At 66.2% G+C, this 115343-nt stretch carries 96 protein-coding genes, 2 tRNA genes and 1 pseudogene (2 of these 99 running past the window's edge); 42 read left to right on the top strand and 57 right to left on the bottom strand.

What is annotated here, in order from left to right:
- Nucleotides 1-566, bottom strand: the 5' portion of a protein-coding gene (locus tag DD559_RS17365; RefSeq protein WP_240610320.1) for a GspE/PulE family protein. Its footprint begins 625 nt before the window's first position; the window shows 566 of its 1191 coding nt (coding positions 1-566); its start codon is at nucleotides 564-566; its stop codon lies beyond the left edge, outside the window.
- A gap of 111 nt (nucleotides 567-677) precedes the next feature.
- On the opposite strand from DD559_RS17365, the gene DD559_RS17360 reads away from it, so the two are divergent.
- Complete coding sequence (locus DD559_RS17360) at nucleotides 678-1349, top strand: prolyl hydroxylase family protein (protein ID WP_116470273.1); 672 nt, start codon at nucleotides 678-680, stop codon at nucleotides 1347-1349.
- Between the two features lie 54 nt (nucleotides 1350-1403).
- Here the strand turns inward: DD559_RS17360 and DD559_RS17355 are convergent, their stop codons facing one another.
- The 6 genes from DD559_RS17355 to lon form a co-directional block, all read right to left on the bottom strand.
- Nucleotides 1404-4091 (bottom strand): TonB-dependent receptor domain-containing protein, encoded by a 2688-nt coding sequence (locus DD559_RS17355; RefSeq protein WP_116470272.1) that lies wholly within the window; start codon nucleotides 4089-4091, stop codon nucleotides 1404-1406.
- A gap of 86 nt (nucleotides 4092-4177) precedes the next feature.
- Entirely contained in the window at nucleotides 4178-5827 is a 1650-nt protein-coding gene (locus DD559_RS17350; RefSeq protein WP_116470271.1) for a beta-helix domain-containing protein, read from the bottom strand.
- A 422-nt stretch (nucleotides 5828-6249) separates the two neighbouring features.
- Nucleotides 6250-7140: a DMT family transporter gene (locus DD559_RS17345; protein WP_116471005.1), complete on the bottom strand. Its 891-nt coding sequence runs from the start codon at nucleotides 7138-7140 to the stop codon at nucleotides 6250-6252.
- A 136-nt stretch (nucleotides 7141-7276) separates the two neighbouring features.
- Nucleotides 7277-7351 (bottom strand) — tRNA-Val (locus DD559_RS17340).
- Nucleotides 7352-7465: 114 nt separating this feature from the next.
- The gene (locus tag DD559_RS17335; protein ID WP_276308198.1) at nucleotides 7466-7795 is read right to left on the bottom strand and encodes an HU family DNA-binding protein; all 330 of its coding nucleotides are present in this window, start codon (nucleotides 7793-7795) and stop codon (nucleotides 7466-7468) included.
- Nucleotides 7796-7895: 100 nt separating this feature from the next.
- Nucleotides 7896-10349 (bottom strand): endopeptidase La, encoded by a 2454-nt coding sequence (lon, locus tag DD559_RS17330; RefSeq protein ID WP_116470270.1) that lies wholly within the window; start codon nucleotides 10347-10349, stop codon nucleotides 7896-7898.
- A 233-nt stretch (nucleotides 10350-10582) separates the two neighbouring features.
- On the opposite strand from lon, the gene DD559_RS17325 reads away from it, so the two are divergent.
- The 3 genes from DD559_RS17325 to DD559_RS17315 all read left to right on the top strand — a co-directional run bounded on the left by DD559_RS17325 (nucleotide 10583) and on the right by DD559_RS17315 (nucleotide 13590).
- Nucleotides 10583-12283 carry a M1 family metallopeptidase gene (locus tag DD559_RS17325; protein WP_116470269.1) on the top strand — a complete coding sequence of 567 codons (1701 nt, stop codon included), beginning with the start codon at nucleotides 10583-10585 and terminating at the stop codon, nucleotides 12281-12283.
- Complete coding sequence (locus tag DD559_RS17320; protein ID WP_116470268.1) at nucleotides 12265-12885, top strand: methyltransferase family protein; 621 nt, start codon at nucleotides 12265-12267, stop codon at nucleotides 12883-12885. Before DD559_RS17325 ends, DD559_RS17320 begins: the two co-directional genes overlap by 19 nt.
- Before the next feature lie 87 nt (nucleotides 12886-12972).
- On the top strand, nucleotides 12973-13590 hold the full coding sequence (locus DD559_RS17315; RefSeq protein ID WP_116470267.1) for a hypothetical protein: 618 nt from the start codon (nucleotides 12973-12975) through the stop codon (nucleotides 13588-13590).
- Between the two features lie 171 nt (nucleotides 13591-13761).
- Here DD559_RS17315 and clpX read toward each other — a convergent pair whose 3' ends face one another.
- The 3 genes from clpX to DD559_RS19995 all read right to left on the bottom strand — a co-directional run bounded on the left by clpX (nucleotide 13762) and on the right by DD559_RS19995 (nucleotide 16189).
- A complete protein-coding gene (gene clpX / locus DD559_RS17310) occupies nucleotides 13762-15027 on the bottom strand; it encodes an ATP-dependent Clp protease ATP-binding subunit ClpX (RefSeq protein WP_019368059.1) in 1266 nt (421 codons plus the stop codon).
- A gap of 144 nt (nucleotides 15028-15171) precedes the next feature.
- Nucleotides 15172-15828, bottom strand: a complete 657-nt coding sequence (locus DD559_RS17305; RefSeq protein WP_084579678.1) for an ATP-dependent Clp protease proteolytic subunit — start codon at nucleotides 15826-15828, stop codon at nucleotides 15172-15174.
- A gap of 34 nt (nucleotides 15829-15862) precedes the next feature.
- A complete protein-coding gene (locus DD559_RS19995) occupies nucleotides 15863-16189 on the bottom strand; it encodes a hypothetical protein (RefSeq protein ID WP_206364536.1) in 327 nt (108 codons plus the stop codon).
- Nucleotides 16190-16368: 179 nt separating this feature from the next.
- Between DD559_RS19995 and DD559_RS17295 the strand changes: the two genes are divergently transcribed.
- Together DD559_RS17295 and DD559_RS17290 are read left to right on the top strand one after the other, a co-directional pair.
- Nucleotides 16369-17229 (top strand): PhzF family phenazine biosynthesis protein, encoded by an 861-nt coding sequence (locus DD559_RS17295; RefSeq protein WP_116470265.1) that lies wholly within the window; start codon nucleotides 16369-16371, stop codon nucleotides 17227-17229.
- A gap of 121 nt (nucleotides 17230-17350) precedes the next feature.
- Nucleotides 17351-18775: a hypothetical protein gene (locus DD559_RS17290; protein ID WP_116470264.1), complete on the top strand. Its 1425-nt coding sequence runs from the start codon at nucleotides 17351-17353 to the stop codon at nucleotides 18773-18775.
- A gap of 17 nt (nucleotides 18776-18792) precedes the next feature.
- Here the strand turns inward: DD559_RS17290 and DD559_RS17285 are convergent, their stop codons facing one another.
- Nucleotides 18793-20271 carry an oligosaccharide flippase family protein gene (locus DD559_RS17285; RefSeq protein ID WP_165831134.1) on the bottom strand — a complete coding sequence of 493 codons (1479 nt, stop codon included), beginning with the start codon at nucleotides 20269-20271 and terminating at the stop codon, nucleotides 18793-18795.
- Nucleotides 20272-20410: 139 nt separating this feature from the next.
- Entirely contained in the window at nucleotides 20411-21280 is an 870-nt protein-coding gene (locus tag DD559_RS17280; RefSeq protein WP_206364535.1) for a glycosyltransferase family 2 protein, read from the bottom strand.
- Between the two features lie 352 nt (nucleotides 21281-21632).
- On the opposite strand from DD559_RS17280, the gene DD559_RS17275 reads away from it, so the two are divergent.
- Nucleotides 21633-24101, top strand: a complete 2469-nt coding sequence (locus DD559_RS17275; RefSeq protein ID WP_116470261.1) for a glycosyltransferase family 4 protein — start codon at nucleotides 21633-21635, stop codon at nucleotides 24099-24101.
- Nucleotides 24102-24168: 67 nt separating this feature from the next.
- On the opposite strand, the gene DD559_RS17270 is transcribed toward DD559_RS17275, so the two are convergent.
- The 3 genes from DD559_RS17270 to DD559_RS17260 all read right to left on the bottom strand — a co-directional run bounded on the left by DD559_RS17270 (nucleotide 24169) and on the right by DD559_RS17260 (nucleotide 32310).
- On the bottom strand, nucleotides 24169-26085 hold the full coding sequence (locus DD559_RS17270) for a CocE/NonD family hydrolase (RefSeq protein ID WP_116470260.1): 1917 nt from the start codon (nucleotides 26083-26085) through the stop codon (nucleotides 24169-24171).
- Between the two features lie 461 nt (nucleotides 26086-26546).
- Complete coding sequence (locus DD559_RS17265; protein WP_240610319.1) at nucleotides 26547-29552, bottom strand: TonB-dependent receptor domain-containing protein; 3006 nt, start codon at nucleotides 29550-29552, stop codon at nucleotides 26547-26549.
- Between the two features lie 442 nt (nucleotides 29553-29994).
- Nucleotides 29995-32310 carry a GH92 family glycosyl hydrolase gene (locus tag DD559_RS17260; protein WP_116470259.1) on the bottom strand — a complete coding sequence of 772 codons (2316 nt, stop codon included), beginning with the start codon at nucleotides 32308-32310 and terminating at the stop codon, nucleotides 29995-29997.
- Nucleotides 32311-32423: 113 nt separating this feature from the next.
- On the opposite strand from DD559_RS17260, the pseudogene DD559_RS17250 reads away from it, so the two are divergent.
- A pseudogene (locus DD559_RS17250) lies at nucleotides 32424-32633 on the top strand (hypothetical protein); the annotation flags it as partial.
- A 112-nt stretch (nucleotides 32634-32745) separates the two neighbouring features.
- Here DD559_RS17250 and DD559_RS17245 read toward each other — a convergent pair.
- The 4 genes from DD559_RS17245 to DD559_RS17235 form a co-directional block, all read right to left on the bottom strand.
- On the bottom strand, nucleotides 32746-34416 hold the full coding sequence (locus DD559_RS17245) for an MFS transporter (RefSeq protein ID WP_116471003.1): 1671 nt from the start codon (nucleotides 34414-34416) through the stop codon (nucleotides 32746-32748).
- 14 nt (nucleotides 34417-34430) lie between these two features.
- A complete protein-coding gene (locus DD559_RS17240; protein WP_133243853.1) occupies nucleotides 34431-34667 on the bottom strand; it encodes a hypothetical protein in 237 nt (78 codons plus the stop codon).
- A 235-nt stretch (nucleotides 34668-34902) separates the two neighbouring features.
- Entirely contained in the window at nucleotides 34903-35055 is a 153-nt protein-coding gene (locus DD559_RS19885; protein WP_165831133.1) for a hypothetical protein, read from the bottom strand.
- A gap of 296 nt (nucleotides 35056-35351) precedes the next feature.
- Complete coding sequence (locus DD559_RS17235) at nucleotides 35352-37412, bottom strand: TonB-dependent receptor (protein ID WP_116470256.1); 2061 nt, start codon at nucleotides 37410-37412, stop codon at nucleotides 35352-35354.
- 424 nt (nucleotides 37413-37836) lie between these two features.
- On the opposite strand from DD559_RS17235, the gene DD559_RS17230 reads away from it, so the two are divergent.
- From DD559_RS17230 to DD559_RS17220, 3 genes are all read left to right on the top strand, one after another.
- The gene (locus DD559_RS17230; protein WP_116470255.1) at nucleotides 37837-38232 is read left to right on the top strand and encodes a DUF6152 family protein; all 396 of its coding nucleotides are present in this window, start codon (nucleotides 37837-37839) and stop codon (nucleotides 38230-38232) included.
- A gap of 129 nt (nucleotides 38233-38361) precedes the next feature.
- Nucleotides 38362-39219 (top strand): hypothetical protein, encoded by an 858-nt coding sequence (locus tag DD559_RS17225; protein ID WP_206364534.1) that lies wholly within the window; start codon nucleotides 38362-38364, stop codon nucleotides 39217-39219.
- A 34-nt stretch (nucleotides 39220-39253) separates the two neighbouring features.
- Nucleotides 39254-40576 (top strand): DUF4185 domain-containing protein, encoded by a 1323-nt coding sequence (locus DD559_RS17220; RefSeq protein WP_116470254.1) that lies wholly within the window; start codon nucleotides 39254-39256, stop codon nucleotides 40574-40576.
- A gap of 196 nt (nucleotides 40577-40772) precedes the next feature.
- Here DD559_RS17220 and DD559_RS17215 read toward each other — a convergent pair whose 3' ends face one another.
- A complete protein-coding gene (locus DD559_RS17215; RefSeq protein WP_165831132.1) occupies nucleotides 40773-43274 on the bottom strand; it encodes a TonB-dependent receptor in 2502 nt (833 codons plus the stop codon).
- 385 nt (nucleotides 43275-43659) lie between these two features.
- Between DD559_RS17215 and DD559_RS17210 the strand changes: the two genes are divergently transcribed.
- Nucleotides 43660-44937: a hypothetical protein gene (locus DD559_RS17210; RefSeq protein WP_133243851.1), complete on the top strand. Its 1278-nt coding sequence runs from the start codon at nucleotides 43660-43662 to the stop codon at nucleotides 44935-44937.
- Between the two features lie 26 nt (nucleotides 44938-44963).
- Here the strand turns inward: DD559_RS17210 and DD559_RS17205 are convergent, their stop codons facing one another.
- Nucleotides 44964-46322 carry a serine hydrolase domain-containing protein gene (locus DD559_RS17205; protein WP_116470251.1) on the bottom strand — a complete coding sequence of 453 codons (1359 nt, stop codon included), beginning with the start codon at nucleotides 46320-46322 and terminating at the stop codon, nucleotides 44964-44966.
- A 171-nt stretch (nucleotides 46323-46493) separates the two neighbouring features.
- Complete coding sequence (locus DD559_RS17200) at nucleotides 46494-47882, bottom strand: helix-turn-helix domain-containing protein (RefSeq protein ID WP_133243850.1); 1389 nt, start codon at nucleotides 47880-47882, stop codon at nucleotides 46494-46496.
- A 256-nt stretch (nucleotides 47883-48138) separates the two neighbouring features.
- On the opposite strand from DD559_RS17200, the gene DD559_RS17195 reads away from it, so the two are divergent.
- From DD559_RS17195 to DD559_RS17185, 3 genes are read left to right on the top strand one after another with little or no spacing between them, the layout of a single operon-like run.
- Nucleotides 48139-48624 (top strand): DUF6644 family protein, encoded by a 486-nt coding sequence (locus DD559_RS17195; protein WP_116470249.1) that lies wholly within the window; start codon nucleotides 48139-48141, stop codon nucleotides 48622-48624.
- Between the two features lie 47 nt (nucleotides 48625-48671).
- On the top strand, nucleotides 48672-49172 hold the full coding sequence (locus tag DD559_RS17190; protein ID WP_116470248.1) for a DUF6644 family protein: 501 nt from the start codon (nucleotides 48672-48674) through the stop codon (nucleotides 49170-49172).
- Between the two features lie 2 nt (nucleotides 49173-49174).
- Nucleotides 49175-49789: a hypothetical protein gene (locus DD559_RS17185; protein WP_116470247.1), complete on the top strand. Its 615-nt coding sequence runs from the start codon at nucleotides 49175-49177 to the stop codon at nucleotides 49787-49789.
- A 12-nt stretch (nucleotides 49790-49801) separates the two neighbouring features.
- On the opposite strand, the gene DD559_RS17180 is transcribed toward DD559_RS17185, so the two are convergent.
- Nucleotides 49802-50863, bottom strand: coding sequence for an AraC family transcriptional regulator (locus DD559_RS17180; protein ID WP_116470246.1), 1062 nt, complete (start codon nucleotides 50861-50863; stop codon nucleotides 49802-49804).
- A gap of 163 nt (nucleotides 50864-51026) precedes the next feature.
- Between DD559_RS17180 and DD559_RS17175 the strand changes: the two genes are divergently transcribed.
- From DD559_RS17175 to DD559_RS17165, 3 genes are read left to right on the top strand one after another with little or no spacing between them, the layout of a single operon-like run.
- Nucleotides 51027-52163, top strand: a complete 1137-nt coding sequence (locus DD559_RS17175) for an ornithine cyclodeaminase family protein (RefSeq protein WP_116471002.1) — start codon at nucleotides 51027-51029, stop codon at nucleotides 52161-52163.
- A 32-nt stretch (nucleotides 52164-52195) separates the two neighbouring features.
- Nucleotides 52196-52618 (top strand): Rid family hydrolase, encoded by a 423-nt coding sequence (locus DD559_RS17170; protein WP_116470245.1) that lies wholly within the window; start codon nucleotides 52196-52198, stop codon nucleotides 52616-52618.
- A 23-nt stretch (nucleotides 52619-52641) separates the two neighbouring features.
- Entirely contained in the window at nucleotides 52642-53934 is a 1293-nt protein-coding gene (locus tag DD559_RS17165; protein WP_116470244.1) for an NAD(P)/FAD-dependent oxidoreductase, read from the top strand.
- Between the two features lie 10 nt (nucleotides 53935-53944).
- On the opposite strand, the gene DD559_RS17160 is transcribed toward DD559_RS17165, so the two are convergent.
- The 9 genes from DD559_RS17160 to DD559_RS17120 form a co-directional block, all read right to left on the bottom strand.
- Nucleotides 53945-55477: an aldehyde dehydrogenase family protein gene (locus DD559_RS17160; RefSeq protein ID WP_116470243.1), complete on the bottom strand. Its 1533-nt coding sequence runs from the start codon at nucleotides 55475-55477 to the stop codon at nucleotides 53945-53947.
- A 31-nt stretch (nucleotides 55478-55508) separates the two neighbouring features.
- On the bottom strand, nucleotides 55509-57005 hold the full coding sequence (locus DD559_RS17155) for an APC family permease (RefSeq protein ID WP_116470242.1): 1497 nt from the start codon (nucleotides 57003-57005) through the stop codon (nucleotides 55509-55511).
- 116 nt (nucleotides 57006-57121) lie between these two features.
- A complete protein-coding gene (locus tag DD559_RS17150) occupies nucleotides 57122-57919 on the bottom strand; it encodes a cyclase family protein (RefSeq protein WP_116470241.1) in 798 nt (265 codons plus the stop codon).
- Nucleotides 57916-59133, bottom strand: coding sequence for an SDR family NAD(P)-dependent oxidoreductase (locus DD559_RS17145; RefSeq protein WP_116471001.1), 1218 nt, complete (start codon nucleotides 59131-59133; stop codon nucleotides 57916-57918). The genes DD559_RS17150 and DD559_RS17145 overlap by 4 nt, the downstream gene beginning before the upstream one ends.
- Entirely contained in the window at nucleotides 59130-60299 is a 1170-nt protein-coding gene (locus DD559_RS17140) for a thiolase family protein (protein WP_116470240.1), read from the bottom strand. Before DD559_RS17140 ends, DD559_RS17145 begins: the two co-directional genes overlap by 4 nt.
- Entirely contained in the window at nucleotides 60299-61912 is a 1614-nt protein-coding gene (locus DD559_RS17135; RefSeq protein ID WP_165831130.1) for an AMP-binding protein, read from the bottom strand. Before DD559_RS17135 ends, DD559_RS17140 begins: the two co-directional genes overlap by 1 nt.
- A 140-nt stretch (nucleotides 61913-62052) precedes the next feature.
- Nucleotides 62053-62535 (bottom strand): MarR family winged helix-turn-helix transcriptional regulator, encoded by a 483-nt coding sequence (locus DD559_RS17130; protein ID WP_116470239.1) that lies wholly within the window; start codon nucleotides 62533-62535, stop codon nucleotides 62053-62055.
- 78 nt (nucleotides 62536-62613) lie between these two features.
- Nucleotides 62614-64185 (bottom strand): indolepyruvate oxidoreductase subunit beta family protein, encoded by a 1572-nt coding sequence (locus tag DD559_RS17125; RefSeq protein ID WP_116470238.1) that lies wholly within the window; start codon nucleotides 64183-64185, stop codon nucleotides 62614-62616.
- On the bottom strand, nucleotides 64182-66338 hold the full coding sequence (locus tag DD559_RS17120; protein ID WP_116470237.1) for a thiamine pyrophosphate-dependent enzyme: 2157 nt from the start codon (nucleotides 66336-66338) through the stop codon (nucleotides 64182-64184). Before DD559_RS17120 ends, DD559_RS17125 begins: the two co-directional genes overlap by 4 nt.
- 165 nt (nucleotides 66339-66503) lie before the next feature.
- On the opposite strand from DD559_RS17120, the gene DD559_RS17115 reads away from it, so the two are divergent.
- Nucleotides 66504-67046, top strand: coding sequence for a YybH family protein (locus tag DD559_RS17115; RefSeq protein WP_116470236.1), 543 nt, complete (start codon nucleotides 66504-66506; stop codon nucleotides 67044-67046).
- A gap of 164 nt (nucleotides 67047-67210) precedes the next feature.
- Here DD559_RS17115 and DD559_RS17110 read toward each other — a convergent pair whose 3' ends face one another.
- Nucleotides 67211-67966, bottom strand: a complete 756-nt coding sequence (locus DD559_RS17110) for a maleate cis-trans isomerase family protein (RefSeq protein ID WP_116470235.1) — start codon at nucleotides 67964-67966, stop codon at nucleotides 67211-67213.
- Between the two features lie 17 nt (nucleotides 67967-67983).
- Nucleotides 67984-68988, bottom strand: a complete 1005-nt coding sequence (locus DD559_RS17105) for a carbon-nitrogen hydrolase family protein (RefSeq protein WP_116470234.1) — start codon at nucleotides 68986-68988, stop codon at nucleotides 67984-67986.
- 97 nt (nucleotides 68989-69085) lie between these two features.
- Between DD559_RS17105 and DD559_RS17100 the strand changes: the two genes are divergently transcribed.
- Entirely contained in the window at nucleotides 69086-70213 is a 1128-nt protein-coding gene (locus DD559_RS17100; protein ID WP_116470233.1) for a cupin domain-containing protein, read from the top strand.
- Here DD559_RS17100 and DD559_RS17095 read toward each other — a convergent pair.
- Together DD559_RS17095 and DD559_RS20200 are read right to left on the bottom strand one after the other, a co-directional pair.
- Nucleotides 70210-70626, bottom strand: a complete 417-nt coding sequence (locus tag DD559_RS17095) for an acyl-CoA thioesterase (RefSeq protein ID WP_116470232.1) — start codon at nucleotides 70624-70626, stop codon at nucleotides 70210-70212. The genes DD559_RS17100 and DD559_RS17095 overlap by 4 nt on opposite strands.
- Nucleotides 70623-71282, bottom strand: a complete 660-nt coding sequence (locus DD559_RS20200; RefSeq protein ID WP_240610318.1) for a MarR family winged helix-turn-helix transcriptional regulator — start codon at nucleotides 71280-71282, stop codon at nucleotides 70623-70625. The genes DD559_RS17095 and DD559_RS20200 overlap by 4 nt, the downstream gene beginning before the upstream one ends.
- A 116-nt stretch (nucleotides 71283-71398) precedes the next feature.
- On the opposite strand from DD559_RS20200, the gene DD559_RS17085 reads away from it, so the two are divergent.
- Complete coding sequence (locus DD559_RS17085; RefSeq protein ID WP_116470231.1) at nucleotides 71399-72310, top strand: fumarylacetoacetate hydrolase family protein; 912 nt, start codon at nucleotides 71399-71401, stop codon at nucleotides 72308-72310.
- Between the two features lie 85 nt (nucleotides 72311-72395).
- Here the strand turns inward: DD559_RS17085 and DD559_RS17080 are convergent, their stop codons facing one another.
- The gene (locus DD559_RS17080) at nucleotides 72396-73568 is read right to left on the bottom strand and encodes an MFS transporter (RefSeq protein WP_116470230.1); all 1173 of its coding nucleotides are present in this window, start codon (nucleotides 73566-73568) and stop codon (nucleotides 72396-72398) included.
- Between the two features lie 51 nt (nucleotides 73569-73619).
- Nucleotides 73620-74984: an aminotransferase gene (locus DD559_RS17075; protein WP_116470229.1), complete on the bottom strand. Its 1365-nt coding sequence runs from the start codon at nucleotides 74982-74984 to the stop codon at nucleotides 73620-73622.
- Nucleotides 74985-75226: 242 nt separating this feature from the next.
- Between DD559_RS17075 and DD559_RS17070 the strand changes: the two genes are divergently transcribed.
- On the top strand, nucleotides 75227-76135 hold the full coding sequence (locus tag DD559_RS17070; RefSeq protein ID WP_240610317.1) for a LysR family transcriptional regulator: 909 nt from the start codon (nucleotides 75227-75229) through the stop codon (nucleotides 76133-76135).
- Between the two features lie 49 nt (nucleotides 76136-76184).
- Here the strand turns inward: DD559_RS17070 and DD559_RS17065 are convergent, their stop codons facing one another.
- Nucleotides 76185-77399: an acyl-CoA dehydrogenase family protein gene (locus tag DD559_RS17065; protein ID WP_240610316.1), complete on the bottom strand. Its 1215-nt coding sequence runs from the start codon at nucleotides 77397-77399 to the stop codon at nucleotides 76185-76187.
- Nucleotides 77400-77728: 329 nt separating this feature from the next.
- Between DD559_RS17065 and DD559_RS17060 the strand changes: the two genes are divergently transcribed.
- Nucleotides 77729-79996, top strand: coding sequence for a TonB-dependent receptor (locus tag DD559_RS17060; RefSeq protein WP_240610315.1), 2268 nt, complete (start codon nucleotides 77729-77731; stop codon nucleotides 79994-79996).
- A gap of 62 nt (nucleotides 79997-80058) precedes the next feature.
- Entirely contained in the window at nucleotides 80059-80580 is a 522-nt protein-coding gene (locus DD559_RS17055) for an NAD(P)H-dependent oxidoreductase (RefSeq protein WP_116470227.1), read from the top strand.
- Between the two features lie 42 nt (nucleotides 80581-80622).
- Here DD559_RS17055 and DD559_RS17050 read toward each other — a convergent pair whose 3' ends face one another.
- Together DD559_RS17050 and DD559_RS17045 are read right to left on the bottom strand one after the other, a co-directional pair.
- Nucleotides 80623-81426, bottom strand: a complete 804-nt coding sequence (locus DD559_RS17050) for an SDR family NAD(P)-dependent oxidoreductase (RefSeq protein WP_116470226.1) — start codon at nucleotides 81424-81426, stop codon at nucleotides 80623-80625.
- Complete coding sequence (locus DD559_RS17045; RefSeq protein ID WP_116470225.1) at nucleotides 81423-82259, bottom strand: 2-keto-4-pentenoate hydratase; 837 nt, start codon at nucleotides 82257-82259, stop codon at nucleotides 81423-81425. The genes DD559_RS17050 and DD559_RS17045 overlap by 4 nt, the downstream gene beginning before the upstream one ends.
- Nucleotides 82260-82458: 199 nt before the next feature.
- Here DD559_RS17045 and DD559_RS17040 point away from each other — a divergent pair, with 199 nt between their 5' ends.
- Genes DD559_RS17040 through DD559_RS17000 form a run of 9 tightly spaced genes read left to right on the top strand, consistent with a single transcriptional unit; the run spans nucleotide 82459 to nucleotide 91436 of the window.
- Entirely contained in the window at nucleotides 82459-83967 is a 1509-nt protein-coding gene (locus tag DD559_RS17040) for an aldehyde dehydrogenase family protein (protein ID WP_116470224.1), read from the top strand.
- A gap of 33 nt (nucleotides 83968-84000) precedes the next feature.
- Nucleotides 84001-85038, top strand: coding sequence for a YCF48-related protein (locus DD559_RS17035; protein ID WP_116470996.1), 1038 nt, complete (start codon nucleotides 84001-84003; stop codon nucleotides 85036-85038).
- Nucleotides 85025-85504, top strand: coding sequence for a VOC family protein (locus DD559_RS17030; RefSeq protein ID WP_116470223.1), 480 nt, complete (start codon nucleotides 85025-85027; stop codon nucleotides 85502-85504). The genes DD559_RS17035 and DD559_RS17030 overlap by 14 nt, the downstream gene beginning before the upstream one ends.
- Nucleotides 85505-85537: 33 nt before the next feature.
- Nucleotides 85538-86146, top strand: coding sequence for an amino acid synthesis family protein (locus tag DD559_RS17025; RefSeq protein ID WP_116470222.1), 609 nt, complete (start codon nucleotides 85538-85540; stop codon nucleotides 86144-86146).
- Nucleotides 86146-87063: an alpha/beta fold hydrolase gene (locus DD559_RS17020; protein WP_116470221.1), complete on the top strand. Its 918-nt coding sequence runs from the start codon at nucleotides 86146-86148 to the stop codon at nucleotides 87061-87063. Before DD559_RS17025 ends, DD559_RS17020 begins: the two co-directional genes overlap by 1 nt.
- A gap of 13 nt (nucleotides 87064-87076) precedes the next feature.
- Nucleotides 87077-88642 (top strand): acetolactate synthase large subunit, encoded by a 1566-nt coding sequence (locus tag DD559_RS17015; RefSeq protein WP_116470220.1) that lies wholly within the window; start codon nucleotides 87077-87079, stop codon nucleotides 88640-88642.
- Complete coding sequence (locus tag DD559_RS17010) at nucleotides 88639-89397, top strand: SDR family NAD(P)-dependent oxidoreductase (RefSeq protein WP_116470219.1); 759 nt, start codon at nucleotides 88639-88641, stop codon at nucleotides 89395-89397. The genes DD559_RS17015 and DD559_RS17010 overlap by 4 nt, the downstream gene beginning before the upstream one ends.
- 14 nt (nucleotides 89398-89411) lie before the next feature.
- Entirely contained in the window at nucleotides 89412-89966 is a 555-nt protein-coding gene (locus tag DD559_RS17005) for a cytochrome b (RefSeq protein ID WP_206364533.1), read from the top strand.
- 33 nt (nucleotides 89967-89999) lie between these two features.
- Entirely contained in the window at nucleotides 90000-91436 is a 1437-nt protein-coding gene (locus DD559_RS17000; protein WP_165831129.1) for an NAD-dependent succinate-semialdehyde dehydrogenase, read from the top strand.
- 51 nt (nucleotides 91437-91487) lie between these two features.
- Here the strand turns inward: DD559_RS17000 and DD559_RS16995 are convergent, their stop codons facing one another.
- Together DD559_RS16995 and DD559_RS16990 are read right to left on the bottom strand one after the other, a co-directional pair.
- Nucleotides 91488-93995 (bottom strand): TonB-dependent receptor domain-containing protein, encoded by a 2508-nt coding sequence (locus DD559_RS16995; RefSeq protein ID WP_240610314.1) that lies wholly within the window; start codon nucleotides 93993-93995, stop codon nucleotides 91488-91490.
- A 374-nt stretch (nucleotides 93996-94369) separates the two neighbouring features.
- A tRNA-Ser gene (locus tag DD559_RS16990) sits at nucleotides 94370-94459 on the bottom strand.
- Nucleotides 94460-94593: 134 nt separating this feature from the next.
- Between DD559_RS16990 and hspQ the strand changes: the two genes are divergently transcribed.
- From hspQ to DD559_RS16965, 5 genes are all read left to right on the top strand, one after another.
- Nucleotides 94594-94974, top strand: a complete 381-nt coding sequence (hspQ, locus tag DD559_RS16985; protein WP_116470218.1) for a heat shock protein HspQ — start codon at nucleotides 94594-94596, stop codon at nucleotides 94972-94974.
- A 149-nt stretch (nucleotides 94975-95123) separates the two neighbouring features.
- Nucleotides 95124-95429: a 50S ribosomal protein L21 gene (rplU, locus tag DD559_RS16980; protein ID WP_019368790.1), complete on the top strand. Its 306-nt coding sequence runs from the start codon at nucleotides 95124-95126 to the stop codon at nucleotides 95427-95429.
- A gap of 28 nt (nucleotides 95430-95457) precedes the next feature.
- Nucleotides 95458-95727 carry a 50S ribosomal protein L27 gene (rpmA, locus tag DD559_RS16975; protein WP_026009013.1) on the top strand — a complete coding sequence of 90 codons (270 nt, stop codon included), beginning with the start codon at nucleotides 95458-95460 and terminating at the stop codon, nucleotides 95725-95727.
- A 172-nt stretch (nucleotides 95728-95899) separates the two neighbouring features.
- The gene (locus tag DD559_RS16970) at nucleotides 95900-96445 is read left to right on the top strand and encodes a GNAT family N-acetyltransferase (RefSeq protein ID WP_206364532.1); all 546 of its coding nucleotides are present in this window, start codon (nucleotides 95900-95902) and stop codon (nucleotides 96443-96445) included.
- An 86-nt stretch (nucleotides 96446-96531) separates the two neighbouring features.
- Nucleotides 96532-97116, top strand: a complete 585-nt coding sequence (locus DD559_RS16965; RefSeq protein ID WP_116470217.1) for a TetR/AcrR family transcriptional regulator — start codon at nucleotides 96532-96534, stop codon at nucleotides 97114-97116.
- Nucleotides 97117-97174: 58 nt separating this feature from the next.
- Here the strand turns inward: DD559_RS16965 and DD559_RS16960 are convergent, their stop codons facing one another.
- From DD559_RS16960 to obgE, 8 genes are all read right to left on the bottom strand, one after another.
- Nucleotides 97175-99139, bottom strand: coding sequence for an ATP-binding protein (locus DD559_RS16960; RefSeq protein ID WP_116470216.1), 1965 nt, complete (start codon nucleotides 99137-99139; stop codon nucleotides 97175-97177).
- Between the two features lie 44 nt (nucleotides 99140-99183).
- Nucleotides 99184-100386, bottom strand: coding sequence for a serine palmitoyltransferase (gene spt, locus DD559_RS16955; protein ID WP_116470215.1), 1203 nt, complete (start codon nucleotides 100384-100386; stop codon nucleotides 99184-99186).
- 5 nt (nucleotides 100387-100391) lie between these two features.
- Nucleotides 100392-100634 carry an acyl carrier protein gene (locus DD559_RS16950; RefSeq protein ID WP_116470214.1) on the bottom strand — a complete coding sequence of 81 codons (243 nt, stop codon included), beginning with the start codon at nucleotides 100632-100634 and terminating at the stop codon, nucleotides 100392-100394.
- A gap of 83 nt (nucleotides 100635-100717) precedes the next feature.
- A complete protein-coding gene (locus DD559_RS16945) occupies nucleotides 100718-102268 on the bottom strand; it encodes an HAD family hydrolase (protein WP_116470213.1) in 1551 nt (516 codons plus the stop codon).
- Nucleotides 102269-102303: 35 nt separating this feature from the next.
- Complete coding sequence (locus DD559_RS16940) at nucleotides 102304-103209, bottom strand: NAD-dependent epimerase/dehydratase family protein (RefSeq protein WP_116470212.1); 906 nt, start codon at nucleotides 103207-103209, stop codon at nucleotides 102304-102306.
- Nucleotides 103206-104351 (bottom strand): glutamate 5-kinase, encoded by a 1146-nt coding sequence (proB, locus tag DD559_RS16935; RefSeq protein ID WP_116470991.1) that lies wholly within the window; start codon nucleotides 104349-104351, stop codon nucleotides 103206-103208. The genes DD559_RS16940 and proB overlap by 4 nt, the downstream gene beginning before the upstream one ends.
- A gap of 42 nt (nucleotides 104352-104393) precedes the next feature.
- Nucleotides 104394-105131 (bottom strand): suppressor of fused domain protein, encoded by a 738-nt coding sequence (locus DD559_RS16930; RefSeq protein WP_116470211.1) that lies wholly within the window; start codon nucleotides 105129-105131, stop codon nucleotides 104394-104396.
- Nucleotides 105132-105182: 51 nt separating this feature from the next.
- A complete protein-coding gene (gene obgE / locus DD559_RS16925) occupies nucleotides 105183-106238 on the bottom strand; it encodes a GTPase ObgE (protein WP_116470990.1) in 1056 nt (351 codons plus the stop codon).
- A gap of 189 nt (nucleotides 106239-106427) precedes the next feature.
- Here obgE and lptF point away from each other — a divergent pair, with 189 nt between their 5' ends.
- The 3 genes from lptF to DD559_RS16910 are packed head-to-tail and all read left to right on the top strand — an operon-like array spanning nucleotide 106428 to nucleotide 109824.
- The gene (lptF, locus tag DD559_RS16920; RefSeq protein ID WP_206364531.1) at nucleotides 106428-107636 is read left to right on the top strand and encodes an LPS export ABC transporter permease LptF; all 1209 of its coding nucleotides are present in this window, start codon (nucleotides 106428-106430) and stop codon (nucleotides 107634-107636) included.
- Nucleotides 107633-108730, top strand: coding sequence for an LPS export ABC transporter permease LptG (gene lptG / locus DD559_RS16915; RefSeq protein WP_116470210.1), 1098 nt, complete (start codon nucleotides 107633-107635; stop codon nucleotides 108728-108730). Before lptF ends, lptG begins: the two co-directional genes overlap by 4 nt.
- Nucleotides 108730-109824: a hypothetical protein gene (locus tag DD559_RS16910; RefSeq protein ID WP_116470209.1), complete on the top strand. Its 1095-nt coding sequence runs from the start codon at nucleotides 108730-108732 to the stop codon at nucleotides 109822-109824. Before lptG ends, DD559_RS16910 begins: the two co-directional genes overlap by 1 nt.
- Before the next feature lie 66 nt (nucleotides 109825-109890).
- Here the strand turns inward: DD559_RS16910 and DD559_RS16905 are convergent, their stop codons facing one another.
- A complete protein-coding gene (locus tag DD559_RS16905) occupies nucleotides 109891-110682 on the bottom strand; it encodes a polysaccharide deacetylase family protein (protein WP_116470208.1) in 792 nt (263 codons plus the stop codon).
- Nucleotides 110683-110798: 116 nt separating this feature from the next.
- Nucleotides 110799-111896, bottom strand: coding sequence for a fatty acid desaturase family protein (locus DD559_RS16900; RefSeq protein WP_116470988.1), 1098 nt, complete (start codon nucleotides 111894-111896; stop codon nucleotides 110799-110801).
- A 140-nt stretch (nucleotides 111897-112036) separates the two neighbouring features.
- On the opposite strand from DD559_RS16900, the gene DD559_RS16895 reads away from it, so the two are divergent.
- Nucleotides 112037-113194 (top strand): N-acetyltransferase, encoded by a 1158-nt coding sequence (locus DD559_RS16895; protein ID WP_116470207.1) that lies wholly within the window; start codon nucleotides 112037-112039, stop codon nucleotides 113192-113194.
- Nucleotides 113195-113255: 61 nt separating this feature from the next.
- On the opposite strand, the gene DD559_RS16890 is transcribed toward DD559_RS16895, so the two are convergent.
- The 4 genes from DD559_RS16890 to DD559_RS16875 form a co-directional block, all read right to left on the bottom strand.
- The gene (locus DD559_RS16890; RefSeq protein ID WP_116470206.1) at nucleotides 113256-113543 is read right to left on the bottom strand and encodes a hypothetical protein; all 288 of its coding nucleotides are present in this window, start codon (nucleotides 113541-113543) and stop codon (nucleotides 113256-113258) included.
- 191 nt (nucleotides 113544-113734) lie between these two features.
- Nucleotides 113735-114505 carry an exodeoxyribonuclease III gene (gene xth, locus DD559_RS16885; protein ID WP_116470205.1) on the bottom strand — a complete coding sequence of 257 codons (771 nt, stop codon included), beginning with the start codon at nucleotides 114503-114505 and terminating at the stop codon, nucleotides 113735-113737.
- 10 nt (nucleotides 114506-114515) lie between these two features.
- On the bottom strand, nucleotides 114516-114860 hold the full coding sequence (gene erpA, locus DD559_RS16880) for an iron-sulfur cluster insertion protein ErpA (protein WP_116470204.1): 345 nt from the start codon (nucleotides 114858-114860) through the stop codon (nucleotides 114516-114518).
- A gap of 55 nt (nucleotides 114861-114915) precedes the next feature.
- A protein-coding gene (locus DD559_RS16875) for a M23 family metallopeptidase (protein WP_116470203.1) crosses the window boundary here: on the bottom strand, nucleotides 114916-115343 show its 3' portion. 745 nt of this gene lie beyond the right edge of the window; the window shows 428 of its 1173 coding nt (coding positions 746-1173); the start codon falls outside the window, past its right edge — the gene reads right to left on this strand; it ends in the stop codon at nucleotides 114916-114918.

Raw genomic sequence — 115343 nt, 5'->3', positions numbered from 1 at the left:
GCGAGCACCGGGCGGGTCCGGCTTGCGGCGACCGCAGCCAACGCCTGCAACGTGGTGCTGCGTCCGTTCCCGACCGGGGAGGCGACCAGGATCAGCCCGGTGCCGGCAAGCGCGGCCCGAATATCCTGCGCAAGGACGCTACCGATCCCTAGCGCTTCCAACCCACGATGGCCGGCTTGCATCGGTGGCCGCCGCAAGACGACACGAGGCCCATGCAGCAAGGGCAGCAGGGAGACATCGATCGCCTGCCCATGCCAACGCATCTGCCCATGCTGGGGCGCACGGCTTTCCGCGACCAGACCCGCCTCCCGCGCGACCTGCTCGATCAACATCCGCGCTTGCTCGCTCGCCAGTTGGCGATACGGGTGCAACAAGCCTCCGACGCGAAAGGCGATGTCCGCCTGTGCCGGGCCGGGAGCGAGATGCAGATGCGACGCATCCAGTCGCTCGGCTTCTTCCAGCAGCTGCTCGAGCAGCACCGAAACCGCACCGTGATCGTCCTGCTGCGGCTTCGCGCGGCCCTCTCGCGCCTTGTCCACCTCGATCACCAGCTGCACCATTCCCATTTCGCCTGCCGGCCATGGCGCTAGGCATCGTGCATTTCACTACCGCGTCAGTAACATGACAGTTTCGTGGCGTACTGGCTCCCCGTGTCGGGATTTGGCAGAAACGCACCCATGCAATCAGATACCCCCCTCGCCGCCTCCTTGGGCTGCGGCCACCCTTCGGAGCCGATTGTCGAACGCCTTCAGCGTCACCCCGGCATCCAGAGGGTGCCCAGCCCAAAAGTGTCGCTATTCGTGCTCCGCAACTTCCTGGAACCCGAACGGTGCCACAGCCTCATGGAGCGGATCGACCATGATCGCCGTCCGTCGACGCTGGCCAATGCCAACGGCGATTATGCCTTCCGCACCAGCGAAACCTGCGACCTGCCCAGCGACGATCCCGACATCGCCGATCTTAAGCGGCGCATCGTCGCGCTGACCGGCTTGCACCCCGATCACGGCGAACCGATGCAGGGCCAACGCTATGCGATCGGGCAGGAATTCAAGGCACATACCGACTATTTCGAGCCGAACAGCGTCGACTTTGAACGCTATTGCGCGATTGCTGGCCAGCGGACGTGGACGGTGATGCTGTATCTCAACGACGTGGAGGCGGGCGGCGCCACACGGTTCAAGGCGATCGACAAGCTCATCCAACCGGAAGCCGGGAAGCTGCTTGCCTGGAACAACCTGCGGCCGGATGGCAGCGTCAACCCATCGACGATCCACCATGCCATGAAGGTGCGCGCCGGCACCAAATATGTCATCACCCAGTGGTTCCGCGAACGCCCCTGGGGGTGGTGAGCGGGGGCCCGTCCGCCGGCCATGCGGCGGCGGGCCCCGCTCCTCTCCTCGTCGTCAGAAGGTCGTCGAGAGCGACAGCTGCACCGTCGTGCCCGGCGCATAGCGGTTATACGTCACGGTCCGCGTGCCGTTCGACTGCAGTTCCTTGTACAGGCGCCCGGTGATGTTGCGCGCCTCGAACTTCAGATCGAATTCGCGCCCCGCCACCATCACACCCTGGCGCGCGACGAAATCCAGGTTGAACCCGGGATATTCGTACACGTCGGGCTGGTTCTGGTTGGCGATGCCGCGGCTGGTAACGCGCTTGCTGGCATAGGAAAGGATGAACGTCTGCTGCGAGAGCAGCCCGGTCTTCTCCATGCCCAGCTGCAGGTTGACCAGATGGTCCGACTGGCCGGTGAGCGAGGCGCCATCCCGGAAATAGTCGGTCGCATTGGTCGACGAGGCTGCATAGACTGCGGTTCGGTCGCCCTGCTTCACCTGCAGCTTGGATTTGGTGAAGGTGTAGTTGGCGATCACCAGCAGGCTGCGATCGGCGAAGAACGGCCCGTTCACCCAGTCGGCCAGGCCGAACTTCTTCTGCGCTTCGAACTCGGCGCCGTAGAGGTTCGCCTTGGGGGCGTTGGCATAGCTGGTCACCAGCACGTCGCTGCCGGTGATGAAGGTTTCGATCGGGTTGTTGATCCGCTTGTAGAAGGCCGCCGCCGACACGCGCTGGTCATTGCCGATATACCATTCGAACCGCCCTTCGCCGTTGTACAGCGTGCTGTCCTGCAGCAGCGGGTTGCCGCGATACTGGCGGTTGGTCTCGGGATCGAAGTAGAATTGATAGATCAGCTCGCGGAACTGCGGCCGCGCAATCGTCTTCGACCCGTTGAAGCGAACCTGCATGCCCGGACGGAACTGCCAGGTCAGCGTCGCGGCGGGCAGCCAATAGTCGTTGTTCAGGTTCGTGCCCGCTTCGCTCGCGCCCGACGAGCGGAACACCTGCGCGGGCGTGACCACTTCCTTGGCCTTTTCGAAGCGGACACCCGCATCGATCGAAAGCTCGGGCGTGATCTGGTAGACCGCGCGACCATAGCCGGCATGATTGCGCAGCGAGGCGTTGAAGGCCGGGTTGCCTTCGTTGGTCTCGATCAGCGTGATCTTGTAATAATCGATGATCGCGCTGCCGAGCAGCAGATCCGGCCGCAGCATCGCCACGCCGCTCGGGAAGGTGCCCGGCGCCGTGAACTGGAAGTCGCGGCGCGAGCTGAACCGCTTGGTCTTGAGATAGGTATATCCCGCCGACAGGCTGAGGTCGCGGATCGGCTTGAACGTCAGGTCGGCGCCGCCGGAATAGAGATCCTCGTTGAGATCCGAATAGCTGGCCGTGCCGTCGCCGTTATTGCCGTTGTTCAGGCGGTTGATGAAATACTTGCCGTACGGATCGGATTCCACGTTCGTGCGGATATACTCGAACGCCAGCTCGCTCGGCGACTTGCGCTTGGAATTGGCATAGCTGCCGCGCAGGTCCAGGCTCAGCGTCGGCGTCAGCTTGAACTCGCCCACCAGCTGGGTGTCGATCAGCTGCCGCTCGAACCAGCGCGTGTCCTGCTGCTGCACGTCGGTCGTCTGGTTGTTGTTGCGTTTGCCGAAGCCGAGGCGCGTGTTCTTCAGCGTGTCGCGAATGTACACGTTGGTCCAGCGCAGCTTGTTGTCGCCGAATTCGAAGCCCAGGCCGAACAGCCCGTTCAGCACGATGCGGTTGTCGGTGACCACCCGCTCGAAGTCGCTTTCCAGCGCCGAAAGATCGGAGGTGATCGAATATTGCTGCAGCGAGTCGCGGACCTGCCACTTGTTGCTGTAGCCGGCGGTGGCGATCACGCCGATCGTGTTGTCGCCCACATCCCAGGACTTGCCGGCGGAGATGTTGGTCGACCAGTTGGGCGGAAGGTTGAGGTTGCGTTGGAGCAGCGCGTTCTTGGCGTTCACCAGCTGCTTTGCGATCGCACCGCCGTCGACCGTGCCCGAGCTGAGCCGCGCGCCGCTGTTGAAATAGGCCTTGAGTGCCGGCGCGAGATCGCGCGATCCATCGTCGAAGCCGGTCCAGTCATGCCCGCCGCCCGCATAGACATAGCCGAGCTGGCCGGTCGTGCGGCTGTTGGCGCCCATGCCGCCGCTCAGCGTGAGGAAGCCCTGCTTCGGCACCGCGTTGGTGGTGAGGTTGATGACGCCGCCGCCGAACTCGCCGGGATAGTTCACCGAATAGCTCTTCTGGACGAGCGACGAGGAAACGACGTTGGTCGGGAACAGGTCCAGCGGCACCACGCGCTTGAGCGGCTCGGGGCTGGGCAGCGGCGAGCCGTTGAGCAGCGCCAGCGAATAGCGATCGCCCAGGCCGCGCACGAAGACATAGCCGTTGCCGACCACGCTGAGGCCGGTGACGCGGCCGAGCGCGCCGGCGATGTCGCCGTCGCCGGTGCGCTGGATGTCGGCGGCGGACAGCACCGAAACGACCTGCGGAATGTCGCGCGTGAGGTTCGCGCGGCGGCCGGTGACGACGATTTCGCCGGGCACCGAGACGTCCGGCGTCTCCGCCTGCTGCCCCTCGGCGGCAGGCGCCGACGGATCGGCGGTGTCGGTGGCCGGGCCGGTCTGCGGCTCGGGCGTGGCGGGCGCGGTCTGCGCGCAGGCGATCGCAGGCGCGACAAGCGCGGAAGAGAGAAGCAGCAGGCTGGCAAGCCCCAACGACTTGGTCATCGTGAACCCCTAGTTCTTATATCGGCAAAGGGCGGAGCGTGCCCGTGATGGCCACGCTCCGCCCTCCGGTCAGGTCAGGCTTGGCCTCAGCTGGTCGGCAGCGACGTGCACGAACGGCTGGCGACCGCCGTGTTGTCGAAGCCGGCATAGCTCGAGTTGCAGGTCCAGCCGGCGTACCAGGTGTCCTGCGCGTTGCGCACCGCGCCGATCCAGGTGGTCGTGTCGAAGAAGCCGGTCGTGTCGAGCGTCTTCGGATCGGTCGCAGTGACGGCGGTTTCGGTCGCGCCGTTCACGAACAAGCTGGCCAGCGTGTTGACGAAGCTGTCGCTGTTGTTGTTCGCCCCTGCACCGAACGCGGTCGCCACCTGGGCGGCGGTGTAGCTGCCGGTACCGAGATACTTGGTGGCATTGCACTGCAGAACCACCGACCGTGCGGTGAGCGTCGCCGGCGTGGTGCCGGAGCCGTTCATGCGCAGGCACTCGTTGTTCGGCGAGATCACGATGCCGTTCACCAGCGTGAGGTCGGCATTGCCGCGCAGCAGGATCGACGCCTGGTCGTTCGATTCGTTGTTGCTGCTGGTCTGGCTCTGGATCGCGGTGAAGTTGGCGACCTTGGTGTTCTGACGCGGGGTGTCGCCTTCGTTGCCGTTGCTGTCGACTTCCATCAGCGCATCGCCCTGGCCCGGACGCTGGATCAGCAGGACATACTGGAACAGGCCCTGCAGACCGGTGTCGATGTCGAGGCTGTCATCGTCGGCGCCGGTGGCGACATAGTGCTTGAGGCGCACGCTACCGCCGAAGAACTCCGCGCCATCGTCCGAGCTGTTGTGGCTGTGGATGTAATCGAGCGAGGTGCCGCTGCCGATGCCTTCGGTGGTCAGCGCCTGAAGCTCCGTGTTCGCGCCGAGCACATAGCCCGAGTAGCGGATCTGGACATACTTCATGGTGCCGGCGTTATAGGCATCGTCGGTGCCGCCGAAATTCGCCGGATCGGCAGCGCCTTCGGTCTGGCGCTCGCAGGTGCCGGCCGCGGTCGATCCGCTGTTGCAGTCGGTGATGCGGGCACGGCCCATCAGCACCACGCCGCCCCACTGGCCGAACGAGGAGTCGTTGCTGATGCCGAGCACGTTGTCGCGGCTGGTGAAGATGATCGGCGCAGCGGCGGTGCCGGTCGCGTTGATCTTGTTACCGCGGTTGACCGCGAGCCACGAGGTACCCGTGCCGCCGAACAGGATCACGCCCGGCTGGATGGTGAGCGTGACGTTGGTATCGGCGGTCAGCTGGCCGCTGCCATTGAGGGTGAAGCCGTTGGCGGCGGTGCAGCCCACGGTGGAGCTGGTGCGCGGCGCGCCAGAGGTCGGCGCCGAGAAGCCGCTGTCGCAACCGACGTCGACACGGCCGCGCATCTGATAGAGCAGGCCCGCGATCTTCGGCAGTTCGACGCTGCGCGAAATGATCGAGGGCAGCGTGCAGACGCGCCAGGTGCCGGTCGGGCCGGTGATCGTGCCGTCGTCGGTCAGGCCCTTGGGATCGGCGATCGTCGGGCAGCCGGTGGCCGGGGTCACCAGGGTGGAGGTCGGCGTCGGGGTCGGCGTCGGTGCCGGGGCCGGGTTGTTGATGATCACGTTGCCGCCGGTGCCGGGCGAGGCGATGTCGTTGGCGCCGTCGCATGCCGAAAGTGCAGCGCCCGCGCAGCTCGTCATCAGGATAAGGGCAACACGTTTGAAGCTGGCCATATTTTCTCCGTTCCGGCGGACGCCGGCATGTAGCGCGAATACGAATCTGTGCGGGATCGACTCGGCTTTCCCCCGTCGGCCGCAAAGCCGCGCTAGGCGGAGAAAATGACGCCACAATGCGAACGAGAAGAAAGTTTGGAGACAGTTATGTTTCTATTTTAAGTCAATCCGCATGGCCGCGCAGGTCTGATCCCGCCTGTTCGGCAGCACACAACAGCGCAGGGATCGATCGACGGCGGCCGGCGGAAACGACCAAGCGGGTCAATCCGATCGAATGCCGAAACCGCAGCGGCTACCATCGTGCATCGACCAACACCCATCGCTGCGCATCCACACCCCCCATGCACAGGCAGGAGTCCATTGAGGTCTCGCGGCGGGATGACGGGGGAGAGAAGGACGGGCCCTGTCAGCGCACCTTGCGATTACAGCCCGGCGGTCATCACCACGCCAATGCAGACGGCAATGCCGGCGAATATCTGGCGCACCGTCAGCGCTTCGCGAAAAACCCGGTGCCCGGCCACCGCGGCGATCGGCATCTCGATCACACCGAGCGACCGGACCGCGGCCGCGGGCGCGAGATTGAGTGCGAAGAACCAGCCGGAAGACGCCAGCGCGCCGAACAGTCCGGCGCCGAGCGACCCGCGCCAGCCGGCGATCACCGCCCGCAGCGCCGCAGGATCGCGCCACAGCAGGAACACTACCAGTCCCAGCGTCTGCACCGCCTGGATCAGGGTAACGCTGGCCATCGCCGCGAAGAAAGGATGATGGGGTTCCAACGCCAGGCCGGCATGGCGGAAGCCGTTGAGCGCCAGGCCGAACAGCAGGCCGGAAAGCGTGCCGAACGCCACGCCCGGCAACAGGCGCCCTTCCCCGCCCACGTCCCGTGGCCATACCAGCACGGCCAAGCCTGCGGTGGTGATCGCAACGCCGCCCCAGCCGAGCGGACTGAGCCGATCGCCGAACACGATCAGGCCGGCAAGCGCCGCCAGCGGCACCGAACTTTGCTGCAGCGCGGTCCCGATCGCGAACCCTGCCTGATGCATCGCCTGGAGCACGGCCGCCGTCGCCAGCACCTGCGCGGTGGCGCCGAGCAGGGCCGGCCACCAGAAAGCGATGCCGAAATGCGGATCGATCCGCTCCGGCCCCGTCGCCAGGATCGCAAGGAACGTCAGCGCGATCGAAAAGGGCAGGCCGAACAGAAAGCGCACCAGCGTGGCACCCCAAGGCCCGCTGGAGGCCATCATGCCGCGCTGGAACGCGTTGCGCGCCACCTGAAACGCAGCCGCCGCGATCGTCGCGCCCGCCCAAAGCATCGTGCCAGCCTCCTTCGTGCCCATGCGCGGCAACCAGAGTCCGGCAGTTCGGCAATATCGACGTGCGCGTAACGACCCGCCCGTCGGACAGCAACGAAAAAACCCGCCGGCATCGCTGCCGGCGGGCTTCTCTATATGGTGGGCGCGGCTGGGATTGAACCAGCGACCCCTGCGGTGTGAACACAGTGCTCTACCACTGAGCTACGCGCCCATTGGCCGGGGTGCAGGACCCGATGGCCGAAACGGGAAGCGGGCCTTTAGAGCCCGGATGCGGCACTGTCCAGCCCCGTTTGACGGCCGAGGCAGGATTTTTGCCGCAAGGCCTTCAGTTGACCGAATCCTTCAGCACCTTGCCGGGCTTGAACTTCGGCTGGTTGGAAGCCTTGATGGTCATTTCCTCGCCGGTGCGCGGGTTGCGCCCGGTGGAAGCCTTGCGCTTGCTGACCGAGAAGGTGCCGAATCCAACCAGACGGACTTCATCACCCTTCTTGAGCGCGCCAGCGATCACGTCGAAAACCGCTTCGACGGCTTTTACGGCATCGCCCTTTGCCAGTCCCGAAACATCGGCGACCTGACCGATCAGCTCTTGCTTGTTCATGCTGGTGCAAACCCCCTGAATCTGTGCGTGGTATCGCGTTGATAACGATGAATGGATGCAATGAGTCGCGGCGGCAGGCCAGTGTGCGAGTCAGCACGAGCCTGCCGCCGGAGTCAAAACCTTTCGGACGAAATTGCGTCAGAAATGTTGCATTTTGTCAATGATGCAATGCGTCTCCGATCGCCGGCACGCCGGCGGGCGGTTGCGTAGCGAGTTCGTCCGTGTCGGACCAGTCGATTGCGGTAAGCGGTTCGGTGAGCGCAAGCCGCAGAACCTCGTCGACGTGCGAAACCGGCACAATCTCCAACCCTTCGCGAATGTTCGCAGGGATTTCGGCGAGATCCTTCTCATTCTCGGTCGGGATGAGCACCATCTTGATACCACCCCGTAGCGCCGCGAGGAGCTTCTCCTTGAGGCCGCCGATTGGCAGCACCCGGCCGCGCAGCGTGACCTCGCCGGTCATCGCCACATCCTTGCGCACCGAGACGCCGGTGAGCGTAGAGACGATCGAAGTGACCAGTCCGATGCCGGCCGACGGACCATCCTTCGGCACCGCACCCTCGGGCAGGTGGACGTGGATGTCCTTCCGCGCGAACAGGCTCGGCTTGATGCCGTAGCTCGGGCTGCGCGCGCGGACGAAGCTGAACGCCGCTTCCACCGATTCCTTCATCACGTCGCCGAGCTTGCCGGTCGTCTTGATCGCGCCCTTGCCGGGCACGGTGACGCTTTCGATGGTCAGCAGTTCGCCGCCCACCTCGGTCCAGGCCAGGCCGGTGACCGCACCGATCTGATGCTCCTCCTCGCCCACGCCGAAGCGGAACTTCCGCACGCCGGCATAGTCCGCCAGATTTTCGGGGGTGATGGTGACCTGGGTCTCCTTGCCCTCCAGGATCTTGCGCAGGCTCTTGCGGGCGAGCTTGGCGATCTCGCGCTCCAGCGTGCGCACGCCGGCCTCGCGGGTGTAATAGCGGATCAGGTCGCGCAGGCCTTCATTGGTGAGCGTGAACTCGCCGTCCTTCAGCCCGTGCGCATCGACCTGCTTGGCGACCAGATGCCGCTCGGCGATCTCGACCTTCTCGTCCTCGGTATAGCCCTCCAGCCGGATGATCTCCATGCGATCGAGCAGCGGCTGCGGCAGGTTGAGCGAGTTGGCCGTGCACACGAACATGATGTCCGAAAGATCGATGTCGATCTCCAGATAATGGTCGTTGAACTTGCTGTTCTGCTCCGGATCGAGCACCTCGAGCAGCGCCGAGGCCGGATCGCCACGGAAATCCTGGCCCAGCTTGTCGATTTCGTCGAGCAGGAACAGCGGGTTCCCGGTGCCGGCCTTCTTCAGGTTCGACACGATCTTGCCCGGCAGCGAGCCGATATAGGTGCGACGATGGCCGCGGATCTCGGCCTCGTCGCGCACGCCGCCCAGCGACTGGCGGATGAACTCGCGGCCGGTGGCCTTGGCGATCGACTTGCCCAGGCTGGTCTTGCCCACGCCCGGCGGGCCGACGAGGCACAGGATCGGCCCCTTCAGCTTGTTGGTGCGCGCCTGGACCGCGAGATATTCGACGATCCGGTCCTTCACCTTCTCCAGCGCGTAATGATCCTGGTCCAGAACCGTCTGCGCTTCGGCGATGTCCTTCTTCAACTTGGACTTCTTGCCCCAGGGCAGGCCCAGCAGCACATCCAGATAATTGCGGACGACGGTGGCCTCTGCCGACATCGGCGCCATCGTCTTCAGCTTCTTCAGCTCGCCCTGCGCCTTGGCGCGGGCTTCCTTGGACAGTTTCAGCGTGGCGATCTTCTGGGTCAGTTCGGCGACTTCATCGCCCTCGCCGTCCTCGCCCTCATTGCCCAGCTCGCGCTGGATCGCCTTGAGCTGTTCGTTGAGATAATATTCGCGCTGGGTCTTCTCCATCTGCCGCTTCACGCGGCTGCGGATCTTCTTTTCGACCTGCAGCACCCCAAGCTCGCCCTCCATGAAGGCGAACACCATTTCCAGTCGCTTCTGGGGATCGCTCTCCACCAGCAGCGACTGCTTGTCGGCAACCTTGACCGAGATATTGGCGGCAACGGCGTCGGCCAGGCGCGACGGGTCCTCCAACTCGCCCAGCTGCACGGCGGTCTCCGCCGGCAGCTTGCGGTTGAGCTTGGCGTAATTCTCGAACTGCTCGACGACCGAGCGCATCAGCGCCTTCAGCTCGGGGCTGAGATTTTCGGGCGTCAGCTTGGAGACGGCCTCGTCGACGCCTTCCTGCGCGGCTTCGAGCGACGCATCTTCCTGCACCGGCTCGACATGCGCGGTCAGATAACCGTTGGTTTCCTCGATCGCGGAAAGACTGCCGCGCTGCTTGCCAGCCACCAGCACGCGCACCGTGCCGTCAGGCAGCTTCAGCAGCTGCAGCACTTCGGCCGAAACGCCGGTATCGTAGAGGTCCTCGCGGCCGGGATCGTCCTCGGCGGGATCGAGCTGCGCGACGAGGAAGATTTCCTTGTCGTCGGCCATGGCCGCTTCCAGCGCCGCCACCGACTTGTCGCGGCCGACGAACAGCGGCACGATCATGTGCGGGAACACGACGATGTCGCGAAGCGGCAGGACGGGATAAGACTGCTTCATGAAAACTCCGGGTCCGCCCCATCGGGGCTCCTTGTTACCCTTTATATGGGAGTAAGCGCCGCCGCATCAATCATGCTCGATGGAAACCGGTTACGAACCGCGATGGCGCCGCGGCTCCCGGAACGCGATCGAAACATTCGCGTTGCGTCGCAACATGATGTCATCGTAAGCACGCTGCCGTCGCCTTTCCGAAAAAAATGCCAAGAACGGAGCCTGACGTGCGAAACACGTTGATGTGGAGCCTTTTCGCAGCGGGTGCTTGGATGCCGCTCGCTCCGGCACAGGCGCAGACCCGTGGGCTGCCGCCGATCACGGCGGTGACGCAGGAATCCGGCGGTCCGATCGCGGCCGAGCGCGCCGCCCTGCATCTCGAACATGCCGATCTCGCGATCGAGGTCCTTCCGGCCAGCCACAGCATCCTCGGCACCGCCACACTCAGCCTGCGCAGCAGCGCGGCGCTCAGCGAATTGCAGATCGACCTCGACCGCAACCTTCCCGTCAGCGCGATTCGGATCGACGGCAAGTCCCTCGCCTCGAACCGCTGGAGCAACCCGGAAGGCCGCCTCCGCATCGCCCTGCCCCGCCCGCTCAAGGCCGGGGACAGCGTAACCGCCACCATCACCTATGGCGGCACCCCCCATGTCGCGGTGCGCGCGCCCTGGGACGATGGACTGGTATGGTCGTTGGTGCCGGGCGAGAAGAAGCCCTGGGTGGCCACCACCGCGCAGGGCTATGGTTGCGACCTGTTCTGGCCCTGCCTCGATTTCCCTCGCGGCGAACCCGATCGCGTCGATCTGCACATCACGGTGCCGGCCGGGCTGAAGGCGCCATCCAACGGAACGCTGATCAACGTCGATACCCTGGCGGACGGCCGCACCACCTGGCACTGGCGCGCACGCAGCCCTAACCCTTATTCGGTGGCACTCAACGTCGCGCCCTATGCAGAATTGCAGGCCACCTATAGCAGCCGCTTCGGCAACCATTTTCCGCTGCAATACTGGTACCTCCCGGCACGCGAGGCGCAGGCAAAGGAGCTGTTCGCAGAATTCGCGCCGACCGTCGATTTCTACGAAAGCGTGATCGGCCCCTATCCCTGGGGCGACGAAAAGCTCGGCGTCGTCGAAACGCCACATCTGGGCATGGAGCACCAGACGATCAACGCGTACGGCAACAACTACCGCAAGACGCCCTCTGGCTTCGACGAGATTTTCCAGCACGAACTGGGCCATGAATGGTTCGGCAACCAGATGACGGTCGCCAACTGGGACGATTTCTGGCTCCACGAAGGCTACACCCAATATATGCAGCCGCTGTACGGCCAGTGGCGCGAAGGCGATGCCCGCTACGCCGCGATGATGGACCAGTTCCGCCTCGCGATCCGCAACCGGGCGCCGATCGTCTCGGGCAAGATCCGCACCGAGGAAGAGGTGTATGAGGAAGCCAAGGGCGGACCGGGGCAGGACATCTATTACAAGGGCGCCTGGGTGCTCCACACGCTGCGCTATCTGATCGGCGACGCGCAGTTCTTCGAAGCGACGCGCCGCCTGGTCTATGGCCGCCCCGATCCACGGCCCGGCAATTTCAGCCCGCGCTTTGCCACCACCCCGGAATTCATCGACATCGTAAAGCAGGTTAGCGGGCGCGACCTCGGCTGGTTCTTCGACATCTATCTCTATCAGGCACAGCTGCCGGAACTGCAGATCGAACGCAGCGGGGATCAATTGCACCTGCGCTGGAAGACGCCGCAGGATCGCCCGTTCCCGATGCCGGTGGATCTGACGGTGGACGGCGAACGGCGCCGCGCGACGATGACAGGCGGCAGCGAAACGCTCACCGTGCCCGCTGCGGCGCATATCGTGATCGATCCCAACGCCCATATCCTGCGGCGCACGGATTCAGTGGAGGCGTTTCAACAATGGGCCAGTCAGCACTAGAAGCCATCACCGGCCCGGCATCGGTTGGAAAGCCGGGCGTGGCGGTGCTGCTGCTCGGCTTCCTGCTCCTGGCCGCGGCCATGGCGTTCATGTGGTGGCGGATCCGCGACCATGCCGAGCCGCGCGGCAAGGCATTGCGGGCGCCGACGATGCGGGGGTTCACCCTGCAAGCCATCGGCTTTGCGGCCGTCGCGTTCGGGCCGGTCAAGATCACGCTCCAGTCCGCGTCCGCCGCCGCGCTGGGACAGGCCGTGACCGTTGCGATCCTGATGGGATTCTGCCTGTGCCTGTTCGCAACTTCTGTCTTCGCATTGAAGAAGAACTGGAGCTTCAGCGCCCGCACAAGAAGCGATCATGACCTGGTGACCTGGGGGCCGTTCGCAACGATCCGCCATCCCATCTATACCGGGCTGTTTGCAGCCCTGCTCGCCATCGCCGTCGCTTTCGGCCATTGGCGCGGTTTCCTGCTCGCGCTGCCGCTCTTCTGGTACGGTACTTGGCTGCGCGCCGTCGCGGAGGAATCGGTGCTGCGCGAACGCTTCGGCGATGACTATGAACGCTACGCGGCAAGGGTGAAACGCTTCGTTCCCGGGGTATTCTGACGGCACCACGCCTGCAACACATTGCAATCGCTGCGCGGCTCTGCGACGCTTCGGGCGGTGATGCCCAGGCAAGCGAGCGAGAGAGGAATGAAGCAGCTTTGGTTGGCGATCGGCGTCGCGCTGGCGTGCGCAGCCTCGCCCGCAGCCGCGCAACGCGATCTTCGTGTCGAGGGTGCCTGGACCCACACGGCCACTGGACTCGTCTTTCCCGAACGAATCGGCGGGGCTGCCCGCACCCGTATCCACGAATATGATGCCGAGGGGGCCGACGTTAGTGCCGGCTACGCGCTGCGCCAGGGCGATCAGGTGGCCTTCATCACCCTCTATGTGTATCCGGCCACGCCCGAACGCAGCTGCGCCGCCAATTTCGAAGAAATGGAGAAGAGCGTCGCCCAATCCTATACCGACGTCCAGGTGACGGAAAGCGGCCGCTGGCCCTCGCCTTCGGGCCATAACGCCGACAGCGGCTACCATGCCCGCTTCGCGCTTACCGGACCGCTGGAAGGCAAGGAGCAGCCGCTGACATCGGAAAGCTATCTGTTCTGCCCCGCCGGCAATGCCTGGCTGGTCGCAGCCCGTGCCAGCTGGGCGCGCGATGCCGATTTCAGCCAGGCCTTCGCCGACCTCCTGCACGGCCTGCAATGGCCGGAGAAGCTCGACACGCCTGCTCCCGCTACCGCGCCCGCCGCACAAACGGCGAACTGAGTTCTTCGGCAGATAGGGGGTCAGCCGGCCACAGGCGCCGCGACACCAACGAAAAGGGACGCGGCAGCCAAGGCCACCGCGTCCCGCAACGAATATACTTTCGGGCAAATCGCAGCCGCCCGAACCCCTTCTACCGGATCGCCGGGCGGTGAACCGCAGCGAACGCAGCGATCAGGCGGCGCTGCCCGCCTTTTCCTTCTTGGCGTAGATGCGAACCGGCTCCTTGCGGCCCTCGATCACGTCCTTGTCGACCACCACTTCGTCGACGCCGTCCATGCTGGGCAGGTCGAACATCGTGTCGAGCAGGATGCCTTCGAGGATCGAGCGGAGGCCGCGCGCACCGGTCTTGCGCTCGATCGCCTTCTTCGAGACGGCGGTGAGCGCGTCGTCGGTGAAGCCGAGCTTGACCGCCTCCATGTCGAACAGCTTCTGATACTGCTTGACCAGGGCGTTCTTCGGCTCGGTCAGGATCTTGATCAGCGCCTCGACGTCGAGGTCTTCCAGCGTCGCGATCACCGGCAGACGGCCGACGAATTCGGGGATCAGGCCGAACTTCAGGAGATCCTCCGGCTCGGTCTGGCGAAGCAGTTCGCCGGTGCGGCGCTCGTCGGGCGCGGCGACATGCGCGCCGAAGCCGATCGACTTGCCCTGCAGACGATCGCCGATGATCTTCTCGAGGCCCGAGAAGGCGCCGCCGCAGATGAACAGGATGTTGGTCGTGTCCACCTGCAGGAATTCCTGCTGCGGGTGCTTGCGGCCGCCCTGCGGCGGAACGCTCGCGGTGGTGCCTTCCATCAGCTTGAGCAGTGCCTGCTGCACGCCCTCGCCCGACACGTCGCGGGTGATCGACGGGTTCTCCGCCTTGCGGCTGATCTTGTCGATCTCGTCGATGTACACGATGCCGCGCTGCGCCCGCTCGACATTATAGTCAGAGGCCTGGAGCAGCTTGAGGATGATGTTCTCCACGTCCTCGCCGACATAGCCGGCTTCGGTCAGCGTGGTGGCATCGGCCATGGTGAACGGCACGTCGAGGATGCGCGCCAGCGTCTGCGCCAGCAGCGTCTTGCCGCAGCCGGTGGGGCCGACGAGCAGGATGTTCGACTTGGCGAGCTCGACATCGGCACCCTTGGCGCCGTGGTTCAGCCGCTTATAGTGGTTGTGCACCGCCACCGAGAGGACGCGCTTCGCCTTCTTCTGCCCGATGACATAATCATCGAGCACGTCGCAGATCTCCTGCGGCGTGGGGACGCCCCCGTCCTTCTTCGACACCAGCGAGGACTTGGTTTCCTCGCGGATGATGTCGTTGCACAGCTCGACGCACTCATCACAGATGAACACGGTCGGGCCGGCGATGAGCTTGCGCACCTCATGCTGGCTCTTGCCGCAGAAGGAGCAATAGAGCGTGCTCTTGGAGTCACCGCCGCTGAGCTTAGTCATTCAATCCATCCTTCGCGCCTCGGGCGCGCTACGCTCGCCTGCCATCCTACACGCAGGCGAAGTTCCGGCAATCCATAATCGCCTCGCCCGCCTGACGTTCCATGCACCGGGAATCGTCAGGCGACCGAGGATAGTGTAATAGTCTTAATTAGCCGCTGCCGCATCCTCGCTCGGCACCGGGCGCTTCTCGTACACCTCGTCGACGATGCCGAAGGCCTTGGCTTCTTCGGCTTCGAAAAACGAGTCGCGGTCCATCGTCGTCTCGATCTTCTCGATCGGCTGGCCGGTATACTTCGAATACAGCGCGTTCATGCGCGCACGGATCCGCAGGATTTCCTTGGCCTGGATCTCGATGTCCGACGCCATGCCCTGTGCGCCGCCCGAGGGCTGGTGCAGCATGATGCGGGCGTTGGTCAGCGCGACGCGCAGGCCCGGCTCACCCGAGGCCAGCAGGAACGAGCCCATCGACGCCGCCTGCCCGATGCACACCGTGCCGACGCGCGGACGGATATACTGCATCGTGTCGTGGATCGCCATGCCCGCCGTGACGACGCCGCCCGGCGAATTGATGTACATCCAGATGTCCTTCTTCGGATTTTCCGATTCGAGGAACAGCAGCTGGGCGGTGATCAGCGAGGCCATATGGTCCTCGACCTGGCCGGTAACGAACACGATCCGCTCCCGCAGCAGGCGCGAATAGATGTCGAAGCTGCGCTCGCCACGGCTCGACTGCTCGATGACGATGGGAACGAGTGCGCCGGTAACGGGATCGATGGTCATCTGACCGGAAAGCGGATGCATGTGGGATGATCTCGTGGTTGTTTATTGCCCGCGACTACATCGGCGCTCCGGCTGCCCAGCGCAAGAGGGGCTTTGCCGGAGGCCACGGCTCGGGCAGGCTGCAACCCGCATGCCTCCGCCAGAGCCGTGGCAAAGGTCCGGCACATAGGTCGGCCTCGCCATAAGCGCGGGCGCGTGCGGTCGCGCCCGTGCGGTTGACCGCGACGCGGCCCGCTTCCTGGTCTTCGGCACCGTCCAGCCGTACCCAGCCGGCTGCATAGCGCGGCAGTTCGGCCGGATCGATCTTCACCACCGGGCCGACCATCACGATCGTCCAGTCCGGGCGCGTGTCGGCGGGCGCGGCGATCAGGTCGAGATCCATCCGCCCGCCACGCCCGGCGCTCCGCCAAAATCGCAAACAACCTTTCTAAATCAACATGATACAGGTTAATAACGGCCCTGATACGGATGCGTATCCACGGCGATCGCCAAGCGTTTCCAGCGCGCCTCGGAACCGCTAAGCCACTGCCATGGTCGATTTGATGGCCGGGAGGATGGCGTATGGAGCATCGGTTCTTGCTGGTCGACGTGTTTCACGACGGGCCGTTCACGGGCAATCCGCTGGCGGTGGTCTTCGGAGGCGACGCACTCGATACCGAGGCGATGCAGACGATCACCCGCTGGTTCAACCTCAGCGAAACAGTGTTCCTGCTGCCTGCCACCCTGCCGGAGGCGGACTATCGCGCACGCATCTTCTCGCTCGATCGGGAGCTTCCCTTTGCGGGACACCCCACGCTCGGCGCCTGTCATGCCTGGCTCGCGGCGGGCGGCGTTCCGCGCGGTGGCGAGACGATCGTCCAGCAATGTCTCATCGGTGCCGTGCCGGTCCGCCGCGCAGGGGATAACCTTGCCTTCGCGGCCCCGCCAAGGCTGCGTAGCGGACCGGTGGATGGGGAGACCCGGACGCACGTCGCGTCGCTGCTGCGGATCGATCCCAACAGGATCGTCGACTGCGCCTGGGCCGATAACGGGCCCGGCTGGATCGCGGTGCTGCTCGATTCGGCAGACGCCGTGCTCGCCGTGGACCCGGTTCGGTTTCACCCGGATCGCGTCGAAATCGGGTTGGTGGGCCCGCACCCACAGGGCAGCCCTGTCGCCTGGGAGATGCGCACCCTGTTCAGCGATGCCTTTGGCGGGATCATGGAAGACCCCGTCACCGGAAGCTTCCATGCAGCCGTGGCCCAATGGCTGTTCGAAACCGGTCGAGTCCGGAGCGGCTATGTCGCCGCGCAGGGCACGGCGATCGGTCGCCGGGGACGAATTCATGTATCGTTCGAAAGCGCTGGCGGCGCAGCATGGATCGGCGGACGGACGATGACGATCGCCGAGGGGACGCTGCCGGCTCTTGCCGCGTACGACTGATCTTCGTACGCGCAGAAAACGCCGGCGACGCCGCAGCAGGCGTTACTTTCGTTTAACGTGCCAGTAATATCGACCTGCCGGCGGGACACAGGCTAACACGGCATTTGGGGGCCGACTGCACATGATCGCCATCGCGATATTCTGGGCGCTATATGCCATCGCTGCCTTCGCGCCGATGCGATATTGTGTGTGGTTCTTCTTCGTATCGGTTTCCTTCTCCGCCTTTGCTGTGTTGCCCACGTCGATGACGGCGTCGCTCACCATTCTGCCGACCTCGATGCTGGTGCCGCTGATCGTCGCCAAGGCGCTGCTCTCGGTAAAGCGCTCGGCCTTGCTTTGGGATGCCCTGTTCAACCTCAACCAGATCGGCATGTTGACCGTCTTCCTGCTCGTTGCGCTCGCCGTCACCGCGCTCGCGCCGTCGCTGTTTGCCGGGGTTCCGATCGTCTCCATGAATCAGCTGGCCATTCGTCCGCTGGCATATGAATCGGCGCACCTTTCGCAATCGGTGTATCTGCTGGCCTCCTTCCTGCTGGTGGTGGCGATCCACTGCATCCTGCTCACCGACTCCGGGCGGCGGTACGTCGCCGAAGGCCTGCTGATCGGCGGCGCGGTCGCGGTATTTTCCGGCGTGGCGGACATGGCGCTGGCGAACACGCCGCTGCTGGAGATGCTGCGGACCGCCGATTACGCGTTCCTCTCCGATTCTGCCGCGGCCGGCACGCGGCGCGTCGTCGGCTTCGGTTCCGAAGCATCGGTGTTCGGCGGGCTTACCCTCGGCTTCCTCGGCCTGATCTATTTCGTGCGGCCCGCCGCATTGCTGCCGGCCTGGGCGGAACCCGTGCAGGCCGGCATCATCGCCGCCTTGTTCTGCTTTGTATGCCTTTCCACTTCCTCCTCGGCGATCGTCGGGCTTCTGATTGGGCTGGCGATTGCCACGGTGGATTATTTCGGCCGCCTGGCCAGTCCCGGCTTTGCGAAGCGTCGCGGCGGATTGCTGTTCGAAGGCTGGATCGCGGCCGGCGCGGTGATCCTCGTCGTGCTCCTGCTCGCGGCCATTGCCCCGCTGCGCGATGCGGTGTTCGCTATTTTCGAACAGATGGTGCTCAAGAAGACGCAGAGCGATTCGTTCGAAGAACGGTCCGGCTGGAGTGCCGCCAGCCTCGAAGGCCTGGCGCATAGCTATGGTTTCGGCGTCGGCCTTGGCGGCACCCGCGCCTCGAGCTGGGCGGTATCGGTGGTGGCGAGCACGGGTGTCGTCGGCGGGCTGCTGCTGTTCCTGTTCATCGCCGGGCGGATGCTTGCCGTGTTTCCCGCCGATGGTTCGCCGGAATGGCTGATGGCCCGCGGCGCCAAGCGGGCGATGGTCACGCTGGCGGCGCCGATGCTGCTCGCGAGCACCACACCGGATTTCGGGCCATTGCTGGCCGTGGACTTCGCCCTGCTGACCGCGCTGCCCCTTATCCTCTGGAACCGGCGTGCCGCCATTGCCCCCTCCCCGCGCGGCTCCCGCGCGGCGCAGCGGCCGCTACCCAGCGGCAGCTGAGGGGACCCGGCGGGCGGTCAGGCCTGGGCGCGGATCCACTTGGCGCGCGACCGCTCGAGGATCCGCGCGCCCAGGCGCAGCACGAAGCGCTCGAGCCCATCCGGCCGGCCGGCCATTCGCCACAAGAGGAACATCGTCGCCCAGAACAGCGCCAGCCCCGCGCCCCCCGCGATCGGCAGGAGCAGCATCAGCGTCGCGGGCGGGGTGCCGTGCAGCCCGTGCTTCACCGCCAGCAGCAAGGCTGCATAGACAATCGCACCCGCGACAACCCGGCCGATCGCACGCGCCTGGGCCAGGATACTCGCCCCGATCAACGCGCGGACGCGCAGCATCACGGCCACCGCGCCCACCGCGAATGTCAGGAACTGTGCCGCGATCGCACCCGTCACGCCCCATCGCGCCGTCAGCAGCAGCAGCGCCGGCAATAGCACGATCATCTGGATCAGGTTGAGGCCGAACAGCTGCGTCGCCCTGCCGAGCGCGATGCACAGCGGCGTATAGGTCGCCGTAAGGGCGGAAAGGCACACGCCCAGCGCCAGCCAGGTCACGATCGGCGGCGTCGCACTCCACTTCGCCCCCAACACCAGCCCAACCACCGGGTCCGCAAAAACCGCAAGACCGATCACCACGGGAAAGCTGATCGCCAGCGTCGTCGCCACGCTGTTGCAGTAAAGGACGCGGAGCCGCTCCATATCATCCTGCACCCGCGCAAAGGCCGCCACCAGCGGACGGATCATCGGCTGGATCAGCCCCTGTTCCGGCACTGCTGCCAGGTCGCCCGCCAAGGTGAAGGATCCGAGCGCACCGCTGGGCACATACATGCCCAGCACCAGCCGATTGGACCGCCAGTTCAGCGCGGACACCAGCTGCGAGGCGGTGAACCATCCGAGAAAGCCATAGAACTGCCTGCCGTGCCGCAAGGTCAACCGCACGCGGTGCGGCGCGACGAGAAAGGAGGTGGCCATCATCGCGATCGGCGTCGCGATCGTGCTGACGACGATCGCCCGATAGTCGCGCAGTATAAATGCCGCGATCGTCCCGGCGAGCAGCCCCGCCGCCTTGCCGGTGAATTCGACCAGCAGGTCGCGACGGAAGTCGATCACCCGGGCGTACAGCGCCAGTGCCGGGCTGGTCAGGCCCCGCATTGCCGGTGCAAGTCCCAGCGCGCAGATCACCGGCACCAGCGCGGCATTGCCGTAGAGCAAGGCGATCGGCCAGGCGAGCGCAGCAAGCGCGAGCATCAGCAACAGCCCACGCAAGAGGCTGATGGTGAACGCGGTATCGATCAGGTCGCGGCTCGGATCGCTGCTGCGCACCACCACCTGGGCGACCGGCATGTCCAGTACCGCCTCCAGGATCTGTACGATTGTCAGGGCGATCGCGACCGTCCCGAAGTCGCGGGGCAGCAACAAACGGGCGAAGACGACGAGCAGCACGAGATCGAAGCACCGCGTCAGCAACCGCGATACGATCAGCGTCATCGTGCCCGACGCCATGCGCGCGCCTATCGAACCTTGTGCTGCGTCCATGCACTTCCCGTATCGCTATCATGTGTCGCTGGCAGCCCCTTTGGGCTGCCGACAAGTTGCGTCCGAGAATGCGCCAGCCCTGGCTGGACGCTCTCCCGCGCTTCGATCAGAGTTCCAATACGCGCTCCGGCGACAAACGACCGCGCAGCTTGTGCCACAGCGCCACCCAGTTGCCCCAGGCACGCCCCCTACGATCGATCCAGGGCTCGGGCCAGAACATCCGAAGGTGATTCATCAAGATGTTCCTGGCCATCAGCTGGTAGGCATGGTCGGCGCGGATCGACTGTTTCCCGCGCAGGTGCAGCGGATTGGCAATCTGCGAATAACCAAATTGCCGGCCGGGGCCCCGGCCCAGCTTCACGCCCTGGTGAACGCCCATGAAGGCATTGGTGCGCACGACGGCGCCGTTGCGGCCAACGCGGTTGGAAAAGTCCACATCTTCCAGCCAGCCATACAGCGGCAGCCGCTCGTCGAAACGCTCCCGCCCGATCGCGTTGAACCGAAACGCCATGTTGCAGCCATAGGTGCCATCGATCGGCACCAGTGCCACGGCTTCGGGCGCTACCGGCTTGAGCGATGCTACCAGCGAGGACGCGACTTCATAGGAAATGCCCGCCGAACCGATGCCGTCCAGCACCACATGGCCGCTGGCCGCCACAACGTCCGGATGGTCCGAAAACAACCGTGCCATCGCCTCCAGGCTGAACGCAGCGGGCACGAAATCGTCGTCGTAGAACGCCACCAGATCGGTCGTGTCATCGAGAAGATTCAAGGCGGCATTGCGCTGGGCTGGCAGGCCAAGCGGCGCCTGGATCACCTCGATCCCCGGAACATTGAAATCCGGCGGCAGATCCTCTGGCCGGGCGATCGCGAAAATCACCCTGGACGGCGCAAGCGTCTGGTTCCGGATATGCTCCGCCCAGCGCGCCAACTCCGTCGGCCGCCGCGTACTTGCGATGACAACCGCGATATTCATGCTTTCCCCCAACCCTCAAGAACTTGAGCTTCCCGCGCAACTAAACGAATCACCCTCAGCCGGGATATGCGACCCCGCGATCATAATACTGAAGACAATGAAATACAGCCTTGCTATATCGACCATTAGGGGGAGGAGCAGGACAAGGCTCGCACCGGATGCTGTGCGGGTCTTATCCTGCTCACTTGTCTTCTGATATCTTCGGTTGATTGCTTTTAACCCGCTATGGATCCGGGGGGACCATGAAACGCGCATTGATAATCAACGAAAAATTTTACTCTCCCCGCCCAATTATCATGCTCCGCACAGACGTTGGCATATTGCCGCGATCCGCGACAAAGGGTGTTGCGTGATGTCGATCGATCGGGTCGTACAGCTGAACGACAGCGCGATGGCGCGCGGCGGAGCCACCGCGCTCGCTTTGGCCAGTGCCATCGGGCTACGGTCACGCGACATCCCGGTGACCTATTTTGCCGGCGAGGGCGATGTCGCGAGCGAACTGAAGCAAAGCGGCGCGGATATCGTCCAGATCAGCGGCAGCGCGATCGCCGCGGATCATCGGCTGTCTGGCGCCGCCAAGGGCCTGTATCGAACCAATGTCGCAAACGTGGTCACGCGCTGGATCCAACGGAACGATACCCCGCGCACCGTCTATCATCTGCACAATTGGGCGCACTTTCTTTCGCCGGCGGTGTTTTCTGCGCTTCGGGCGGTGCAGGATCGTCTGGTCATCACGACCCATGACTTTTTCCTGACCTGCCCGAACGGCGCACAATATTCCTTCCCGGAATCGCGAAGCTGTCCCCGCCGCGCGAACAGCGCCGCCTGCATCGCCCATAATTGCGATCGCCGGAGCTATGCAGACAAGCTTTGGCGCGTCAGCCGCCACACGCTGCGCCAGCAACTGTTCGATCTTCAGGACGCTCCGGTTCGATTCTCGGTGATTCACCGCGGCATGATGCCGCTGCTTGCGCAGGGCGGGATGCCGATCGACAAGATGGTCCCGATCCCCAATCCGATCCGGCCGTTCGTGCACGAGCGGGTGGCGGCGGAACGGAATCACGAGGTCCTGTTCGTCGGCCGTCTCACCCATGAAAAGGGGCCGGACGTGGTGGCGGAAGCCGCGCGCCAAGCGGGGTTGAAGATTGTGTTCGTCGGCGACGGTCCGATGCAGGCTGAGTTGGAAGCCGCTTATCCTGAAGCGGTTTTCCATGGCTGGAAAGCGCCGGAAGAGATCGCTGCGATCGCCCGCAATGCGCGAATGCTGGTAATGCCCAGCCGTTGGGCCGAGCCCTATGGGCTCGTGGCGGGGGAGGCGCTGTGGAGCGGCATTCCCGTGGTGCTTTCCGAAAACGCCTTCATCGCGCCTGAAATTACGGGAGCGGGCGCCGGGCTGGCCGTGCCCAACTCGGCAGCCGCCTTCGCAGACGCCATGCGCACGATCGCGCAGGATGATGCCCTGACCGCCCGGATGAGCCACGCGGCCTTCCACAATACGCAGGCGATCGGCAACACCCCCGATTCCTGGCTCGACGCCCATATCCGGCTATACGAAGAACGCCTGCCGCCCGTCGTGTCGGCAACGCACGCCACGGCGGAGCAGGAACCACCGGCCCTGCGCGCCCGGCTGTTCAACGTGAAATACAGCGCCAATCTGGGCGACGGCCTGATCGCGGCCTGTCTGGAATCGGCAATCGAGCAGGTCTCCGCATCCGCAGACGTTCGTTCGGTGGATATGGCAGCCCGCAAGGCGCTGGGCGATGACATTCCCGCGCGCGGCGCGCTGCTCAAAACGCTGGACGCGCTTCCGCCCGCTGCCCGGCAGATCCTGATCCGCGCGCCGCTGGCGCTTGCCGGTACGATGAAATGGCGGCCGCATTATGCGCGCGAGCTAGACGGAGCGAACTGCATCGTGATCGGCGGCGGCAATCTGCTTGCCGATATCGATCTCAATTTCCCCACCAAGATCGGTCTTGTCATGCAAGAAGCCGAGCGGCTGGGGCTACCCGTCGCGCTCCATGCGGTTGGCGTGTCGGGGGAGTGGACGCGGGCCGGCCTGGCGCGGATGACGCGTGCCCTGGCGCGCCCCGCGCTCAAATCGGTTTCTGTCCGCGATCTCCGCTCGCAGCAACTATGGCGGGCACTGTTCGGCACGCCCGTCGGCCTGGACGCGCACCTTGCCGCGGATCCTGGTTTGTTGGCGGGGGTGGCAATGCCATATTCGTCGCCGGCGCGCACGGGGGAGACGGTGGTGGGCGTCGGCATCACCAGTCCGCTTTCGGTGCGCTATCATGCCATGGGAGAAATCGCCGAAGGGTTCGACGAACGCTATGCCGCCCTGGTGGAGGCGATGCTGCAGCGCGGCCATCGCGTGGTGCTGTTCACCAACGGCGCGCCGGAAGACCGGCGGTATCTGGAAACGCTGAGGCGGCCGCTCGCCCAGTTGGCGCCGGCAGACCGCCTGTCCTTCGAACAGCCCAGCGATCCGGCCGGCCTGTGCGCCACCATCGCCGGCTTCGATCTGCTGATCGCGCATCGGCTGCACGCGATCATCGCCGGATATGCCTATGGCGTGCCGGTGGTGGGCCTGCGCTGGGATCCGAAACTGGATTCCTTCCTCGCGGCGGTTTCGCTCGAGGGGCATCTGGGCGATCTGGCCGCCATGCCCACCGCGACGCTGGCGGCGATTGCGGACGCCGCGATCGCGGCACCGGTTCCGGAAAGCGCGCGGGCCGCAACCGTGCTGCGCGCCCGTGCCGGCGTCGAACAGCTTGTGGGCGTCCTCCACGCCGCCGTCGCCGCCTCCGCAAGGCCGCGCTGATCCGGCCCGCACGATACGGAGACGCAACCGGATGCGTCGTGCGCACCCGGTTGCGGACCGCCGGTCTTCAGCGCAGCTTTGCGGCGCTTTGGTCCACGGGCACTACCGGCAGCAGCACCGAACTGGATTGCGCGCCGCCGTAGAGGATCGTCACCGTCGCCTTGCGATAGTCGCCGGGCTTGGCGAGGAAGATGTTCTCCACATAGGTTTGCGGGTTCCGGTCATAGACCGGGAACAGCGTCGACTGGATCTGCACCATGATGCGGTGGCCCGGCAGGAAGGTGTGGTTCACCGTCGGCAGCCGGAACTTATATTCCTGCACCTTGCCCGCCGGGATCGGCGACGGCTTGGCAAAGGAATTGCGATAGCGGCCGCGGAAGATATCCATCGCGATCGGCAGCTGGAACCCGCCCATTTCCTTGGTGGTGGCGATCTCGTCGGGATAAACGTCGATCACCTTGACGACGAAGTCGCCATCGGTGCCCGTGGTCTTGGCGAAGATGTCCGCCAGCGGCGCACCGGACAGGCGCACCGGTTCGTTCAGCACCGGCGTCGCATAGGTGAGCACGTCGGGCCGCCCGTCGACGAAGCGCTGGTCGGTGACGAGATAGGTGCTCCAGCGCCCATCCTCGAAATTGATCGGGCGCGGCAGATAGGGAACCGGCTTGGCCGGATCGGAAACATAGCTGTCCTCCCCTGCCCCCGGCTTGGCAAAGCCCGCCGCCTCGCCGCCAGCGAGGTACAGCGGCGTCAACGTGGACGCGAGCGGCCATTTGGTCAGGAAGTCCCAATGGTTCTCGCCGGTGTTGTAGATGCTGGCCACCGGCGGCGTGTAAGCGGGCGCGCCATCCTTCAGATGGGCGTTGAAGAAGGGCAGCAGGATATCGCGGCGCGCCTGCAGGGCAGTGTCGCCCTCGAAGTGCAGTTCACCCAGCTTCGAGCCGTTATAGTTGAAGCCGGAATGCCGCCACGGCCCCATCAGCAGATAGTTGTTCGCCGCCTGGGGCGTCTTCTGCAACGCTTCCCAGGCGTGGATCGCGCCGTACATATCCTCATGGTCCCACAGCCCCTGCTCCCACAGCGTGGGGATGTTGGAGGGGTTGGCGGCCAGGATCTTGTCGAGCGCCTGGCCCTGCCAGAAGGCGTCATAGGCGGCGTGCTGGGTCAGCTTCTGCCAGAAGGGCAGCTGGTCATAGCCATATTGCTTGGCCCAGTCGCCGGCCGAGCCCACCTTGCGGAAGGTATCGTAATCGTCCCAGCCGCCATTGGGGGGCGTCGGGCCGCCGGCCTTGTAGCCGGTGATACCGGAGATCCAGCCGATATTGGGCAAGCGGAACGCGCCGTGGTGGAACCAGTCGTCGCCCATCCAGCCATCGATCATCGGGCTTTCCGGCGCGGCCACCTTCAGCGCGGGATGCGGGTGGAGCAGCGCCATCACCACCGTCCAGCCTTCATAGGAAGAGCCGAGCATCCCCACCTTGCCGTTCGATTCCGGCAGGTTCTTCACCAGCCAGTCGATCGTGTCCCAGGCATCGGTGGTGTCGTCGACCTTGGTAGGGTTGAGCGGCCCGACCGGCGGCCGGGTGACAACGAAATCGCCCTCGGAGCGATATTTGCCACGGATATCCTGGAACACGCGGATATAGCCGGCCTGGGTGAACACCTCATCGCCCTGCGCCAGGACCGAGAGCATCTTGTTGCTATCGGTCCGCCGAACGCGGTTATAGGCATCATAGGGCGTTCGCGTGAGCAGGATCGGCGCGCTTCTGGCGCCCTTGGGGATCACGATGGTGGTAAACAGCTTCGTCCCGTCGCGCATCGGCACCATCACTTCGCGGCGGATATAGTCCTTCGCCCCTTCCGGCAGCACGAACTTCGCCGGAATATCGTTGAAGGCGGCCGGCGCCTGTTGCGCCTCGGCCGCGGGCAAGGCGTAGAGGGCGGCGGCTGCGCTGGCGGCGAGGAGAAAGGATCGAAACTGCATCAAGGAGTCCCCGGAATAGGCGAAGCCGCAGGTGATAATGTCACCCCGCCCCTTTGGGAAGCGCGATACGTCGAGATCAAAAGCCAGGCAGGTCAAAAGCGCTGGGGGCCGCCCCGGCCTTTCCGCCGGGCCGCCGGCACGCCCATGCTTGGAGCACAACCTCGAGCGGAAGGCCGCGATCAGATGGAAGGACAGCGGCGCACCGAAAACTTCTTCGGCGCCGCCGCTGCAGGCAGGCAATTGCAGGACGTCGGAGGCCGTTCGAGACTTCGGTTAGCTCGGTCCGCCCGTTTTTCTTCCGTCGCCGGTCCTCATCGGTGCTGCCGGCGATCGGCACTGGTCTGCTGCGCGCGGACGACGCAGGGCGATCACGGCGGATCACCCCCGGGCCGATCACCCTTTGACGAATCCCCCGAGGACGCGCCCCGGGGGATTGTGTGCCGATGTTTACGCGTCGGCGATTAAAGGCGCAGCGAAACGCCGGCGACGAGCTGTCGGCCCAGCAGGTCGTAGCCCATGATCGTGTTGCCGCGCAGCAGGCCGATCCGGCTGCGGCTGTCCGGCACGATCGGCGGGTCGCGATCGAAGATATTGTTCGCGGCAAGCCGGAACGTCATCCGCTTGTTGATGTCGAAGGTCAGCGCGAGGTCGAACCAGTCATAGGCCTTGATGCCCGGATAGGCATCGCGCTTGTCGGCTTCCGGCAGCGCCGGGATGCCGGTGCTGGCCGGCGCGTAGACTGTCATCGGCATGGCGCTGCGGTGCCGCCAGTTGAGCGACACGCTGGCGACGCGACCCGGCGCCGTCCAGGTAGTGCGGAACTGGTGTGCCCAAGTCGGCATGCTCTCGCCGCAACCGCTGCCGAAATAGCCGGTGCAGTCGCGCGGCGTGATGTCGGGCGCGCCCTGGCTGCCGACGAGGGTCATCAGCGTGCCGTTGAAGCTCATGTCGAGCGAACCGACACTGCCCAGGCCGACATTATACTGGCCCTGGAAATCCCAGCCATGCGACTTGGACTTGTAGCCGTTGGTCGACCCGCGCGAGACCCAGCCGGTCGCAGGGCTCCCGGTCGTCGGGCTCGACAGCGTGCCGTCGGCATTGCGCTTGATGCCGCGGCAATAATAGTCGTTGCCGGTGGCGAGGCAGCCGTTGATCCAGTCGAGCGGGTTGAAAAACTCGAGCTGGTCCTGAAGGTCGATCAGCCAGCGATCGACCGATACCGTGAGGCCCCGCACGAAGCGCGGGCGGAGCACCACGCCGAACGTCTTGCCATAGGCGGTTTCGGGACGCAGCGCGAAGCCGCCTTCGCGGACGGTGCAGCGATCGTCCGGACAGATCAGCGTCGCGCTGTTGTACAGATTGGTCGCCAAGCCGGTGCGGGCGCACTGCTGCGGCGACCAGGACGGCGCAACGCGCGGGCCGTTCGGGTTCGACGCATTGACCTGCGGGGCGCAGGGATCCGCATAGAAGCCGCGGTTGTACGAGATGTTCGACGCATTCGCCGCCGCGCCGACGCCCGGTGCCGCCTGCGACTTGTTGATCGAAGCGCGGAAGGTAATGTCCTCGATGGGCGACCAAATGCCCTCGATCTTCCACGTGCCGAACTTGTCGTCCAGCCGGTTATACTTGGACAGGCGATAGCCGCCGTTCAGTTGCAGCAGCTTGGTCCAGGACTGGCGCTCGACCAGCGGCGCCTGGATTTCGACGTTGCCTTCCAGGATATTCTGGGTGACGCGGCTGTTGGCACCGCTGCTGTTGTTCTGACGGAAGATCTCGTTATAGTCGGTACGATCCATCTCGTCGCGATATTCGGCGCCGACCGCGATCGCGATGCCTTGCTCGGCGAAGGGCGACGTGACGCCGTACTTGCCCAGGTCGCCGCTCACCGTGCCGACGAACTGCAGCAGGCGCGGAATGCGCTTGGCGATGCCGCCGGTCGCGCCGCCGTACAGATAATTGTTCAGCGCCGAATCATTGTTGAACGGGGCGAAGGCGTTGAACGGCACACAGGCGGGGTCGCTGCCATCGACCACCGAGCGGCACGTCGGGCGGCCGTTGACGTTCACCACGTTGAGCGAGCGGTTGACCTTGGTCGCGCTGGCGAAAGGCTCGTCGATCGTGTCGAGCTGGGCGCGCGACAGCATGCCGGCGACGTCATAGGACCAGACATTGTCCAGCACCCGACCACGCAAGCCCGCGGTGATGCGATACCCGGCGTTGATATATTCTTGGCGGACCAGCGGCTGCGAATCGAAGCGGTAGCGCACGTCGAGCGGTGCAAACTGCCCCGCAACGCCCGCATTCGCGCCGCACAGCGTCTGCCCCTGCGAGGCCGAGAGGAACGGGTTGTCACAGTTCACCTGGTACGGCGTGGTGCCGAGGGCGCTGTAGGACAGGACGCGGTTGAGCTGGGTGTTGTACGACTTGTCGCGGTACCACAGTATGTTGCTGTAAAGCTCGACATGATCGTCGAGCTGCGCGGTCAGGAAGCCGCCCGCGTTGACGCGGTGGAACGGCCGCTGGAACGCCCAGTCGTCATACGGATTGGCCGAGCTGCCAGCACCGCCGCTGTTGATCGGGATGAAGGTGCCGTTGCCGTTCGGATTGTTCACATATTGCGTGCCGGCATTCGGCCCTGCCTGCGGGATGATCGTACCGGCCGGCGTGTAGCTGGCCCGCGAGCAGGCCAGCGGCGAGGTGCGGCTGCTGGTGATGACTTCGCAGACCGCGTTCGAGCGGTCGCGCAGGCGGACGAGGCTCGACTGGCGATAATCGGCGAAGCCCGAGATGTTGACGCTGCCGCCGAACAGGTCGGCACCGGCCGCCACGCTGATATCGGCACGGCCGCCGTCATTCTTCATCCCCAGCGGCGCGTTGAAGCCCGCGCGGGCCGCGGCATCGGTCACCGCGCTGCGGCGATTGTTGTGATTGAAGAAGCTGTAATTGCCGTCGATGCGGACGCCGGTGAAGTTCTTCTTCAGGATGAAGTTGACCACGCCCGCGACCGCGTCCGACCCGTAGACCGACGAGGCACCGCCGGTGAGCACGTCGATGCGCTCGACCAGCGCGTTCGGGATGATGCCGACATCGACCGAGTTGGGCAGGCCGATGCGGAGGCCATCGATCAGCATCAGCGTGCGCTCATAGCCCAGGCTGCGCAGCTTGATGCGCTGGCGACCTTCGGAGTCGCTGAAATTCTGTTCGGAATTCACCTGCACCTGCGGCAGGCGGTTCAGCACTTCCTCGATCGTCGTCGCGCCCTGCGCCGCGATCTCGGCAGCGGTGGTCGTCAAGATCGGCGCGGCCGAACGGTTGTTCGGGCGCACGATGCGCGTACCGGTGACGACGATGTTGCCGCTCGAACCATCCTGATCGGCGCTCTCCGGCACCGAGCTCGCGGCCGCCAGGCTCGACGGCTGGCTATCGCGATCCTGCGCTGCGGCAGGCGATACCATCAGCGCGGCCACGCAGCAGCTCGTGGCCCAAACTCCCCTCAACTTCATTCGACTATCCCCTTCGTTTGCCCTGAACCCTGTCCATCGATTTGTCGGGGGCTGCCGCACCACGCGAAGCGGCACGGCGGGCTCGAGGCGGCCGTTGAGGCACCCGGCAAACACTTCCAAGGTTGGTTCGCAGAAGGTGTCATACTGGTTTCATCTGGGCAACATGCAGTCCCGGCTTTTCACAATTTGATTGCGATATTTCTCGAACCGTTACCCGCAGGTCACAATCCTGCCTCCCCCAGGCTGCGTTAGAAACGTTATGAAATTTCCTGGAAATGGATTGTGACGTTCACGCCGTCGCCCTACGCAGAAGGCGCACGCCACCGCTTCTCCGGGCAACGCGCGCCGCAAACCGCCGCAACGGAGTCGCGCGGTTGGACAGGACCAATAGGAGAGCTGCCTGTCGCTACCTCGGCGCGCGCATCGAGAAGGGAGCATCCATCTTGCGCGCCCCCCAATCCTTGTTCGGCACCGGCCCCATCACGAAGCGCAGCGTCCCGCCCGCCTGCAGATCCGCACGCGACAGCCACGGCTTGGTGTACGCACGGCCGTTCAGCGTGGCGGACTGGATGTAGATATTCTCGGCGCTGTTGTTCGCCGCCTCGATCGTCAGCACCTTGCCGCCCGGCATGGTGAGCTTGACGGAGCGAAACAGCGGGCTGCCGATCGCATATTGGCCGACGGTCGGCGTCACCGGATAGAAGCCGAGCGCCGAGAAGACGTACCAGGCCGAGGTCTGGCCGTTATCCTCGTCGCCCGGATATCCGTCGGGCGTCGCGGCATAGAGGCGACGCATGGTGTCGCGCGCGTGGAACTGCGCCTTCCACGGCGCGCCGGCCCAGTCGTAGAGATAGATCATGTGCTGGATCGGCTGGTTGCCATGGGCGTATTGCCCCATGTCGACGATCTGCATCTCGCGGATTTCGTGGATTACCTGGCCGTAATAGCTGTCGTCGAAGATCGGAGGCGTGGCGAATACCGAGTCCAGCCGATCGACGAACTTGGCATCGCCGCCCATCAGGTCGATCAGGCCCTGCACGTCCTGCATCACCGACCAGCTATAGTGCAATGCATTGCCCTCGGTGAAGGCATCGCCCCATTTATAGGGATTGAACGGCGTCGCCCAGGATCCGTCCTTGTTGCGGCCGCGCATCCAGCCGCTCTCGGGATCGTAGAGTTTTCGGTAGTTCTGCGCGCGCTCGGCATAGAGGCGGGCGTCGGCCTGCTTGCCGAGCGTCGCGGCCAGCCGCGAGAGGGAGAAATCCGCCGTGGCATATTCCAGCGTCCGTGCGGCGTTTTCATTGATGCCGACATCATAGGGCACATAGCCGAGCTGGTTGTAGAGCTCGGCCCCTTCACGGCCGACCGCGCGCACCACATTGCCTTCGGCGTCCTTGGGTCGATCCTGGCTGGTCGTCGCGTTCTTGACCATCGCCGCGTACAGCGTCTCGATGTCGAAGCCGCGCACCCCGTTCAAATAGGCATCGGCGATGAGGTTCGCCGAGTTGGAGCCGATCATCACGTCGCGATAGCCCGGGCTCGCCCATTCGGGCAGCCAGCCGCCTTCCTTGTAGGTGTTGACGAGGCCCTGCAGGATCTCGGCATCGCGCTCCGGGTACATCAGCACGAACCAGGGGAAGACCGCCCGCCAGGTGTCCCAGAAGCCGTTGTCGGTATAGAGCGGGCCGGAATGCACCTGCCCGTCATAGGGGCTGTAATGCACCTGCCGCCCCTGGTCATCGATCTCGTGAAACATGCGCGGGAAAAGGAGCATCCGGTATAGTGCCGAATAGAAGGTGCGGCGATTGTCGACACTGGGATCGGTCACGCGGACGCGGCCCAGTTCCGCCTCCCATGCGGCCTTGGCCTTGGCTCTGGTCTGTTCGAAGCTGTCACCGCCGATTTCGCTCGCGAGATTCCGCTCGGCCTGTTCCGGGCTGATGAACGACGAGGCGACCTTCACCTGCACCCGTTCCCCCGCGTGGGTGGCGAAGCTTACGACCGCGCCGACATGACCGCCCTCGCGCGTGGCCGCGCCCGTCAGTTGCCAGTTGTCGTCCCAGGTACGGATGATCGTGAAATCATGGTCGAACTCGGCGACGAAATAGTTTCGGAAGTTGGCCGGCACGCCGCCATGGTTGTTGCGCACCCAGCCGGAGATACGGCGGCGCGCACGATCGATCGTGATGTTCGATCCACCTTCAAAGGCATCCAGCACGATGTGCGCATCGTCCGCCTTGGGGAAGGTGAAGCGGAACTGCGCCGCACGGGCCGTGGGCGCCACCTCCGCCGTAACGTCGTAATCGGCGAGATAGACGCGATAGCTGTACGGATGACTCTCCTCGGCCTTGTGGCTGTACCAGGAGGCGCGCTCGGCCTCGCGGATCCGCAACGGGCCGGTTTCCGCCATCAGCGCGAAGGCGGCATAGTCGTTCATCCACGGGCTGGGCTGGTGGGTCTGCTTTATGCCATTGATCTTGTTGTCATCGTACATATAGCCCCAGCCGCTGCCGGGCTTGCCGGTCACCGGCGTCCAGAAGTTCATGCCCCAGGGCACCGCGACCGCCGGATACGTATTGCCATTGGAAAGCGCGTAGCTGGAATCGGTGCCCATCAGCGGGTTGACCAGATCGACCAGCGCGTCGCCGCGCGCGGCCTGCTGCGCCGTCGCCGGCAGGGAAGCGGCGCCGGCCAGCAGCATTACGGCGGCGCGAAGCGGCATGGCGGAAGCGTGGCGCACGATGGATCCTTCTGCTCGTCGGGTTCGGCGTAGAGTAGCCGCGCCTTCCTGCCGCGGGATTTGCGTCGCGGCAACGCTCCTTCCTTCCAGCTCAAATTGCAATCTTCGGCGATGCCCGGTACCAGCGGACGGACCGGCTGTCGCTGCTTGGCGGGTTCCGCTACGATCACGAGCGCAATCGGATCGCGGGCGACGCGGTGGCGACGTTCGTCGGCACGCTGCCCGATCCCACTGCCTATGGCGCGCTCGCGCCGGCCTTCACCGGGATCAACGCCGCGGTTCTGGGTCTGGTGCAAGACGCGAGTTGCGACCCTGTACGGGCCGGCCGTCATGGCACGCCGCATCGTGCCTAAGGCGTGATTCAAAGGATGGGGCGGGCCACGCCGCCGCGGCCCGCCCCCATTCTCGTCGCCGCGGTTACGCGTCGATATTGCGCCGGAATGTTTCGGGCAGGAAGAACAGCCCGATCACCACCGTCGCCGCGGCGACCACCACCGGGTACCACAGGCCGTAGTAGATGTTGCCCGTTGCCGCGACCATCGCGAACGCCGTGGTCGGCAGGAAGCCGCCGAACCAGCCATTGCCGATGTGATAGGGCAGCGACATCGAGGTGTAGCGGATGCGGCTGGGGAACAGTTCGACCAGCATTGCCGCGATCGGGCCGTACACCGCCGTCACCAGCAGCACGAAGAAGAACAGGATCGCCACCACCAGCACGGTGTTGACCTGTGCCGGATCGGCCTTCGCCGGATAGCCGGCGGCGGCAAGCCCGGCCTTCACCCGTGCCTGGAAAGCGCTGATGGCAGCCTTGCGCTCCGCGCCGGCAATAGCGGCGGGATCGGGAGCCGCAAAACCGGTGGCGCCCACTCGAATCTGCGCGATCGTGCCGGCCGGCGCCGCGACGTTCTGATAGTTGATGCCGCCCTTCGCCAGAAAGGATTTGGCGATGTCGCAGCTTGTCGAATCGAACTTGTTGCGGCCGATCGGATCGAACTGGAACGAGCATTCGGCCGGATTGGCAACGACGGAAACCGGCGCCGTCGCCACCGCCCGGGCCAGCGCGGGGTTGGCGGCGTCGGTCAACATGCCGAACAGCGGGAAGTAGGTGAGCGCCGCCGCCGCACAGCCGGCCAGAATGATCGGCTTGCGACCGATCTTGTCGGAAAGCCAGCCGAAGATGACGAAAAACGGCGTGCCCAGCGCCAGCGCGATCGCGATCAGGATATTGGCGGTCGCGCCGTCCACCTTCAGCATCTTCTCCAGGAAGAAGAGCGCATAGAACTGGCCGGTGTACCAGACGACCGCCTGTCCGGCGACAGCACCGATCAGCGCGATGATCACCCAGCGCAGATTGCCCCATTTGCCGAAGGCTTCGGTAAGCGGCGCCTTGGAGGTGGTGCCCTCGTCCTTCATCTTCTGGAACACCGGGCTCTCGGAAAGCTGCAGCCGGATCCACATCGATACCGCGAGCAGCACGATCGAGATGAGGAACGGCATCCGCCAGCCCCAGCTGGCAAAGGCTTCCTCGCCCATCGCGGTACGCAGGCCGATCACCACCAGCAGGGCGGCGAACAGGCCAAGCGTGGCCGTCGTCTGGATCCAACTGGTGTAGAGGCCGCGCTTGCCCTCGGGCGCGTGCTCGGCGACATAGGTTGCCGCGCCGCCATATTCGCCGCCCAGCGCCAGCCCCTGCACCAGCCGCAGCGCCACCAGCACGAACGGCGCAGCGACACCGATCGTCGCATAGGCCGGCAGCAGGCCGACGGCGAAGGTGGAGAGGCCCATCAGGCCCATGGTGACGAGAAAGGTGTTCTTGCGCCCCACGAGATCGCCGATGCGCCCGAACACCAGCGCACCGAAAGGCCGCACGGCAAAGCCTGCCGCGAACGCCGCCAGGGCCAGAATGAAGCCCGTCGTCTCGTTCACGCCTGAGAAGAACTGCGCCGAAATATAACTCGCCAACAGCCCGTAGAGGTAGAAATCATACCATTCGAACACCGTCCCCAGCGACGAGGCGGCAATGACGAGCTTCTCGTTCTGTGTCGCCTTGTGGTGCCTTGGCAGCCCATCTTCCGTTGCGATCGCCATCATCCTCTCCCTTGTTAGACCTCGTATTTAAAGGCCATTTCGATTCGGTCGAGTGTACCGCTGGCGCCGGAGACGAGCGCACGTCGCGTGCCGATCGGCACCCGCCCGGTGCCCGAGCCCCCGGCCTTCGCGCTATCGCCTGCCCCGCCCGCGTCCAAACGCAATTCCCGCACGATGTTGGCGCGCGCGTAATCGCCATGCCACAAGTGCCACCACCCTTGCGACGACGCCGGGCAAGCGTTCAGGCTCATCGCTTACCGGCAGACATCTTCTATGCCGCCCCCATGGCGCTGCGCCCCCTCATGCGCGCAGGCGACGTCTATGGGGCGTGGACCTTCCGCACCACGATCAAGCTGCCGAAATCGGTGGGCGAACCGATCGCCCCCGGATGGCGGGGAACGGTATCGCCATGCCGTCGGCGAGGGCTGCGGCCCTATCGTCGACAGCCGGTGGCAGGCCGAAACAGGCGGCGCGATGATCCTGCCGCTACCGGGCGCGCCCGACCTCCAGCCCGGCAGCGCAGGCAAGCCGCTGTTCGGCGTCGAGGCGGATCAGATCGGATACGCTGATCGCCCCTTCCCCGCGGGCGGCTTCCGCAAGCCGCACCAACAGCAGCGGCGCCACCACGAACAGCAGCATCGCCTATGGATAGGCCGGCAGATGGCTCCCCCCCGTCATCGGCCGCATGATCCTGCCGCACCGCCGTCATCCCGGCGAAAACCGGAATGATGCGGTGGGCGCGGCGATCGTTTCTCCTCCATGCAACGCGGCATGGGTACGGGCTCCGCCGCATGTGCAAGCCCAAAGCTGGGAACGGAACAGGCGCGAACCAGCGAACCGCCCGACGATCGACGGTGCCGGCGTGCCGGGACCGACCACCCGATGCCGCGCGTTTCCGACGCGGCCGAGCGGCGCGGTTCCCGCAAGGAAACAGCTCAGAATTGGTAGCGAACACCCGCCCGCAATGTCCGCGGTTCCACTATGCGGCTCAACCGACCCTCGGCAGGCGCTGCCATCACCGCCGGCACGAAATAACGATAATAATAGGCGATATCCTTGTCACGACTACCCAATATGTTCAGCAGCTCCGCATAGACCTGAATCCGCCCCGGCTTCCAGGCACCACGCAGATTCACGACGCTGCTTCCCTTGTCACGGACACTATTGTCGTCGAGCAACGGATAGGGGCCAAGATGACGCAGCCGAATACTTGCATCGAACCGTGGAGAAACGGCGGAAACCCCAATCTGCGCGGCGTTTTCGAAGGCGTTGGGAATATATGCGCCATCCACGTATCGCGCATGGCTTGCGGTGTAGTTCGCGTCTACAGCCAGCCAGCGCAACGGGCGCCAGAATCCGACGAGTTCATAGCCATGGCGGCGCGACGCGCCGGTCGGCTCCACCGTGTTCGAATCCCCGACAAAGCGAAGCTCGCTCTGCAGGTCGAGCCACCAATAGGTCGCGGTCAAGCTAAAGCGAGGTCGCTGAAAGCGCGCGCCGACTTCGTGGCCGCTGCCGCGCGACAGGATCGGTACCCGCGCTTCCGCAACGGCGCCGCGCGCATCGTTGGAATGAAAACCCCGCCCCCAATTGCCGTACAGTTCAAGGAACGGCGCGACCTCATAGGCAATCGCAGCCTTGGGCGAGACAATCCCGCTCTCTCCCCGCCCCTGCCCAAGCGCCCGCGCGGGCGCGTCGCGCGCAGCGACGTCATATGCGTAATAGTCGGCACGCAATCCCCCGGTAAGGCGGAGGCCGCGCACCGGCTTCCACATAATCTCGCCATACCCCGCCGCGGACGCCTCCCGGACCCGATATGCGCCGAGACTCTCCACGAAAACACGGTCGGCGGTGCGGTGCACCCCAACTTCGGGGATGTCGTCGTAGCGGTTCTCCGTGCCCGCAACGATGTGCAGCCGGTCTCCCAGCCGCCAGACATTCTCGCCCTTGATTCCGAAGATCCAACGCCGGTCGAACTGAAAGATTTGCGCGCTTCGGCCATACCCCGCCGAAGCCGGATCCGTACCGGCGAAGGTCGGGTTGGAATACATGCTCCAACGATAGGATTGGGCATATAGGTTAACCCGGTAGGTGGCGCCGCGCAGGCCGACATTACCAACGAACCGCGTGGTTTCGCCGCGCGCGCTGGGATCTGGCGAACAATAGCGATCGGGGCATATGCTGGTGCCGATGATCGCCTCCGGGATCTGCTCCGTCGGCCGCCATGTCCCGCGATAGCCATGCACCGTCACCTCCAGCGCGCCCAGCCCGGTCGCCACCGCATATTTCCCGAAGCCGGATACATGCCGCAATCGCTCCGGCTGCTGCCACGGGCCGTCATAGGTCTTGCCTTGCCCGACCAGCGTGACTTCCCCTGCCCCAAGCTTTGTCGAGCCACCGGCCGCAATTCGGCGCCAGCCATAGCTGCCCCCCTCGATCGAGGCCCAGGGCCGATCATAGCGATCGATCGTATGCAGATAGGCGGCGCCGGCCATCGCGAAATCGCCGCCATCGGCACGATAGGGGCCCTTGCGATAATCTTCCCGCGCCACGATTTCCGGGATCAGTCCGTTGAGATCGAGATAGCCCTGCCCATGCCCATGGGTGCGCAGGTTCATCTGCACATCGTCGATATAGGTGGTGAAATCGCTGCCGTGATCGAGGTTGAAGCCGCGCAGGAAATACTGGTTCGCCTTGCCGCTGCCGGAATGTTGCGCCGCGACCATGCCCGGCACCGCCTCCAGCAGTTCGGCGACCCGAAGCAGCGGGCGGACCAGCAGGTCCGATCCCGCAATGCTTCCCTCGCTGGCAGCCTGCGCGGTGCCGATCTTGCCCTCGCCGCGCCCGAACACGATCAGGTCGGCATCGCCCGCCTCGCTCCGATCTGCGGGCGCCGGCGACGATGGCGGCGGACCGTTCTGCGCGTACGCCGTCCCCTGCGGCAACAGGGCGACCACCGTGGACAAGGCTGCGACGAGGAAGCGGGTTTGCGGCATGGAGGATCGCCTGTTCGGAAGAGGAGCGCGCATCGTCGATACGGCTGCGCCGGGAGCGACCGTGTCTGGCCGGACCTCCCGCGCAGGAGAGTTTCGCAGACGAATCGTCGCCGCAAGTGTCGAACGGTTCGAGCAGGCCCGGTAACCCGCTGCGCCGGCCGGTCCGCGTCCCTGAGACGGGCGCTGCGCGCGCGACCGCACCCATCGCATCGCGAAAACGCGATCCATGCCTGCCCGGCAAGGCGCGCGTAACAGTCCTTTCGACCGACGCGTGTAACGGTTTCACAACTGTAATCGCCTTCGCGAACGGCCGGAAGCCACGCAAATGCTGGACGAACCTTCCTGACGCCGACGCGCAGCATTTCGCTGGACCGCGCAGCCGGGCGCGGGAAGCACACCAGAAGATGGACGAGGAGTTGGATGGATGAAGATGCGTAAGAACCTGACGGTGGTGGCAGCGGCGGCGTTCGGCACCGGCCTGCTCGCCCTCGCAGTGGCGACATCGCCTGCGCTGGCGCACCATTCCTTCGCCATGTTCGATCAGACCAAGATCCTGAACGCGAAAGGCACGATCAGCGAATTCCACTGGACCAACCCGCACTCCTTCGTGATCGTCGACGTGAAGACCGGGGGCACGACCACGCGCTACACGCTGGAATGCAACAGCACGAACATGATGACGCGCGCCGGCTGGAAGGTGAACACGGTGAAGCCGGGGGATCCGGTGGGCATCACCTATTACCCGCTGCGCACCGGCAAGCCGGGCGGCATGCTGAAGACGGTAACGCTTCCCAACGGCAAGACGCTGAGCGCCTGGTGATCGGCAGGGGAAGGGTGCCGCCGCGCCCCCTTCCCCGCCCGGCCCCGCCCTTCCCCATGCCGCCAACGCGCGCCCAACCGGCAGCCGATGCCGGCGGCGGACGCGAGCTTACCGTTTAGGAGATGATGCATGAAAATCGCCATCACGGCCCCGCTGGCACTGATCGGGCTCGCCGCCCTGCCCCTTACCGCCGCCGATGCCGGCCAGGCCGCCCCCAAAGCCCAAACGCAAGCACCGGCGCCCGCGCCGGCGGGCAAGGAGCCCGACATCATGGGCACCTGGGAAATCTATCCCGATCCGTTCGCAGGCGACGCCAACACCTTCGTCGAACTGCCGGTCCCCAATGGCGGCCCCAAGCTGAAGGAACCCTATGCCACCCAGTGGAAGGCAAAGCGGGCCGAGCGCGATGCCAAGCTGAAGGCCGGAACACCGCTCGTCGATCCCAGCACGCAATGCGCGCCGGAAGGAATGCCGATGATCATGGGCGCGATCTTCCCGCTGCAAATCCTGCAGACGCCGGGCCAGGTGACGGTTCTGGCCGAGTTCCTGACCCAGACCCGGCGCATCCTGTTCAACAAGCCGATGCCGCCGTTCGACGAAGTATCCCCATCCTATTACGGCTATTCGGTGGGCAAATGGGAGGGCGACACCCTGGTCGTCACCACCCGCGGCGTGCGCGAGGACACCCAGTTCTTCGAAATCCCGCACAGCAAGCAGATGGAGATCACCGAACGCATCCGCCTGACCGCGCCGGGCATGATGGAAGATCAGATCACCATCACCGACCCGGTGATGCTCGCCGAGCCCTACCACTTCACCTATGGCTACAAGCGCAACGACGAATATGAGATCGTGGAATATATCTGCGATCGCGTCGATCCGCTGTTCAAGGTGAACCCGGACGGCACCGTGTCGATGAAGACCGACGGCGAGAAGCACGATGCCGCGCCCCAGGGCGCACCCGCCAAACCGAAGGGCCACGAATAACCCCCCGCGTTCGCCGCGCGACAGGAACGACGCCATGCTCAGCCGCCGCGACGCCTTGCACCGATCCGCCCTGGCGTTGGCGGGCATCGCCTTGCCCGGCGGGGCATCGGCCGCACCGTCGCACGGTGGCCGCGGGGACCGCGTTCGCGCGATCCGTCCGCGCGCGGACCGGTTGCTTCGGCTGGGCGGGATCGGCGACGGATACAAGACGACGCTGGCGGCGAACGGCGTGCAGTTCGTGGGCGTCAACGACGGTCCCGGCTGGACGCAACCGCCACAGCGGTTCGACGTCAACGGCCTGTGGACGATCGCCGGCCCACCGGACGCACCAAGCTTCCGGCAGGTGCCGGGCTATCCCGCGCTCGATCGTGCCGCGCGTCCGGAAGATGCGCCGTCCTATTACGGCCATGGGCTGATCGCGATCGGCAACCAGCTCTACCAGTTCCTCAGCACGCTCGACCGCGCAGCCGACCGCCCGCGCCACTGGACCGGCACCAAGCTGATCCATTCGCCCGACGGGGGCCGCAGCTGGCGTAACCAGGACGGGAGCACCCCGGTGCGCTGGGAAGACTGGGGCGAGCAATCGCGGGCGTCGCTCGCCTTTTTCGACGAGCCCGGCGGCTGCTTCTCGCTGCTGTCGATCGTCCAGATGGGCGCCGGCTATGCCGCCAATCGCGACGGCTTCGTCTACCTCTACAGCGTCAATGGCAGCGTCGACGGACAGATGAACGCACTGGTGCTCGCCCGTGTGCCGGCCGGATCGATGCTCGATCGCCGCGCCTATCGCTTCTTCGCGGGGCGGCGACGCGACGGGAGCGCGGCGTGGAGTCCGGCGATCGCAGATCGCGCGGTGGTGCACCGCTTTCCGCGAGGCTGGGTGAATCGCACCAATCTTTTCTCCGGTGATCTGGTCGTCGAATCGTGGCTGCCCAGCGTCGCGTACAACACCGCGCTGGGCCTCTACATGATGACGAGTGCGGGGATCGGCTGCGCGCCCGATGGCACCGAATTCGGCAAGCCCAGCTATTTCGGATTCTGGGTGAGCGATACGCCCTGGGGGCCGTGGCGACAGATCCATGCCGATGCGGCCTGGAAGCCCGGCGGGGAAGCCCATGCCCGCGCCTATGCGCCGCAGATCGCGCCCGGCTGGATCTCCCGCGACGGGCGTTCGCTGTGGATCTTGTGGGCCGATCTGGCAGGCATCCGTGCCTTTGGCAGGGACGAGGCGCTGCTGCAGGCGGCGATCGAACGGGCGGCGACCCCAAGCGCCAAGACGGCGGCCGAGGTGGATTTTCTCCACCGCTACATGCCGCGTTTCGCCTGCAATGCCCAGCGTATCGACCTGTTGCTGGATTGATCCTCCGCCGCGTGGGAGCGCACCACGCCAAGAGCATTTTCAAGTTGACCGTTTACGGTCAGCGGCTCGGAAAATGCGGCAATCAACACCGTAGAGCGTCTTCACCCAAGGTGAAATTGCTCTAGCCCGTTCATCACGGCCGCCAGACAAGCAGACCGCGCCGGGCGCTCCAGCCCGGCGCGGCAAGCCATGGTCTTCAGCGGCGGAAGGTTGCCGTGAGCCCGATCGTCCGCGGACGGAAGGTCCCGGCACGGAAACGCGTCGACGTCAGCGTGTCGTGGTACAGGGCCAGCACGGGGTGGCTGTTGGTGACGTTGTTGACGAACAGGCTGAAATCGATCCCGTCCTTGTTCGCTGTCTTGATCCGCGCGCCGAGCCGCAGGTTGAGCAACGACGTCGCCGGAGGCCGCGGCAGCGCCGGATCGACCAGCGGGGAGTTGAGGTTCAGCGGCGTATCGTTCTTGCTGCTATAGGCATAATCCGCACGCAGATAGAGTTCATCCGATCCGATCGGATGGCTATATTCCCCGTTCAGCTGCACCGACCAGGGTGCCGCCGGCAGCGGCTCGCCGGCGCGACGAATGATGCTACCGCCGGCGCCGGGGATATCGGTGGTATAGCGCGCGTCGACATAGGAAACCGCCGCCCCCAGGCTGAGGCCATGGACCGGCCGGATGGTGAGCGCGAGATCGAAGCCGTCGATCTGAGCATCCCCCAGGTTCAGCATCACCTGCTGCTGACAGATCGGCAGCACCAGCAGCGTCTGCACATTTTTCCATTTCACCCGATAGACCGAGGCATCGACCAGCAGCTTGCCATCGAACAGCCGGTTCTTGCTGCCCGCTTCGTAGCTCCAAACCGAATCGGGATTGATCGTGTTCGACACGGACGGGTTGAAACCGATTGCCGCCGCATCCGCCGCACAGCTGATGCCCACCGCCGGCGACACGCCCGGCCCGCGAATGCCCTTGGCGGCGCTGGCATAGAACAGATTGTGGCTGTCCGCCTGGAAGGCGAGGCCGAACTTCGGCGTCACCGTGCGGCTGGTGACCTTGAGCACGTCGCTCTTGCCCGCCGTGGCGAACAGCGGCCCGGCGGTGAAGCCGTCATAGCGATAATCGGCGATCGTATAGCGGGCGCCGGCGGTGACTTTCAGCCGGGGCACGATCTCATAATCGGCCTGGGCATAGGCCGCCTTCTGATCGTCGACATGGATGTTGCGCTGGAAAGTGGAGAAACGGCCCTGGTACAGCTCGACGCCGAACTGCGGATTTTCCGACAGCGAGGCAAAGGGCGGCTGGCCGTTCTGCGCCTGCCCGACATTCACCACGTCGAGCAGCCGCGGATCGCTGCCCGCATATTGATCGAACACGTTCGAATGTTGGTAGAACAGGCCGACGATCCAGTTGAGCCGCGCCGCCGTATTGGCGTTCTGCAGACGCAGTTCCTGGGTGAACGCCTTTTGCCGGGTGCGGTTGAACGTCGACGGCGTGTAATCGGCGAACTCCGGCAGGAAGCGATCGGGGATGCCCGCATAGATCGCCAGGCTCAGCGTCGTATCGTCGCTGGCAGATTCGGTGCGGCGGGTGAAGTAGGACGTATCGGACACCAGCGTCATGCTGCCGAGATCGAGCGACGCCTTCAGCGCCGGCAGGTAGAAGCTATCCTTGCGATATTCGGGCAGCACGTTGAGGCTTAGATTGTAGCGCGCGCGCGACGGATCGGAAGTCGCCAGTTCGTAGCGCGAGCCGTCGTTGTACTTCACATCCTGCACGAACAGCGACGGCGTGACGGTGAGCGTATCGGTTACCTTCCAGCCGAGCGCCAGCCGCGCCGAGAAGCTTTCCTGGCTGTTGATGTCCCGCTGGGTGACGCGCTGGGTGAAACGATCGAGCCGATCGATATAGCCGCCGTCGCGGCGATACCAGGCGCTGGCGCGCAGGCCGATCGCATCTTCCTTGATCGGCGTGCCGCCGGCCAGGCCGAACTCGTAACTGGGCGCACCATTCTCGGTGGCGGCGACTTCGGCGCGGCCATAGAGGCTGGTCGCGTTATATTCCGGCCCCGGCGAGATGAAGCGCACCGCGCCACCCACCGATCCGCTGCCGAACAACGTTCCCTGCGGGCCGCGCAGCACTTCCACGCGATCGAGATCGAAAACCTGCGGATAGGCATTGCTGAGCGACGGGCTCACGCCGGTGCGTGTCTGCACCGGCGTATCGTCGATATAGACGCCGGTGGTGGGAATGCCCGAGCTGGAATCGACGCCGCGAATGGCGATGGTCGACTGGCCGGTGCCGAAGGCGGTAGTGCTCTGGCCGAAGGTGACGCCGGGGGTGAGCCGCGCGATATCGGTGATCGAGCGGATGCCCTGCTTGTCGAGTTCGATCTGGCTCTTCGCGACGATGCTGGCGGGCACGCGGCTGAGCGACTGGGCCTGGCGGTTGGCGGTGACGACGATGTCGTCGCCGCTTGCCACCTCGGCCGGAGACGCGGGCTGGGCAGGCGGCGTAGCCTGTGGTGTCTGCCCGATGGGCGCGGCCGGCAACGGCGATGCCGGGGGCGTGTCTGCCTGTGCCTGTGCCTGTGCCTGTGCCTGTGCCGTAGCGGGCATGAACAACGCGGCGGGCAGCAGCGCGCCCGTCAACAGGCCCAGCCGCTGCGACCGAAGCCGCGGCTTCCATGGACGATGGATCATCCTTATCCTCCCTATGCGCGTTTCGGTGCGATGGCCCGATGGGCACCGCATCTCTGCCAGCGCTTTGATTGCGCCCTTGATCGGGCATGTTCTCGTTTCGCCCGCCGCGAACCGGACCGGGGAACCGCCGGCTTCCTTCGCCGTGACGACCACCGCCGCGACACGCGAAAACGATGACGTTTCGTAACACTATCGCCTTATCTTGGTAGGCTTGTTGCTCAAAATAAACAGTTCTGAACAGTTACACTTTGGCCGGAAAGGGCCGATTTTCGCCTTGCGGCAGGCTTCGATCCGGCTACGATCGGCGTATCGCGGATCGCAGAAAGGCAAAGACAATCGCTCCCGTAGCCGTCCGCCCTGTCTTTTCGATGGCAAGCAGCGGCACGTGATGGATCCAGCCGCACCCGCCGCCACCGAGGAACAGGCATTCGCCACCGAAGTCACGCGATTTCGCGCGGCGCTCGCCGCCGGTCGATCGCCGATATTCCTCCAGCTGTTCGACTTGCTGGTCGAGCGATCGCGCGACGATCGTGCGCCGAAGGAAGTGGAGATCGCCCTCGCGATCTTCGGACGCGATCCCGGCCAGAACGACACGCCCGATTCGGTTGTACGGGTAACCATGTACCGGCTGCGGAAGCGGCTGGACGAATTCTATGCGGGACAATCAGGACTGCGGCTCGATATTCCGAAAGGCGAGTATCGGGTCGTGCTGATCCCGGCGGCGGCCGCGACGCCGGTGCCCGTGACGCCTCCCGCACCCGCCCCGCGCAACAACGGCACGCCCAGGCGGACGCGATGGCTGGGCATCGTTGCGGCGGTGGCGGCGATCAACGGACTGGGGTGGTGGTACATCGCCGCGCGCACGCAGGAAAATACCGGCCGCCCGAGCCGCGGCGGCTTCTGGCAGGCATTGCCCGCGGGCAGCAGCCCCTTGGTCGCGATCGGCGATTCCTACATGCTCGCCGAAACTGAGAACCAGAAAGATATCAAGCAGATCGTCCTTGAGCCGGGGATACGCTCACGCAGCGACTTCGGCGCCTATCTGACGACGCACCCCGATGCCTTTTATCGGCTGTACGATCTCGACATGCGCTACACTCCGTTCGGGACGGCGGTTGCGGCCTGGAGCCTGTTGCCGTCGCTGGGCGCCGAGGCCGGCGGCGGCGCCGGGCCACGGCTGATCGCATCATCGCGCCTCACCGCCCAGATGCTGGATGCCAACGACATCGTCTATGTCGGGCCGCTCGCCGCGCTGGGGCTGCTGGCCGCGCCCCTGTTCCAGCTATCCGGCTTCTCGCTCGACGCGACGGGAACGACGCTGACCGACCGCGCCTCGCAGCAGCGCTACGCCATCCGGTCGAGCCAGGTCGACGGCCAGGAATCGCGGGAGGATTTCGGCTATATCGCCAGCATTCCGGGCCCTTCGGGTCGCCATATCCTGGTGATTTCGGGGTTCGGCGACGGCGGTGTGCGCGATATGGCCGCGTTGGTGCGCGATACCGCGCAGATGCAGCAGCTCACGCGCAGGATCGGATCGCCGGCGGCGTTCGAAGCCTTGTTCAAGGTGCGGACGGCAGGATCGGTGCGGCTCGCCCGCACCCTGGTTACCGCGCGCCCGCTGCGCGCCGTTGCCACTCCGACGCCCCGCGCCACCCGCCCCTGAGCCAAGGCGCGGTCAGAGGGGCACGGTCAGAGCGGCGCGGTCCAGCGTTCGACCGGCGCCAGTTCGAGATCCGCGACCTTGCCGCCCATCGTCCGCACGATCCTGACATCGATGATCTGCGCGGCATAGCGCACGCGATATCGGGCATAGACATCGCCGCCCTCCCGGCTGCGCGCGAAGGCGGCAACGGCCTGCACGGCGCCCAGCGGGGCAAGCATCGCGCGCTGTTCCGCTACGCTTTCGGTGATATCGAGGTCCGAGAGGTGCGCGAACGCACCATGATCCACCGCGCCCGCGGCGATCCGCTCGAGCAAGGTGCCGATCGCGGCATTGTCTGCCACATCCTGCACCGCCAGCGGCGGCGCATCGGCCTCCGCCAGCGCGGGATCGAGCAGGCCGGCGAGATGGCGACCGATGCGATCGGGATCGGCACGATCGCCATTGGCGAGCACCACCACCGTCCAGCCCGCATCGAGATAGCGGGTGATGCTGCTCCGAAAACCCTGCCAGTTTCCGTCGTGCCGCCACACGGGCTGGTTCGCGCGCCGATCCAGATACCAGCCAAAGCCATAGGGCAGACGGTGCCCGCCCGGAAGCGTCGCTCCCGCGCCGATCGCCGCCCAGCTATCGGCCCGCAACACAAGCTTCTGGACGATCCCCTTCTCCCACGCCGCAAAATCCAGCACCGAAAGATAGAGCGTTCCGTCAGCTGTTGAATTAGCAGTCGGCGAAACCCATTCTGCATTACGCGCCACGCCGCTGCCGAATTCATAGCCCGCAGCGCGGTTGGGAATCACTGCTCCTTCGTCGATCGACTGCGCCGTGCGCATCCCGAGCGGCTGGAAGATGCGGCGCGCGAGAAGCTCCGTGAAGAGCTCGCCCGTCACCCGGTGGATGATAAAGCCTAGCACGACATAATCAACATAGCTGAAGCGCCAGCGCGACCCTGCCGGGAAATTCAACGCTTGCCGATACAGGACCGCCAGCAACGCGTCGTCGCTGTAATCGGTGCGGAACTCGCCATTGGGCGTGGCCGGTAGGCCCGAGCTGTGCTGAAGCAGCTGGCGGATCGTGATCGGCGCCCAACCATCTGGCGCCTCGGGCAGATAGGTGCGGATCGACTCATCGAGCCGAAGCCTGCCATCCTCGACCAACAGCATCGTCGCCGCCGCGGTGAACTGCATCCCGACCGCGCCGCTTTTGAACAGCGTATCTGGATGCACCGGCACCAAATGTTCCAGATTGGCGAATCCATAGCCCTGCGCACGAACGAGAATGCCGTGGCGCATCACCGCGATCGCGACCCCAGGTATCTGATATCGGGCCATCTCTGCCTGCACATACTCGTCGACGGGATCCGCCTGTGCGGTGAACGGTATCAGCATCGCCAACAGCCATGCCAGCCAGCCGCAAAACCGGGCAGGACCGTGCAATCGCCGACGGGGCAAGGAGTATGGCTTTGACACGGCGCAGATGGTGGCCGGAATTACCGGTGCTGGTTATTGCCCGAACGGCCGCCCAAATTGCGAAACCGGCCAGGACGATGCCCCAAACGATTAGCGCCGCGCGTGCCCCGCCCCTTCATAGGCATCATCGGGAAAGCGCTGGCTGGCATTGGGCTGATCCCAGATGCCCCCGGCCCGCAAAGGCCGTTGCAGCAACAGTGCCCCGTTCAGATTGAGCGTACCCATCGTGCGGACCTGATACAGCGCCTCGAACCCGCCGGGTTCGCGCGGTGCCTGCTGCCCGAGCGCCTTCAACCGGTCGGGCGAGACCGCCAATTCGGTCATTTGCAGCAGCGCCGGATCGCGCATCCCGGCGATCACAACGAGATGATTGCCCGAAGGACCGGGCAGGCTGGCAAGATAGCCGAAATCGCGGCGCGGAATATGCTCGTCCGACTGCACGATTCCACCATCGGAGCGGTAGAGTCGCCCCGACAGCGTATCGATCAACTCGTCATAGGTGCCGCCAATCTTGAAGCGCGACGCCTGGAACAACGGATTGCGCAACAACGTACCCAGGCCGCTGAGTTGGCCGACATAGACTACATCCGACGTTTTCAAGATATCGGGCGTAAGCTGGGACGCGGCGATGAGGCTGGGTGGTGGGTTGGGGCGTAGGGTGGTGAGCGCGCGAAAGAGATCGTCCAGCGCCGCCACCGCGCCTGCCGGCACGTAGCGCAGATCCATGTCCACCGCCCGGCCGATCTTGTCGGGATGCGCCATCAGATAGATGTCGAGATCTTCCCGCGCGTTGATCGCCGGGTTCCGCACCAGCCGCGGCGGCGACGCCGTCGCGCCTCCCGCCGCGGCGGGAGGTTCGGCGAACAGATAATAATCCCCGAGCACGACCGTGATCGGCCGATGGTCCTGCGCGATGGCCTGCCACAAGCGAGTGCCGGCAAGCCCCGACCGCGGCGGCGACGGCCGTACCAGCACCGCCCAAGCGACCAGATTCGCGACCAGCAGCACCGCCAAGGCAAGCAGAAGCCCTTTCCAGGGCAGTTTCGACCCAGGCGGCGCGACCGCCCCACCGGCCGCCGGCTCCGCTACCTCCCCCGGCGGCACGTCCTGGCCGAGGACCAGGCGATATTCGCCCTTGGGAATGGAGATGCGCGCACCCGGGCGATCGGCATAGACCGTCTCCAGCGCCTTGCGCAGGCGGTGGACATAGACCCGCACCGTCGCGTCCTGGCCGTTTTCGGAATCGCGGCCATTGGAGAATGCCTCGCGCGCGATCTCCTGCTCCGAAGGCGGGCGGCCGGCGATGGTACGCTCCAACAGGAAATCGAACAGGCGCGAAAGCTTGTCCGACCGCTTGCCCCGGATCGCCGCGCGCACGGCTTCCGCCTCGGCCAGCAGCCGCGCACTTTCATCAGGTTCCGCAAGCCCGTTCGGCACAGGCGCGGATCCCTGCTGGGGGCCGTCTTCGCTAGCACTCATGATCGCCAAGGTCATAGTCGAAGCAGCCCCGTCCGCAACGCCTTTGCGATACCGGGATGGCACATCGAGACGTTTCACACCGCCGCTGTCGCCGTTGCGAACCGTTTCAGATTTCCGGCAGGCCGATTTCCATGCCTAGATGATCCGCACGCCCCGATCCGGGGGCCTACCGCTAAAGACAGCATAGATGGCAGACCAGGTCCGGCTTCCGCCGGGCACCGGATCTCGGCCACGCAACCATGGGAGAGTTCGCCGCATGTCGATCGAGAGCTTCGGCAACTGGCTGTACGAGACGCCGCTCAGCACCACGATCCGGGACATCACCTGGATCATCCCAGCGGTGCAGAGCATCCATCTGCTGGCGATCGCCATCGTCGTGGGATCGGCGCTCGTATCCGATCTGCGCCTGGCCGGCGTGCTGGCGACCGACGAATCGCCGGCCCGCGTCGTCCGGCGATACCTGCCCTGGATGTGGGCCGCGCTGATCGTGCTGTTGCTGACCGGCATCGTGATGCTGGTGGCCGAGCCGGGCCGAACCCTGGGCAACACCGTGTTCTGGACCAAGATGGGCCTGGTACTGTTCGCGTTCGCGCTCACGCTGTTCTTCCGCAAGCCGCTGCTCGATCCGGCCTTCGGGCTGGAACATGCAGGCTGGCGCCAGGCGGTGAAACCGGCGGCGTGGATCTCGCTGATCGTGTGGGTTGCGGTGATCTTCTGCGGCCGCTGGATCGCCTACACCTGACGCCGCCCGCATCACCGCCATCATCGCCATTCTTGGGAGGGGCCGCCATGTCCTTGGAACCACTGTTTCAGAAGCTCTATGATTCACCGCTGGCCGCCGCGATCCGCGAAAACACCAGCTATTTCCCCTGGATCGAATCGCTGCACGTCCTGGCGATCACGCTGGTGTTCGGCACGATCTGCATCGTCGATCTGCGGCTGCTGGGCTTCCAATCGCACCGCCGCGGCGCACGCCAGCTGATCGTGGAGCTGCTGCCGTTCACCTGGGTCGCCTTTGCCGGCGCGATCGTGACCGGCGGATTGCTGTTCATCTCCAATGCCGTCGCCTATTCGAACAACGCGCAGTTCCAGTGGAAGATGATCGCGATCCTCGCCGCCGGCCTGAACATGGCGGTGTTCCACCTGACGGCCTATCGCCGCATCGTCGCATGGGACGATGCGCTGCCGCCGCCGCTCGCCGCCCGACTTTCGGGCGCCTTTTCGCTGCTGTTGTGGATCACGGTGATCGTGTTCGGTCGCTTGATCGGCTTCACCCTTTCGGTGTTCTGACCATGGCCCCTTTCCTTTCCATCGCGACGCGCCGGCGGATCCTGGCCACGCTGGCCCTTGTGACCGCCGGCATGGTGGGGGCGTGCGGTTCCGGCGCCCCGGCCCCGGCGCCGACGCCCGCTGCGCCGACGCCAGCCGGCACCGGCGCCGGCGCCGCGCCGAAGATACTGGTCACCATCCGGGAACTGATGGATTCGACCGTCGATCCCGCCGCCGACGGCGTTTGGGACGCGGTGGGCGTCCATGTCACCAAGGCGGGTGTAGAACAGCGCCTGCCGCGCACCGACGAGGAATGGAAGGCGGTCCGCCGCCACGCCATCACGCTGATCGAGGCGATGAACCTGGTGAAGATGGAAGGCCGCCACGCCGCGCCCGCCGGCACCAAGCCGGGGCTGGGCGAACTTTCCCCCACCGAGATCGATGCCCGCATCGCGCGCGATCGCGATAGCTGGAACCTCTATGCCGACAGTGCCCAGGAACAGGCGGTGAAGGCGTTGCAGGCGATCGACGCCAAGAATGTCGACGCGCTGTACCGCGTCGGCGGCGATCTGGACCAGCGCTGCGAGGCCTGCCACGTCACCTTCTGGTATCCCAACTCGCAACGGCCGGCGGAATAACCGCCGCGCCGTTCAGGGCGCGGCTTTCGAATATTGCCCGGGCGACATGCCCGTCCAATCCTTGAAGGCGCGCGAGAAGGTGGCGGTATCGGAATAGCCGAGCTGCTGCGCGGCTTCGGCGATCGGCATGTCCGAGGCGCGCAGCATCGCGCAGGCCCGCGCCTGCCGCGCCGCCTGCAGCAGCGCGCGGAACGAGGTTCCCTCCTCCATCAGCCGCCGGCGGAACGAGCGTTCGGAAAGGCCGAACTCCGCCGCGAGCGATGCGCAATCGACATGCATCCGGCCAAGGCGCCGTTCGATCAGCTCCACCGCCTGGGCGACCAGGCTGGTGCTGGGCGCCGGATCCGCCCCGATCAGATCGAGCAGATGCACCTCCAGGATCGCCCGCAGCTTGCCGTCCTCGGTCGGCACGGCGTTGGGGAACGGGCGATCGAGATCACAGTTGCGGATGACGAGCTGGTTGGCGATCCGCCCGCCATGGACCGGCGCCCGGAAGGTGCGCGCCAGCTCCGCCTCGCGCCCCTTGACGGCATGTTCGAAATGCACCGCCACCGGCGCCCATCGGGCGTTGACCAGCTGGCGTGCCAGCGTCGTCATCCCCGCCATGGTGAATTCGGCATCCTGCCGGCGCGGCCATATCGCCGGATCCTCGATGCGATAGCTGTAGGTCGTCACCTCCTCATCGATCACCGGATCGAACAGCGTGCGCGTCTGCAGCCGGCTCTGGAACAGAGCGAGCAGCGCGAACGCCCCGCGCAGCGTGCCGGCGGCGCGCAGCAGGGCATAGAAAGGGCCGAGTTCGGCCAGGCCGAAGCGGGTGCCCATCTCCAGCCCCAGGAACGGCCGATCGAAGCGCTCCGCCGCCTTTTCCAGCAGCGCGATATAGCGATGTAGCGGGGCACGTTCGTACGGTGTCGCCATCTGCGCCAGCAGGAAGCCGTGATCGCGCAGCAGCGGTTCGATTCGGGCACCGACATCGGGCAGCGCATCGATCAGCGCCGACAGGAACAGCAGGCGTATGGTCGCCTGTTCCCGTCCGGCGGCGGGCACATTTTCGGGGACGCTATGTTCCATCTCTCCCAGCCTTTCGATTGGCCGATTTCGCAAGGGCGGTAACCCTCTCTGCAATTCACCCCGCCGCTGCGGTGCGAGAAACAGGAGCTCCCTTCTGGGCCGCCATGCGGCAGGACCTTTCGTCCCGCGCATCCCGGTGCCCGGCCCCAGCAATGTGGACTATATGACCCGCGCGACCAAGATCAATTTCATCTATCTTTCCGAACCCGACATGGTCCGCGCCGGCGTGACGGACATGCCGGCCTGTGTCGACGCGATGGAGGCGATGTTCGCGCTGCTGCACAGCGGCGACTATCGCATGGCCGGGCCGCACAACAATTCGCACGGCGCGATCCTGATGTTCCCGGAGAGTTCGCCCTTCCCGACCATGCCGCTCGCCACCACCGATCGCCGCTTCATGGCGATGCCGGCCTATCTGGGCGGCAGCTTCGGCACGGCGGGGATGAAATGGTATGGCTCGAACGTAGCGAACCGCGACAAGGGCCTGCCGCGCTCGATCCTCACCTTCATGCTCAACGACGTCGATACCGGCGCGCCGCTTGCTCTGATGTCGGCCAATCTGCTCTCCGCCTATCGCACCGGCGCCGTGCCGGGGGTGGGGGCGCGGCACCTCGCGCGAAAGGACTCGCGCGTCGTCGGCATCGTCGGTCCCGGCGTGATGGCGCGGACCTCGCTCGCCGCCTTCATGGCGGTCTGCCCGGCGATCGACACGGTCAAGATCAAGGGGCGCGGCCAGAAGAATCTCGACGCCTTCCGCGCCTGGGTGGCGGAGACCTTTCCGCAGCTGGCCGTACACGTCGTCGACAGCGACGAGGAAGCCGTGCGCGGCAGCGACATCGCCACCTTCTGCGCCTCGGTCGCCACCGGCGATCCGTCGCTCTACCCGCTGATCAAGCGCGACTGGGTGAAGCCCGGCGCCTTCCTGTCGATGCCCGCCCCCTGCACGATCGATCCGAGCATGGAGGCGCCGGAGATCCGGAAGGTGCTCGACAATCGCGGGCTCTACGAGGCGTATCAGGAGGAGAACCCCAAGCCCGTCCACGCCATCATCCCGGCGGTGGGCGTGCAGTTCCTCGACCTGGTCGACGAAGGCCGGATCGACCCCGCCACGCTGGAGGATCTGGGCGCGATCGTCGCCGGCGCCACGCCCGGCCGCCGCAACGAGGAAGAGATCATTGTCCTCTCGGTCGGCGGCATGGCGGTGGAGGACGTGGCCTGGGGCACCATCGTCTATCGCAACGCCATCGCCCGCGGGATCGGCGTCGAGCTCAACCTGTGGGACGAGCCGATCCTCCGCTGACCCTCCCCCCCCCTCCCATCCAGGCAGACCGCATGACCAGCATCGTCAAAGTGAAGACCGGTTCGAAGTTCGAGGACCATGGCAGCTATTCGCGGCTCGTCGCCGTCGATAACTGGATCTTCGTATCCAACACCGCGGGCCGCAACCCGCGCACCAAGCAGATCCCCGCCGACCTGACCGAACAGACCCGCCAGGTGCTGGCCAATATCGAGGCCGCGCTGACATCGGTGGATGCCCGGCTGGAAGACGTGATCGCCGCCCGCGTGTTCGTGCAATTCCCCGAGGATGTGGAGACGGTGATGACCGCCTATGGCGAGCGGATGCGGGGCATCGACCCGACGCTGACCATGACCTGCCCGCAGCTGGGCGCGACCGAATACAAGGTCGAGATCGACGTGACCGCCTATCGCGGCGCATCGCAGGCCGAGGTGCAGCGCCGCACCATCACCCTCTGAGCCCCTTCGGATCGACTGCCCCCATGGCCCCCGCCATCACGCCCGTACGCACCTCCCCCGCTTTGCCTGCCACCACCACCGTCGTGGTGATCGGCGGCGGCATCGTCGGCCTGATGGCGGCGCTGGTGCTCGCCGAGCGCGGCATTCCGGTGACCGTGATCGAAAAGGGTCGCATCGCCGGGGAGCAATCCTCCCGCAATCTCGGCTGGGTCCGCAAGACCAACCGTGGGATCGCCGACGTGCCGCTGGCCACCGAATCGGATCGCCTGTGGGCGGCGATGCCCGAGCGGGTGGGCGCCGAGGTCGGCTATCGCCAGGCCGGCATCCTCTATGTCGCCCGCAGCGAAGCGGAGATGGCCCCGCACGAAGCCTGGATCGCCTCGGTCCGCGAACTGGGGCTCGATTCCCGGCTGCTGAGTCCCGGCGAGATCGATGCGCTGGTGCCGGGCGGCGCAGCGCGCTGGGCGGGCGGCATCTGCACGCCTTCCGACGGGCGGGCCGAGCCGACGCTCGCCGCCAGCGCGATCGCGCGGGCGGCGATGGCCAAGGGCGCGGTGATCGTTGAGCAGTGCGCGGCACAGGCATTGGCGCGCAGCGGCGGTGCCGTCTCCGGCGTCGTGACCGAACGCGGCGAGATCGGCTGCGAGGAGGTGCTGCTCGCCGGCGGCATCTGGTCGCGGCGGTTCCTCGGCAATCTCGGCGTTTCGCTGCCGACGCTGCCGCTGGTCGCCTCGGTGCTGCGCACCGCGCCGATGGAAGGCCCGACCGAGATGGCGGTGGGCGGCCCCGACTTCTCGTTCCGCAAGCGGCTGGACGGCGGCTTCACCATCACCCAGCGCGGCGCGCTGCAGACCTCGATCACGCCCGACCACCTGCGGATCGGCCTCCATTATCTGCCGACGCTGCGGGCGCAGTGGCACAATCTCCGGCTCGGCTATGGCAGCGACTTCGCCGCCTATCTGGCGCTGGGGCGGCGCTGGCGGCGCGAGGCGGTGGCGCCGTTGGAGCGCCTCCGCACGATGGACCCGCCGGTCAACGAAGGCCTGATCCAGGAGGCGATGCGCAACCTGATCGCCGCCTGGCCCGCCTTTGCGGACGCGACGATCGCGCAGCGCTGGGCGGGCATGATCGACGTGACGCCGGATTCGCACCCGGTGATCGCGCGGGTACCGGCGGTGCCGGGCCTCACGCTCGCCTCGGGCTTTTCGGGTCATGGCTTCGGCACGGCGCCGGCGGCAGGCCAACTCGCCGCCGACCTGGTGACGGGCGCGAAGCCGATCCTCGACCCCGCGCCCTACCGGCTCGACCGCTTCTAAGCGGCGCCGGTCAGCGCAGCGCCGCCTGCGGATCGAGCCGCATGCACACCGCGCGCGGCTCGGTGAAGGCATGGACGGCGGCGCTGCCGAACTCGCGGCCGATGCCCGACAGGCCGTTGCCGCCGAACGGCATCGCCAGATCGAGCACATTGTGCGTGTTCAGCCACACCGTGCCGGCGTTGATCCGGTCGGCGAGCAGGTGCGCGCGATCGAGGTTGCGCGTCCAGATGCTCGCGCCGAGGCCGAAGGGCGTATCGTTGGCGATCGGGATCAGCTCGGCCGGATCGGCGACCTGCACGGCGCACACCACCGGCCCGAAAATCTCCTCGCGCAGCACCGCCATATCGGGCCGCAGCCCGGCGAGCACGGTCGGGCGATAGAACCAGCCCTCCCCCGCGCCGGTGGCGCCACCGGCAACCGCGACCGCACCCTCGGCAACGCCGCCCTCGACGATCCCGGCCACCCGGTCGCGCTGGCCGGCCGAGATCAGCGGCCCCACCTGCGTCGCGGGATCGAACGCCCCGCCGAGGCGCAGGGTCTGCGCAATCTCCGCCACGCCCTCCAGCACCCGGTCATAGACCGGCGCTTCGACCAGCAGCCGCGATCCGGCGGTGCAGATCTGGCCGGCATTGGAGAAGATCGCCGCCGCCGCGCCGGGGATGGCGCGGTCCAGGTCCGCATCGGCGAGCACGATCGTCGGCGACTTGCCGCCCAGCTCCAGCGTCACCCGCTTCATCGTCTTCGCGGTCGCCGCCAGGATGCGCTGCCCGGTCGCGGTCGAGCCGGTAAAGGCGATCTTGCGGACCAGCGGATGTTCGACCAGCGCCGCGCCGACGTCATGGCCATAGCCGGTGACGATGTTCACCGCGCCCGCGGGGAAACCGGCTTCGAGGATCAGTTCGCCCAGCCGCAGCGTGGTCAGCGACGTTTCCTCGGAGGGCTTGAGGACGACGGTGCAGCCGAAGGCGATCGCCGGGGCGAGCTTCTGGATCGCCTGGCCGATCGGGAAATTCCACGGGGTGATGCCGGCGACGACCCCCACCGGCCGCCGTTCGGTATAGGCGCGATAGACGGCCGGTTCGGCCACCAGCGGCGACAGCGTGATATACTCGCCGGGCGTCTTCGAGCTCCAGCCCGCGAAATAGCGCAGGCCGTCGATGGTGAACTGGAGATCGATCGCGCGGGTGATGCCGATCAGCTTACCGCTGTCGAGCGATTCCAGCGCCGCCAGCTCGTCGGCATGGTCCTCCACCAGCAGCGCCAGCCGCTCGAGCAGCCGCCCGCGATCCAGCGGCCGCATCGATCGCCAGGCGTCGCTTTCGAAGCAGCGATGCGCCGCGGCGACCGCCCGATCGACATCGGCGGGCGTGCAGGCCGGAATGGTGGTGATCGTCTGCCCCGTGCTCGGATCGCGCACCGCGATGCGGCGGGCGGGGTCGAGCGGCTCGACCAGCGCGCCGTCGAGCAGCAACAGCCCTTGCGGCAGGCGGACCTTGGGCAGCGCGGCGGCTTCCGGCAGGGGCGCGAAATCGGTGGTGGTCATCCTATACTCCGAAGGAAAGTCGATCCGGCGATCAGGCGGCCGCCATCGCGCCGGCCTTTTCCTCGCCGGGCAGGATGTCGACCTGGGTGGTGCCGACGCGCGCATAGAGTGCCGGCCGCCGCCGCTTCAGGTACAGGCCGTGCAGGAACCCGGCGGCGGCGAGGGGCACGAAGAGGAACGGCAGATCGTTGACGATCGCCAGCGTGGTGCCGGTGAGCGCCGAATAGTTCGTCAGCGACAGATAGGTCGCGATCGCGATCAGCACCCCGCCGAGGAACGGCGCGAGCGTCTTGCCGAACGACACCTCGCCGCGCCGCGCGAAGAAGATCGGCACCGACAGCGAGGTCGTGGTGAGCAGCAGCATCAGGCCCACCGCGCCCATCGACGACAGGCTGGTCGCCAGGTTGAGCAGCGGATCGAGCCCGGCCAGCGCGAAGGCCCCCACCACCAGCGACAGGATCGCGGTCAGCACGAAGCACGCCGCCGAAGGCGAGCCGTGGCGCGGATGGACCCGTGCCAGCACGCCCGGCGCGAGGCCGTCGCGCGCCAGCGCGAAGAGATAGCGGGTGATGTTGTTGAAGAAGCCCAGCACCGAGGCGAACAGGCTGGTGATGGTAAGCAGCGACAGCACGTCGCGGCCGATGCCGCCGAGATAGCGTTCGGCCACCCGCGCGACCAGCCGCCCCGGGTCTGCCCCTGCCGCCGCCTTGACGTCGCCGGGGGTGATGCTGAGCACCAGACACCAGGACGAGAGCACGTAGAAGGTGCCGAGCACCAGGATCGCGCCATAGGTAGCGCGCGGGATCGTGCGTTCGCGGTCGCGCGCCTCTTCCTGGTAGATCGCCGTCGCCTCGAAGCCGACACAGCCGTTGATCGCGTAGATCACCGAAATGCCGAGGCCCGGTGCGAAGATCGCGGCGGGCGTGAAGCTGGCGAAGCTGATCCCCGCCCAGCCCTTGTCGAACAGGATCGCCAGGTCGAGCACCAGGATCACGCCCACTTCGAGCAGCAGCGCCACCGTCAGCACCTTCGCCGCCATGGTGATCTTGTGATAGCCGAGCCATGCCACCAGCGCGATGCTCGCCACCGCCCAAAGCTCCCAGCGGGTCGATACGCCGAGCATCTGCCGCACGAAATCGGACAGGAAGAAGCTGAGCGCACCCAAAATCGACGTCGCCGCGCAGACATAGGCGGCGACCGCGACATAGGCGGCGGCAATCCCCGCCTCCTTGTTCAGGCTGGCGGCGATATAGGCATAGAAGGCGCCGGCATTGCGGATGTGCGGGATCATGCGGACATAGCCGGCCGCGAACAGCAGCATCGCCCCGCAGACGAGCAGCAGCGTGCCCGGCGTCCCCACGCCGTTGCCGAAGGCGAGCGCGAGCGGGATCAGCCCCGCCAGCACGCCCATCGGCGCCGCGCAGGCGAGGATCATGAAGATGATGTCGCCGCTGCCCAGCGTTCCGGCCATCAGCCCGGACGGCGCCGCACCGGATTGCGCGCCGATGGTCCCTGCAGTTTCGGCCATGCCGCGCGCCCTCCTTGTCGTGGCCCCGTTGTCCAGAGCATTGTCCGCACCTTTGGGCCTTCGGCACACGCGCGAAATTGCGCGTGCGGCCCGCGCCTTTGTATTTCCGGCCAGCGCTAGCCGGCCCGGCCCGCGACCAGCGCGACCACGCGAAGCGGGCTGCCGGAGCCGCCTTCGATCTTCAGCGGGCTGGCCAGAATGATCGATCCGAACACCGGCAGCTTATCCAGGTTGGTCAGGCATTGCAGGCCGAAACGGCCATTGCCGTGCAGGATGCTGTGCGCCGGCAGCGGTTCCGCGAAACGCGAGGCCTGCCCCGCATCGGTGCCGACCGTCTCCACACCGAGCCCGACGCAATCCCGATCATGGACCAGAAAGCGCATCGCATCGCCGTCCGGCCCCGGCGAATGCGCGCCATCGTCCTTCAGGTTGAGATATTCGGGCGTGCCCACCCGCTTGTACCAGTCGGTGCGCAGCAGCACCCAGTGGCGCGGCGGAATGCGGCCATGTTGCGCCTCCCATCGCTCAAGCGCCGCACGGGTGAGGATGAAATCCTCGTCGGCGGCGCTTTCCGCGCTGATATCGATGACGACCGCCGGATGGACGAAATCGCGCGGAACCACGCGATCGACGGTGCCCTCGGGCACGTCCCGGCCGGTGATCCAATGCGCCGGCGCGTCGAAATGCGTGCCGGTATGCTCGTTCATCGAAATGTTGTTCCAATACCAGGCCGGGCCATCGGCATCGTACCGCGAGACCCGCTCCATCCGAAACGGCTCGCACTGGCCGAACTCGGCGGGCAGCACGATCACCGGAAAGTCCGGCGAAAGCGTATTGGTCAGGTCGACGACCCGAATGGTCCCGTCGGCGAGGCCGCCGGCAAGGGCGGCAAGCGTTTCGGCAGCGCCGGTCATCCATTCTGCTCCCTAAGCGTGGTTGCCGGATCGGCCAACCAGCGGTCCATGAGATCGCGGGCGACATCGCCGACGCAATGCTGTTCGCGCCCCAGCGCGAGGGCATCGATCACCCCCTGCGCGAGCCGAGCGGGCGCGACGCGAGGCGATGGCTGCGACTGGTGGTCGGCATCATCGATCGCACCGGCGAAGACCGCCAGCACGCGCACGCCCGCAGCGCGCATTTCGTGCCGGAAGCTCTGCAGCAGCGAATGGCGCGCGGCTTCGGCGGCGGAAAAGCCGGCGAACCGGGCATCGCCGGCAAGCGCGTGGATCGACAGGATATCGACGAACGCGCCGGCGGGCCGCCCGGCAAGGATCGGCGCCACCGCCTCCGCCAGGCGCAGCAGGCCGAGCACCCCCAAATCGAGCGCGCGCTTCTGGTGCAGCAGGCCGGCATCCGCGCGGACGCCGCCGGGCCGCACGAAGCGGGCAGTGTTGACGACGATGTCGATCGGGCCGCCGAGCTGGGCGATGCAGCGGGCGACCGATCGCCCGTCCGTCAGATCGAGCGGAACCTGGCGCACGCCCGCGGCGCGGCGCGGATCGTCGGCGGCCAGGGCCGGCACGGAGGGGGCGGAGGTTCCGGCGAACACGGCGCCCGCCCCCGCCGCGACCAGCGCGCGGACGACGGCCTTGCCGAGCGCCGTGTCGCCGTCGGTGACCAGCACCGCACGGTCGTGCACCGGCACGACGAATTCGCGCCACTGCGGATCGGCCATCGGGTCTTCTCCTTGGACGGGCAAGGCGAACAGGGCCGCGTTACCGCCCTTATCGAGCATCAGCTGCATCGCCGCGCGGTCGCCGACGGCAAGGTCGCGGTGGAGATGGACGATCGCGACCGGACCGGCATCCAGCGCGGCGGTGCCGATCCGCCAGGGCAGATGCGCCTGGAAATAGAGATCGGTGGTCGTGCGGATCACGGTTTCGGCGAGGATGGTCGCACCGCGCGCCTGATCCGCCCAGGCGAGATCGCCCCAGCAGGCCGGACAGATATCGCGCGGCGGATAGGTGACCGCACCGCAATCGGTGCAATGCTGGAGCACGAACCGGCCCAGCGCGGCATGTGCCGACATCGCGTGCATCGCCCGGCTCCGCAGGGCCGGCGGCACGTGCCGCTCGATCGGGCGCGTCAGCGGATCGCGGACGGGGCGATAGGGCCGACCCGCCGTCATGCCGCGCGCTCGATCACCGCCGCGCCGGTGCATACGCCGCGATCATAGTTCACCAGGCCGAAGCCGGAGAGGAGCGCCCGCCGCGCTTCCGGCACCTGCGCACCGAGCGGGCAGCCCAGCACCTGCCGAAGCCCCTCGGTCACGTTCTGGAAGCCGCCCGCCGCGCCCGCCTGACCGGCCGATAGCTGGCCGCCATTGGTGTTGAGCGGCAGATCGCCATCGATCTCGAAGCGAGTGGCGCGAAGAAAGGCACCGATCTCGCCCTTGCCGCAGAAGCCGAGATCCTCGAGCTGCATCGCGACGATCACCGGATAATCGTCATAGACCTGCACCGTATCGACGTCGCCGGGGGCGATGCCGGCCCCCTGCCAGAGCGCGTCGACATCCATCGCCCAGCCGCCGCGCCACTGCACCGGATCGCCGGCAAACGCATTGTGGCGCTCGATCGTGGCCAGCACGCGCGCGACCGGCAGTCCGTACCGGGCCGCGACCTCGGGCGTGGTGACGAGGAACGCCTCGGCACCGGCGCAGGGCATCACGCAATCGTAGAGGTGTACGGGATCGGCGATCGGACGCGCGGCAAGATAGGCATCCAGCGTCAGCGGCCGGCGCTGCAAGGCGCAGGGATTGCTCTGCGCATTGCGCCGCTGGGCGACGCAGAGCCTGCCAAAATCTTCCCGGGTCACGCCGTTGCGCCGCATATAGGCGTCGGTGATCAGCGCGAAGGTGGCGTTCGGCCCGCCGAACCCATAGGGATAGACGGCATCGCGCGAGAAGCGCGAAAAGCCGGCAAGCCCCTGCCGGAAGCTGTCGATATGGTTGGTATCGGCGGCGACGCAGGCGACGATCTCGGCATCGCCGCACTGCACCGCCCGGGCGGCGCGCCGCAGCGCCATGATCCCGCTCGCTCCGCCGGTCGGCAGATGATCGAGCCAGCGCGGCGCCAGCCCGAGATGCTGGATCATCCCCACCGCGCTGTCCGGCACCGAGGTGAAGCTGGCGAAGCAGAAGCCGTCGACATCGCCCGGCCGCAGCCCGGTGGCGTCGGCAAGCGCGCGCATCGCCTTGCCAGCCCACCAATGGGCCGAACGATCGGAGAAACGCTGATAGGGCACCGTCACCGGTGCACAGACGACCACGCCGTCATAAGGCACACTGGCGCGCATCAGACCTGCCGTTTCTTGAGCGCGCGCGTGTCATGAAACCCGCCCGCCTCCATCAGCGCGGCGACCTGATCCTTGAGCGCGGCGCGCAGGATCTTCTCGGTCGGCGTGCGCGGGAGCGCATCGACGAATCCCACCCAGCCCGGCGCCTTGTAATAGGCCATCTGATCGAGCGACCATCGCACGATCGCCTCGGCCTGTTCGGCGCTGCGATAGGCGGGCGGGCAAACGATCAGCGCCGCCACCTCGTCCCCGCGCAACGCATCCGGCGTTGCCGCCACCGCGGCCTGCTGAATCAGCGGATGCCGGCCGAGCACGGTTTCCACCTCGACCGCGGCGATGTTCTCCCCGGAGCGGCGGATCACGTTCTTCTTGCGATCGACGAAGTGCAGATCGCCGTCCGCATCCCGCGACACGATGTCGCCGGTGTGGAACCAGCCATCCTGCCACGCCTCCTCGGTCGCCTGCGGGTTCTTCAGATAGGCCTGGAAGAAGCCCTTGCGGGGATCCGCCCCCGTCCGCCGGACCAGCAACTCGCCCGGCGCATCGCCGGCGACGTCCACCCCCTGATCGTCGACGATCCGGATCGCGACATCGGACGACGGACGGCCGAAGCAACTGGTGCCGATCTTGCGCGGCTCGCGGCTCGCGCAGATCGTGCCGCCGCCGCCGGTTTCGGTCATCGCCCAGGCTTCGATCAGCGGAAAGCCGAAGCGCGCCTCGAACACGCCGTGCAGCGCCGCCGGCACGCCGGCGCCGAAGCCGAACCGGACCGCGTGGGCGCGATCCTCCGGCGAGGCCGGCGCCTTCATCAGAATCGACGGCATGACGCCGAGATAATGGAGGCAGGTCGCACCGCTCTGCCGCACCGACTGCCACCAGCTGCCCGGGTGGAAGCGATCGAGCAGGATCAGGCAGCCGCCCATCGTCACCATCGCCAGCACCGAAACGGCCATCGCGTTCATATGGAAGACGGGTAGCGGCGTCAGCATCCGCTCCACACCGGGACGCAGCGCGATCAAGCCGCCGACATCGCGATACCAGTCCCCCGACTGGAGGAAATAGGCGTTGGTAAGCACGCACCCCTTGGGACTGCCGGTCGTGCCCGAGGTGTAGAGCAGCGCGGCCTCGGTCGCCGAATCCGGTGCCGCCGCCTGCACGGCCGGGCGCGCAAGCGCCGGAATCGCTTCGCCCGGCACCGTGACGGCCATGGCGTTGCCAGCGGCGCGCGCCGCCGCCGCCACCTCGTCCCGCCGCGCCGGCAACACGAAGGCGGCGTGCATCTCCGAATGGCCGATCACATATTCCAGCTCGCTGCGCCGCAGATCGGGATTGATCGGCACCACCGACGCGCCGAGGCCGTTGAGCGCGAACCAGATCTCCAGGAAGACGGGCCGGTTCTCCAGCAGCAGCCCGACGCGCGTGCCCGCGCCGAAGCCCGCCGCCGCCAGCGCCGCCTGCCACGCCAGCACCCGTTCAAGCATGGCGCCATACGGGATCTCGCCGGCATCGATGCCATAGATGGCGGCGGTTTCGGGCAGCACCGCCAGGAAGGGGCGGTCGCGATAGATTTCGGCAGCCGCGACAAATCTCGAGAACGTCGTTTCGCTGTTCACCGCCCCTCCCCTTCCAGGATCGCGCGGCCTTCCCGGCGGCTGCGACGCTTAAATATGCATTTGCATATATCCTATGCGCAGACGGGCCGGAGTCAAGCGACCATCACGGCGGCACGGTGATTTTTGCGATGCGATCCGCGTCAGCCCTGGGCGCGGACATTCTCGATCATGCGGGCGAGCACGCGGCGGCACACCTCGATGTCGGCGGTGTCGATGCCTTCGACCAGACGCGCATTATGCTCCGCCATGTGTGGCCAGCATTCGAGCAGCAGCGCGCGCCCGGCCGGCGTGAGACCGATCTCGCGGCGGCGCTGGTCGCCGGGTGGAATCCGGCGCTCGAGCAGCCCGGCATTGACCATCGAATCGATCGCGCGGCTGGCGGTGGACTGTTCGGCAAAGGCGCGGGCGGTGATCTCGTTCACCGTCAGCCCATCCTGGATGTAGAGCACGGACAGCGTGCGCAGCGTCACCGTGTTGACCCCGCACGCGGCCAGACGCCGGTTCTGCGCCGCTTGGCCTACGGCCGAGAGACGATTGACCAGATAGGAAAGATTGCGTTCGAGCGCGTCCTGCGTCTCGGGCGGCTGCGGCCGTTCGGTGGCAGCTGCTTCCGTCTTCGCCATCGCCGAAATCCTCCCCTGCGCCTCCCGGTGGACGGCGCTATGCCCCCCGGCAGCGGCGCGGGTCAATCGAGCCGACGGTCAGCAGAAGGATTCGATCGTTCGGATCACGCCGTCCAGACTGCCGTCGCCGCTGTCCTTCACCGCCGCTTCGCGCAGCCGCCGCGCCCAGTCCGCCGCGTCCGGCCGGTTCTCGATCCGGCGGATCGTCGCGGTTACCCGGTCGAACTTCGAAAGGCCGCGGGCATGGGTATCGGAATAGCCCTTGATGAGGCGGCGGCACTTCAGCACTTCGATGCCGAGCGCATAATTCTGCATCGCGGTGTCGATCGCCTGCCGCAGCCAGGCATCGCGATGGGCGACCTCCGCGGCGTGGCGCAGCGAACCGCGCCGCAGACCGCGCAGACCGCCGAGCAGATACAAGGCGAGGAACCAGCGGATGGAATAGGTGCGCACCCGGCGCCCCTTGCTCACCCGCCGATCGAGAAAGGCATAGAGCCGCGGGCGACGCTGCAACCAGCGGCCGACGCCCAGCGGGAGCGTGCCGGCGATTTCCTCCATGCGCGGGTGCATGAACTCGGTCGTATGCAGGATCTGCTCCGCGCGGACGCCCACTTCGCGCTCGACGCGGGCACGCCGGCCCGGCCGCGTCTTCAGATCGGCGACGCGGATCACATCGTCATAGGCCATGGCGTTGGCGATATATTTGGCCGCGTTCCGCGCGAAGCCATGGCCGCGCGGCGCACCGCCGAGCAGGTCTTCGATCGCGACGGCCTTAGCGAGAAGATCGAGATACTCGTCGCCATAGCGTTCGTCCTGATAGTCGACGACCTTGGCCAGCCCGGCATAGGCGATCGGGCGCACCGCGTCCGGCACCTCGTCGTGCAGACGGGCGAGCAAGCGCGCCACCCGCCTGTCCGGCGCAGTCACCGGCACCGCGGGCATGGCGGGTACGGCCCCCTCCGGCACGGCCGGCGGCGCGGCGGGGCCGGAGCGCGCGCGCGCATAGGCGGCGTCGAACGCCTTGAGGCTTGCCGCGACGCCCTTGCCTTCCTGCTGGATCACCGCATGGAAGGCCGGAACCGCAAAAGGCAGCGCCTCCGATCCGGCCAGCGCCCCGAACATCGCCGCCGAGATGACGCTGCCGTTGCGGACCGCGAGCGCATCCATGTCGAACACGATCTGTCGCCGTGCGGTGACACCGATCGCATCCAGCACCGAGCCGCTGTCGGCGATGCCGTCGCCGGGCGCGCTCTTTTCCGCGATGGCGAGCGAGCGGTGGCTGGAGGCGATCAGCGTGGTGCGATCGGGCGTGACGATTCCGCGCAGGATCGAACGGCCCGCCTCCATGAATTCGGAGGCGAGGACGATATCGACATCGCCCGGCGTCGGCATTTGCGCCAGGATCGGCCTGCGGCCGTTCGACGCGGGCATCATCTCGACATAGTAGATCGTCGCGCCGGTGCGCTGGGCGACGCCCGGCACCGAGGTGGATTGCGCGACCCAGCCGGCATCCTCGGCAAGGCGGACGATCCATCCGGTCAGCACGCCACCGCCCTGCCCGCCCATCGCGACGATGGCGATCGAAATCGGGCGTTCGGTGGCGACGCCGGCGGGCGCCAGCGGCAGGTTCAAGGCGTCCGCCAGCATCATGCCATCTCCATCAGCGGGCGACGCATCGTGCGGCGCCGTTGCAGGAAGCGGATGGCCGCCATCCGCCACCGGTTGGTGGTGCGCTCCCAGCGGGTGGGGTTGTGCACCACATCGGCGCGATAGAAGGACGGGCAGAGCGCCACCGCTTCCGATACCTCGCCGCAATTGCCGCAGCCGACACAGCTATTGTCGATCGCGGCGACCGGGTCGTCGCGCAGCGGATCGTCGAGTTGCTTCACCGACAAGGACGGGCAGCCCGACAGGCGGATACAGGCATGATCGCCGGTGCAGACATCCTCGTCGACGCCGAAGCGTTCCTTCACCACGCGCTCGCCATTCTTGATCTTCCTGGCGACCAGCGGCTTGAGGCGGCGCTGCTTGTTGAGCATACATTCGGACGAGGCGATGATGATCTTCGGCCCCTCCGCCTCGGTGGTCAGCGCTTCCTTGAGCGTGTCGCGCATCCGGGCCACGTCATAGGTGCGGTCGACCTCGCGCACCCATTTGGCGCCCATGCCCTTCACCGCATCGATGATCGGATTGTTGGTCGCGCGATCCTTGTTCTGCGCACGCGAGGACAGGATGTCCTGCCCGCCGGTCGCCGAGGAATAGAAATTGTCGACGATCAGGAACACGCCGTCATGCTTGTTGTAGACCGCGTTGCCGATGCCGCTGGTGAGGCCGTTGTGCCAGAAGCCGCCATCGCCCATCACCGCGATCGAACGCTTCTCCGCCTTGCCGCCGAACGCAGCCGCCGATGCCGGGCCGAGGCCATAGCCCATCGTCGTGTTGCCGAGGTTGAACGGCGGCAGGATCGAAAACAGGTGGCAGCCGATATCGGCCGCGATGTGATGCGCGCCGAGATCCTGCTCGACCATCTTCATTGCCGCGAAGATCGGGCGTTCGGGGCAACCGGTGCACAGACCCGGCGGACGGCTGGGGACCACCTCCTTCAGCTTCTCGACCACCGGATGCGCAAGCACCGGCGCGGCATCGGGCACCGGCGGGCGGTTGCCAAGGAAGCGCGGCGCGCTCTCCTCCAGGAAACGCTGGAGCCCGGTCAGGAGGGCCTGCGCGGTATAGTCGCCGGCCATCGGCAGCACGTCCTTGCCGCGCACCCGTGTGGCGATGCCGCGGCGACCGAGCACCGTGTGCAGCGCCTGTTCGAGATATTCGGGCTGCCCCTCCTCGATCATCAGCACCGCGTCCTTGCCCTCGGCGAAGGCGGCGACCTCGGTATCGATCATCGGATAGGTGACATTCATCACATAGAGCGGGATCTGCGTGTTGCCATAGGCATCGGACAGGCCGAGATATTGCAGCGCGCGGATGACGTTGTTGTACATGCCGCCCTGCAGGATCAGCCCGACCGGCGCCTCCTGCGGGCCGAACCATTCGTTCAGCCGGTGTTCGCGGACGAAATCGATCGCGGCGGGCAGGCGCTGGGCGATCTTCTCGCGCTCATGCTCGTACGCGGCGGGCGGCAGCACGATCCGGCCGAGATCGCGCTTCGGGTTGCTCTGCGCCTGGGCGACGGTGAGCGGCGGCGGCACATTGTCCTTGCACGGGAAACTGCCATGCATGTGGCAGGTGCGGACGCGGACCTGCAGCATCACCGGCGTGTTCGACGCCTCGGAAAGCTGGAAGCCCTTTTCGATCAGATCGACGATGCAGGCATGATCGGGCCGGGGATCGAGCAGCCACATCTGCGATTTCATCGCAAAGGCGTGGCTGCGCTCCTGCATGATCGAGGAGCCTTCACCATAATCCTCGCCGACGATCACCATCGCGCCGCCGGTCACCCCGCCCGAGGCGAGGTTGGACAGCGCGTCGGAGGCGACGTTGGTGCCCACCGTCGACTTCCAGGCGACCGCGCCGCGCACCGGATACATCACCGAGGCCGACAGCATCGCCGCCGCGGTGGATTCGTTGGCGGAGCTCTGGAAATTGACGCCGAGTTCGTCGAGCACGTCCTTGGCATCGGCAAGCACGTCGATCAGGTGCGAGATCGGCGAGCCCTGATAGCCGCCGACATAGGCGACGCCCGATTGCAGCAGCCCCTTGGTGATCGCGAGGATCGCTTCGCCGGAGAAGACGTCGCCGGCTCCCAGACGCAAATGCTCCACTTCCCGCGCAAACGAACGCTCGGCCATCGGGCTCCTCCCATTTATATGCATTTGCATATATATCGGTAGGGTTGGTGTCAATCACCGGGCAGTTTGCGAAATCGGCAGGCCGCTGTCCGAAACGGAAATTGAGCCTGTGGCGTGACGCCGGTACCGCGGAGGCCGTTGTTTCGAGCCAGTGAGGAATTCGCGATGATCGCATCCATCCGCCGTCGCTACCACGAGGTTGCCGGCGACGACGCGCAGCCCGGCCAGTGGACGCGATCGGCCTTTCTGGGGATGCTGGCGGCGGGCGTGGTCGCGGCCGGCGCCATGCTGCCGGCGGGGCCGGCGGAGTCGGCGGGTCGGCGGCGGATCACACCGGTGACCGATCTCGACCGGTTCTACGATGCCTGGCAGGAACGCTTCAACGCCGCCGACCTGGAGGCGATGCTCGATCTTTACGTGCCCGACGCGGTGTATGTGAACCCGGAGGGCAAGCAGCTGATCGGCCATGCCGGTCTGCGCGCCGATTTCGAAAGCATGTTCGCCGCCAAGCCGGTGATCGATCTGCACGATCGCCACCACATCGCCTATCGCGACACCGCGATCACCACCAATCGCTGGACGATGACGATCCCGAAGCCCGACGGCAGCAAGGAAACGCTGACCGGTGGCGGCATCGAAGTGGTGCGCAGGCAGGCCGATGGCGGCTGGCGCTTCATCATCGACGACGCCTCGCGCGCCGCCGGCTGAGCCGTACCGCGCCCTGCCCGCGCGGTACCGCCGTCCCCCCAGTAGCCGGTCCTTATACCAGGCTGCATTGCTACCGACGCATCCAGCCTCTCCCCGTCATCCCGGCTTTCGCCGGGGTGACGATGTGGGGGACGCGGATGGGTTCTTCTCCGTGCAGGTTGGTATCAGTAGCCGCCGCCGAGCAGCGCTCCGGCGTTCGGCACGAAGCGTTCCAGCCCCAGCCGGTCCAGCATCTGGTGCGTCGTGCAGACGGCCGCGGAGACCACCGGCACGCCCACCGCATCCTGCATCCGCTGGACCACCGGCAGCGACGGCATCTGCACACAGGCCGAGGCGACGAAAGCATCGATACCGGTGCGATCGACCTGCTTGTAGATATCGAGCAGCCGTTCCGGATCGTGGCGGCCGACGTCGAGATTGTCGGGGATCTCCAGCGCGATGAAATCGCGCACCTCGATACCTTCATGCTCGATATAATCGACCACCAGCCGCGTCAGCGGCTTCATATAGGGGCAGATGATCGAGATGCGCTTGGCACCGAGCACCTTGAGGCCGTCGACCAGCGCACCCGCGCTGGTCACCACCGGCGCGGCCGCCTGGTTCTCCACGGTGCGCTGGTGGAGGCGCTCCGCCGAGACGCGGTGATAGCCGCGCCCCATGCTCATGATCGCGACGAGGCAGGCATAGCCGAGCACGTCCACCCGCGCGTCGGAAAGTTCGAGGGCGCAGCGATCGCTGTCGCGGTCCATCGCCTCCAGCTCTTCCTTCACCACCTTCTTCATCCGCATCCGGCTGGAATGGAAGGTGAACCGCTCCGGGCGCACGCCCATGCGGGCGTGGAGCATGGCGGGAATCTCGGTTTCCATCGTGGTGTTGGACGACGGCACGATCTGGCCGATCCGATAGGTGCGGCTGGGCATGGCGCTCTCCTGGAATGTCATGGATTGGGGGCCGCGGCGTCGGCGTCGTCGGCGGCGGCGAGCGGCGTGATCGAGACCGGCTGCTGCACCGCTCCGTTCACCCGCAGGTCGAAGATGTCGAAGCGGTTATAATGGCCGATGATGTCGTGCATCTGCTTGGGCTGGATGCAGCGACCGAGATCGATATCGGCATAGACGATGCCTTCCGCGTCGATCAGCGGTTCGCCCACGGTGCGACCATCGGGCCCGAGCACGCCCGAAAAGGCGCTGTTGCGGCGCTCCAGCCGCGCCCGCGCATCGGGCACCAGCGCCTCCATCGCGACGATGATCTCCTCAGAGATGGTCGAGCAGGAAACGATCGTGAACAGCTTGCCTTCGAAACTGTGGGCGGCGGCGCGCACCTTGATCGCCTCGGCCATGTCGTAATCCGCCGGGGCGACCGGCAGCGCGATATAGCTGGCGACGTGCAACAGCTCGCCCTGGGCGAGCAGCGCGAAACGGGCGAGCGTGTTGGTATTCTCGCCGCAGGCGAGCCCGCCGAGCCGGCCGATCGCCGTGTCATAGACCTTGAGGCCGGACCCGTCGCCCGGCGCCCAGGTGAGCTTTTCCGCCCAGGTCGGCACCAGCTTGCGATGCTTGCCGAGGATCGCACCGTCGGGACCGATGAACAGCATCGTGTTATAGAGCGTGCCCAGCGACACCGGGCTGCGTTCGTTGACCCCGATCACGACATGCACGCCGGCCTCGCGCGCGGCGGCACGGACCTGATCGATCTCTGGCCCCGGCACCAGCACCGAGGCGCGGATCAGCCGTTCGAACCAGGGGCTGCAGGTGACCGGATCGGCGATCCAGCTCCAATAGGGATAGCCGGCGACGAACACCTCCGGAAAGGCGACGATCGCCGCACCGTTGCGCGCCGCCTCATGGATCAGCGATGCCGCCTTCGCGACCGTGCGGTCCGGATCGAGGAAGATCGGCGCGGTCTGCACCGCCGCCGCCTTGAAGCTTGGTAGATCGAGCATGTGCCTCTCCCGCAATGCGGCGACCTCTTGCCCCAGATTGACAGCCCGACGCAATATATTTTAAGCATGAAACATATTGTCGGAGAGGAGCAGGCGCATGTCCGGGGACAGGTACGACGACTATCGCGAAGACGTTCTCGGGCGCGCCAACGTCGCCGACACGGCAGAGCTGCGGGACTTTTATCGCGACCTGGAGCGCCAGCATGCCGGCGCACTATGGACCGTCGCCAACAAGATCGAGCCATGGGAGCCCGGCTCCAGCTCGGTCCCGGTGGTCTGGCGCTATGATGCGCTGCGTTCGCACGTGCTGCGGGCGCTCGAACTGGTCAGCCCGGAAAAAGCGGGCCGGCGCGTCGTCTATCTCGCCAATCCGGGCCGCCGCGACGTGACCGCGGCGGTCGGCTGGCTCTATTCCGGCCTGCAGGTCATGGGCCCGGGCGAGATCGCGTCGGCACATCGCCATTCCGCCTCCGCACTGCGATTCATCATGGAGGGATCGGGCGCCTTCACCAATGTCGACGGCCACAAGATGACGCTGGGCCGCAACGATTTCGTGCTGACCCCCAACGGCACCTGGCACGAACATGGCGTGGCCGAGGACGGCACCGTCTGCATCTGGCAGGACGGGCTCGACATCCCGCTGATGAATGCGCTGGAGGCGAATTTCTACGAGGTCCATCCCGAACTGCACCAGGCGACAGGCTTCCCGATCGACGATTCGACCGCGACCTGGGGCAACGCGGCGCTCAAGCCCGCCGGCGCCACCTGGTCGCAGCGCTACTCGCCGCTGCTCAAATATGAATGGGCGCCGACCTACGAGGCCTTGGTGCGCTATGCGGCGGTGACCGACGGCTCGCCCTATGACGGCATCCATATGGACTATGTGAACCCGTTCACCGGCGGCCCGCCGATGGCGACGATCGGCGCATCGATGCAGCTGCTGCGCCCGGGCGAACACACCCGCGCGCACCGCGAGGTGGGCAGTTTCGTCTATCAATGCGCCAAGGGCGCCGGCTATTCGATCATCGGCGGCAAGCGGCTCGACTGGAAGGAACGCGACATCTTCGTCGTGCCGGCCTGGATGTGGCACGAACACGCCAATCTCTCCGAACGCGACGATGCCTGCCTCTTCTCGTTCCACGACCTGCCGACGATGCGGGCGCTGGGACTATACCGGGCAGAGGCCTTCGCCGATAATGGCGGGCACCAGCCGATCCTCGGCTAGGTTGCCACGCGGGCCTGAGCATCCACCCGTGGGCGGAGGTCTTCGGGCCAGGGGACCGACGCCGACGCATCCAGGTCCATGCAGACCAGTACCACCCGCGCAACGAATCGCTCGACCTCGCCGCAGCGCACCGTGCAGCGCAGATGCGCGGAACTGCGGCCGACCTGGTCCACCGCGAGCGCGAAATCGAGCCGCTCGCCCAGCCGGCTCGGCGTCCGGAAATCGACCTCGAGCTTGACCGTCGGCACGCCCAGCCGGCGCGCGCGATGCATCTCCGCAAAGCTCACGCCGATGGCGGTTTCGAAATAATCCTCCACCGCCGCGTTCAGCATCTCGAAGTAGCGCGGGTAGAAGACGATGCCCGCCGGATCGACATGGGCGAAACGCACCTGCTGGGTGGAAACGAACGTCACTTCTGCTCCTCTTCATCGGCGCCGATCGAAAGCTTGAGCGCGGCCAGCAGGTCGTAGAGCGCGGTCAGGTCGCGCTCCGACATGCCGGAGAACATCTTGCCGATCCACGCATGGTGCGCCGCCGCCAGTTCGGCGAAATGCGCCCGCCCGGCATCGGTCAGCACCGCGACGGTGCGGCGACGATCCTCGGGCGTCGACCGGGTCGCGATCAGGCCGTCACCCTCCAGCTGGCGGATCATCATCGTCACATTGCCGTTCGAGACGAGCAGCGCGCGCGACAGTTCGCCCAGCGTCAGGCCGTCGGCGTGGCGATCGAGCGCAGCGAGCACGTCGAAGCGCGGCAGCGTGGTGGCGAACTGATCGGCGAAGCGGCGGCGCAGCCGCTTCTCGATCGTCATCGAGCAGCTGAGCAGACGCAACAGCACCCGCACATCGAGCCTGCCGGCGAGCGCGCCATCATGTTTCTCGCGGATATTCTCACTCACCGATCGATGCCCCCTGCTGCGCGGCGACGCATGATACCGGCCGGCGTTCGAGCCACCGGCGCGGCCTGCCGCCCCCGCATAAGGCGCAGCGCGACCGGCGCAAAGACCGAAGCCGTACCCCCTGATCGCCGGCGCGCGCCGCGCCTCCGGCACCCACAATGGCAGGCCCATCGATCCATCCTCCAATTGCTTTAGGCTTAAACTATCTATAGGAGAGTTGGCAAGGGCACGGCCGCGACGACGGCACCACCCTGCCCCATCGACAGCAAAGCCAAGGAGAAGATCACATGCGTCTCGCCACCTATCGCTCGACCGTGGAGGCGGCCGCCCGCCTGGGCGCAGTGGTCGACGACCGGATCGTCGATATCGAGCGGCTCGGCCAATCCGCCGGTGCGGCGCTGCCTTCGACGATGCTGGACTTCATCGATCTGGGGCCAGACGCGGTCCGCCACGCCACCGCGCTGCTCGACGCGCTGGGCGATGCGCAGCCGGTGGGGCTTGCCACACCGCTGGCGAACGTAACGCTGCTTGCGCCGATCCCGCGGCCACGGAAGAACATCTTCGGCATCGGGCTGAACTATATCGATCATGTCGCCGAAAGCGCGGCGGCGCTGGACACCTCGCCCGACCTGCCCCGCCAGCCGGTGATCTTCTCCAAGCCGCCGACCAGCGTGATCGGCCCGGACGCACCGATCCTGCACGACGCAGCGATAACCCAGCAGCTCGACTGGGAAGTCGAACTCGCCGCGGTGATCGGCACCCGCGCCAGGCGCGTGGCGCGCGAGCGGGCGCTGGCACACGTCTTCGGCTACACGGTCCTGATCGACATGAGCGCGCGCGACTGCCGCCGCGCCGGCCAGTGGATCTATTCCAAGGGTCAGGACAGCTATGCGCCGATGGGACCGGTGATCGTCACCGCCGACGAACTGCCCGATCCGCAGACGCTGGACCTGTGGCTGACGGTGAACGGCGTCGAGAAACAGCGTTCGAACACCAGCCACATGCTGTTCAAGGTCGATGAACTGATCGCCGACATCTCGCAGGGCATCACGCTGGAACCCGGCGACATCATCGCCACCGGCACGCCCGAAGGCGTCGGCGCGGGGCGGACGCCGCAGGAATGGGTGTGGCCCGGCGACACGATCATCGCCACGGTGGAAGGGATCGGCACGCTGCGACATCCGGTGGTCGCCGCCTGACACGGCCCGCCACCAGGCACCGAAAAGGAGCCACCTTCGGGTGGCTCCTTTTTTTTGTCTTCGGACGCGGGGGGTAGCGCCGCGATCAGGCCTTGCGCAGCAGCGCCCCGGTCGCCGCCAGGGCGAGGCCGGCGATCGTGGCGATGCTCGCCATCCAGATCGGGCCGGCAAAGGATCCGCTGGCCACCATCGGCGCGGCCAGCGCCGGGCCGAGCCCCATGCCGAAGGTCTGGATCGATCCCATCAGGCACACCACCCGGCCACCCGAATCGGCATCGCTGCACATGCCCGAAAGCAGCGGCTGGGCGAGATTCCAGCCGAACAGGATCAGCACGATCGCGGCAAGATAGACCGCGCTGCCGACCTTACCATCGAGCAGCTGGAAACCGAGGATGATGCAGCCGGCGGCGAGAAGCAGCGGCGCCAGCCGGCTCAGGCGCTGGGGCAGGATGCCGGCCAGCGCCGCGCCGAGCACGCCGGCCAGCGTCCCCGCCGAAAGCCCGCGCGCGATGGCGGCGGGATCGAGGCTGCTTGCCGCGCCGATCCGCTCGGCATAGCTCCACACCGCGCCGATCGCGAAGAAGATCAGGAACACCGCGCACAGCGCCGCCAGCGCCAGGCGCCGATCGAGCCTGCCGTCGTCCGGCAGATCGTCTTCGTAGCGCCGTCCGTTCGGGAAGGCCGGAATGCCGAGCGCCACCAGCAGGGTCAGCCCGACATTGCAGAGGAACAACAGCCGCGGCGAAACATGGCCCTGCACCAGCGGCAGGATGTAGAGCAGCGCCGCGCCGAGCAGCGCCCCGACGATGAGGTACAGGGCGAAGGCGCGATCCGGATTGCGCGCGCGGCCGAGTGCGGCGAAGGCGAAGCCGATCGCCAGCCCCTCGCCCAGCCCGGCGACGCAGCGCGCCGCGGCCATCAGCGGATAGCTCCAGGCGAAGGCGGTCGCAGCATTGCCGAGCGCGATCAGCGCCAGCGCCAGCCCGACCGCGCGGCGCCAGTTCCAGCGCAGCAGCAGAAAGGTGCTGCCGCCGATCGCCGCCGCCGTGGCGTTGATGTCCCAGGCCGCAACATAGCCGATCTGGCTGTCACTGAGCCGCGCGCCCTCGCCCATCAGCGCCAGCATCGGCGGCGTGATGAAGATGAACAGCGCGCCGACGAAACCGATCGCGATCGCGCTGATCAGGCCGGCGGTGGAGAGCCTGGGACCATGGGTACCCCTGAGGACAAGGCCTTCGATCGGTACGACATGGTCCACGCGCTTTCCCCTCCACCGTCACATATGTATCTTTTTTCGGGCCTTCGTCGATCAGCGCGGCAGCACTGCCTCCACGGCGTCGCCGAACTTCTCGACCAGTTCGTCCACTTCCGCGCGGTTGATGACGAGCGGCGGCGCGAACACCAGCGTGTCGCCGAGCGCGCGAGTGATCAGGCTGCGCTTCGCCGCGGCCTTGAGGACCTGGCGGCCGGTGCGATTGGCCATCGGGAAGGCTTCCTTGGTGGCGCGATCCTTGACCAGTTCGACGCCGATCATCAGGCCCTTGCCGCGAATGTCGCCGACCGCCCAGTGATCGCCGAGCCGCGCGCGCAGGCTCGAGAACAGATGGTCGCTCTGTTCCTGGACATTGGCGAGGACATTGTCCTCGTCGATCAGCCGCAGCGCCGCCAGCGCCGCCGCCGCACCCACCGGATGCGCCGAATAGGTGTAGCCATGGCCGAACAGCCCGGCGCGCTCGGCATTGCTCTCGATCACGTCCCACACCTTGGGCGAAATGAAGCAGGCCGACATCGGGAAATAGCCGCTGGTCACGCCCTTGGCCGAGGTGATCAGATCGGGTTCGAGGCCATAGGTCTGCGAGCCCCAATAGGTGCCGAGCCGGCCATAGCCCGAGACGACCTCGTCCATCACCAGCAGAATGTCGTTGGCGCGCAGGATCGGCACGATTTCCTCGAAATAGCCCTCCGGCGGCGGGATCAGGCCGCCGGCGCCCATCACCGCTTCGGCGAAGAAGGCACCGATCGTATCCGCACCCTCGCGGGCGATCAGCGCTTCGAGCTCGCGGGCGAGATGGCGCGAGAATTCACGCTCGCTCATGCCCTCGGGCGCCTTGCGGTAATAATAAGGCGCATCGGTGTGCACGATCGGGCCCATCGGCAGCAGGAATGGCGCGTGCATCCCCGGAAGTCCGGTCATGCTGGCGGTCAGCACGCCGGAGCCGTGATAGCTGTTCCAGCGGCAGATCAGCTTCTTCTTCTCCGGCTTGCCGCGCAGCTGGTTGTAATACCAGACCAGCTTGGCCTGCGTCTCGTTGGCATCGCTGCCCGAAGCGCCGAAGAACACCCGCGCCATCGGCACCGGCGCGCGCTTCAGCAGCGCCTCGGCGCATTCGATCGTGACGTCGATCGACATGCCGTTGAACGCATGGAAGAAGGAGAGCTTGCGGCTCTGCTCGGCCATCGCCTCGGTGATCTCCTCGCGGCCATAGCCGAGATTGACGCACCACAGGCCGGCCATGCCGTCGAGATATTCCTGGCCATGAATGTCGGTGATGCGGACGCCCTTGCCCGAGCTGATCACCGTCGGCCCATCGGCCTTCAGATCGGTGATCGCGGTGAACGGGTGGAAGAGGCTCTGCTGGTCGATGCGGCCGGCGAGTTGGATGTCGAGAGTCATGCTGCTGTCCTGGTGAAACGGGGACGGGAGCGGAAAACCCGTGGAAGCGGTTCGAAACGCGCGCCGGAGTTTTCCATCGATGCAACAGTAAACCTACTTATTGATTCATTGTTGTCAATCGTAAACGGACGGGGAAATGCGGATTGCGGCTGGGACAATGGATGGGAAACCGTTGACATGCCGATACAGGCGGAGAATGTGGGCCGATGGAAGACAAGCTGGAAATTAACAATGTAATCGCCATGATGTCCTTCGCGGAGGTGGTGCGCGCTGGCAGCTTCTCTTCCGCGGCGGCGACGCTCGGCTATTCGAAGGCGGCGGTGAGCCGGCAGATTTCGCGGCTGGAAGCCAGTGTCGGCATGAAGCTGCTCGAACGCAACACCCGCACCGTCTCGCTCACTCCGGCGGGACGGGAGATGTACGCCCGCTGCGCGCGCATCGTCGAGGAAGTGAACGAAGTGAACCGGGTGATGACCGGAATGCAGCAGCGTCCGCGCGGCGAGCTGAAGGTCAATGCCCCGGTCGTCTCCTCGCTGTTCGATCTCACCAAGATCATCCCGCGCTTCCTGAAGGCCTATACCGACATTCGCCTGTTCCTGAATCTGTCGGACAGCCGCGCCGATCTGCTGAAGGGCCGGTTCGACGTCGCCTTCTGGATCGGCGCGCCCTATGATTCGAACCTCGATTCGATGCTGCTGCGCGAATATCCGATGGTGCTGGTCGCTTCGCCCGCCTATCTTGAGGATCGCGGCCGGCCGTCGAGCGCGCATGACCTGAAGGAACATGCCTGCATCTTCGAAACGCACCTGTCGCAACTCGGCGAATGGCGGCTTTCGGCGGATGTGACGGTGCAGGTGAACCGCGGCCCGCTCGCCTCCAACTCGGTGCGGATGGCGCGGGAAGCTTCGCTGGAGAATCTCGGCGTCAGCTATCTGCCGCGCTTCCTGGTTTCGGACGATATCGAGCGCGGCCGGCTGGAAGTGCTGCTGCCGGACATCGTCACCGAGACGATCCCGCTCTACCTGATGTTCCCCAAGGGCAATTATTCGATGGCCAAGGTCCGCGCCTTTGTCGATTTCCTGACGGCGGAACTGCGCGATGGCGCGCCCGATGCCGCGGCAGCCGGCATGGCGCTCGCCAGCGCCTATTGATCGCCCACCAGCCGCGCCGGCGCCGGGAGCGGCACCGGCGCGGCGTGATTCAAAGGTCGAAACAGTCGTTCGGTGCACCGAACGCCATCGCGCCCAGATTGCGGACATAGGGATAGGGATTGTTCGCGACATGCGCGCGCGCCGTGTGGATGTCGAGGAACGCGTTCTGCACGACATGGCCACGATAGATCGCCTTGCCGCCGCTGAACAGCATCAGCTTGTCGACGGCGGTGACGCAGCGGCTGACCATCGACGTCGTCGAGGCGCCAAGCTCGGCCCGACGCTCGATCGGCCAGTCGTTCGCCTCGGCGCGGACCATCAGTTCGTCGAGATCGCGCTGCAGCCGCAGATCGAGATCGTCGAGCGTCATCGTCACGTCCGCCACCGCTTCCTGGATGGTGCTGTCCCCCGCCAGGCGCGCGCCGGTATAGGTCGCCCGCTTCTCGCGCGTCGCCTGGACGAACGCGTCGAGCGCGCGTTGCAGCGCCCCGAGCGAGCTGGTCGAGACGGTGCGGTTGAAGATCTGCGCGAAGGGGATGCGGTATAGCGCCGCCTTGTTCACGGCATGGCCGGGACAATCGATGCGGAACATGTCGAACTCGCGGATCACCCGGTGCTCGGGCACGAACGCATCCTCGACGACGATGTCGTTGCTGCCGCTCGCCTGCAATCCCATCACGTTCCAGGTCGTCAGGATCTCATAATCGGCGCGCGGCACCAGGAAATTATAGGGCTCGGCGCCGGGGGTCCCGTCCGCCCGCGGCAGGTTGGCGCCCAGGATCACCCAGGAACAATGCGCCGAACCGCTGGAAAACGCCCAGCGCCCGCTCAGCCGATAGCCGCCCTCCACCCGCTCGACCTTGCCGACCGGCATATAGGAGGAGCTGATGCGGACGCTGTCGTCCTCGCCCCACACGTCCTGCGCGGCGCGATCGTCGAACAGCGCCAGCTGCCAGTTGTGGACGGCGACCACGCCGTAGACCCAGGCGCTGCCCATGCAGCCCTTCGCCAGCGTGCGGCAGATCGCGGCATAGACCGAGGGCGGCAGTTCGTAGCCGCCATAGCGTTTGGGCTGGAGCACCCGGAAGAAGCCGGCGTCGGTGAACGCCTGGATCACCTCGGCACTCACTTGCCCGGCCTGGCGGGCTTCGGCTTCGCGCTCCTGCAGCATCGGCACCATCGCGGCCGCGCGCTCGAGGAGCTGCCTGGTCAGTGTGTCGGAGGGCATATGCGCAAGATCCTCCATCGTGGCGGAGACCGTCATCCATCTTCTCCTGCGAGTCGCTCTAATGGCTGTGCGCATGTTGCCATATCGGCACAGTGACCGTCAAATATTCGTCATTGTTGCATACGTGCACCATGAAAATTTTGGCCATACTACTGTTTTTACACCATTTTATATGGAACATAGGCGAGTATGGCATATTCGGCGCAATGGCCGAAATCATCAAAATTGCCCATTGCATTGCTTTTGAACATTCGCAACAATGCGTACCTCATAACGATGATAATTGCCTCTGGGTAAACAGAGGGTCCGCAGCAGGAACCGGTACCGCGCGCTGGCGGTGGCGTAGCTTTGAAGTGGGGAGAGATATGTCCAATCAGTTTAGTCGCACCAGGGCCGGGTTGCGCGGCGCAGTGTCGCTGCTCGCCGCCACCATGGCCATGACGGCGCATGCCCAGACGGATAGCGCCGCCCCCCCTTCGGAGGCGCTGGCGGCCCCGAAGACCGCCCCGGCGGACACTGAAATCGTCGTGACCGCACAGAAGCGCCAGCAGAGCCTGCGCGACGTGCCGCTCGCCATTTCGGCGATCGGCGGCGAGGGCCTCAAGGCGGTCGGCCATCAGGACGTGACCGCGCTGGTCAACCACGTCCCCAGCTTCCAGGTGCAGCAGTTCAGCCCGACCACGGTGTCGTTCAACATCCGCGGCGTCTCGCAGAACGACTTTGCCGACAGCCAGGAGGCACCGATCGCCTTCTACAATGATGAAGTCTATGGCGCGGCGCTCTCGGCGATCAGCGGCCAGAATTTCGATCTCGAACGGATCGAGGTGCTGCGCGGGCCGCAGGGCACGCTGTTCGGCCGCAACGCCACCGGCGGCCTGGTGCAGTATATCACCGCCAAGCCGACGCGCGATCTCCACGCAGGCGCCACCGTCACCTTCGGTTCCTATGGCGAGGTCGGCACCGACGCGTTCGTCAGCGGCCCGCTGAGCGACCGCGTCCGTGCCCGCCTCTCGGTCAGCAGCGACGATTATGGCGGCTACGTCAAGAACCGGATCGGCGCCGATATCGGCAGCCGCCATTTCCTGGCCGGCCGTCTCCAGATCGAGAGCGACGTCGGCGATGCCGGGCTGTTCCGCCTCAAGCTACAATATCTGCAGAACCGCAGCGAGACCAGCGCCCCCTATTCGTGGCTGGCGGCGAAGACGGATGCCGACGGGCTCGGCGTCCCCGCCCCCGGCCAGACCGACAATCTCGGCTATAGCAACCCCGGCAACGATCCCTTCACCCAGTCGGTCAACAACGTGCCGCTGTTCCGCCGCACCTTCTGGAGCGCGACGGCGCGCTACGAACAGCCGCTGAGCGACCATGTCGATTTCACCTCGATCAGCGACTATCAGCGGGTGACCAAGCATTACGGCGAAGACAGCGACATGACGCCGTTCAACGTCTTCAACTATTACCAGGACCAGAAACAATGGCAGGTGTCGCAGGAGCTGCGGCTGACCGGCAAATATGATCGCTGGAACTGGGTCGCCGGTCTGTACGGCCTCTATGTCGATGCCGATGCCCATGCGACGATCGACGGACAGATTCCCGGCTTCCTGGAAGGGCGGCTGCGCGCGGGCGGGCCGCAGCACACCCAGTCCTTCGCGCCGTTCGGCCAGCTCGACTATAAGCTGACGCCGAAGATCACCCTCACGCTCGGCGCGCGCTACAGCTGGGATCGCAAGAGCGACTGGTACAGCCACTCGGTGGTCGGCAATTACGGCTATGCGACCGGGGTGGTCGCGCTGAACGGCGTCGACGTCACCTTCAATCCCGACAACAACCCGCTGGCCGTGCAATATTACCGCAACTGGTCGGGCAAGGCCGGTGTCGAATTCCGCCCCGCCGCCGATGTGCTGTTCTACGCCTCGGTCAACCGCGGCACCAAGAGCGGCGGGTTCGACATCCCCAATTTCCTGATCCAGGACGCCAACGCCCGCTACATCGTCGAAAGCATTCCCTATCGCCAGGAAGTGCTCACCAGCTACGAAAGCGGCTTCAAGGTCTCGGTGCTCGATCGGCGGGTCGACCTGTCCGGCGCGGTGTTCCACTATGATTACGACAATTACCAGGCCTTCATCATTCAGGGCCTGACCGCGGTGATCACTAACCTGCCGGCCAAGGTCTCGGGTGCCGAATTCGAAGTGAGCGCGCGCCCGATCGACGGGCTGCGGCTGGGGGCGTTCGTCACCTATCTCGACACCAAGATCAGCAACGTCGCGCTGCCCTCGGGCCGCATCGCCGAGCGGGTGATGCCGCAGGCGCCGAAGTGGAGCGTCGGCTGGAACGCCGGCTACAGCTTCGCCGTGGCGCGCGGCCAGGTGTCGCTCGACACCGACTGGCGCTATGACGGCGGCTCCTATTTCTCCACGTTCAACGCGCCGATCGACTATGAGCGCAGCCGCGTCGTCGGCAATGCGCGGATCAGCTACACGCAGGGCCGCGTGACGGTGGCGGGCTTCGTCAACAACCTGACCGATCGCCGCTACCGCGTCTACGACCTCGACAATAGCGGCTCGCTGGGATCGGCGCAGGCGACCTATGCCCGGCCGCGCTGGATCGGCGGCAGCATCGGCTGGAAATATTGACCGGACTCTCGCCGTCGCCGGATCCTGCCGGCGACGGCGGGGGACCGCCAAAGGAGCAGAGAATGCCCAAGATCCTCGCGCTGGCCGGCGGCACTTCGGACGGTTCGCGCACCAATCGCCTCGCCCGCCATGTCCTAGACCGGCTGGCGGCGACGGGTGCTACAACCGAATGCCTGCTCCTTGGCGATCTCGATCCGGCCGAACTCGCCCGCTGCGACGTCCAGGGGCCAAGCGCCACCCGCCTCGCCGCGGCGGTGGCAGGCGCCGACGGCATCCTCGTCGCAACGCCGATCTACAAGGCCTCGTTCGCGGGACTGGTCAAGCTCGCGCTCGACGTGCTGCCGCAGTTCGGGCTGACCGACAAGGTGGTGTTCCCGCTGGCCACCGCCGGCGGGCTCGCGCATGTGCTGGCGCTCGATTACGCGCTGCGCCCGGTGCTGCAATCGATGGGTGCGCGCCACATCGTCCAGTCGATCGTGGTGACCGATGCCGATTGGCAGGAAACGGGCTTTGCGCCCCGCACCGCCGCGCTGCTCGACGGCGCGCTTGCGCAGTTCACCGCGTCGCTCGCGCTCCCCGCCTGAAGCCGCCGGGGATGCCGGCGCCGCGCCGACATCCCCCAAGCGTCACAGATAGACCGCGCGCGACAGCCCGCCATCGACCGCGATCGATTCGCCGGTGATGCCGCTGCCCAGGTTGCTGGCGAGGAACACGATCGGATCGGCCACCTCATGCGCCTCCAGCATCCGCTTCACCGCCGCCGGCGCCGCCGCCTCGCGCTCGACGATCGCCTCGAAGGTCGTGCCCTCTTCGGCGGCCATTTCGGCAAACCACTGCTCGATATGCTCGGTGCGGGTAACGCCCGGATGGACGATGTTGACGGTGATGCCGTCGCGGCCCAGCTCGTCCGACAGCGTCTTGGTGAAATGCACCAGCGCCGCGTTGCGCATACCGCTCAGCGCCTCGGTGCAGCGGGCGGTGAGGCCGCCGACATTGACGATCCGGCCCCAGCCGGCCTTGCGCATGTGCGGCGCGCAGGCCTTGGCGGTGCGGAAATAGCCGAACAGCTTGGTGTTGAGATCGAGCAGCAGATTGGCCTCGTCCGCCTCCTCGATCGCGTTGCGCACCAGACCGCCCGGCGCCGCCGCGCAATTGACCAGGATGTGGATCGCGCCGAATTCGGCGACGGTACGGTCGATCAACGCCTGCACCGATTCCATGCTGGTGGTGTCGGTCGGCACGGCGAGCACGGTGCCGCCGGTTTCGGCGCGGAGTTGGGCCGCGGCGGCCTCCAGCGTCGTTGCGGTACGCGCGGCGATCACCACCTTCGCGCCCGCCGCCGCCATCTTGCGCGCGGTTTCCTTGCCGATGCCGACGCCGCCGCCGGTGATGATGGCGACCTTGCCCGCCAGGCCCAGCTCCAGAGTCATTTCGCTTCTCCCTCGTCCTTGTCTTGAAAACCGATATGCGCCTGCACGCCACCGAAATCGCCGAAACGCGCGGCGATCGGCGCAGACTGGGTGACGGGCGTGATCCCGGTGGCGCTGCCGGTGGCGACCAGATCGCCGGCGCGGAACCCGCGCCCCTGCTCACCCAGCCAGGCGGCGAGCCACGCCAGCGCCTTCAGCGGATGGCCATAGGCGAGCGCCGTGGAACCTTCCGCCGACGATGCCGTGCCCTGCCACAACCTCACCGGGCAGGCCGCGAGCCGCGCCTCCCAGCGATCGCTCAGCCGATCACCCAGCACCAGCGCATGGAGCAGGCAATTGTCCGCCACCAGCGCACCTGCGGCGACATCGTCATCGGCGAAGCGGCTGGAGCAGAGTTCGATGCCCGCGAACACCGCATCGATGGCGTCGGCAAGGCTGCCGAGCAGCGCGGGCGCCCCGGAATCGCGCGCAGGCGGCAGATCGATGCCGATCCGCAGCACCAGCTCCGCTTCGGCATAGAGCGGGCGCGGCGTCGACGGCACGGCCCCGCCATGGATCACTTCCGTTGCGTTCACCAGCCCGACCAGCGGCGCATCGACGCCCAGCGCGGTCCGCCCGCCCGGGCTGGTCGCCGCGAGCTTGTAGCCGGCCAGCGGCGCGTGCCGTTCGGCGAAGACCCGCGCCTGCACCGCATAGCCCCGCGCCAGCGACAAGGCTTCGGTAGGCGGCTCGACCGCCACGCCGCCGCGATGCGCCGCCACCAATGCGGCCGTCAGCCGGGCATCATCGTAGATCCGGGGAGATGTCGCGTCGGACAAGGCAAAGCGATCCATAGAGCCTCCTGCTTGCGGAGAACGCCATCGCAAAATTGTCGCCCTAACGCAACAGTAGCTCTCCAAACATTTTCATTGTTTCGTTTGGATCACCGCGTTATTCCTTATCCGACTCGAACGGTGGGGGCATGCTGTCGCTACCCAAGGGCGCGCCCGGCGCGCCATGGCGGCAACGCCGACAGGTGAAGGAGAAGAAGGCATGACCGCGCAGGTGAACGCGTATGAGGTGGCCGAACGACTGCAGCGCGAACTGGCCGCGGCGCCGCTCGGCCTGCTGATCGACGGCAAGCGCGTTCCCTCGGTCTCGGGCGAGACCTTCGCCACGCTCAATCCGGCGACCGGGCAGGAATTGGCGCAGGTCGCGCGCGGCAATGCCGCCGATATCGACCTGGCCGTCGCCGCCGCGCGCCGCGCCTTCGAGAATCCGGCCTGGCGGCGGATGAGCGCCAATGATCGCGGCCTGCTGCTCTATCGCCTCGCCGATCTGATCGAACGCCATGCCGACGAGCTGGCGGTGCTCGAATGCCTCGACAACGGCAAGCCCTGGCTGTTCACCCGCGCGGTGGAGATCGAGGGATCGATCAAGTGGTTCCGCTATTTCGCCGGCTGGCCGACCAAGTTCGGCGGCGAGACGCTGCCGGTGTCGCCGCGCAGCGGCGCGCGCATCCTCAACTACACCACGCGCGAGCCGGTGGGCGTCGCCGGCCTGATCGTGCCGTGGAACTATCCGATGTCGATGGCGGCGTGGAAGATCGCGCCCGCCGTGGCTGCGGGCTGCTGCGTGATCCTGAAGCCCGCCGAACAGACCCCGCTTACCGCGCTGCGCCTCGGCGAGCTGGCGCTGGAGGCCGGTTTCCCGGCCGGCGTGATCAACGTCGTTCCCGGCTTCGGCGAAGCCGGCGCGGCGCTGGTGGAGCATCCGGGCGTCGACAAGATCGGCTTCACCGGCTCGACCGCGGTCGGCAAGGCGATCGTCCGCGGCGCGGCGGGCAACCTCAAGAAGGTCAGCCTGGAACTGGGCGGCAAGTCGCCCCAGGTGGTGCTGGCCGATGCCGATCTCGATGCCGCCGCCGCCTCGATCGCGGCGGGCATCTTCTTCAACCAGGGCCAGACCTGCACCGCAGGCTCGCGCCTCTATGCCCATGCCAGCATCGCCGACGAGCTGCTCGAGCGCGTTGCCGCCCAGGCCGCGCAGCTGCGCATCGGCAACGGGCTCGACAACGCCACCACCTTCGGCCCGCTGATCTCGCAGGAACAGTTCGACGTGGTGCGCAGCTATGTCGAGATCGGCCAGGCGGAAGGCGCGCGGCTGATGATCGGCGGGCAGCGTCCGGCCGACCAGCCCGATGGCTATTTCTTCCAGCCGACCATCCTTGCCGATGCCGGCCCGGACATGCGGGTGGTGCGCGAGGAAATCTTCGGCCCGGTGCTCTCCGCGCTGCGCTGGACCGACCCGGAGGAGCTGGTCCGCCAGGCGAACGACAGCGATTTCGGCCTCTCCGCCGGCATCTGGACCAACGACATCAAGCAGGCGCACCGGCTGGCCGAGGCGATCAAGGCCGGCACGGTCTGGGTCAACTGCTTCAACATGGTCGATCCGGCGACGCCGTTCGGCGGCTTCAAGCAATCGGGCTGGGGCCGCGAACATGGCCGCGCATCGATGGAACTCTACAGCGAAACCAAGAGCGTGTGGGTCAATCTGAGCTGAGCCCCGCCCCGTTATCATCAAGTGGACAAGAGCATGCAGAGAACCCTTTTGGTATCCACCGACGGCCAGGCGATCATGCGCAGCCATGATGGCGGGGCGAAATGGTATCGGCTGAACATCGGCCAGGACCTGGAATATGACGATTGCGTGCGCTGCCTGCTGGTCGATCCGCGCAATCCCAAGGCGGTCTGGGCCGGCAGCGAGCGCGGCCTGTTCCGCAGCGAGGATTGCGGCGCCCATTGGCACCGCGTCGATTGCGCGCTGAACGACTATGCGGTGTGGAAGCTGGCGGTGTCGGACAGCGATCCAAACATCCTTTATGCCGGCACCGGCTCGCCCACCCGCTCGGCCTTTTTCCGCAGCCGCGACGGCGGCGTCACCTGGCAGCAGACCACGCTGCTGATGCCCGAGCGCTGCGCCGGGGTCAGCCGTCCGCGGATGCTCGCCATCGCCGTCGATCCCAGCGATCCGCAGGACGTGTGGGTCGGCGTCGAGGAAGGCGGCCTGTTCCGCACCCGCGACGGCGGCGACAGCTGGACCCGGCTCGACGAGGCCTGGCCCAGCCATCCGGGCAATTCGGACATCCACGACATCGTCATCCTGCCCGGCAAGGACCAGGGGCCGAACACCGTGCTCGTGCTGGTGGTGACGGCGCTCTACCGCTCCGAGGATGGCGGCGCGACCTGGACGCGCGCACATGCCAAGGAAAGCTGGGGCCTGCGCTATGCCCGCGTGCTGCTGAAGAAGCCGGGCAGCGACGACGAGATCGCGATCGGCATCGGCGACGGCACCCCCGGCACCACGGCGCAAGTGCTGCTCTCCACCGATCGCGGCGCCAGCTGGACGCCGACGACGCTGGATGCCCAGCCCAATTCCTGCCTCTGGGCGTTCGGCGCCAACCCCGCCGATCCGACGCTGTTGATGGCGGGCACCAAGTTCGGCCATTTCTTCCTGAGCGAGGATGGTGGCCGCCATTGGGCCAAGCAGCCGCGCGAATTCAGCGAGATCACCGGCATGGCCTGGCTGCCCGCCACCCCGGTCGACATGGAGCTGCCGCATGAAACCCATTGAGGTAAAGCGCATCGCGCACATCGTCCTCTACGTCACCGATCCCGAGGCCTCGGCCGCCTGGTACGGCAAGGTGCTGGGCATGGAGATCAGCGCGCGCGTGAAGGAGGGCCCGTACAAGGGCGGCATCTTCCTCACCTTCGGGGTGAGCGATCACGACATCGCGCTGTTCCCCGCGCCCGAGGGCGCGACCCAGGGCAAGGAGTTCGAGCATGTCGGCCTCCAGCTCGCCGGCGAGACAATGGCGGATCTGCAGCGCGCCTATGCGCATCTGCTCGCCAACGAGGTGCGCATCGCCGAGATCCTCGATCACGGCGTGTCGACCGGCATCTATTTCTACGATCCCGACGGCCATATGCTGGAGGTGCTCCTGCAGCGCACCGCCCATGACGACGGCCAGGCGATCCGCCAGCTGCGCGAAAATGGCGGCCAGGCCGATCCCACCGCGCTCGACCCCTTGCATGGCTGACGCCCCGCGCGTCGCCCGACTGGAGAAACGATCATGACCACCCGCGCCCCGAATTTCGGCCCGTTCCACATCCGCAAATGGTTCGCCTTCGCCGAGGAAACGCTTGCCGGCGAAATGGGCAAGGCAGCCGACGGCGCCTCGCTGTTCAAATATGTCATCGCCGCTGCGATCCATAACCCCTATGCCGGCGACTATGTCGAGGATCTCGGCGCCTGGATCGATGCCTCGCCCGCGCTCGGCGTCGAGATCGGCCGCCGCCTCAACGAACTTAGCGGCGGGGCCGCGATCGAAAGCTATGGCAAGGCGATCCTGGTCGGCACCGACGGCGAATATGAGCATGGCAATGCGCTGCTCACCAACCCGGCGGCCAATCCGGTGCGCGACGCGGTGGGCGGCGGCAAGAGCTGGGTGCCTTCCACCGGCAAGCGCGGCGTGCCGGGCACGGTGCTCGACATCCCCCTCGCCCACAAGGACGCGCTCTATGTCCGCTCGCACTATGACACGGTGAGCGTGAGCTTCAACGATGCGCCCAATCGCGACGAAGTGCTGGTGATCTGGGCCTTCGCCACCCGCGGCCGCCTCAACGCGCGTCTCGGCGGGCTGAAGGCCAGCGAGGTCAAGGGCGAGGACGGGCTGGTCTGATGGCGACGCAGCGCGACGACGATACCGCCCCGCCCGCGCCGGTGGACCTGCTCCCCGGCGAGCGCACCCGGTTCGTGGACTCGGGTGGGCTGCGCCTGCGGGTGCGCGAATGGGGCGCGGGGGAGGCACCGCCGATCGTCGCGCTGCACGGCCTGCGCGGTTTCTCCGGCACCTGGCGTGCCCTTGCCGCCGCGCTGCCCGGCTATCGGCTGATCGCGATCGACCAGCGCGGTCGCGGCGACAGCGACTGGGACCCGGACGCCAACTATTATACTGACGCCTATCTCGCCGATCTGGAGGCGGTGGTCCGCACGCTCGCGCTGCCGCGCTTCGTGCTGCTCGGCCATTCGATGGGCGGCACCACCAGCTATGTCTATGCCGCGCAGAACCCCGATCGGCTGCACGCGCTGATCATTGAGGACATCGCCCCCGGCTCCTCGGTCAGCGGCGCGGGTGCGGAGCGGATCAAGGCGGAGATGGCGGCGCTGCCGCTCGACTTTGCCGACTGGGCCGAGGCCCGCGCCTATTGGCGCAAGGCGCGGCCGCAGGTGAGCCTTGCGGCGATCGAGCAGCGGCTGGCCGAAAGCCTGTGCGAAGACGGCGCCGGACGGATCCGCTGGCGCTACGACGCCGCCGGCATCGCGCGCACCCGCCTCGCCCCCGATCCGGCGCGCGTCGTCGATCTCTGGCCGGTGGTCGAGGCGATCCGCACCCCGTCGCTGGTCATCCGCGGCGCGAAATCCGATTTCTGCCCGGCGCAAGTGGTGACGGAGATGGAGCGGCGCAATCCGCGCTTCCGCCACGTCACCATCGCCGATGCCAGCCATTACGCGCACGACGATCAGCCCGCGACCTTCCACGCGCTTGTCCAGGGCTTTTTGTGCGGCGTCGCCACCGCAACGGCCGCACCCTTCTGAGGAACTCCCAGCCATGACCGAACCGGCCGACACGACCACCAATGGCGCGGTGGCGCTGCTGAAGACGGTGCGGGCCGGCGGCGCGCGCATCTGCTTCGCCAATCCCGGCACGACCGAACTCACCCTGGTCCGCGCCATGGCCGACGTGCCCGAAATGCGGGTGGTGCTCTGCCTGTTCGAAGGCGTGGCGACGGGCGCGGCAGACGGCTATTCGCGGGTATCGCGCGAGGTGGCGCTGACGCTGCTGCACCTGGGGCCGGGCTTCGCCAACGGCATCGCCAACCTGCACAATGCCCGGCGCGCGCATTCGCGCATCGTCAACCTGATCGGCGACCATGCCCAGTGGCATCTGCCCTATGACGCGCCGCTGACCAGCGACATCCGCTCGCTGGCGTCGCCGGTATCGGTATCGGTGCGCTATCTCGACTCGGTGGACGCGATCGAGGAGGAAGTCTCCGGCGCGCTCAACGACGCCCGCACCGCGCCCGGTGCGATCAGCACGCTGATCGTGCCCACCGATGTGATGGACGCACCCGCGCACGCCGCCGAACCGGCCGATCCCGGCGATCCGCTGCCCGAGCGCGTGCCCGCCGCGCGGATCGCCGCCGTCGCGGCGCGTCTGCGGGAGAGCGACGCGCCGATCCTGCTGCTCGGCGGCGACACGCTGACCGAGGCCGGCATCGCCGCCGCCGCCGAAGTGGCACGCCGCGTCGGCGCACGGCTGCTGATGGAGCCCTATCCGGCGATCGTCACGCTGGGCGGCACGCTGCCCCGCGTCGAGCGCCAGGCCTATTTCCCCGACGACGTACTGCGCCAGATGGGCGAGTCGCTCGTCATCCTCGCCGGCGCCCGTGCGCCGATCAGCTATTTCGGCTATGAAGGCTATCCCAGCCGCCTCGTCCCCGACGATCGCCTCCTCTCGCTGTCGGAGCCGGACGAGGACGGTATCGCCGCCCTGTCCGCGCTGGCAGAGGCGCTCGCCGATCTGCCTGCGGGTGATCTCCCGCCGCTGCCTGCGCTGCCCGATCCCGCCACGACGCTGAACGCCGAGGCGGTGGTGCAGGCGCTGCTCCCGCGCCTGCCCGAGGATGCGATCATCTCGCTCGAAGGCTCGACGCTGGGCGGCCCGTGGCTGCGCGAGGCGCACCGCGCCCGCCGGCACCGGGTGATGACCAATACCGGCGGCGCGATCGGCCAGGGACTGCCCTGCGCGCTTGGTGCCGCGCTGGCCGCGCCGGGCCGCCGCATCGTCTCGCTCCAGTCGGACGGCTCGGCGCAATATACCGTGCAGGCGCTGTGGACGATGGCGCACGAGAAGCTGCCGATCACGATGCTGATCGCCGCCAACCATCGCTACGGCATCCTCCAGACCGAGCTGCGCCGCGCCGGTGCCGATCTCGCGCACGCGGCGATCGCGGGCATGACCGTGCTCGACGATCCCAGGACCGACTGGGTCGCCCTCGCCACCGCCTATGGCGTGCCCGCGCGTCGGGTGGAGACGCTGGACGATCTCGGTGCCGCGATCGACCAGGGGCTCGCCACCGACGGTCCGATGCTGATCGCGGTCGAGCTGCCATGAGCGGCGTCGCTCTCGTCACTGGCGGCAGCGGCGGCATCGCCCCCGCCGTCGCCGAGCAGCTGATCGGCGCCGGCTGGCAGGTGGTGCTCACCGCCCGCCGTGCCGGCCCGCTCGAAGCCGTGGCCGCGCGCATCGGCGCCGAGGCGCTGACCTCGGATGCGACCGATCCCGCCACCATCGCCGCGCTGGTCGCGACCATCGTGGCGCGGCACGGGCGGATCGACCTGCTCGTCAACGCCGCCGCCAGCAGCACGCCGATCGGCGGCGCGATCGAGACGGTGGACGTCGCCGCGCTGATCGCCGATCTCGACGTCAAGGTCGGCGGCTATCTGCGCTATCTCCAGGCAGTGGTGGCCGTGATGCGGCGCCAGGGCGGTGGCCGGATCGTCAATATCGGCGGCCTGACCGGACGCTCGTCGGACACGCTGAGCGGCCTGCGCAACGCCGCGGTCAGCCATTTCACCAAGACGCTGTCCGACCAGCTGGCGCCCGAGGGCATCACGGTCAATGCCGTGCATCCGGGCATCGTCGCCAGCCCGCACCTGACCGAATTGTTCGCCGAGATGGCGCACGAGCGCGATACCGAGCCGGCGGTGATCGAGGCCGAGTTCCTGGGCCGCATCCCCACGCGGCGGCTGATCGATCCGCGGGAAATCGGCCGGCTGGTGCTGGTGCTGGCGGGCGAGACCGGGCAGTCGATCACCGGCGAGTCGATCGCCCTCGACGGCGGCTATTCGCGCGGCGTGTATCTCTGAAGGATCCCGACCCCATGCCTGAATCCCCTTTGGTTCGCCGCTATTCGTTCGCGATGCGTGCGTTGCACTGGATCCGGGCGGTGCTGATCCTCGGCCTGCTTGCGCTCGGCATCACGATGACCTGGCTGCCGGACACCGTCGCCGCCAAGTTCACCTGGATGTATCCCAATCACAAGCAGTTCGGCGTCCTTGTCTGGCTGCTGGTGCTTGTCCAGCTCGGCATCCGCTGGCGCAGCGTCCGGCCGGCGCCGCCCGCCGGGCTGAAGCCGTGGGAGCGCCACGCCGCGCATATCGTCCATGTCGCGATGTACGTGCTGGCGCTGGTCGTGCCGATGATGGGCTATGCGATGTCGAGCAGCTTCACCCAGAGCGACGGCGTGCCGTTCTTCGGGCTGGAAGTGCCCGAACTGTTGCCGAAGAACGACGCCGCCTTTGCGGTGTTCGACTGGCTGCACATGGTGCTGGCCTATACGCTGCTCGGCTGCGTCGTGCTGCACGTCGCCGGGGTGATCAAGCACCGCTATTTCGATTCCGATCGCGACAACGACGTGCTGCCCCGGATGTTCTGAGGCGCCGCACTTTCCTTCAGAACGAGGTTCGCCATGCTTGCAATGCTCGCGCAGATCCGCGCCACGCTCGACGATTCCGACGATGCGCTCGCCGTCCACGATCCCGCCACCGGGGCGCGGATCGCCGGAGTCCGCGCCTGGACCGAAGCCGAGGTGGCGGCGGCGATCGTCGAGGCGGACCGCGTCCGCCCCGCCTGGGCGCGGCGCACCGCCAAGGACCGCGCGCTGGTGTTGCGCGCCTGGCACGACCGCATCCTCGCCGCCCAGGCCGATCTCGCCGCGCTGATCACCGCCGAATGCGGCAAGCCGCTGGCTGAGGCGATGGGCGAGGTCGCCTATGCCGCCGCCTATGTCGAATGGTTCGCCGAAGAGGGCAAGCGCGCGTACGGCGAAGTGATCCCGACCTTCGCCGCCGATCGCCGCGTGCTGACGATCCGCCAGCCGGTCGGCACCTGCGTGGCGATCACGCCGTGGAACTTCCCGCTGGCGATGATCGCGCGCAAGGTCGCCCCCGCGCTCGCCGCCGGCTGCTCGATGGTCGCCAAGCCGGCCGAGGCGACGCCGCTCTCCGCACTCGCCCTGGAGCAACTCGCGCGCGACGCCGGCGTGCCGGAAGGCCTGTTCCGCGTCACCCCCAGCAACGATCCGGTGGCGATCGGGCGGCTGTTCTGCACCCACCCCCTGGTGCGCAAGCTCAGCTTCACCGGCTCCACCCGCGTCGGCAAGATCCTGATGGCGCAGGCGGCGGATCAGGTGCTGCGGCTGAGCCTCGAACTCGGCGGCAACGCGCCCTTCGTCGTGATGGACGATGCCGATCTCGATCGGGCGGTGCAGGCGCTGATCGAAGCCAAGTTCCGCAATGCCGGCCAGACCTGCGTCTGCGCCAACCGCATCCTGGTCCATGCGGACGTGCACGATGCATTCGTCGCGAAGCTGGCCGCGCGCGTCGAGCAGTTCCGGGTCGGCGCAGGCTGCGCGGCGGACACGCAGATCGGTCCCCTGATCGATCCCGCGGCCGCGCGGCGGGTGCAGGCGCTGATCGACGGCGCGCTCGCCGAAGGCGCCCGGCTCGCCGCCCGCGCGCCGCTGCCCGATGCGCTGTCGGACAGCTTCGTCGCGCCGACGATCCTCGACGGGGTCCGGCCCGACATGGCGCTGGCGCAGGGCGAGATCTTCGGCCCGGTGGCCCCGATCCTCCGCTTCGCCGACGAAGCCGAGGCCATCCGCCTCGCCAACGATACGCCCTATGGCCTTGCCGCCTATCTGTTCACCGCCAGCCAGGCGCGGGCATGGCGGATGATGGAGGCGCTGGAATATGGCATGGTGGCGGTCAACGAAGGCCGCCTCTCCAGCGAGGTCGCGCCGTTCGGCGGCATCAAGCAGTCCGGCCAGGGCCGCGAAGGCTCGCTGCACGGCCTCGCCGACTATATGGAGATCAAATACGCGCTGTTCGGCGGCATCGACGGCTGATCCGAACGCGACGGGCAGTGCCCCGCAGCCACACTGCGGGGCACGCTCGCATCAGAAGAACACCCGCGCCGAGGCGGTGACCATCCGGCCCGGCAGTGTGCGGCCCAGCACCACGCCATAGCTCGGGATCGTGGCATCGCCGATGTCGACGAACGCCATGGTGTTGAACAGGTTGCTCGCGTTCAGCGCCAGCGAGAGTCGTTCGATCGGCCGCACCTGCACGAATGCGCCGACGGTGGTGAAGCCCGGCATCTTCAGCTGATTGACGTCCTGCGAATAGCTCGACGTCTGACCGACGACGTTGACGCCCACCGTCACCAGATCGTTTTCGAACTGCGGCGTCAGGCTGTAGATCGCCGCCGCCTGGTGGCGCGGCTTCTTGCCGACCACCGCCGGATCGTTCGCCGCGGTGATCTTGCCGCCGGAAAGCGTGAGGTTGCCGGTCACGCTGAACGGCCCCTTGCGTACCCGCGATTCCAGCTCCGCGCCATAGGTGCGGTACGAGCGCTGGACCACACCGAACACCTGGTTGCCGTTGGCGTCGTTATAGATCTGCGAATTGGTTTCGCGGGTCAGCGCATGGAACGCGGTGACATTCACGATCACCCCGCCGCTGCGATATTTGAACCCGCCTTCCACCTGCCGCACCGGATCATATTCTGCGCTGCGATCGATCAGGCCGCCGGTCCCACGATCCAGCGCCGGGGAGAACAGCACGCTGTCCGCCCCTGCCCGCGCGCCACGGCTGTACCGGGCGAACACCGACAGCGTTTCCGCGACGCGGTAGTTCAGGCCGGCCGAATAGGACACATAGTGGTAGTTATAATGGACCGGCCATGCCGTGGTTGGATCGATCACCGGCACGGTGGCTTCCGGGCCACCCAGATCGATCCGCCCGTCGCCATTCATGTCCTGGGGCCGCGTCGTCGTATCGTTGAAGGCCGAGCCGCGAACGCGCCCCATGTCATAGCGCAGCGACCCCCCGAGCGCGAAGCGGCCCTTCTGGACGTTGAACGATGCATAGGGCGCCGTGACGTCGTAGCGCATATCGGCGTTACGATTGACGCCCGGCTGGCCGAGAAAGCCGTAATCGACCACGCCATTCTGGGTGATCATGGTTCCGTCGGCGCGCCGCACGTCGACCAGCGCCGACTTGCCGTGCCCGGCCACGTCCTGGAAGACCGAAGTCATGCCCTCGGTCGTGACGAGGTCCTGCAGCGCCTTGTACACGCCGAACGTGGTCGTCAACGTGCCGCCGTGCAGATCCCAGGCGCGGCTGGCACGGAAATCGTTGGTCACGTTGCGCATGCTGTTGATGCCGGCGCGGTAGAAGCCGGTGGCCATCAGCAGGCCGTTGCCGTTGACGGTGGCCGGATTGACCGTGCTCCCCTTGGCCGGGCCGGTGGCATAGGTCAGCACATTGCCCGGCTGCCCGGTGAACAGCGCCGCAAGATCGGCGGCGGGCGCCACCGACAGCGGCACCACCTGATTGAGTACGCCGCTGTTGTCCGCATAGCGGAAACGTTCGGCGAGCGTCCACCCACCCAGCGTGAACTGGGCCTCGAAGCCGATCGCCTTGGACTTCGCGCGCATGTCGTCCTGCATGTTGGTGGTGGCGATCGCGCCGTTATAACCGGGCGCCACCCGCGCGGTGATGTAGCGCGACTGGGCGGTATCCGAGTTGATGTCGAAATTGGCGACGTTGCGGAAGCTGGGCTTCTCGTTGGTCCCGCTCACGGCCACCGGATAGGTATAGTAATAAGGGAAGCGATCATCGAGCAGCTTGGCGTTGAAGCGGATATAGCCGTTCGAGAACTGGCGCGTGACGTTCAGCTTCACCTGCCCGCCCTGCAATGCGTCATAGCCGGTGCGGCGCGGCCCTTCGCCCTGGCGATAGAAGCCGCCGATATGGAAGCGCCATCCGCCGCCGAGTTGGCCGCCATACTCGGCGTCGAGGCGCTGGGTGGCATAATCGATCCCGGCCGATGCCTGCACCGATCCGCCTTCGACCTCGCCGGTCTTGGAGACCAGGTTGACCACGCCGCCCGGCGCGTTCGACGCGAACGTGGAGGAAGATCCGCCGCGGATCGATTCGATCTGCGCGACATTCAGATCAGCGCGCAGGAAGATGTCCGAAGGCGCGACGAAGAAGTCGCCGAACTCCAGGACGGGCAGCCCGTCTTCCTGCAACTGCAGATACTTGGCACCGGCGTTCACCAGCGGCAGGCCACGTACCGTATAGCTGTTGTTTGCCACGCCGGTGCCCGCTTCCGCACGGATGCCCGGCACGTTGCGGAGCAGATCGGCCAGCGACATCGGCGCGAGCGCGGAAATGTCCCGTTCCTTCAGCGCGCTCGTCGAGGTTGCGCTGTTCAGGGGATCGCGCGCCTTGGCGACGCCCGTGGAAATCGCTGCATTGTCGTCGATCGTCCGGCTCGCTTCCCAAGCGGTCGACGGTGCGGCAGCCTCCTGCGCATGTGCAGCGGTCGCCCCCCATGCGGAAAGCATCGCCAACACCGATACACCGGTATGAAAAAGAGCCGAATTTTCAACGCGCATCGTGTAGCCTCCCGAAAGTTCACGATCGGGGGCTAGCCCGCATTTCCTGCCAAAGCCGTATACTGCGGGCTAGGTAAATCCACCTAAACAATGCGCACATATCGCGAGGTTTCAGCGCATTGATGCAACAATGCCGGCCTCACCGATGGTTGGCGGCGCCCGACTGTGCCGGGGTGGATGCTGGTAGGAACCGCGATCGCGCGCCTTTCGCGGGCGCGGCGATGTGCTGCCAAGCGCTATCGCCGACATGGCTGCGGCATGGGTTCGCCGCGTCCTGTCCAATGCTGCTTGCACGGAGGCACAGCGAACCAAGCACAGAGCCCGGTCACCCCGCAGCGACACGGACAAGAAAGTCCAGTATCATCGAAAGGAAATGGCGGAGAGGGAGGGATTCGAACCCTCGGTACGGTTACCCGCACAACGGTTTTCGAGACCGCCCCGATCGACCACTCCGGCACCTCTCCGCTGAGGGCTGGTATGCATCCGGAAAAGCTCCGAAACCGCATACCGGTCGCTGTGAGGCGCGGCCATTAGCGCAACCTTTCCGGCAGCGCAAGCAGTGCTTGTGCAAGAAATTACATGCACTACCTTAACCCCCATGTCCCAACCCGCAGACCTTTCGGCCCGCATCAAATCCGGCATTCCCATGCCCCCCATAGCCATCGCCAGCTTCGCCATCGGCGAGGTGGTGCGCCATCGGCTGTTCGATTTCCGCGGGGTGGTCTTCGATATCGACCCGGTGTTCGCCAATACCGACGCATGGTATGATTCGATTCCGGAGGATCTGCGCCCTCGCAAGGACCAGCCCTTCTACCACCTGCTCGCCGAAAACGCCGAATCGAGCTATATCGCCTATGTCAGCCAGCAGAATCTGGTCGCCGACGACAGCGACGAACCCATCGATCATCCCGGCATCAGCGGCCTGTTCGAAGACTATGCCGCGGGGCGCTATCGCCTGAAGGCGCTCCACCGCCAATAATCGCCGCCGCCGCATGGCAGCCGCGTGAAATTCGCAGGATTGCCCCGTGAATCGGTTGACATCGGCGTCGCCATCGCATAGCTGCGCCCTTCCTCCTGCCGGGGTACACCCTTGGCGGGCACATGCATTTTGAAGCAGAGAAGAGACCGATGTTCGCTATCGTGCGCACGGGCGGCAAGCAGTATCGCGTTGCCGCAGGAGACAAGATCGTCGTCGAGAAGCTCGACGGCGAAGCCGGTTCGTCGGTGACGCTGGGCGACGTCCTGCTGGCCGGCGAAGGCGGCGAGCTGAAGGCTACGGACGGCCTGACCGTCTCTGCCGAAATCATCGCGCAGGCGAAGGGCGAGAAGGTCATCGTCTTCAAGAAGCGCCGTCGCCACAACTATCGCCGCAAGAACGGCCATCGCCAGCAGCACACGATCCTGAAGATCACTGCCATCGGCGCGGCCAAGTAAGCGACACGAGACTCGAGGAGTATAGACAATGGCACATAAGAAGGCAGGCGGCTCGTCCCGCAACGGTCGCGACTCTGCTGGCCGTCGTCTTGGCGTGAAGAAGTTCGGTGGTGAAGCCGTGATCGCCGGCAACATCCTCGTGCGTCAGCGCGGCACCAAATTCTATCCGGGCGTGAACGTGGGCATGGGCAAGGACCATACCCTCTTCGCGCTCACCGACGGCCGCGTGTCGTTCAAGGAAGGCAAGCTTGGTCGCAAGTTCTGCTCCGTAGACATGATTGCCGAGGCGGCCGAATAACATCGGGCGACCGCACGGGTTGCCCACCAGGGCGACCCGGGTTCGACGAACCAACGCGAAAAGGGAGACGGGTCGCCCCGGTCTCCCTTTTTTCTTGCTCCCTGACACCGCGGCGAAACAGCCATGCCATATCGGCATGTGCAGAGAAGCCGCAGGACCGAGGAGAGTGGTCATGTTCGTGCGGACCCAAAGACTGACGTTACGTCCCGGCTGGCCCGAGGACGCCCCTGCCCTTGCCCAGGCGATCGACCATGAGGCCGTCGTGCGCAACCTGTCGCGCGTGCCCTGGCCCTATACGATCGAAGCGGCCGAAACCTTCCTGGCGCACTGGACCGATACGCGCTTCCTGGTGTTCGAGCACCAGGGAGGTGCGGTGGCGCTGATCGGCTGCATCGGCATCGATACCGTCGATAGCAACACCCATGAACTCGGCTATTGGTTCACCCCATCGGCATGGGGGAAAGGCTATGCCACCGAAGCGGGACGCGGCGTGCTCGCTGCCGCCCGCGCGGCGGGCGTCCGCCGGATAACGTCGCGCCACGCGGTGGATAATCCCGCTTCGGGCCGCGTGCTGCGGAAGCTCGGCTTCAGGCCGACGGGCCGCGTCGAGCCGATCTGGTCCAAAGGCCGCGGCTGCGAGATGCCCTGCGCGTCGTTCGAGCTCGAGCTTGGCGCGGAGGACAGCCACCCCCATCCCGAACCGCGACTGGCGGCGTGACTCCCCTGAGGGAGTCACGCCTTCCCCCGGCCCGCCTCCTGGATTAAGCCCGTTGGAACCACAAAGGGGGTTTCCAACCGTTGACGATGAACGTGGCGCGCCGCCGCCTGTCCCCGGAAGAATCGCGTGATGCAGCGCTGGAGGCGGCGCGTGCGCTGCTGATCGAGGATGGCCCCCAGGCAGTGACGCTGAAGGCGGTCGCCGCACGCATCGGGCGCACCCACGCCAATCTGCTGCATCATTTCGGCTCGGCGGCAGGGCTGCAGAAGGCGCTGGCTGCGAGCATGGCCGAGGCGGTGACCATGAAGATCGGCGAGGCGGTGCTGCGCGCGCGCAACGGCGACCATAATCTGCGCGAAGTCGTGGATCTTGCCTTCGACGCCTTCGATCGGGAAGGCGCCGGTGCGTTGGCCAGTTGGATGATTCTGACGGGCAACCAGAATGCCCTGGATCCGATCCTGGAGGCGATCCACAGCCTGGTCGATCGAATCAGCGAGGGGCAGGATGCCCGCACTCCCTTGCGCGAGGAAACGCTGCAACTGACCCTGATGGCATTGGGTGACGCGCTACTCGGTGCCCCGATGGCCCGCGCCCTGGGGCTGCCCCGCGACAAGGCACGGGAACTGGCAGCGATGATGCTACGGGAGCGGATCAAGGCGACCGCCCCCTAGCCACAATGCGCGCCCCTTGGCTGCTCGCCATCGTGGGGACGGCCCGGCCCGCCTGTGGTTATTCCGCCGCCTGGCCCATCCGCTGCGCTTCGCCCACCACCGCCTCGCGCACCGCGCGGGACAGCGCGGCGACCGTGAACGGCTTGCGCAGCACCGGGCGGTCACGGAGCTTCTCGGCGCTCGCCTCCCCGGTGAAGCCCGTGACGAACAGCACCGCTGCGCCACGCAGACGCCCCTCCAGGCCCGCGATCATCTCCGGTCCGGTCTGGCCGGGCATGAGCACATCGGTCATCACCAGGTCGACGGTCTGCATCCGCTCGATCGCGGCAGGCGCGCGCAGCGGATCGGCACAGCCGACGGCGCGATGGCCGAGCTCGCGCAGCGCCGCCAGGGTCGCCGCCAGCACGCGTGGGTCATCCTCCACCACCAGGATGTCATAGGCCGGGCCGCTGCTGTCTTCGGTCGGCTCTGCCCGCACCGGCGCACGGATCCCTGCAACGTCGGTACCCTTGTGGCGAGGCAGGTACAGGGTCACCGTAGTGCCCTCGCCCGGTGCCGTCTCGATCGCGATGCCGCCGCCCGATTGACGGACGAAGCCGAAGATCTGGCTGAGTCCTAGCCCCGTGCCCTTGCCTACCGGCTTGGTGGTGAAGAACGGTTCGAACACGCGCTCCAGCACGCCGGGGGTCATGCCGCAGCCATCGTCCTGCACGCCGACCGACACATAGTCGCCTGCCGCGCAATGGCCGACTTCGTTCGCCGCCAGACGCGCCTCGCCGGTGGTGATCGTCAGGATTCCGCGCCCATTCATCGCGTCCCGCGCGTTGACCGCCAGATTGAGCACCGCATTTTCCAGCTGGTGCCGATCGACCCAGATCCGCCAGTCCGTACCCTGGTTGCGGGCCTTTACCTGGATGGTATCGCCCAACGTGCGATCGAGCAGATCGCGCATCCCGCGGATCAGCATCCCGGCATCCACCGGCTCGGGCGCCAGCGATTCGGAGCGGGAAAAGGCGAGCAGCTGGCGGGTGAGCGCTGCCGCGCGATGCGCACCTTCCATCGCATTGTCCAGATGGCGGGCAGCCTCGCGCGGGTCCGTTTCGATCTGACGGCGCGCAAGTTCCACGCCCCCCAGCACAACCGCCAGCATATTGTTGAAATCGTGCGCGATGCCGCCGGTAAGCTGGCCCACGGCATCCATTTTTTGCGCCTGGCGGAGCGCCGCTTCCGCCTGTTCGCGCTCGTGCGCCTCGGCGCGCAGCTGCGCCGTCGCGGCCGCTACCGCTTCGCGCAGCTGGGCGGTGCGTTCCCGCTCCCAGGCCGCATCGGCATCGGCAAGCGCGCGATCCCCCTGGGCTTCGACCGCAAGCCAGCCGAGCACCACCGCACCCAGCGCGATCACCAGACCGAAACCGCTCAACACCCGCGAGGCATAGCCCGAATTCTCGATCAGCTGCGCCGCCGCCCGGGTACGATCGCGCAGCACGCCGCGCTCCTGCTCCACAATCTGATCGAGCAGCGCCTCCACCCGCTTGCGGGCAACGCTCTCCCGCACCTGATAATAGGACCCCCAGGCATCCCGGTGGCGCTTGTAGGTGGAATAGAGCGCGGTCGCATTCAACTCGTCGCCGCGCTGGGCGAAGGCTCGCTGCAACGCACGAATCTCACGTTGCTGTTGCGGATTGTCGCCGGTCAGCTGGCGCAGCCGCTGGAGTTGCTCCCCCGCCTTGCTCCATTGATCGGCATATTGCTGCCCGAGATTGCGATCGGCGCTGACGACATAGCGGCCCAGCGCCGCCTCCGCCGCGGAGATCGCGCCGGACAGCTGGTTGGCGCGCAGGATCAATTCGAAGCTATGCTGCTGACGCGCAATCGCCCGATCCCGCTCCAGATCGGTGCGCTGCTGGATCAGGATCAGCGCGCTCAGCACGACGACGCCCAGAATCGCCAGCGCGCCGAGCAAGAGCAAGCGCCAGTTCTTCGCGTGAACCGAACGCTCCAGAGACGGAAGTGCGTCGCTCATTCGCCCCAGTCTCTAGGCGCTCGCAAGCGGACTGGAAAGTGGGCTCAGCCGATCACGCCCACGGCCTGGCCGGCCGCGCGGAACATGCCCAGCACCCGCTCGATCTGCTCTGGCCGATGCTCGGCGCAGAGCGAGCAGCGCAACAGGAAGGTGCCGGCCGGAGTCGCCGGCGGGCGCGCCATGTTGACATACAGGCCGTTCTCCAGCAGCGCCTGCCACATCACCACCGCCTGTTCCTGGTCCTCCAGGATCACCGCGACGATCGCGCTTTCGGGCTTTTCGGTGCCGAGCTTGAAGCCCATGGCCGTGAGGCCGCCGTGCAGCGCGCGGGCATTTTCCCACAGCCGGGCGCGCTTCTCGTGCGCGGTCATCAGCTTGCGGATCGAGGTCGCCGCCGTCGCCACCACGCTTGGGGGCAGCGACGCGGTGAAGATGTACGGGCGGCAGGCCAGCCGGATCGCCTCGAACTTGGGGTGGTTCGAGATGCAGAAGCCGCCGACGGTGCCGACCGATTTGGAGAAGGTGCCGACGACGAAATCGACGTCCGCTTCCAGCCCCTGGTCCTCATAGACGCCGCGGCCATTGGGGCCGAAAAAGCCCATCGAATGCGCCTCGTCGACCAGCACCATCGCACCGTGTTTCTTGGCGACGGCGACCATCTCCTTGAGCGGGGCGATGTCGCCGAGCATCGAATAGACGCCCTCCAGCACCACCAGCTTGCCGGCTTCGGCCGGCAGGCGGCCGAGGCGCTTGTCGAGATCGGCCACGTCGTTGTGACGGAAGCGGACGATTTCGGCATTGCCCTGCTTGCAGCCGTCATAGATCGAGGCATGGCTGTCGGCGTCGAGGATGATATACTCGCCCTTGCCGGCCAGCGTCGAGATCATGCCCAGATTGGCCATGTAGCCGGTGGAGAACACGATCGCGCCCGACACGCCGTAGAAGTCGCGCAGCGCCTGCTCCACTTCCATATGGTCGCGGAAGGTGCCGTTGAGCATGCGGCTGCCATTGGTGCCCGAACCGAACTGATCGAGCGCGTCCTTGCCGGCCTGGATGACGTCCGGATCGAACGTCATGCCCATGTAATTATAGGTGCCGAGCAGGATCGTGTCCCTGCCCTTGATCACCGCCTCGGTGGGCGACTTGACCTGCTCCATCACGATCGCGAACGGATCGATCACGCCGCTGTCGAGCAGCGCCTGGCGCTCGGCGATCAGGCCGTCGAACTTGCTCATCAGGTCGGTCATGGCGTTCAGCCCTTGAGCTTCTGCACGGCGTCGACCAGCTGGCCGACGCTCTCGATCTCGGCCTGCATGTTCATGGTGATGACGATATCGAACTCATCCTCGATCGCGGCGACGAAATCCATCACCGTCAGGCTGTCCCATTCGAGATCGCCCGCGAAGGTGGTGGTTTCGGTGAGCGCGACGCCCTTCTTGTTGAAGGGCTCGATCTGCGCGGCGACGGTTTCGAAAATTTCTGCACGGTCAGTCATGCGGCCGGTCCTTAGTGTGATCGGTCGCAGGTGCCAAGCGAATGCGGCGAAACCGAGCCCGTCGCGGGGCACCTCCCCAAAGGTCAGGCTGCCGCCGCCTGCTCGCTATCGGCGGTGAACAGCTGGTGGACCCACAAATCCATCTGCCCGGCCACCTTCTGCAGCAGCGCCGGGTGATAATGGGTCACGTCCGCCATTTCGTCCGGGCTGTCGAGCAGGTGCGCGACTTCCAGGATGAAGAGATGTTCCGGATTCTCCCGCGCCATGCGTCGCCAGACGGCGTTGAAGATACGGCAGCGCTCCGGCGAGTGATTGAGCCCCAGCCGGTACTTCTCGATCGGTGCGTTCTCGGGTGGCAGCACCACCAGCATCCGCAAGCCGTTCTCGATCAGATGGATCACCAGGCGCAGGACGCATTTCTCGTACAGGCCAATCTCCAGCAGGTGCCATTTCTCGGGCCAGCGCACATCCAGATAATCGACGGTGGCGCCATAGACGAGGAAGGGCGGAAACGTCTGTTCGCGGTAGCTGCCGTCGTCCATCATCCGCAGCGCGAACAGGCGCGGATTGTTGTCAAACTCGATCGCGGGGCGAAAGCGGCTGTAGTGGGCGATCCCGCCGGACTGGCAGTCGAACATGATACGGATCGCCGGATCCATCCCAGGCTGAGCGTTCTGCTCTGCCCGGATCGCAGCGCGTATCTCCGCGTCATCAAAGCCATAATCGCGGATCCAGTCGGGCGTCACCCGGCTGAAGCGGCCGTCGAACGTGCTGAAATCCGCGTCCGCCCACAGCGCGCGGATCTTGCCCAACGCATATTCCTCCAGCCCCATGTGCATGGCGCGGCACGAGAAGGTGAAATGCACCATCCGCTGCTCGACACGATGCCACATCACGAAGCCGACCAGCCCGTAGCGACCATATTTGTCCCAGGCGAAAATCGACCAGCTGTCATGCTGGGTGACGTTGATGATGTCCGCCTCCAGCGCAGCAGGATCGACGCGCGACTGGGTGTAGTTCAACTGGTTCGAACGGTTGATCAGTTCGGCAATGCGCGGCGCGAACTCCAGATTGTCCATGATGAAGGGCGCGCAGGCACACAGGCCGGAGGCGCGCAGAAATGCCTCGTTGGACTGACCGGGCACGGCCGCCCGATCGCGCTTCTTGGCTTCGAGCAACCGATAATCGGCAACCCTGCTGCGCGTGCCGGTCTGCATCGCCAGCAGGTCGGCAAGCTGCTCGTCCGCATCCTCGGCCGTCGCGTCGAGCGTCTGGATCTCGGGCATGGCGTGACGCACGGCGCCCAGATTGTGCGGATTATCGTCGATGAACAGCACGTTGGCGGGGCGCAGTTGCATGTCCGCGATGATGCCGCGGATCGCCTCCGGCTTTGGCGTGAAGGCGATATGCGGGAAGACGAACTCGTCCCACAGGCCGAACGCTTCGAGCTTGGCGCGCGCCGCATCAACGTCGTTCTTCGAGCAGATCGAGGAGACCACGCCCCGAGCGTTGAAGGCGCGGACGAATTCCGCGCGCTGTTCGAACAGCGTCACCGTGTCGCCTTCGGCAAGGGTTCCCTGCCAGAGCGTGTCGTCGAGATCCCAGAGGATCAGCTTGATCGGGGCGGTCCACATGCCCCCTTTATAGAATGGTTAAGCGCCCTCGGCGCTCACAGCAGCCCCTCCGCGCGATACCAACGCGCCGTTTCCGCCAAACCGGCCTCGGTTTCGACCTGCGGCGTCCACAGATTGGCGGGAGGGCGGTTGCCCGGGCTCGCCACCCAGTCGGGATGACAGAAATAGGACACGCGGTCCGGCGTCAGCTTGGCCTTGCTGCCGCGCAGCAGCCGATCCACATGGGCGCCAGCCATCAGCATCGCCCTGGGCAGCGACAGCGCAAGCACCCGACGCCCCACTGCACGGCCGATCGCGCGGGCGAATTCCGGATGGCTCCAGCCCCCTTCCCGCCCGTCATCGGGATCGATCTCGCCGGGAAAGCGATCCGCAGCGGCGAGCCCCAGCAGCAGGCGCCCAAGATCGCCGACCTCGATCACCGAGATACGGCCACCCGGCGGCAGCAGCGCCAGCCCGAAGCGGGCGACGCGGAACAGCTCCAGCATCTCCAGGTCGCCGGGGCCGTAAATCGCCGGTGGACGGACGATCGTCCAGTCGAGGCCCGAGGCACGAACCAACTTGTCCGCCTCGCCCTTCGACCAGCCATAGGCGGAGAGCTGCGGCTCCCGACTGGCGAGCGAGGAAACGTGCACGTACCGACGCACGCCCGCCCCCTGGACCGCCGCGAGCATGTTGGCAGTGCCGGTGATGTTGCCGCGCGCGAAGCCGTCCCGATCCGGCGCATTCACCACGCCGGCGACATGGATCACCGCATCTGCACCGGCGCAAAGCGACGCCAGTGCAGCCGTGGCGTCAAGATCGCCGCGGACCCAGGTGACGCCGTCGCGCGCGGGCTGATCGCGCCGGGTCAACGCCCGCACCGCATGCCCTGACGCCAGCGCAAGATCGATCAGGCGGGATCCGACGAAGCCGGTCCCGCCGGTGATGGCAAGAACGCTCACAGCAGCGCCATATGGCTGCGATGCACCAGCGCGCTGCGGGGGGCATAGCCCAGGATCGCGCCCACCTCCTCGCTCCGCCGCCCGACGATGCGCGAGGCGTCGACATGGCCATATTCGGCAAGGCCGCGCGCGATATGCTTGCCGTCGGGGCCCACCACCACGATCAGGTCGCCGCGGGCGAACCGCCCTTCGACGCGCGTGGCGCCCGCCGAAAGCAGACTGCGGCCTTCGCGCAGGGCCTGCGCCGCACCGCTATCGATATGGATCGCCCCCTTTGCAGTCAGCCCACCGCGCAGCCAGGCCTTACGCGCCGCCGCCCCCTTCTGGGCAACGAACAGGGTTCCCCGCCCCCCTTCGGCCAGCCGCGCCAGGGGATGGACGACGCGCCCATCGGCAATGGCGAGATGCGCGCCGGCGCTCGTGGCGATCCGCGCCGCCTCGATCTTCGAGACCATGCCGCCGGACCCCATGCCCGAGGCCGAGCCTGCATCGGCCATCGATTCGATCTTCTCGTCGATGATCGGTACCAGCGGGATCAGTTCGGCATCCGGATTGGTGTTGGGGTTGGCGGTGTAGAGGCCATCCACGTCTGAAAACAACACCACACCATCGGCGTTGGCCGCACTCGCGACGCGTGCAGCCAGGCGATCATTGTCTCCGAACCGGATTTCTTCGGTTGCGACCGAATCATTCTCGTTGATCACCGGCACGACACCAAGCCGCAACAGCCGATCCAGCGTTGCCGATACGTTGAGATAGCGTCGCCGGTCTTCCAGATCGTCCAGCGTCACCAGCATCTGCGCCGCGATTAGCCCCTGATCGTGCAGCAATTCGGCCCAGACGCTGGACAAGGCGATCTGCCCCGTCGCGGCGGCAGCCTGCGCGTCTTCCAGGCTGGCACGCCCCCCCTTGGGCAGCTTCAGGCGCCGCGCGCCGAGCGCGATCGCGCCGGAGGAAACGACGACCAGCTGCTGACCTTGCCGCGCGCGCGCGCCGAGATCGGCAACCAAGCCGGCCAGCCAATCGCGCCGCACCTGCCCATCGGCATCCACGAGCAGCGACGATCCGACCTTCACGACCAGCCTGCCACATGTGGAAGGCGCGAAACCGATCGCATCGACAGAGACAGCGGGCGCAGACATGGCTGCGCTCTTAGCGGTGCGGTTCGCCATCTGCCAACCCGATCAGACGATCGATTCGCGCTGGAGGTCGCAGCAATGCCCCGCACCGGCAGCGGCAAGCCGCCCGGCCACCGCATCGCGGGTTTCGCTATCGCCGGCACGGATCTCGCCCAGTTCGGCTGCCGTCAGGAGCACCACGGGAACGACCCGGACCGCCGATAACGGCATGTCTTCGATTCGAGTCGCGAAATCGGGCTCCGGCCCGCCGATCAGCACGCCCAGCACATCGTCCGCCGTCAGAAAATGCGCCGGCATCCGCGCGGCAATCGCCGCCGAAGCGGAGACGTTGGTCAGTTCCAAAGGAATCGGCCCATGCCGATCGAGGGGGCCGAGAATGCCCTGCTCTTCGGCGACGATCGCTGCCACCCGCCGCAACACTTCCAGCATCCAGCCATCGCCCGCCACCGGCGCGGTGGAGCCTTCGCCGATGCCTTCGATGAAGAGTTCGACCTCGAACCCGTTGGCATTGGCGGCATCGCCGATCGGATCGGAAAGCCCGTCGGTCGCGAGCAGGATCGCGCTGCCGCGGTGGATGAGGCGATAGGCTTCGTGCCCCCCGGGCCACTGCGATCCCGCCGGCGCGCTCGAAAGGATGCGGTCGCTGGTCGGCCCCAGCCGTTCCCAGAACCGCGCACGCGCCTGCGCCGAGCGATCGGCGAGGCTGGCAACCGGCGCGACCTTGTCCGCCTTCGCCTGTGACCGAGCGCCGAACAGCACGCGGATCCAGCCAAAAGCACCCATCAGCAGCCCTCCAGAAACGAGTCAGGGGGCTGGCAATGCCCTAGAAATGCGTCAGAGCGGCGACCATTCAACGGGTTCCTGATCGTCATCGGCGGCAATTTCGCGCGCTTCGCCCTCGCCCGGTCGGATCGCTTCCAGCAACTGATCGAGTACCCAGTCGACCCCGGTGCCCGCCGCGCCGGAGATGGGGATCACCTGCGCGCCGCTGGCCTCCTCCAGCTCGGCCGAAAGCGCCGCGATCAGTTCATCGTCCAGCATGTCGATCTTGTTGAGCGCCACGACCACCGGCTTGTCGACCAGACCGGCGCCATAGGCTTCCAGTTCGTCACGGACGATTCGATAGCTGGTGGCGACGTCCTCGTCGTTCGCGTCGATCAGGTGCAGCAGCACACGGCACCGCTCGATATGGCCGAGGAAGCGGTCGCCGATGCCGGCACCTTCCGCGGCGCCCTGGATCAGGCCAGGGATATCCGCGATCACAAATTCCTGGCCCTTGTGACGGACCACGCCCAGCTGCGGCCGGGTGGTGGTGAAGGCATATTCACCCACCTTTGCCTGCGCGTTGGTCACCGCGTTGATGAAGGTGGACTTGCCCGCATTGGGAAGGCCGACAAGGCCGGCATCGGCAAGCAGCTTCAGCCGCAGCCATACCCAGGCCTCTTCGCTGGGCCAGCCGGTGCCGTGCTGGCGGGGCGCGCGGTTGGTGGAGGTCTTGTAGCTGGCATTGCCCCGGCCGCCATCGCCGCCGCGCAGGAACACCACGCGCTCGCCTTCCTTGGTCAGGTCGAGCAGCAGCGTCCGCTCCTCATCGTCGGCGAGCACCTGGGTGCCCACCGGCACCTTGATCACCAGGTCTTCGCCACCGGCGCCCGTGCGGTTCGAACCCGATCCGCCGCTGCCGCGCGGCGCCCGGAAATGCTGGGTATAACGGAAATCGATCAGCGTGTTGAGGCCGGCGACAGCTTCAAAAATGATATCGCCGCCCTTACCGCCATTGCCGCCGTCCGGACCACCATATTCGATGTACTTTTCGCGCCGGAAGCTCACGGCGCCAGGTCCGCCGGTGCCGGAGCGGACAAAAATCTTGGCTTGATCGAGGAAGTGCATCGCGGGGCCATAGACGTTCGCCGCGATTCCGTCACCCCCGGCGGTGGCTTTCCCCGAATGCCGACCGGCGGATGACACTTTCCGGGTGGCATCGGCGTTCAGCACCGCTATACGCGACCGGATCATTTCCGCCCTTTTTCCGTTTCATGGGCGGAAGGATCCCAGCTCGAAGGACGTTCAGCGGACAGCATGAATTCGATCGATCGCTATATGGCGCGGCTGATCGCGGTGCCGCTGATCTCCACCCTGATCATCTCCGCGATGCTGCTCGTGCTGGATCGGATGCTCCGGCTGTTCGAGTTCGTCGCGACCGAAGGCGGCCCGGTCAGCGTGGTGTGGCGGATGCTCGCCAATCTGCTTCCCGAATATCTCGGCCTCGGCATTCCGATCGGCCTGATGCTGGGCATCCTGCTGGCGTTCCGCCGCCTGGCCACCAGTTCCGAGCTGGACGTGCTGCGCGCCGTCGGGGTCAGCTACACCCGGCTGCTGCGCGTCCCCTATATGTACGCGATCGTGCTGGCGGTGGCGAACTTCGCGATCGTCGGCTTCATCCAGCCCACCTCGCGCTACAATTACGAGCAGCTCCGCTTCGAACTGCGGTCCGGTGCGCTGGGCGCGTCGATCAAGGTTGGCGAGTTCACCAACTTCGGTTCGAAGATGACGCTGCGCATCGAATCGAGCCAGGACGAAGGACGCGACCTGCGCGGCATCTTCGTTCGGATGACCGCATCGGACGGCACACCGCTGGCGGTGACGGCCGCGAAGGGGCAGTTCCTGCGGTCGGACGATCCCGACACGATTATCTTCCGCCTGACCAACGGCACGCTCGTTCACCAGGACAAGAGTTCGCCGGTGCCGCGGGTGCTGACCTTCAGCAGCCACAATCTGCCGATCCCGCTTCCAAAATATGAGCAGTTCCGCAAACGCGGCGACAGCAATCTGGAACGGACCCTGCCGGAACTGGCGGTGATCGGCCGCAGCCGCGCGGCGGACGCCGTCGAACGCGAAACCAGTCGTTCCGCCTTCCATTATCGCATGGCGGAAGTGACGACGATGTTCCTGCTGCCGATGCTCGCGGTTGCGCTGGGTATTCCGCCGAAACGCTCCACCTCGATGCTGGGTGTATTCCTGTCGATCCTGATGATCGTCACCTATCACAAGGTGAACGAATATGCTCAGGGCGTGGGCAGCCTGGGGCTGATCGATCCCATCATCGCGCTATGGGTGCCCTTTTCGATCTTTGCCGGGCTCACGATCTGGATGTACTATACCGTTGCCTATGTGCCCGGCGGCCAGCCCATCGGCGCGCTGGAGCGGGTATTCGCCAAGGCCGGCAAGCTGATTGGCCGGCTGATGCCGGGCAACCGGCGGCGCCGCAAGGTGGAGTCCGGCCAATGAGCGTGCGGGCGTGGTTCCCCTCCCCCACCATGTCGCTGTACATGGCGCGGCTGTTCGTCGTCCGCACCTTCGCCCTGCTCGGCGCGCTCGTGCTGGTGCTCACCTCGCTCGACCTGCTGAGCGAATCGGCCGCGATCCTGGCGCATCCGGGCAACGGCAATGCCCAGATCTGGGTGTATGTGACGCTTCGCGTACCGCAGATCGTCCAGACCTTCCTGCCCTATTCGGTGCTGGGCGGGGCAATCTTCACCCTCGCCCAGCTCAACCAGAACAGCGAAATCATCGCGCTCAAGTCGGGCGGCCTTTCGGCACACCAGGTCCTCGCGCCGCTGATGCTTTCCGGCCTCGTCGTCGCGGGCCTGTCCTTCACCTTCAACGACCGCATCGTCAGCCGCGCTACGGCCACGCTCGAGCAGTGGAAGAAGGTGGACTACGCCCCCCTTCCCGTCGACCGCGGCGACCGTGCCAATGTGTGGGTGCAGGCCGGCGGCAACCTGATCGAAGTGAAGCAGATCAAGGGCAAGGGCACGGCCGCCCAGCTCTATGACATCATCGTCTATGAACGGACCAACGGTTCGCTCACCTCGGTGCTCGGCGCGAAGCACGGCGTCTATGCGGGCAGTGCCTGGCGCGTCGATGGCGCGAAGCGCTTCGACGTGGCCAGCGGCACCATATCGACGATCGGCACGACGATCATCGGCCAGGGCGTCCGACCGGATCAGTTCACCCTGGCCCATGTCGATCCCGATTCCATGTCCTTCGGCGAGTTGCGCGCGGCGATCCAGGAGCTGAAGGAAGCCGGGCGGCCGACCAAGGCGTTGGAAGGTTCGCTGTGGCACAAGCTGTCCGGCCCGCTTTCCGCGTTTCTGATGCCACTGCTGGGCGCGGTCTCGGCCTTCGGTCTGGCGCGGTCGGGCAAGCTGTTCGTCCGGGTGGTGATCGGGATGGCGCTGGGTTTCCTCTATTTCGTCGCGGACAATTTCGCGCTCGCCATGGGCAATCTGGGCGCCTACCCGCCCTTCCTCGCCGCATGGGCACCGTTCCTGCTGTTCCTGATGATCGGCGAGGCCGTGCTGCTGCGCACGGAGGAATGATGCAGCGGCCGGGCGCGCGCGTTCTGGCAGCGACGTTTCTGGCGCTCGTGCCGGCGAACGCATGGGCCGGTTCAGAACGAACCTACGAGGGGACCGTCGGCACCGCGGCGGTGGTGATGGCCCTTGAGGAGGACAAGGACACAGCTTCCGGCCGGTATTTCTACCGCAGCGTGCGCCTCGATATCGACCTCTCCGGTACGGTGCACGGCCGGACGCTGGACCTGCAATCGCGGACGACCGGTGATACGCTGCACCTGACGCGCGACGGCGCAGCCCTTGGCGGCACCCTGACCACCGCAAAAGGCCGACGATTGCCCGTCCGCCTCCATCCGGCCGGCACGCCCGCCCCTCTCCCGGCCGACCTGCCGGCCAAATTGAGCACCTATGAGCGTTGGCACCTTGCCGGCCTGCAGCTCACGTCACAAAGGACGGAGACGATCGGCGGCAGGACGATTCGCTGGTATCGCGAGCCGCTTTCGGGAATCCGGCTGTTCCGAGTCGAGCGCGGCTATGCGGCGCCGGCGACGGCAGCGGTAAACCGCGCCCTCGCCCGCAACCATTGGGCCGCCGTTTCGGCCTGGTTCGCGTGCACCGGGTACGAGGGACAGCCCGGCACCGACACCGCCAAAGCACAGCGGCCCTGGCTGGGCGACAATCACCTCAGCTATCTCTGGAATGCCAGTTGGAGCTGCGCGGGGACGGCCCATCCCGACTTCGGGACGACCGGCTTCAGCTATGACATGCGCACCGGGCGCGAACTGAAGCTCGACGAACTGCTGCGGTTTGGCTCCGGGCCGATTCCTCCCGAAGAGAGCACCGGCTGGTATGGCTATCGCAGCGAGACCTTCGCACCGGGCGTCGTGGCACTGCTCAAGCACTATCATCCTGCCGAAATGACGCCACCAGGCCCCGGCGACGACGACGCATGCAACTATGCGGACGCTGAGGTCTGGCATTACCCCAGCTGGGCGCTGTCAGAGAAGGGCCTGTGGCTGGGCGCCTATTTCGCCCGCGTCCAGCGCGCCTGCGACGCACCGGATTGGGCGATTATTCCCTGGTCGGCGCTCCGGCTCCGCCGCAGTGAGAAACCCTGAAGATCGAGATGACGTGACGTTGCCCCACGGTGACGGCCCGCCGCTTCGCCGTCCGCGTACAGCCGCTCAGGGATGGGCCTTTGCCCATGCCAGCGCCCCCTGCAGCGTCGTCACCCACAGCTCGGCACGATGCCGGGCCAGCCAGGCGACGAACTTGCGGTGCTCCGCATCTGGCACGACGGAATAATCCCCGCCGACCCCATGGAACAGGAACACCGCCCAGCCCCCGCCCTGCTCCGCCTCGCGGACATAGGCGATCATCTTCTCCGCCGTCGCGCCCTGGTCGAACGGCCGCGAGGGCACGTGCATCGGATCCGCCTTCGCCACGTTCGCCCGTGCGTCGGCCGGCGTATCGGTCACGCCGCGGACATAGGTTACGAGCCCCGCCTTGCGCAGATCCTCCAGATAGTCCTTGCCACCGGCCAGACTCTGTCCGCACGGCGTGGCGAAGCCGTGATGATCCCTCCCGTCCAGCGCCCGCAGCAGCACATTCGCCTGGGCGATCTCGCGTAACATGCTCGTCGAGGTGTAGGCTTCGCTCACATAGCGCGGGTCGGCGGGATAGATGTCGTGCGTGCAAGGGTGGAAGATGGTGTGGTTCGCGAGTTCATGCCCGCTCGCCGCGACGCGCCGCCAACGCTCGACATCCTTCTCCTTCACGTTCGCGAGAAAGAAGGTGCCCTTCAGCCCTGCGGCGTCCAATGCCGGGATCGCGTTGGCGAGCTGCGATTCCAGGGCGTCGTCATAGGTCAGCACCACGGCAGCCTTGGCACCATGCGGCCAACGGGTCTGCGCATCCGCCGGCAGCGCCGCGACCAAGCATCCCCACAGCGCCGCTGCCAAGAATTTCGCCCGCATATCCCTCTCCTCCTGCCTGGTGCGCGAACCTAGCCCCGGTCCGGCCCAAAGGAAAAGGGCCGGCACACCGCCCGGTGCCCGGCCCTTCACCTTCGTCCTCGTTCGTGGTGCCGCGATCAGCGCTGGCGCATCGTGCCCTGGGCCAGCTTCACCACCAGGCCGGAAAGCGTGGGATAGTTCGCCTTGTGATAGGCGGAGCTGGGGTCCAGCGCCGCCGCCAGCCGGCGATGCGCCTCGCCGAGCGAATGGTATGGCACCGCCGGCAGAAGATGGTGCAGCGCGTGATAGCGAAGGCCCACCGGCGCCCAGAGATAGGGCAGGAAGCCTGGCTCCGGCACGTTGACGCTATCGAGATACTGCGCCGTCACGGTCAGCGGCTCGCCTTCGTTTTCCCACAGATGCGCGACCAGCGTGCGGACCTGGTTCAGCACCGCCGAGGCGGCGACGATGGCAATATAGGCAAGGAAGGCACGCAGCGGCAGAATACCCGCGACGGTGACGCCGATCAGCGTGATCGCGAACAGGCTGGCGCCCAGTTCCTGCCAGAACCACTGGCGGCGGAACTCGCCTTCGGGTTCGCGGCGCTCGAACGCCGGGTTGATCTGCAGCCCCGAATAGCGCGCCACGACCAGACGGCGCAGCTTCGGGAAGACCAGCGACAACGGCGAGAGCAGCGCAAAGCGCAGCAGCAAGCCGATCGGCATCAGCACCGAGACGAGCAGGAAAAGTGGCAGCGTCCACGGCTTCATCCGCGCCAGCGGCAGATATTCGGGATCCTGATCGGTGCCGTAGCGGGTTCGGGCATGGTGGATCGTGTGGATGCCCTCGTACATGAACGACGGCAGCAGAAGCGGGATGCCTACCAGCATGTTCCAGCCGAAGCGAAAACCCGGCAGCAGCGAATGCTTCAGGTGCGTGATCTCGTGAATGAACAGTTCGGCACGATACAGCGCGAGTACCGCGATCACGCCGCCGATCACCGCCACCCAGGGCGACGCAGCAAACATCGCCGTTGCCATGCCGGCATAGCCGATCGCTGCGGAGAGTAGGCAATCGGTCCAGTAGAGCGCCTTGTTCGGCGTGTGCAGGTCGCGGGTAAGCTCCGCGGCAGCGCGCAGCATCGCGCGGTCGTCCGGAACGCCCGAAAGCCGGATGCGCGCGACCGTCGCCGAGACATCGGCGTCCGGAAGTTCGAAGGCTAGCGATTGGGTCATGGGTTCTGCCATTGGCCTTAGATAGTGGCTATAAGGTGGCATTACAAAGCGCCCGAGGGGCAATGCCGCGTGCCGCTTGACAGGCGCCTTCGGACGCTCGACTGCATTGCGCCGTATCAAGAATTCTGGGGAATCTCCGCGTGGCCAGCACCGATCTCAAGGTCCGTCCGGTATCGGGCAAGGCCGATACCAAGGCGTTCATCGAAGTCGCCTATCGCCTGAACGGCGACGATCCGCACTGGGTGCCGCCCTTGCGCGAAGAAGTCGCCGGAACGATCAACCCAAAGAAGAATGGCTGGTTCAGCCATGCCGAGGCGCAGCTGTTCCTGGCGGAACGCGCGGGCAAGGTGGTCGGGCGCATTTCCGCGCATATCGACACGCTGGCGCTGCAGATGCCGGCCGAGCAGGGATTCGGGCCGGGCACCGGATTCTGGGGCTTGTTCGAGGCAGAAGATCCAACCGTCGCCGCCGCGCTGATCGCGCAGGCCGAAGACTGGCTGCGCGCCAAGGGTATGACCAAGGCACTGGGACCGGTGAGCCTGTCGATCTGGGAAGAGCCGGGGCTGCTGGTGAAGGGGCACGATCACCCGCCGACGGTATTGATGGGCCACCACCCTGCGCGCTACCAGGGGTGGATTGAGGGGGTGGGCTATGGGGCTGCCAAGAAGATCGTCACCTACGATCTGGACATCAGCAAGCAATTCCCGCCGATCGTCCAGCGCATCGTCGCGGCCGGGGAGAAGAACCCGCGCATCCACATCCGTGAGGTGAACAAGGCGAAGTTCGCCGAGGAAGCCGCGATCATCCTTGCCATCCTCAACGATGCATGGTCGGACAACTGGGGCTTCGTGCCGCTCACCCAGCCCGAGGTGGACGATGTCGGCAAGAAGCTGAAACCGCTGGTGTTCAACGACCTGATCCGTATCGCCGAATATGATGGCGAGCCGGTCGCGTTCATGGTCACCCTGCCCGACCTCAACGAGCCGCTGAAGCCGCTCAAGGGATCGCTGCTGCCGTTCGGCTGGGCAAAGCTGCTGCTATGGCTGCGCAAACCGAAGTCGCGGACGATGCGCGTGCCGCTGATGGGGGTGGTGAAGCGCCTGCAAAGCTCGCGCCTGGCGAGCCAGCTGGCCTTCATGATGATCGAATATATCCGTCGCGCCGCCGTGGCCAAATATGGCGCGAGCCGGGGCGAGATCGGCTGGATCCTGGACGATAACCAGGGAATGATCGCGATCGCCGATGCGATCGAAAGCAAGATCAACCGGGAATATCTGATCTACCAGAAGGCACTCTGATTTCCCGGGCGGCGGGCGGAGTGGCAACCCTTGGCCACCCCGCGCGCGCCGGAAAACAGGATCACTCTTCGATGGGATCGACACCCGTCTGCTTGATCCACTCGGTGCGGGTCTTGCAAACCTTCGGGCGATGGATGCGCGAGCCGGTGATGGTGCCTTCGACGCAGTAGAGGACGTTCGGGTTCGCAGCCGCTTCTTCCTTCGACAGGACCTTGGCAGCCTTCGCCGACGGACGCTTCATTTCACGGTCGGATGCGGCATTGGCCGGCGAAACCAGGACGAACGTGACGGCAGCGGCACCGATCAGAGCGGCGCTGCGGGCGAAAATCGTGTGGCGAACGGTGGTCATATCTGGCTCCTGTTGCTCGGCGCTGGACCCCGGCGGTGTCCTTCTTGCCGATGCAAACAGTATTGCAGGTGCCGTGCCAGTTTTTCGAAACGTTATAATTCAAACACTTACAGATTTTCGCCCAAGTGTGTTAGCGCCATAAAGCGGTAAATTACACCAAATTCCCGCACAATGCGCCAACCACCCTCCGCTCAGCGCAGCGTTACCCAGGTGGGTGCGTGATCGCTTGCCTTTTCCCGGCCGCGATAGGCCTTGTCGACACCCGCGCCGGTGAAGCGATCGGCCGCTTGCGGGCTGAGCAGCAGATGATCGATGCGGAAGCCGGCATCGCGCTGCCAGGCACCCGCCTGATAATCCCAGAAGGTCCAGACGCCGCCTTTGGGGAAGCGGGTGCGCAGCGCATCCGTCCACCCCTGCGCCAGCAGTTCGCGGTAGCGGGCGCGCGATTCCGGCTGCATCAGCGCATCTTCGGCCATGGCGCGCACCGAGAAGGTGTCGTCGTCGTTCGGGATGACGTTGAAGTCGCCGGCCAGGATCGCCGGGCGTTCTTCGGCGAGAAGCGCGGCGGCGCGGGCGTTGAGCCGCTCCATCCAGCGAAGCTTGTATTCGAATTTCGGCCCGGGCTGCGGATTGCCGTTGGGCAGATACAGGCCGCCGACGATCAGATCGCCGACTTCGGCCTCGATATAGCGGCTATGAGCGTCCTCCGGATCGCCGGCCAGCCCGCGCTGACGCTCGACCGGCTGCTGCCCCTTGGCCAGAATCGCGACGCCGTTGAAGCCCTTTTGCCCATGCCAAACCGCACCATAGCCGGCGGCCTCGATAGCGGCGACGGGCAGCGTCTCGTCCGAACTCTTGAGTTCCTGCAGGCAGACGATGTCGGGCTGCGCTTCGGTGAGATATTCGACCAGGCGCTCCAGCCGGGCCTTGATCCCGTTCACATTATAGCTGACGATTTTCAACGGACTGCGCTCAGATCGAGAAGCTGGTGCCGCAGCCGCAACCGGATGCCGCGTTGGGATTGGTCACCGCGAAATGGGCGCCGCCGAGATTGTCGATGAAATCGACCTGGGCGCCGCGGACCAGATCCAGGCTGATCGGATCCACCACCAGCCGCACGCCATCCACTTCCGCCACGGTGTCGTCCGCCTCCACCGCCTCGGCCAGGCCGAAGCGATATTGGAAACCCGAACAGCCGCCCCCCTCAACGGAAAGCCGCAGGATCGCGGGCTTGGCCTGCTTGGCGGCAATCGCGGCGACGCGCGCGGCAGCGGCCGGCGTCAACGCGATATCGGAATGGTCGAGGCTGATCGTCATGCCACCGAGATAATGCGCCGGCGGCTATCCGGCAATGCGGCAGCGGCACCGCGCCTCAGCGCGGGCCACCCATGGCACCGCCCGTCACCGGCGTCTGCGACGCATATTCGCCGGACTGGATGAACGGAATGGGATTGATCGCGCGACCATCAAGCCGCACCTCGTAATGCAGGTGGGTACCGGTCGAACGGCCGGTCGAGCCCATCAGACCGATGATCTGGCCGCGATGAACGCGGGTATTATCGGCGACCAGGATCTTGGAAAGGTGGCCGTAGCGGGTTTCGATGCCATGGCCATGGTTGATTTCCACCAGATTGCCATAGCCGCCCTGGCGACCGGCATGGGAAACGATGCCGTCCGCCGTCGCATAGATCGGCGTACCCATCGCGCCGGGAATATCGACGCCCGTATGCATCGCCGCCGAACCGCGGAACGGATCCGATCGAACACCGAACATCGACGTGAAGCTGACATGTTCGACCG

Origin of the sequence: Sphingomonas pokkalii, from assembly GCF_003096275.1 — a bacterium.
GTDB classification, from domain to species: Bacteria; Pseudomonadota; Alphaproteobacteria; order Sphingomonadales; family Sphingomonadaceae; genus Sphingomonas; species Sphingomonas pokkalii.
The sequence above is the reverse complement of the archived record's forward strand: the minus strand, read 5'-3'. Positions and strand labels throughout refer to the sequence as shown.

What these genes read in the sequence shown, in the direction of transcription:
- DD559_RS17360 (WP_116470273.1), top strand. Translation starts at nt 678, where the DNA reads ATGCAATCAGATACCCCCCTCGCCGCCTCCTTGGGCTGCGGCCACCCT.
- DD559_RS17355 (WP_116470272.1), bottom strand. Translation starts at nt 4,091, where the DNA reads ATGACCAAGTCGTTGGGGCTTGCCAGCCTGCTGCTTCTCTCTTCCGCG.
- DD559_RS17350 (WP_116470271.1), bottom strand. Translation starts at nt 5,827, where the DNA reads ATGGCCAGCTTCAAACGTGTTGCCCTTATCCTGATGACGAGCTGCGCG.
- DD559_RS17345 (WP_116471005.1), bottom strand. Translation starts at nt 7,140, where the DNA reads ATGCTTTGGGCGGGCGCGACGATCGCGGCGGCTGCGTTTCAGGTGGCG.
- lon (WP_116470270.1), bottom strand. Translation starts at nt 10,349, where the DNA reads ATGAAGCAGTCTTATCCCGTCCTGCCGCTTCGCGACATCGTCGTGTTC.
- DD559_RS17325 (WP_116470269.1), top strand. Translation starts at nt 10,583, where the DNA reads ATGTGGAGCCTTTTCGCAGCGGGTGCTTGGATGCCGCTCGCTCCGGCA.
- DD559_RS17320 (WP_116470268.1), top strand. Translation starts at nt 12,265, where the DNA reads ATGGGCCAGTCAGCACTAGAAGCCATCACCGGCCCGGCATCGGTTGGA.
- DD559_RS17315 (WP_116470267.1), top strand. Translation starts at nt 12,973, where the DNA reads ATGAAGCAGCTTTGGTTGGCGATCGGCGTCGCGCTGGCGTGCGCAGCC.
- clpX (WP_019368059.1), bottom strand. Translation starts at nt 15,027, where the DNA reads ATGACTAAGCTCAGCGGCGGTGACTCCAAGAGCACGCTCTATTGCTCC.
- DD559_RS17305 (WP_084579678.1), bottom strand. Translation starts at nt 15,828, where the DNA reads ATGCATCCGCTTTCCGGTCAGATGACCATCGATCCCGTTACCGGCGCA.
- DD559_RS19995 (WP_206364536.1), bottom strand. Translation starts at nt 16,189, where the DNA reads ATGGATCTCGACCTGATCGCCGCGCCCGCCGACACGCGCCCGGACTGG.
- DD559_RS17295 (WP_116470265.1), top strand. Translation starts at nt 16,369, where the DNA reads ATGGAGCATCGGTTCTTGCTGGTCGACGTGTTTCACGACGGGCCGTTC.
- DD559_RS17290 (WP_116470264.1), top strand. Translation starts at nt 17,351, where the DNA reads ATGATCGCCATCGCGATATTCTGGGCGCTATATGCCATCGCTGCCTTC.
- DD559_RS17285 (WP_165831134.1), bottom strand. Translation starts at nt 20,271, where the DNA reads ATGGCGTCGGGCACGATGACGCTGATCGTATCGCGGTTGCTGACGCGG.
- DD559_RS17280 (WP_206364535.1), bottom strand. Translation starts at nt 21,280, where the DNA reads ATGAATATCGCGGTTGTCATCGCAAGTACGCGGCGGCCGACGGAGTTG.
- DD559_RS17275 (WP_116470261.1), top strand. Translation starts at nt 21,633, where the DNA reads ATGTCGATCGATCGGGTCGTACAGCTGAACGACAGCGCGATGGCGCGC.
- DD559_RS17270 (WP_116470260.1), bottom strand. Translation starts at nt 26,085, where the DNA reads ATGCAGTTTCGATCCTTTCTCCTCGCCGCCAGCGCAGCCGCCGCCCTC.
- DD559_RS17260 (WP_116470259.1), bottom strand. Translation starts at nt 32,310, where the DNA reads ATGCCGCTTCGCGCCGCCGTAATGCTGCTGGCCGGCGCCGCTTCCCTG.
- DD559_RS17245 (WP_116471003.1), bottom strand. Translation starts at nt 34,416, where the DNA reads ATGGCGATCGCAACGGAAGATGGGCTGCCAAGGCACCACAAGGCGACA.
- DD559_RS17240 (WP_133243853.1), bottom strand. Translation starts at nt 34,667, where the DNA reads ATGAGCCTGAACGCTTGCCCGGCGTCGTCGCAAGGGTGGTGGCACTTG.
- DD559_RS19885 (WP_165831133.1), bottom strand. Translation starts at nt 35,055, where the DNA reads ATGCTGCTGTTCGTGGTGGCGCCGCTGCTGTTGGTGCGGCTTGCGGAA.
- DD559_RS17235 (WP_116470256.1), bottom strand. Translation starts at nt 37,412, where the DNA reads ATGCCGCAAACCCGCTTCCTCGTCGCAGCCTTGTCCACGGTGGTCGCC.
- DD559_RS17230 (WP_116470255.1), top strand. Translation starts at nt 37,837, where the DNA reads ATGAAGATGCGTAAGAACCTGACGGTGGTGGCAGCGGCGGCGTTCGGC.
- DD559_RS17225 (WP_206364534.1), top strand. Translation starts at nt 38,362, where the DNA reads ATGAAAATCGCCATCACGGCCCCGCTGGCACTGATCGGGCTCGCCGCC.
- DD559_RS17220 (WP_116470254.1), top strand. Translation starts at nt 39,254, where the DNA reads ATGCTCAGCCGCCGCGACGCCTTGCACCGATCCGCCCTGGCGTTGGCG.
- DD559_RS17215 (WP_165831132.1), bottom strand. Translation starts at nt 43,274, where the DNA reads ATGATCCATCGTCCATGGAAGCCGCGGCTTCGGTCGCAGCGGCTGGGC.
- DD559_RS17205 (WP_116470251.1), bottom strand. Translation starts at nt 46,322, where the DNA reads ATGCTGATACCGTTCACCGCACAGGCGGATCCCGTCGACGAGTATGTG.
- DD559_RS17200 (WP_133243850.1), bottom strand. Translation starts at nt 47,882, where the DNA reads ATGAGTGCTAGCGAAGACGGCCCCCAGCAGGGATCCGCGCCTGTGCCG.
- DD559_RS17195 (WP_116470249.1), top strand. Translation starts at nt 48,139, where the DNA reads ATGTCGATCGAGAGCTTCGGCAACTGGCTGTACGAGACGCCGCTCAGC.
- DD559_RS17190 (WP_116470248.1), top strand. Translation starts at nt 48,672, where the DNA reads ATGTCCTTGGAACCACTGTTTCAGAAGCTCTATGATTCACCGCTGGCC.
- DD559_RS17185 (WP_116470247.1), top strand. Translation starts at nt 49,175, where the DNA reads ATGGCCCCTTTCCTTTCCATCGCGACGCGCCGGCGGATCCTGGCCACG.
- DD559_RS17180 (WP_116470246.1), bottom strand. Translation starts at nt 50,863, where the DNA reads ATGGAACATAGCGTCCCCGAAAATGTGCCCGCCGCCGGACGGGAACAG.
- DD559_RS17175 (WP_116471002.1), top strand. Translation starts at nt 51,027, where the DNA reads ATGACCCGCGCGACCAAGATCAATTTCATCTATCTTTCCGAACCCGAC.
- DD559_RS17170 (WP_116470245.1), top strand. Translation starts at nt 52,196, where the DNA reads ATGACCAGCATCGTCAAAGTGAAGACCGGTTCGAAGTTCGAGGACCAT.
- DD559_RS17165 (WP_116470244.1), top strand. Translation starts at nt 52,642, where the DNA reads ATGGCCCCCGCCATCACGCCCGTACGCACCTCCCCCGCTTTGCCTGCC.
- DD559_RS17160 (WP_116470243.1), bottom strand. Translation starts at nt 55,477, where the DNA reads ATGACCACCACCGATTTCGCGCCCCTGCCGGAAGCCGCCGCGCTGCCC.
- DD559_RS17155 (WP_116470242.1), bottom strand. Translation starts at nt 57,005, where the DNA reads ATGGCCGAAACTGCAGGGACCATCGGCGCGCAATCCGGTGCGGCGCCG.
- DD559_RS17150 (WP_116470241.1), bottom strand. Translation starts at nt 57,919, where the DNA reads ATGACCGGCGCTGCCGAAACGCTTGCCGCCCTTGCCGGCGGCCTCGCC.
- DD559_RS17145 (WP_116471001.1), bottom strand. Translation starts at nt 59,133, where the DNA reads ATGACGGCGGGTCGGCCCTATCGCCCCGTCCGCGATCCGCTGACGCGC.
- DD559_RS17140 (WP_116470240.1), bottom strand. Translation starts at nt 60,299, where the DNA reads ATGCGCGCCAGTGTGCCTTATGACGGCGTGGTCGTCTGTGCACCGGTG.
- DD559_RS17130 (WP_116470239.1), bottom strand. Translation starts at nt 62,535, where the DNA reads ATGGCGAAGACGGAAGCAGCTGCCACCGAACGGCCGCAGCCGCCCGAG.
- DD559_RS17125 (WP_116470238.1), bottom strand. Translation starts at nt 64,185, where the DNA reads ATGATGCTGGCGGACGCCTTGAACCTGCCGCTGGCGCCCGCCGGCGTC.
- DD559_RS17120 (WP_116470237.1), bottom strand. Translation starts at nt 66,338, where the DNA reads ATGGCCGAGCGTTCGTTTGCGCGGGAAGTGGAGCATTTGCGTCTGGGA.
- DD559_RS17115 (WP_116470236.1), top strand. Translation starts at nt 66,504, where the DNA reads ATGATCGCATCCATCCGCCGTCGCTACCACGAGGTTGCCGGCGACGAC.
- DD559_RS17110 (WP_116470235.1), bottom strand. Translation starts at nt 67,966, where the DNA reads ATGCCCAGCCGCACCTATCGGATCGGCCAGATCGTGCCGTCGTCCAAC.
- DD559_RS17105 (WP_116470234.1), bottom strand. Translation starts at nt 68,988, where the DNA reads ATGCTCGATCTACCAAGCTTCAAGGCGGCGGCGGTGCAGACCGCGCCG.
- DD559_RS17100 (WP_116470233.1), top strand. Translation starts at nt 69,086, where the DNA reads ATGTCCGGGGACAGGTACGACGACTATCGCGAAGACGTTCTCGGGCGC.
- DD559_RS20200 (WP_240610318.1), bottom strand. Translation starts at nt 71,282, where the DNA reads ATGGGCCTGCCATTGTGGGTGCCGGAGGCGCGGCGCGCGCCGGCGATC.
- DD559_RS17085 (WP_116470231.1), top strand. Translation starts at nt 71,399, where the DNA reads ATGCGTCTCGCCACCTATCGCTCGACCGTGGAGGCGGCCGCCCGCCTG.
- DD559_RS17075 (WP_116470229.1), bottom strand. Translation starts at nt 74,984, where the DNA reads ATGACTCTCGACATCCAACTCGCCGGCCGCATCGACCAGCAGAGCCTC.
- DD559_RS17070 (WP_240610317.1), top strand. Translation starts at nt 75,227, where the DNA reads ATGATGTCCTTCGCGGAGGTGGTGCGCGCTGGCAGCTTCTCTTCCGCG.
- DD559_RS17065 (WP_240610316.1), bottom strand. Translation starts at nt 77,399, where the DNA reads ATGACGGTCTCCGCCACGATGGAGGATCTTGCGCATATGCCCTCCGAC.
- DD559_RS17060 (WP_240610315.1), top strand. Translation starts at nt 77,729, where the DNA reads ATGTCCAATCAGTTTAGTCGCACCAGGGCCGGGTTGCGCGGCGCAGTG.
- DD559_RS17055 (WP_116470227.1), top strand. Translation starts at nt 80,059, where the DNA reads ATGCCCAAGATCCTCGCGCTGGCCGGCGGCACTTCGGACGGTTCGCGC.
- DD559_RS17050 (WP_116470226.1), bottom strand. Translation starts at nt 81,426, where the DNA reads ATGACTCTGGAGCTGGGCCTGGCGGGCAAGGTCGCCATCATCACCGGC.
- DD559_RS17045 (WP_116470225.1), bottom strand. Translation starts at nt 82,259, where the DNA reads ATGGATCGCTTTGCCTTGTCCGACGCGACATCTCCCCGGATCTACGAT.
- DD559_RS17040 (WP_116470224.1), top strand. Translation starts at nt 82,459, where the DNA reads ATGACCGCGCAGGTGAACGCGTATGAGGTGGCCGAACGACTGCAGCGC.
- DD559_RS17035 (WP_116470996.1), top strand. Translation starts at nt 84,001, where the DNA reads ATGCAGAGAACCCTTTTGGTATCCACCGACGGCCAGGCGATCATGCGC.
- DD559_RS17030 (WP_116470223.1), top strand. Translation starts at nt 85,025, where the DNA reads ATGAAACCCATTGAGGTAAAGCGCATCGCGCACATCGTCCTCTACGTC.
- DD559_RS17025 (WP_116470222.1), top strand. Translation starts at nt 85,538, where the DNA reads ATGACCACCCGCGCCCCGAATTTCGGCCCGTTCCACATCCGCAAATGG.
- DD559_RS17020 (WP_116470221.1), top strand. Translation starts at nt 86,146, where the DNA reads ATGGCGACGCAGCGCGACGACGATACCGCCCCGCCCGCGCCGGTGGAC.
- DD559_RS17015 (WP_116470220.1), top strand. Translation starts at nt 87,077, where the DNA reads ATGACCGAACCGGCCGACACGACCACCAATGGCGCGGTGGCGCTGCTG.
- DD559_RS17010 (WP_116470219.1), top strand. Translation starts at nt 88,639, where the DNA reads ATGAGCGGCGTCGCTCTCGTCACTGGCGGCAGCGGCGGCATCGCCCCC.
- DD559_RS17005 (WP_206364533.1), top strand. Translation starts at nt 89,412, where the DNA reads ATGCCTGAATCCCCTTTGGTTCGCCGCTATTCGTTCGCGATGCGTGCG.
- DD559_RS17000 (WP_165831129.1), top strand. Translation starts at nt 90,000, where the DNA reads ATGCTTGCAATGCTCGCGCAGATCCGCGCCACGCTCGACGATTCCGAC.
- DD559_RS16995 (WP_240610314.1), bottom strand. Translation starts at nt 93,995, where the DNA reads ATGCGCGTTGAAAATTCGGCTCTTTTTCATACCGGTGTATCGGTGTTG.
- hspQ (WP_116470218.1), top strand. Translation starts at nt 94,594, where the DNA reads ATGTCCCAACCCGCAGACCTTTCGGCCCGCATCAAATCCGGCATTCCC.
- rplU (WP_019368790.1), top strand. Translation starts at nt 95,124, where the DNA reads ATGTTCGCTATCGTGCGCACGGGCGGCAAGCAGTATCGCGTTGCCGCA.
- rpmA (WP_026009013.1), top strand. Translation starts at nt 95,458, where the DNA reads ATGGCACATAAGAAGGCAGGCGGCTCGTCCCGCAACGGTCGCGACTCT.
- DD559_RS16970 (WP_206364532.1), top strand. Translation starts at nt 95,900, where the DNA reads ATGTTCGTGCGGACCCAAAGACTGACGTTACGTCCCGGCTGGCCCGAG.
- DD559_RS16965 (WP_116470217.1), top strand. Translation starts at nt 96,532, where the DNA reads ATGAACGTGGCGCGCCGCCGCCTGTCCCCGGAAGAATCGCGTGATGCA.
- DD559_RS16960 (WP_116470216.1), bottom strand. Translation starts at nt 99,139, where the DNA reads ATGAGCGACGCACTTCCGTCTCTGGAGCGTTCGGTTCACGCGAAGAAC.
- spt (WP_116470215.1), bottom strand. Translation starts at nt 100,386, where the DNA reads ATGACCGACCTGATGAGCAAGTTCGACGGCCTGATCGCCGAGCGCCAG.
- DD559_RS16950 (WP_116470214.1), bottom strand. Translation starts at nt 100,634, where the DNA reads ATGACTGACCGTGCAGAAATTTTCGAAACCGTCGCCGCGCAGATCGAG.
- DD559_RS16945 (WP_116470213.1), bottom strand. Translation starts at nt 102,268, where the DNA reads ATGTGGACCGCCCCGATCAAGCTGATCCTCTGGGATCTCGACGACACG.
- proB (WP_116470991.1), bottom strand. Translation starts at nt 104,351, where the DNA reads ATGTCTGCGCCCGCTGTCTCTGTCGATGCGATCGGTTTCGCGCCTTCC.
- DD559_RS16930 (WP_116470211.1), bottom strand. Translation starts at nt 105,131, where the DNA reads ATGGGTGCTTTTGGCTGGATCCGCGTGCTGTTCGGCGCTCGGTCACAG.
- obgE (WP_116470990.1), bottom strand. Translation starts at nt 106,238, where the DNA reads ATGCACTTCCTCGATCAAGCCAAGATTTTTGTCCGCTCCGGCACCGGC.
- lptF (WP_206364531.1), top strand. Translation starts at nt 106,428, where the DNA reads ATGAATTCGATCGATCGCTATATGGCGCGGCTGATCGCGGTGCCGCTG.
- lptG (WP_116470210.1), top strand. Translation starts at nt 107,633, where the DNA reads ATGAGCGTGCGGGCGTGGTTCCCCTCCCCCACCATGTCGCTGTACATG.
- DD559_RS16910 (WP_116470209.1), top strand. Translation starts at nt 108,730, where the DNA reads ATGCAGCGGCCGGGCGCGCGCGTTCTGGCAGCGACGTTTCTGGCGCTC.
- DD559_RS16905 (WP_116470208.1), bottom strand. Translation starts at nt 110,682, where the DNA reads ATGCGGGCGAAATTCTTGGCAGCGGCGCTGTGGGGATGCTTGGTCGCG.
- DD559_RS16900 (WP_116470988.1), bottom strand. Translation starts at nt 111,896, where the DNA reads ATGACCCAATCGCTAGCCTTCGAACTTCCGGACGCCGATGTCTCGGCG.
- DD559_RS16890 (WP_116470206.1), bottom strand. Translation starts at nt 113,543, where the DNA reads ATGACCACCGTTCGCCACACGATTTTCGCCCGCAGCGCCGCTCTGATC.
- erpA (WP_116470204.1), bottom strand. Translation starts at nt 114,860, where the DNA reads ATGACGATCAGCCTCGACCATTCCGATATCGCGTTGACGCCGGCCGCT.